Annotated in this window: 103 protein-coding genes (2 of these 103 running past the window's edge); 63 read left to right on the top strand and 40 right to left on the bottom strand. The window is 63.7% G+C overall.

The window, feature by feature from the left end; translation table 11 throughout:
- The 3 genes from ACP7B7_RS03240 to ACP7B7_RS03230 form a co-directional block, all read left to right on the top strand.
- Positions 1-550 carry the 3' portion of a TetR/AcrR family transcriptional regulator gene (locus ACP7B7_RS03240; RefSeq protein WP_308923630.1) on the top strand. It extends 59 nt beyond the left edge of the window, so 550 of the gene's 609 nt are visible here — the last part of the coding sequence; the start codon falls outside the window, past its left edge; the stop codon is at positions 548-550.
- A gap of 76 nt (positions 551-626) precedes the next feature.
- Complete coding sequence (locus ACP7B7_RS03235; protein ID WP_426075725.1) at positions 627-1,784, top strand: iron-containing alcohol dehydrogenase; 1,158 nt, start codon at positions 627-629, stop codon at positions 1,782-1,784.
- A 37-nt stretch (positions 1,785-1,821) separates the two neighbouring features.
- Complete coding sequence (locus tag ACP7B7_RS03230; protein ID WP_426075724.1) at positions 1,822-2,499, top strand: type 1 glutamine amidotransferase domain-containing protein; 678 nt, start codon at positions 1,822-1,824, stop codon at positions 2,497-2,499.
- On the opposite strand, the gene ACP7B7_RS03225 is transcribed toward ACP7B7_RS03230, so the two are convergent.
- Positions 2,483-3,100: a TetR/AcrR family transcriptional regulator gene (locus ACP7B7_RS03225; protein WP_426075723.1), complete on the bottom strand. Its 618-nt coding sequence runs from the start codon at positions 3,098-3,100 to the stop codon at positions 2,483-2,485. The two genes, ACP7B7_RS03230 and ACP7B7_RS03225, sit on opposite strands and share 17 nt — an antisense overlap.
- Positions 3,101-3,141: 41 nt before the next feature.
- Between ACP7B7_RS03225 and ACP7B7_RS03220 the strand changes: the two genes are divergently transcribed.
- Positions 3,142-3,690: a dihydrofolate reductase family protein gene (locus tag ACP7B7_RS03220; protein WP_426075722.1), complete on the top strand. Its 549-nt coding sequence runs from the start codon at positions 3,142-3,144 to the stop codon at positions 3,688-3,690.
- Here the strand turns inward: ACP7B7_RS03220 and ACP7B7_RS03215 are convergent.
- Complete coding sequence (locus ACP7B7_RS03215; protein WP_426075721.1) at positions 3,654-4,496, bottom strand: metallophosphoesterase family protein; 843 nt, start codon at positions 4,494-4,496, stop codon at positions 3,654-3,656. The genes ACP7B7_RS03220 and ACP7B7_RS03215 overlap by 37 nt on opposite strands.
- Before the next feature lie 78 nt (positions 4,497-4,574).
- On the opposite strand from ACP7B7_RS03215, the gene bla reads away from it, so the two are divergent.
- On the top strand, positions 4,575-5,549 hold the full coding sequence (gene bla, locus ACP7B7_RS03210) for a subclass B3 metallo-beta-lactamase (protein ID WP_426075720.1): 975 nt from the start codon (positions 4,575-4,577) through the stop codon (positions 5,547-5,549).
- A gap of 3 nt (positions 5,550-5,552) precedes the next feature.
- Here the strand turns inward: bla and yjjJ are convergent, their stop codons facing one another.
- Positions 5,553-6,905 carry a type II toxin-antitoxin system HipA family toxin YjjJ gene (gene yjjJ, locus ACP7B7_RS03205; RefSeq protein WP_426075719.1) on the bottom strand — a complete coding sequence of 451 codons (1,353 nt, stop codon included), beginning with the start codon at positions 6,903-6,905 and terminating at the stop codon, positions 5,553-5,555.
- Between the two features lie 475 nt (positions 6,906-7,380).
- On the opposite strand from yjjJ, the gene ACP7B7_RS03200 reads away from it, so the two are divergent.
- Positions 7,381-8,589: an RtcB family protein gene (locus ACP7B7_RS03200; RefSeq protein ID WP_426075718.1), complete on the top strand. Its 1,209-nt coding sequence runs from the start codon at positions 7,381-7,383 to the stop codon at positions 8,587-8,589.
- An 11-nt stretch (positions 8,590-8,600) separates the two neighbouring features.
- On the top strand, positions 8,601-8,771 hold the full coding sequence (locus ACP7B7_RS03195; RefSeq protein ID WP_426075717.1) for a hypothetical protein: 171 nt from the start codon (positions 8,601-8,603) through the stop codon (positions 8,769-8,771).
- Here the strand turns inward: ACP7B7_RS03195 and ACP7B7_RS03190 are convergent.
- On the bottom strand, positions 8,768-9,538 hold the full coding sequence (locus tag ACP7B7_RS03190) for a substrate-binding periplasmic protein (RefSeq protein WP_426075716.1): 771 nt from the start codon (positions 9,536-9,538) through the stop codon (positions 8,768-8,770). The two genes, ACP7B7_RS03195 and ACP7B7_RS03190, sit on opposite strands and share 4 nt — an antisense overlap.
- A gap of 126 nt (positions 9,539-9,664) precedes the next feature.
- Between ACP7B7_RS03190 and pnuC the strand changes: the two genes are divergently transcribed.
- Positions 9,665-10,243, top strand: a complete 579-nt coding sequence (pnuC, locus tag ACP7B7_RS03185; protein ID WP_426075715.1) for a nicotinamide riboside transporter PnuC — start codon at positions 9,665-9,667, stop codon at positions 10,241-10,243.
- 313 nt (positions 10,244-10,556) lie between these two features.
- On the top strand, positions 10,557-13,115 hold the full coding sequence (locus ACP7B7_RS03180; protein WP_426075714.1) for a TonB-dependent receptor: 2,559 nt from the start codon (positions 10,557-10,559) through the stop codon (positions 13,113-13,115).
- Between the two features lie 21 nt (positions 13,116-13,136).
- Here the strand turns inward: ACP7B7_RS03180 and ACP7B7_RS03175 are convergent, their stop codons facing one another.
- Positions 13,137-13,949: a response regulator transcription factor gene (locus tag ACP7B7_RS03175; RefSeq protein WP_426075713.1), complete on the bottom strand. Its 813-nt coding sequence runs from the start codon at positions 13,947-13,949 to the stop codon at positions 13,137-13,139.
- 346 nt (positions 13,950-14,295) lie between these two features.
- Here ACP7B7_RS03175 and ACP7B7_RS03170 point away from each other — a divergent pair, with 346 nt between their 5' ends.
- The 4 genes from ACP7B7_RS03170 (at position 14,296) to ACP7B7_RS03155 (ending at position 18,991) form a co-directional block, all read left to right on the top strand.
- The gene (locus tag ACP7B7_RS03170) at positions 14,296-14,826 is read left to right on the top strand and encodes a Csu type fimbrial protein (RefSeq protein WP_426075712.1); all 531 of its coding nucleotides are present in this window, start codon (positions 14,296-14,298) and stop codon (positions 14,824-14,826) included.
- Between the two features lie 11 nt (positions 14,827-14,837).
- Positions 14,838-15,566: a fimbrial biogenesis chaperone gene (locus ACP7B7_RS03165; RefSeq protein WP_426075711.1), complete on the top strand. Its 729-nt coding sequence runs from the start codon at positions 14,838-14,840 to the stop codon at positions 15,564-15,566.
- A 78-nt stretch (positions 15,567-15,644) separates the two neighbouring features.
- Positions 15,645-17,990, top strand: a complete 2,346-nt coding sequence (locus tag ACP7B7_RS03160) for a fimbria/pilus outer membrane usher protein (RefSeq protein WP_426075710.1) — start codon at positions 15,645-15,647, stop codon at positions 17,988-17,990.
- Positions 17,990-18,991: a Csu type fimbrial protein gene (locus ACP7B7_RS03155; RefSeq protein WP_308923646.1), complete on the top strand. Its 1,002-nt coding sequence runs from the start codon at positions 17,990-17,992 to the stop codon at positions 18,989-18,991. Before ACP7B7_RS03160 ends, ACP7B7_RS03155 begins: the two co-directional genes overlap by 1 nt.
- Here the strand turns inward: ACP7B7_RS03155 and ACP7B7_RS03150 are convergent.
- Entirely contained in the window at positions 18,988-19,116 is a 129-nt protein-coding gene (locus ACP7B7_RS03150) for a hypothetical protein (RefSeq protein WP_426075709.1), read from the bottom strand. The two genes, ACP7B7_RS03155 and ACP7B7_RS03150, sit on opposite strands and share 4 nt — an antisense overlap.
- Before the next feature lie 345 nt (positions 19,117-19,461).
- On the opposite strand from ACP7B7_RS03150, the gene ACP7B7_RS03145 reads away from it, so the two are divergent.
- The 3 genes from ACP7B7_RS03145 (at position 19,462) to ACP7B7_RS03135 (ending at position 21,558) form a co-directional block, all read left to right on the top strand.
- On the top strand, positions 19,462-20,019 hold the full coding sequence (locus tag ACP7B7_RS03145; RefSeq protein ID WP_308923648.1) for a winged helix-turn-helix transcriptional regulator: 558 nt from the start codon (positions 19,462-19,464) through the stop codon (positions 20,017-20,019).
- A 42-nt stretch (positions 20,020-20,061) separates the two neighbouring features.
- Positions 20,062-20,499 (top strand): CHRD domain-containing protein, encoded by a 438-nt coding sequence (locus tag ACP7B7_RS03140; protein ID WP_426075708.1) that lies wholly within the window; start codon positions 20,062-20,064, stop codon positions 20,497-20,499.
- Between the two features lie 105 nt (positions 20,500-20,604).
- Positions 20,605-21,558: an AEC family transporter gene (locus ACP7B7_RS03135; protein WP_426075707.1), complete on the top strand. Its 954-nt coding sequence runs from the start codon at positions 20,605-20,607 to the stop codon at positions 21,556-21,558.
- On the opposite strand, the gene ACP7B7_RS03130 is transcribed toward ACP7B7_RS03135, so the two are convergent.
- Both ACP7B7_RS03130 and ACP7B7_RS03125 read right to left on the bottom strand, forming a co-directional pair.
- Complete coding sequence (locus ACP7B7_RS03130) at positions 21,542-22,189, bottom strand: FMN-binding negative transcriptional regulator (protein ID WP_426075706.1); 648 nt, start codon at positions 22,187-22,189, stop codon at positions 21,542-21,544. The genes ACP7B7_RS03135 and ACP7B7_RS03130 overlap by 17 nt on opposite strands.
- Positions 22,189-22,647 (bottom strand): OsmC family protein, encoded by a 459-nt coding sequence (locus ACP7B7_RS03125; protein ID WP_426075705.1) that lies wholly within the window; start codon positions 22,645-22,647, stop codon positions 22,189-22,191. The genes ACP7B7_RS03130 and ACP7B7_RS03125 overlap by 1 nt, the downstream gene beginning before the upstream one ends.
- Positions 22,648-22,750: 103 nt before the next feature.
- Between ACP7B7_RS03125 and ACP7B7_RS03120 the strand changes: the two genes are divergently transcribed.
- The 11 genes from ACP7B7_RS03120 to ACP7B7_RS03070 all read left to right on the top strand — a co-directional run bounded on the left by ACP7B7_RS03120 (position 22,751) and on the right by ACP7B7_RS03070 (position 34,086).
- Positions 22,751-24,232, top strand: coding sequence for a PLP-dependent aminotransferase family protein (locus ACP7B7_RS03120; protein ID WP_426075704.1), 1,482 nt, complete (start codon positions 22,751-22,753; stop codon positions 24,230-24,232).
- A gap of 39 nt (positions 24,233-24,271) precedes the next feature.
- Positions 24,272-24,835, top strand: a complete 564-nt coding sequence (locus tag ACP7B7_RS03115; RefSeq protein WP_426075703.1) for a DNA-3-methyladenine glycosylase I — start codon at positions 24,272-24,274, stop codon at positions 24,833-24,835.
- Complete coding sequence (gene mnmC / locus ACP7B7_RS03110; RefSeq protein ID WP_426075702.1) at positions 24,835-26,472, top strand: FAD-dependent 5-carboxymethylaminomethyl-2-thiouridine(34) oxidoreductase MnmC; 1,638 nt, start codon at positions 24,835-24,837, stop codon at positions 26,470-26,472. Before ACP7B7_RS03115 ends, mnmC begins: the two co-directional genes overlap by 1 nt.
- A gap of 115 nt (positions 26,473-26,587) precedes the next feature.
- Positions 26,588-27,085, top strand: coding sequence for a rhodanese-like domain-containing protein (locus ACP7B7_RS03105; RefSeq protein ID WP_426075701.1), 498 nt, complete (start codon positions 26,588-26,590; stop codon positions 27,083-27,085).
- Positions 27,070-28,095, top strand: coding sequence for a serine O-acetyltransferase EpsC (gene epsC, locus ACP7B7_RS03100; RefSeq protein WP_426075700.1), 1,026 nt, complete (start codon positions 27,070-27,072; stop codon positions 28,093-28,095). The genes ACP7B7_RS03105 and epsC overlap by 16 nt, the downstream gene beginning before the upstream one ends.
- Positions 28,096-28,102: 7 nt before the next feature.
- Positions 28,103-28,327: a helix-turn-helix domain-containing protein gene (locus ACP7B7_RS03095; protein WP_065310052.1), complete on the top strand. Its 225-nt coding sequence runs from the start codon at positions 28,103-28,105 to the stop codon at positions 28,325-28,327.
- A gap of 109 nt (positions 28,328-28,436) precedes the next feature.
- The gene (locus ACP7B7_RS03090) at positions 28,437-29,369 is read left to right on the top strand and encodes a family 2A encapsulin nanocompartment shell protein (RefSeq protein WP_308923658.1); all 933 of its coding nucleotides are present in this window, start codon (positions 28,437-28,439) and stop codon (positions 29,367-29,369) included.
- Positions 29,344-31,146 carry a family 2A encapsulin nanocompartment cargo protein cysteine desulfurase gene (locus ACP7B7_RS03085; RefSeq protein WP_426075699.1) on the top strand — a complete coding sequence of 601 codons (1,803 nt, stop codon included), beginning with the start codon at positions 29,344-29,346 and terminating at the stop codon, positions 31,144-31,146. Before ACP7B7_RS03090 ends, ACP7B7_RS03085 begins: the two co-directional genes overlap by 26 nt.
- A 177-nt stretch (positions 31,147-31,323) precedes the next feature.
- Positions 31,324-32,049: a sensor histidine kinase gene (locus tag ACP7B7_RS03080; RefSeq protein WP_426075698.1), complete on the top strand. Its 726-nt coding sequence runs from the start codon at positions 31,324-31,326 to the stop codon at positions 32,047-32,049.
- 14 nt (positions 32,050-32,063) lie between these two features.
- Entirely contained in the window at positions 32,064-33,794 is a 1,731-nt protein-coding gene (locus tag ACP7B7_RS03075; RefSeq protein ID WP_426075697.1) for a response regulator, read from the top strand.
- Between the two features lie 76 nt (positions 33,795-33,870).
- Entirely contained in the window at positions 33,871-34,086 is a 216-nt protein-coding gene (locus ACP7B7_RS03070; protein ID WP_010394693.1) for a hypothetical protein, read from the top strand.
- Between the two features lie 42 nt (positions 34,087-34,128).
- On the opposite strand, the gene ACP7B7_RS03065 is transcribed toward ACP7B7_RS03070, so the two are convergent.
- Entirely contained in the window at positions 34,129-34,821 is a 693-nt protein-coding gene (locus tag ACP7B7_RS03065; protein ID WP_308923662.1) for a PhaM family polyhydroxyalkanoate granule multifunctional regulatory protein, read from the bottom strand.
- A gap of 161 nt (positions 34,822-34,982) precedes the next feature.
- On the opposite strand from ACP7B7_RS03065, the gene ACP7B7_RS03060 reads away from it, so the two are divergent.
- The 7 genes from ACP7B7_RS03060 (at position 34,983) to ACP7B7_RS03030 (ending at position 43,715) form a co-directional block, all read left to right on the top strand.
- Positions 34,983-36,074: a DUF3108 domain-containing protein gene (locus ACP7B7_RS03060; protein ID WP_308923663.1), complete on the top strand. Its 1,092-nt coding sequence runs from the start codon at positions 34,983-34,985 to the stop codon at positions 36,072-36,074.
- Between the two features lies 1 nt (position 36,075).
- A complete protein-coding gene (locus ACP7B7_RS03055; RefSeq protein ID WP_308923664.1) occupies positions 36,076-36,837 on the top strand; it encodes a DUF3108 domain-containing protein in 762 nt (253 codons plus the stop codon).
- Positions 36,838-37,003: 166 nt separating this feature from the next.
- Positions 37,004-38,374 (top strand): hypothetical protein, encoded by a 1,371-nt coding sequence (locus ACP7B7_RS03050; RefSeq protein ID WP_308923665.1) that lies wholly within the window; start codon positions 37,004-37,006, stop codon positions 38,372-38,374.
- Complete coding sequence (locus tag ACP7B7_RS03045) at positions 38,367-39,080, top strand: hypothetical protein (RefSeq protein WP_426075695.1); 714 nt, start codon at positions 38,367-38,369, stop codon at positions 39,078-39,080. Before ACP7B7_RS03050 ends, ACP7B7_RS03045 begins: the two co-directional genes overlap by 8 nt.
- A gap of 8 nt (positions 39,081-39,088) precedes the next feature.
- On the top strand, positions 39,089-41,920 hold the full coding sequence (locus tag ACP7B7_RS03040; RefSeq protein ID WP_426075693.1) for an ATP-binding protein: 2,832 nt from the start codon (positions 39,089-39,091) through the stop codon (positions 41,918-41,920).
- The gene (locus tag ACP7B7_RS03035; RefSeq protein ID WP_426075691.1) at positions 41,857-42,924 is read left to right on the top strand and encodes a DUF4424 family protein; all 1,068 of its coding nucleotides are present in this window, start codon (positions 41,857-41,859) and stop codon (positions 42,922-42,924) included. Before ACP7B7_RS03040 ends, ACP7B7_RS03035 begins: the two co-directional genes overlap by 64 nt.
- Before the next feature lie 11 nt (positions 42,925-42,935).
- A complete protein-coding gene (locus ACP7B7_RS03030; protein ID WP_308923669.1) occupies positions 42,936-43,715 on the top strand; it encodes a hypothetical protein in 780 nt (259 codons plus the stop codon).
- A gap of 1 nt (position 43,716) precedes the next feature.
- On the opposite strand, the gene ACP7B7_RS03025 is transcribed toward ACP7B7_RS03030, so the two are convergent.
- Together ACP7B7_RS03025 and ACP7B7_RS03020 are read right to left on the bottom strand one after the other, a co-directional pair.
- The gene (locus tag ACP7B7_RS03025; RefSeq protein ID WP_308923670.1) at positions 43,717-44,499 is read right to left on the bottom strand and encodes a LysR family transcriptional regulator; all 783 of its coding nucleotides are present in this window, start codon (positions 44,497-44,499) and stop codon (positions 43,717-43,719) included.
- Positions 44,493-44,825 (bottom strand): LysR family transcriptional regulator, encoded by a 333-nt coding sequence (locus tag ACP7B7_RS03020; protein WP_308923671.1) that lies wholly within the window; start codon positions 44,823-44,825, stop codon positions 44,493-44,495. Before ACP7B7_RS03020 ends, ACP7B7_RS03025 begins: the two co-directional genes overlap by 7 nt.
- A gap of 116 nt (positions 44,826-44,941) precedes the next feature.
- Here ACP7B7_RS03020 and ACP7B7_RS03015 point away from each other — a divergent pair, with 116 nt between their 5' ends.
- The 5 genes from ACP7B7_RS03015 (at position 44,942) to ACP7B7_RS02995 (ending at position 50,020) form a co-directional block, all read left to right on the top strand.
- Positions 44,942-45,934: a threonine ammonia-lyase gene (locus ACP7B7_RS03015; protein WP_426075690.1), complete on the top strand. Its 993-nt coding sequence runs from the start codon at positions 44,942-44,944 to the stop codon at positions 45,932-45,934.
- A 38-nt stretch (positions 45,935-45,972) separates the two neighbouring features.
- A complete protein-coding gene (locus ACP7B7_RS03010) occupies positions 45,973-47,043 on the top strand; it encodes a DUF4392 domain-containing protein (RefSeq protein ID WP_308923673.1) in 1,071 nt (356 codons plus the stop codon).
- Positions 47,040-47,540 (top strand): RidA family protein, encoded by a 501-nt coding sequence (locus tag ACP7B7_RS03005; protein ID WP_308923674.1) that lies wholly within the window; start codon positions 47,040-47,042, stop codon positions 47,538-47,540. The genes ACP7B7_RS03010 and ACP7B7_RS03005 overlap by 4 nt, the downstream gene beginning before the upstream one ends.
- 65 nt (positions 47,541-47,605) lie before the next feature.
- Entirely contained in the window at positions 47,606-48,919 is a 1,314-nt protein-coding gene (locus ACP7B7_RS03000) for an MFS transporter (protein ID WP_426075689.1), read from the top strand.
- A 15-nt stretch (positions 48,920-48,934) separates the two neighbouring features.
- Complete coding sequence (locus ACP7B7_RS02995) at positions 48,935-50,020, top strand: porin (protein WP_308923676.1); 1,086 nt, start codon at positions 48,935-48,937, stop codon at positions 50,018-50,020.
- 9 nt (positions 50,021-50,029) lie between these two features.
- Here the strand turns inward: ACP7B7_RS02995 and ACP7B7_RS02990 are convergent, their stop codons facing one another.
- Positions 50,030-50,548, bottom strand: coding sequence for a hypothetical protein (locus ACP7B7_RS02990; protein WP_308923677.1), 519 nt, complete (start codon positions 50,546-50,548; stop codon positions 50,030-50,032).
- 180 nt (positions 50,549-50,728) lie between these two features.
- Here ACP7B7_RS02990 and ACP7B7_RS02985 point away from each other — a divergent pair, with 180 nt between their 5' ends.
- The 3 genes from ACP7B7_RS02985 (at position 50,729) to ACP7B7_RS02975 (ending at position 53,719) form a co-directional block, all read left to right on the top strand.
- Positions 50,729-53,233 (top strand): prolyl oligopeptidase family serine peptidase, encoded by a 2,505-nt coding sequence (locus tag ACP7B7_RS02985; RefSeq protein ID WP_426075687.1) that lies wholly within the window; start codon positions 50,729-50,731, stop codon positions 53,231-53,233.
- Between the two features lie 63 nt (positions 53,234-53,296).
- On the top strand, positions 53,297-53,455 hold the full coding sequence (locus tag ACP7B7_RS02980; protein WP_426075686.1) for a hypothetical protein: 159 nt from the start codon (positions 53,297-53,299) through the stop codon (positions 53,453-53,455).
- A 24-nt stretch (positions 53,456-53,479) separates the two neighbouring features.
- Complete coding sequence (locus ACP7B7_RS02975; protein ID WP_308923679.1) at positions 53,480-53,719, top strand: hypothetical protein; 240 nt, start codon at positions 53,480-53,482, stop codon at positions 53,717-53,719.
- Between the two features lie 69 nt (positions 53,720-53,788).
- Here the strand turns inward: ACP7B7_RS02975 and ACP7B7_RS02970 are convergent, their stop codons facing one another.
- Together ACP7B7_RS02970 and ACP7B7_RS02965 are read right to left on the bottom strand one after the other, a co-directional pair.
- Positions 53,789-58,204, bottom strand: coding sequence for a translocation/assembly module TamB domain-containing protein (locus ACP7B7_RS02970; protein ID WP_426075685.1), 4,416 nt, complete (start codon positions 58,202-58,204; stop codon positions 53,789-53,791).
- Entirely contained in the window at positions 58,204-60,150 is a 1,947-nt protein-coding gene (locus ACP7B7_RS02965; protein WP_426075684.1) for a BamA/TamA family outer membrane protein, read from the bottom strand. The genes ACP7B7_RS02970 and ACP7B7_RS02965 overlap by 1 nt, the downstream gene beginning before the upstream one ends.
- A 224-nt stretch (positions 60,151-60,374) precedes the next feature.
- Between ACP7B7_RS02965 and queC the strand changes: the two genes are divergently transcribed.
- Together queC and ACP7B7_RS02955 are read left to right on the top strand one after the other, a co-directional pair.
- The gene (queC, locus tag ACP7B7_RS02960; RefSeq protein ID WP_426075683.1) at positions 60,375-61,097 is read left to right on the top strand and encodes a 7-cyano-7-deazaguanine synthase QueC; all 723 of its coding nucleotides are present in this window, start codon (positions 60,375-60,377) and stop codon (positions 61,095-61,097) included.
- Positions 61,098-61,238: 141 nt separating this feature from the next.
- Positions 61,239-64,289 (top strand): sensor domain-containing diguanylate cyclase, encoded by a 3,051-nt coding sequence (locus ACP7B7_RS02955; RefSeq protein ID WP_426075682.1) that lies wholly within the window; start codon positions 61,239-61,241, stop codon positions 64,287-64,289.
- On the opposite strand, the gene ACP7B7_RS02950 is transcribed toward ACP7B7_RS02955, so the two are convergent.
- On the bottom strand, positions 64,290-64,676 hold the full coding sequence (locus ACP7B7_RS02950; RefSeq protein WP_426075681.1) for a hypothetical protein: 387 nt from the start codon (positions 64,674-64,676) through the stop codon (positions 64,290-64,292). It lies immediately after the preceding gene.
- Positions 64,677-64,885: 209 nt separating this feature from the next.
- Between ACP7B7_RS02950 and ACP7B7_RS02945 the strand changes: the two genes are divergently transcribed.
- Together ACP7B7_RS02945 and ACP7B7_RS02940 are read left to right on the top strand one after the other, a co-directional pair.
- Entirely contained in the window at positions 64,886-65,122 is a 237-nt protein-coding gene (locus ACP7B7_RS02945; protein WP_308923685.1) for a hypothetical protein, read from the top strand.
- Positions 65,123-65,232: 110 nt separating this feature from the next.
- Complete coding sequence (locus ACP7B7_RS02940; RefSeq protein ID WP_426075679.1) at positions 65,233-65,739, top strand: hypothetical protein; 507 nt, start codon at positions 65,233-65,235, stop codon at positions 65,737-65,739.
- A 128-nt stretch (positions 65,740-65,867) separates the two neighbouring features.
- On the opposite strand, the gene ACP7B7_RS02935 is transcribed toward ACP7B7_RS02940, so the two are convergent.
- The 5 genes from ACP7B7_RS02935 to ACP7B7_RS02915 form a co-directional block, all read right to left on the bottom strand.
- Complete coding sequence (locus tag ACP7B7_RS02935; RefSeq protein ID WP_426075677.1) at positions 65,868-69,005, bottom strand: efflux RND transporter permease subunit; 3,138 nt, start codon at positions 69,003-69,005, stop codon at positions 65,868-65,870.
- A 19-nt stretch (positions 69,006-69,024) separates the two neighbouring features.
- Positions 69,025-70,224, bottom strand: a complete 1,200-nt coding sequence (locus ACP7B7_RS02930) for an efflux RND transporter periplasmic adaptor subunit (protein ID WP_308923689.1) — start codon at positions 70,222-70,224, stop codon at positions 69,025-69,027.
- Between the two features lie 10 nt (positions 70,225-70,234).
- Positions 70,235-71,464, bottom strand: coding sequence for a TolC family protein (locus ACP7B7_RS02925; protein ID WP_308923690.1), 1,230 nt, complete (start codon positions 71,462-71,464; stop codon positions 70,235-70,237).
- Between the two features lie 99 nt (positions 71,465-71,563).
- Positions 71,564-71,932, bottom strand: a complete 369-nt coding sequence (gene czcI, locus ACP7B7_RS02920) for a cation efflux protein, CzcI family (protein ID WP_426075675.1) — start codon at positions 71,930-71,932, stop codon at positions 71,564-71,566.
- 22 nt (positions 71,933-71,954) lie between these two features.
- Positions 71,955-73,499 carry a C13 family peptidase gene (locus ACP7B7_RS02915; RefSeq protein ID WP_426075674.1) on the bottom strand — a complete coding sequence of 515 codons (1,545 nt, stop codon included), beginning with the start codon at positions 73,497-73,499 and terminating at the stop codon, positions 71,955-71,957.
- A gap of 142 nt (positions 73,500-73,641) precedes the next feature.
- Between ACP7B7_RS02915 and ACP7B7_RS02910 the strand changes: the two genes are divergently transcribed.
- Entirely contained in the window at positions 73,642-75,585 is a 1,944-nt protein-coding gene (locus ACP7B7_RS02910; protein ID WP_426075673.1) for a GAF domain-containing sensor histidine kinase, read from the top strand.
- An 841-nt stretch (positions 75,586-76,426) separates the two neighbouring features.
- On the opposite strand, the gene ACP7B7_RS02905 is transcribed toward ACP7B7_RS02910, so the two are convergent.
- Together ACP7B7_RS02905 and ACP7B7_RS02900 are read right to left on the bottom strand one after the other, a co-directional pair.
- Positions 76,427-76,978, bottom strand: a complete 552-nt coding sequence (locus ACP7B7_RS02905) for a hypothetical protein (RefSeq protein WP_426075672.1) — start codon at positions 76,976-76,978, stop codon at positions 76,427-76,429.
- A gap of 192 nt (positions 76,979-77,170) precedes the next feature.
- Positions 77,171-78,676, bottom strand: a complete 1,506-nt coding sequence (locus tag ACP7B7_RS02900) for a DUF3369 domain-containing protein (RefSeq protein WP_426075671.1) — start codon at positions 78,674-78,676, stop codon at positions 77,171-77,173.
- Between the two features lie 389 nt (positions 78,677-79,065).
- On the opposite strand from ACP7B7_RS02900, the gene ACP7B7_RS02895 reads away from it, so the two are divergent.
- Positions 79,066-79,584, top strand: coding sequence for a DUF3016 domain-containing protein (locus ACP7B7_RS02895; protein ID WP_308923696.1), 519 nt, complete (start codon positions 79,066-79,068; stop codon positions 79,582-79,584).
- 14 nt (positions 79,585-79,598) lie between these two features.
- Here the strand turns inward: ACP7B7_RS02895 and ACP7B7_RS02890 are convergent, their stop codons facing one another.
- Together ACP7B7_RS02890 and ACP7B7_RS02885 are read right to left on the bottom strand one after the other, a co-directional pair.
- The gene (locus ACP7B7_RS02890; protein ID WP_094443077.1) at positions 79,599-80,042 is read right to left on the bottom strand and encodes a thioesterase family protein; all 444 of its coding nucleotides are present in this window, start codon (positions 80,040-80,042) and stop codon (positions 79,599-79,601) included.
- A gap of 89 nt (positions 80,043-80,131) precedes the next feature.
- The gene (locus ACP7B7_RS02885; RefSeq protein WP_426075670.1) at positions 80,132-81,595 is read right to left on the bottom strand and encodes a PQQ-dependent sugar dehydrogenase; all 1,464 of its coding nucleotides are present in this window, start codon (positions 81,593-81,595) and stop codon (positions 80,132-80,134) included.
- A gap of 268 nt (positions 81,596-81,863) precedes the next feature.
- Here ACP7B7_RS02885 and ACP7B7_RS02880 point away from each other — a divergent pair, with 268 nt between their 5' ends.
- Together ACP7B7_RS02880 and ACP7B7_RS02875 are read left to right on the top strand one after the other, a co-directional pair.
- Positions 81,864-82,970 (top strand): S-(hydroxymethyl)glutathione dehydrogenase/class III alcohol dehydrogenase, encoded by a 1,107-nt coding sequence (locus ACP7B7_RS02880; protein WP_308923698.1) that lies wholly within the window; start codon positions 81,864-81,866, stop codon positions 82,968-82,970.
- A 101-nt stretch (positions 82,971-83,071) separates the two neighbouring features.
- Complete coding sequence (locus ACP7B7_RS02875) at positions 83,072-83,305, top strand: hypothetical protein (protein ID WP_308923699.1); 234 nt, start codon at positions 83,072-83,074, stop codon at positions 83,303-83,305.
- Here ACP7B7_RS02875 and ACP7B7_RS02870 read toward each other — a convergent pair.
- Positions 83,302-84,306, bottom strand: coding sequence for a GlxA family transcriptional regulator (locus ACP7B7_RS02870; RefSeq protein WP_308923700.1), 1,005 nt, complete (start codon positions 84,304-84,306; stop codon positions 83,302-83,304). The two genes, ACP7B7_RS02875 and ACP7B7_RS02870, sit on opposite strands and share 4 nt — an antisense overlap.
- 115 nt (positions 84,307-84,421) lie before the next feature.
- Here ACP7B7_RS02870 and ACP7B7_RS02865 point away from each other — a divergent pair, with 115 nt between their 5' ends.
- The 3 genes from ACP7B7_RS02865 to ACP7B7_RS02855 all read left to right on the top strand — a co-directional run bounded on the left by ACP7B7_RS02865 (position 84,422) and on the right by ACP7B7_RS02855 (position 88,678).
- Complete coding sequence (locus ACP7B7_RS02865; protein WP_426075669.1) at positions 84,422-87,331, top strand: DUF6701 domain-containing protein; 2,910 nt, start codon at positions 84,422-84,424, stop codon at positions 87,329-87,331.
- A gap of 117 nt (positions 87,332-87,448) precedes the next feature.
- Positions 87,449-88,150 (top strand): dienelactone hydrolase family protein, encoded by a 702-nt coding sequence (locus ACP7B7_RS02860; protein ID WP_308923702.1) that lies wholly within the window; start codon positions 87,449-87,451, stop codon positions 88,148-88,150.
- Between the two features lie 111 nt (positions 88,151-88,261).
- Positions 88,262-88,678: an SRPBCC family protein gene (locus tag ACP7B7_RS02855; protein ID WP_308923703.1), complete on the top strand. Its 417-nt coding sequence runs from the start codon at positions 88,262-88,264 to the stop codon at positions 88,676-88,678.
- Between the two features lies 1 nt (position 88,679).
- On the opposite strand, the gene ACP7B7_RS02850 is transcribed toward ACP7B7_RS02855, so the two are convergent.
- Together ACP7B7_RS02850 and ACP7B7_RS02845 are read right to left on the bottom strand one after the other, a co-directional pair.
- Positions 88,680-90,032, bottom strand: coding sequence for a vWA domain-containing protein (locus ACP7B7_RS02850; protein WP_426075667.1), 1,353 nt, complete (start codon positions 90,030-90,032; stop codon positions 88,680-88,682).
- 42 nt (positions 90,033-90,074) lie between these two features.
- Positions 90,075-91,700: a M28 family peptidase gene (locus tag ACP7B7_RS02845; RefSeq protein WP_426075666.1), complete on the bottom strand. Its 1,626-nt coding sequence runs from the start codon at positions 91,698-91,700 to the stop codon at positions 90,075-90,077.
- A gap of 168 nt (positions 91,701-91,868) precedes the next feature.
- Between ACP7B7_RS02845 and ACP7B7_RS02840 the strand changes: the two genes are divergently transcribed.
- The 3 genes from ACP7B7_RS02840 to ACP7B7_RS02830 all read left to right on the top strand — a co-directional run bounded on the left by ACP7B7_RS02840 (position 91,869) and on the right by ACP7B7_RS02830 (position 97,177).
- Positions 91,869-92,765, top strand: a complete 897-nt coding sequence (locus tag ACP7B7_RS02840; protein ID WP_308923706.1) for an alpha/beta fold hydrolase — start codon at positions 91,869-91,871, stop codon at positions 92,763-92,765.
- 201 nt (positions 92,766-92,966) lie between these two features.
- On the top strand, positions 92,967-95,117 hold the full coding sequence (locus ACP7B7_RS02835; RefSeq protein WP_426075664.1) for a DEAD/DEAH box helicase: 2,151 nt from the start codon (positions 92,967-92,969) through the stop codon (positions 95,115-95,117).
- A 434-nt stretch (positions 95,118-95,551) separates the two neighbouring features.
- Positions 95,552-97,177 carry a methyl-accepting chemotaxis protein gene (locus ACP7B7_RS02830; RefSeq protein ID WP_426075663.1) on the top strand — a complete coding sequence of 542 codons (1,626 nt, stop codon included), beginning with the start codon at positions 95,552-95,554 and terminating at the stop codon, positions 97,175-97,177.
- 6 nt (positions 97,178-97,183) lie between these two features.
- Here the strand turns inward: ACP7B7_RS02830 and ACP7B7_RS02825 are convergent, their stop codons facing one another.
- Genes ACP7B7_RS02825 through ACP7B7_RS02810 form a run of 4 tightly spaced genes read right to left on the bottom strand, consistent with a single transcriptional unit; the run spans position 97,184 to position 100,165 of the window.
- Entirely contained in the window at positions 97,184-97,492 is a 309-nt protein-coding gene (locus ACP7B7_RS02825; RefSeq protein ID WP_426075661.1) for a hypothetical protein, read from the bottom strand.
- Entirely contained in the window at positions 97,489-98,277 is a 789-nt protein-coding gene (locus ACP7B7_RS02820) for a hypothetical protein (RefSeq protein ID WP_426075659.1), read from the bottom strand. The genes ACP7B7_RS02825 and ACP7B7_RS02820 overlap by 4 nt, the downstream gene beginning before the upstream one ends.
- Positions 98,278-98,326: 49 nt before the next feature.
- Positions 98,327-98,677 carry a nucleotide pyrophosphohydrolase gene (locus ACP7B7_RS02815; protein WP_426075658.1) on the bottom strand — a complete coding sequence of 117 codons (351 nt, stop codon included), beginning with the start codon at positions 98,675-98,677 and terminating at the stop codon, positions 98,327-98,329.
- A gap of 33 nt (positions 98,678-98,710) precedes the next feature.
- Positions 98,711-100,165: a cytochrome P450 gene (locus ACP7B7_RS02810; protein ID WP_426075657.1), complete on the bottom strand. Its 1,455-nt coding sequence runs from the start codon at positions 100,163-100,165 to the stop codon at positions 98,711-98,713.
- Positions 100,166-100,225: 60 nt separating this feature from the next.
- Here ACP7B7_RS02810 and ACP7B7_RS02805 point away from each other — a divergent pair, with 60 nt between their 5' ends.
- On the top strand, positions 100,226-101,137 hold the full coding sequence (locus ACP7B7_RS02805) for an AraC family transcriptional regulator (protein ID WP_426075656.1): 912 nt from the start codon (positions 100,226-100,228) through the stop codon (positions 101,135-101,137).
- Here ACP7B7_RS02805 and ilvB read toward each other — a convergent pair.
- On the bottom strand, positions 101,119-102,849 hold the full coding sequence (ilvB, locus tag ACP7B7_RS02800) for a biosynthetic-type acetolactate synthase large subunit (protein WP_426075654.1): 1,731 nt from the start codon (positions 102,847-102,849) through the stop codon (positions 101,119-101,121). The genes ACP7B7_RS02805 and ilvB overlap by 19 nt on opposite strands.
- Before the next feature lie 98 nt (positions 102,850-102,947).
- Between ilvB and ACP7B7_RS02795 the strand changes: the two genes are divergently transcribed.
- The 4 genes from ACP7B7_RS02795 (at position 102,948) to ACP7B7_RS02780 (ending at position 105,540) form a co-directional block, all read left to right on the top strand.
- Positions 102,948-103,409 (top strand): Lrp/AsnC family transcriptional regulator, encoded by a 462-nt coding sequence (locus ACP7B7_RS02795; RefSeq protein WP_426075653.1) that lies wholly within the window; start codon positions 102,948-102,950, stop codon positions 103,407-103,409.
- 112 nt (positions 103,410-103,521) lie between these two features.
- A complete protein-coding gene (locus tag ACP7B7_RS02790) occupies positions 103,522-104,139 on the top strand; it encodes an AIM24 family protein (protein WP_308923715.1) in 618 nt (205 codons plus the stop codon).
- An 18-nt stretch (positions 104,140-104,157) separates the two neighbouring features.
- The gene (locus ACP7B7_RS02785) at positions 104,158-104,799 is read left to right on the top strand and encodes an AIM24 family protein (RefSeq protein WP_426075652.1); all 642 of its coding nucleotides are present in this window, start codon (positions 104,158-104,160) and stop codon (positions 104,797-104,799) included.
- A 3-nt stretch (positions 104,800-104,802) separates the two neighbouring features.
- Positions 104,803-105,540 (top strand): AIM24 family protein, encoded by a 738-nt coding sequence (locus ACP7B7_RS02780; RefSeq protein WP_426075651.1) that lies wholly within the window; start codon positions 104,803-104,805, stop codon positions 105,538-105,540.
- 8 nt (positions 105,541-105,548) lie between these two features.
- On the opposite strand, the gene ACP7B7_RS02775 is transcribed toward ACP7B7_RS02780, so the two are convergent.
- From ACP7B7_RS02775 to ACP7B7_RS02765, 3 genes are all read right to left on the bottom strand, one after another.
- A complete protein-coding gene (locus ACP7B7_RS02775; RefSeq protein ID WP_426075650.1) occupies positions 105,549-106,337 on the bottom strand; it encodes an enoyl-CoA hydratase in 789 nt (262 codons plus the stop codon).
- Positions 106,334-107,122 carry a DNA-formamidopyrimidine glycosylase family protein gene (locus tag ACP7B7_RS02770; protein ID WP_426075649.1) on the bottom strand — a complete coding sequence of 263 codons (789 nt, stop codon included), beginning with the start codon at positions 107,120-107,122 and terminating at the stop codon, positions 106,334-106,336. Before ACP7B7_RS02770 ends, ACP7B7_RS02775 begins: the two co-directional genes overlap by 4 nt.
- Positions 107,123-107,210: 88 nt before the next feature.
- A complete protein-coding gene (locus tag ACP7B7_RS02765; RefSeq protein ID WP_308923719.1) occupies positions 107,211-107,831 on the bottom strand; it encodes a head GIN domain-containing protein in 621 nt (206 codons plus the stop codon).
- Between the two features lie 153 nt (positions 107,832-107,984).
- Between ACP7B7_RS02765 and ACP7B7_RS02760 the strand changes: the two genes are divergently transcribed.
- Positions 107,985-108,542 (top strand): flavin reductase family protein, encoded by a 558-nt coding sequence (locus ACP7B7_RS02760; RefSeq protein WP_308923720.1) that lies wholly within the window; start codon positions 107,985-107,987, stop codon positions 108,540-108,542.
- A 63-nt stretch (positions 108,543-108,605) separates the two neighbouring features.
- Here ACP7B7_RS02760 and gdhA read toward each other — a convergent pair whose 3' ends face one another.
- From gdhA to ACP7B7_RS02740, 4 genes are all read right to left on the bottom strand, one after another.
- Complete coding sequence (gene gdhA, locus ACP7B7_RS02755) at positions 108,606-109,949, bottom strand: NADP-specific glutamate dehydrogenase (RefSeq protein ID WP_308923721.1); 1,344 nt, start codon at positions 109,947-109,949, stop codon at positions 108,606-108,608.
- Between the two features lie 139 nt (positions 109,950-110,088).
- Entirely contained in the window at positions 110,089-110,475 is a 387-nt protein-coding gene (locus ACP7B7_RS02750) for a hypothetical protein (protein WP_308923722.1), read from the bottom strand.
- Positions 110,469-110,837: a hypothetical protein gene (locus ACP7B7_RS02745; protein ID WP_426075647.1), complete on the bottom strand. Its 369-nt coding sequence runs from the start codon at positions 110,835-110,837 to the stop codon at positions 110,469-110,471. Before ACP7B7_RS02745 ends, ACP7B7_RS02750 begins: the two co-directional genes overlap by 7 nt.
- A 158-nt stretch (positions 110,838-110,995) precedes the next feature.
- Entirely contained in the window at positions 110,996-112,243 is a 1,248-nt protein-coding gene (locus ACP7B7_RS02740) for a DUF819 domain-containing protein (protein ID WP_308923724.1), read from the bottom strand.
- A gap of 239 nt (positions 112,244-112,482) precedes the next feature.
- On the opposite strand from ACP7B7_RS02740, the gene ACP7B7_RS02735 reads away from it, so the two are divergent.
- Complete coding sequence (locus tag ACP7B7_RS02735; RefSeq protein WP_308923725.1) at positions 112,483-112,896, top strand: hypothetical protein; 414 nt, start codon at positions 112,483-112,485, stop codon at positions 112,894-112,896.
- A 9-nt stretch (positions 112,897-112,905) separates the two neighbouring features.
- Here the strand turns inward: ACP7B7_RS02735 and yegQ are convergent, their stop codons facing one another.
- Positions 112,906-113,462 carry the 3' portion of a tRNA 5-hydroxyuridine modification protein YegQ gene (gene yegQ / locus ACP7B7_RS02730; RefSeq protein ID WP_308923726.1) on the bottom strand. Its footprint extends 799 nt past the window's final position, so 557 of the gene's 1,356 nt are visible here — the last part of the coding sequence; its start codon lies beyond the right edge, outside the window; its stop codon occupies positions 112,906-112,908.

Raw genomic sequence — 113,462 nt, 5'->3', positions numbered from 1 at the left:
CACGCGCAAGGGTTTTGCCGGCGTGGGCCTGAACGAGATCCTGGCGGCCGCCGCCGTGCCGAAGGGCTCGTTCTACCATTACTTCAAGTCCAAGGAATTGTTTGGCGAGGCGATGCTGGCCGATTATGTGCAGGGCTACCTGGCCGAGATGGATGTCGTGCTGGGCCAGCCCGGCCAGGGCGCGGCGCGCTCCTTGATGGATTACTGGGCCAGCTGGACCAGCGCAAGCCTGGACGGCAGCGGTTGTGATTGCCGTTGCCTGGTGGTCAAGCTGAGCAGCGAAGTGGCCGACATGTCCGAGCCGATGCGGATGACCTTGCTCGATGGCACCAACCGCATTATCGCCAGGCTGGCGCTGGCCATCGCGCAGGGCAGGGTGGACGATACCCTGCCGTCGGTGGCGGACCCGGCGCACATGGCCTCGGCCCTGTACCAGCTGTGGCTGGGGGCGGCCATGCTGACCAAGCTGCGGCGCGACGACAGCGCTTTGAAGACGGCATGGCAGTCAACGTTGACGATGCTGGAGCTGCCGCCAGGCAGCTATCAATGAAATCCGGGCGGATGCACTCATCCGCTTTTTTTGAAACCGAATATAGACGACCAGTCTAATAATAAGGAGTGACAGCATGAAGCATTTTGAATTCCATAACCCCACCAGGATCGTCTTCGGCCTGGATACCGTCGCCAAACTGTCCACGCTGGTGCCGCAGGACGCGCGCGTGCTGATCCTGTACGGCGGCGCCAGCGCCGAAAAGACCGGCACCCTGGCCGAAGTGCGCACCGCGCTGGGCCAGCGCAGCGTACAGGAGTTTGGCGGCATCGAACCGAATCCCAGCTATGAAACCCTGATGCGCGCGGTGGCGCAGGTGCGCAGCGAAAAACTGGACTTCCTGCTGGCCGTCGGCGGTGGCTCGGTGATCGACGGCACCAAGTTCGTCGCTGCCGCCGCCCTGCATGACGGCGTAGCCTGGGACATCGCCGAACGCGGCGGCGCCAATATCGAGCAGGCCTTGCCGTTCGGCGCGGTGCTGACCCTGCCGGCCACCGGTTCGGAAATGAACAGCGGCGGCGTGGTGACGAAAAAGGCCACGCATGCCAAGCTCAGTTTCCGCAGCCCGCTGCTGTATCCGCAATTTTCCGTGCTCGACCCCAGCAAGACGTTTACCTTGCCGGCCACGCAGGTCGCCAATGGCCTGGTCGATGCGTTTGTCCACACCACCGAACAGTATCTGACCTATCCGGTGCAGGCGCGGGTGCAGGACCGCTTTGCCGAAGGCCTGCTGCAAACCCTGGTCGAGATCGCGCCGCAGGCGGTGGCCTCGCCCGACGACTACGACACCCGCGCCAACCTGATGTGGACCGCCACCCTGGCCCTGAATGGCCTGATCGGCGCCGGCGTGCCGCAGGACTGGGCCACCCACATGATCGGCCACGAACTGACGGCCCTGTACGACATCGACCATGCGCGCACCCTGGCGCTGGTGCTGCCCGCACTGCTGGACGTACAGCGCGAGCAGAAACGCGGCAAATTGCTACAGTATGGCGAGCGTGTCTGGAATATCACCGCCGGCAGCGAGGACAAACGCATCGACGCCGCCATCGCCCGCACCCGCGCCTTCTTCGAGGGACTGGGCATTCCGACCCGCCTGTCCGCCTACGCCCTGGGCCAGGAGGCGGTGGAAGCGGTATTGAAACAACTGGAAGCACATGGCATGACGGCGCTGGGCGAACACCGGGATATCGACCTCGCGCGCAGCCGCCGCATCCTCGAAGCGGCACTTTGATCCACCCCCGATACACCCACACTGAAAAGGACACGACATGAACATCCTGATGGTACTGACCTCGCACGACACACTGGGCGACACCGGCAAGAAAACCGGCTTCTGGCTGGAAGAATTCGCCGCGCCGTATTACACGCTGAAAGAGGCGGGCGCCACGCTGACGGTGGTCTCGCCGCTGGGCGGCCAGCCGCCGCTGGACCCGAAAAGCGATGAAGCCGACTCGCAAACGGACGCCACGCGCCGCTTCAAGCTCGATGCTGTTGCCCAAAATGTGCTGGCGAACACCGGCAAGCTGTCCGAAGTCAAAGCGGCCGACTTCGACGCCGTGTTCTATCCGGGTGGCCACGGTCCGTTGTGGGACCTGGCCGAAGACCGGCACTCGATCGCGCTGATCGAACAGATGATCGCCGCCGGCAAGCCGGTCGCCGCCGTCTGCCATGCGCCCGGCGTGCTGCGCCATGTCAAAGGTGCCGATGGCAAGCCGCTGGTCAATGGCAAGCGCGTCACCGGCTTTACCAATACCGAGGAAGAAGCGGTGGGCCTGACCAAGATCGTGCCGTTCCTGGTCGAGGACATGCTCAAGGCAAACGGCGGCGATTACTCCAAGCTGGGCGACTGGCAGCCGTACGCCATCACCGATGGCCTGCTGGTCACGGGCCAGAATCCGGCATCGTCGGAAGCGGCGGCGGAAGCGCTGCTCAAGCTGCTGGCGTAAGGTCCCGCTGGTGCGTTTGGCGGGCGGCCATGCCCGCCAGGATCAGGCCGACAGAGGCGTGCCATTGCGTCTCGCTGGCCGGCCTGCCCGCCAGCGCATGGCCGTGCAGGAAGTCGACGAGCGCATCGCGCCCGCGCAGCCGGGTTTTTTTATCCAGTTGCATGCCTTCGATGGCCAGCTCGAACAGCGTGGTAAAACGCTCGGCCACGTCGGCCTGCGACACCAGCCCGCGCGCCATCAGGCGCACGAAATACGGCGTGGCGCTGATCAGTTCCAGGTACAGCGCGCACAGCGCCAGCAAGCGCCGTGCCGGTGCCTGGCGCCGCGTAAATGGCGGCCGTGCCGGATCGAGCGCGGCAAAACGCTCAAGCATCAACGCCAGCAATAATTCATCTTTCCCCGCATGGTAGTGATACAGGGCCATGACATCGACGCCCAGCTTCTGCGCCAGCGCGCGCATGGAAAATGCTTCGCCTTTTTCTTCCAGCAGGATCGATGCCGCCTGCAGGATGCTGGCGCTGTCCAGCGCGGGTGCGGCGCGGCGCGGACGCCCGGCGCGCCGCACGGCAGGTTCGGTGGCTTGAAGTTTTTCGTTTTTCATGGGCATAATTCTACACTGTAGAATTAAATAAAGGCATCATCATGAAAAAACCCTTTGTCAGCGTTTTTCTCGGCATCAGCATCGACGGCTGCATCGCGGGAGAAAACGGCGACCTGTCCTGGCTGGCGGAACTGGCCCCCGACTCGCCCGAGGCCACCGGCTACACGGCCTTGATGGCGCAGGTCGATACCCTGCTGATCGGCCGCACCACCCATGACGCCGTGCTGGGGTTCGAGCCGTGGCCGTATGCGGGCAAGCGCGTGGTCGTACTCAGCCACCGCGACTTTGCGCCACACCACGGGGAACAGCGCCGCGAAGGCAGCGTACGGGAAGTACTGGAGGAACTGGCCGGGGAGGGTTGCCGCCACGTGTATCTCGATGGCGGCGCCGTCATCCGCGCCGGCTTGCGCGAGGGCGTCATCGACAGCCTGGCCTTGTCCGTGCTGCCCGTGGTGCTGGGCAAGGGCGTGCGCCTGTTCGAGGACGGCTTGCCGCGCAGCGACTGGCGGCTGGACGAGACGCGCCAGCTACCCAGCGGCGTGGTGCAGCTGCGCTATCTGGCGATGTCGACGATAAAGCCGGGATCGTAGCGCGCATTTTCCGGCATGCCATCGGGCTGTTGGTAGCCACACGGGTTGCAGACGACGCGGCATGCCGCGATGCGGTAGTCGAGCGACGCATGCATGTGGCCATGTACCCACAGGTCGGCCTGCGCCACCAGCTCGTCCAACTGCGAAGCAAACGCGGGCGAGCCGAGATTGGTGGCGTAGCGTTCTTCCACCGACCGCATCGACGGCGCCATATGCGTGATCACCACCGTGGGGCCGTCGAACGGCTGCGCCAGCTGTGTGGCCAGCCAGGCCCTGTGCCGCGCATGCAGCTGCGCCGTGTCCTGTGCGCACAGCAGGCGGGCGTCAATGCCGCCCGTGCTGATGTGCTGGTAGTCGGGCATATAGGCTTGGGCCGCGTTCAAGGCCTCCTCGTGGCGTTCTTCGCCGAACAGCAAAAAATCCGTCCACAAGGTGGCGCCCAGAAAGCGCACGCCGTTCAGCTCCACCGCATCGCCATTGAGCAGGCGGATATTCGCGCCCTGTGCATTCGCGCTGGCGCAGGCCGCGCGCACGTCAACCTGCATCTGTTCCAGCTGGTGGCCATAGCCCTCATGATTGCCATGCACGTACAGCACCGGCAGCGCGCCAAAGGTGCGCGCGGCCCAGGCAATCGCATTGGCGCCCGTGTCGATGTCGCCGGCCAGGATCACCGCGTCGGGGCGGCCGGACAGGTCGATCGCGGGCGCGTTCTCGCGCCACACTTCCAAGTGCAGGTCGGACAGGATCAGCAGACGCATGGCAGACAGGCGCAGGCTCAGGGTGCGCGGCAGTGGACAAGCGCCCATCCTGACACAAACTTGACCGCAGCGCGATGGTGACGCTACTCTTTGTTTCCTGAGAAAAATATTCCTGACTGGAGCCGCATGCCGCCTTTCGCCTTTTCCAAGCTGTTCGCCGCGCTGGCCATGCTGCCGCTGTCATGCTCTGTCCTGGCGCAGGCCGCCGACGATCCGCTGACCCGTCCCATCGCCTCGCCCTATGCCGAGCAGTGGAACCGCCCGCAGCAGCCGGTGCGCATCCATGGCGACACGTATTATGTCGGCGTCGGTGGCCTGAGCGTGGTGCTGATCCATACGCAAGCAGGGCTGGTCCTGATCGACGGCGCGCTGCCGCAATCGGTGGCGGCCATCCGGGCGCATATCGAGGAACTCGGTTTTCGCATCGAAGACATCAAGTTCATTTTGAATACGGAAGCGCATTTCGATCATTCGGGTGGCATCGCCGCGCTGGCGCGCGACAGCGGTGCGCAAGTGGTCGCCAGTCCCCTGGGGGCACAGGCCCTGCGCGCGGGCCGGGTGCTCGACGAAGACCCGCAGGCGGGCGAAATCGACCCCATGCCGGCGGTGGAGAACGTGCGCGAGATCGCCGACGGCGAGACTTTATCGCTGGGCGAACTGACCGTGACGGCGCGCCATACGCCCGGCCACACACCGGGCAGCACCAGCTGGACCTGGGTCTCGTGCGAGGATGAAGCGCGCAGCGACTGCCTGAACGTGGTGTTCGGCGCCAGCCTGACGCCGGTGGCGGCCGACGATTTTCATTACCTCGGTGACGAACGCCATGCCGACCTGACGCCGGCGTTTCGCCGCGTGATGCAGGACTTCGCGAAACTGCCCTGCGACATCCTCATTTCCGCCCACCCCGACCATTCGGGCGCCGACCGGAAGCTCGCGCAACGGGTGATGGGCGTGTCCCCGAATCCCTTTGTCGATGCGCAGGCGTGCCGCGATTACGCGGCGAAAAACGAGGTCAAGCTGGACGCGCGCATCGCCAAGGAAAAGGCCAAGGCGAGCGAAGCCGGGCAGGTGTCTCAAGCGCCTGGCGCGATTCGCCAGTGACTGTCAAACGTGGCGCAAGGCCTGCACAGTCGCCAGGTGAGGCCGGGCGACATCGTTCTTGAAGGCGGTTGAAATATCCGCGTCATTGAGCACCTCGCTCCAGAATTGACTGGCCATGGCGGCGCAGTGGGGAAGATGGCGTAATTCGAGCTGGGCGCCCAGATTGGGCAGTGCTTGCCGCGCAATGACTTCGCCGTGCGCATTCGGACGATACAGCATCGGCAGCATGTCGTAGGCCGGCAGCAGGCGGTATGGCCGGTCGAATTCCCAGGACATGGCCAGATTGCCGTGATGGCGGTCCGTATTGCCGATCAGCGCACCATACAGGTCAAGTATTTCAACCGTCGCCACGTCATCGTTCGGCAGTTGGCCTAGCCGCGCCAGTTCCTTTGCCGCGACACTCCAGCTTTTGTCCTGCATGCCCAGGTCGCCATCGAGCGCCGACAAGGTGGCCATTGGCAAGCGTCCCATCAGGCCATTTCGATCGAAGCGCACCACTTCCAGGAACATGCGCTTGCCGGCTTCCAGGATGGCCGTGCTTGCCGTGGCAATCCCGTGACTGGCCAGTACCTCCAAAGCCAGATGCTCGCACAGCAGCAGGTCGCCCCAGCGGCGGCCGCCCGGTGTGTCGAGCGGTGGCGAGAATTTGACGATGACGTGCTCGATCTTTGCTGGTGCGAAGGCGCGCTGCAGCACTGCCGTGAATTTCGGTTGTTCTCCTCCGGCCGATAAACCAGGTGGCTCGCCCTGCATGGCCTGTTCTGCCATGGACGGATACCATTTTTCGCGCTCCTGCTCGATTAGTAACGATTGCGCCAGCGCGGGGCCTTCAGCCAGATATCGTGCATACGATTCATTGCCCAGTATCAGGTTGCCGGCCGCTTGCTCGCTGCGGCGGGCGATATATTTGAGCACTTGCTCAGGCGTCCATTGCAAGATGTCGGCCGGCAGGTCGAGCTCAGGGTGCTTGCCGGGTTCCATGCGGCCGAGGAAGCCTTGCGGCCGCAGATCGCCGAGAAAAAATGGCATGCCCTGGAACAGACGGTATGAGGTTTCACCTGCGTTGGTCAGCGCATGAAAGCCGCCTTCCAGCGTGTCGAGCTGGCCGGCGGGCGCTACCTGGCCGGTTGCGTCGACGCGGAACAGGGGAATCGGTGCCGGCACGCCTGCAATCTTGCGCCGCAAGGCATAACGGCGCGCCCTGCCAGCGCCCAGTGCGACGCCATCCGTGATCGTTTTCCACAGGCGAGAGAGCGTTGGCTGGCTGATGCCCAAGGCATCGACCAGCGCTGGCGCCGTTGCTGGTCCTTGTTTCAACAGCCGCACCAGCTCTGCAGCATGTTCTTTTTTGGCCATTTTTCGGATTTGTTGAATAGATTTATAGGTGATTAATCGATTAAAAAATCACATGTAATCAATAATATATAGAAATTAAAGCAAAAGATGAATAGATTTATGAATAGATTAATGAATAGATAGCCGCAGCGATTTGGACCAGTCCGACGGTGAAAAATGACAGTCTGGAAAAATCATGTTTTTTACAACATATGGTTGTTTTATCATGCGGCCGGTTGACACGGCCCGCAGCCAAGGCGCAGAATCGTGGCTCGGTCAGTTTATCCACCCAACAATGAAAGGAAACAGCATGCAATACCAGGCTAGCCACAATTTGAATAACAACTAGCCCCGTGCATGCTGTGCTCGGGGTCATCGATCCCGAGCCGGTGTTCCTGATAGAACCCCGGTGAGGAAACTCGCCGGGGTTTTGTTTTTTGGCGTGCGTTTTTCAAGCGCGCCGGCAGGCAAGGCCCTGGCATACCAAGGTTCACGTATGCCCATTCATCAGACCCTGCACGGCTTTCACGTACCCGTGCACATTTTTACCGACGATATCGACGCGCAGGCGCTGCGCCAGCTGGAGCATCTCGCCAGCCTGCCCATCGTCCATCCGTTTGTCGCCGCCATGCCCGACGTGCATGCCGGTATCGGCGCCACCGTCGGCAGCGTGATTCCCACGCGCGGCGCGATTATTCCGGCCGCCGTCGGCGTCGATATCGGCTGCGGCATGAACGCCGTGCGCACCACCTTGACGGCCAGCGACTTGCCCGACAACCTGGCGCGGCTGCGCAGCAGCATCGAGGCGGCCGTACCGGTCGGCTTCGAGCAGCACGACTGGAGCCGCGTGCAAGGCTCGCGCCAGGCGCGCGCCACGCGGCCCCTGAACGACCGCCTGCTGCGCATCGTCGAGCGCCACCCTGGCATCGCGAAAATGCTGCGCCAGTTCGAGCGCAGCTGGATCTGCCAGGCTGGCACCCTCGGGGGCGGCAACCATTTCATCGAGATCTGCCTCGATGAGGAGCAGCGCGTATGGGTCATGCTGCACTCGGGCTCGCGCGGCATCGGCAATGCGATCGGCCGCTATTTCATCGCCGCCGCGCAGAAGGACATGCGGCGCCACAAAATCCAGTTGCCGGATGCGGACCTGGCCTATGTCAGCGAAGGGTCCACCGTGTTCGACGATTATGTGGAAGCGGTCGCCTGGGCGCAGGATTATGCGCTGCTCAACCGCAGCGAGATGATGCGCCTGGTGCTCGAGGCGCTGGCGAAATGCGCGCCACCGTTCCGGCTCGACGGCGAGGCGATCAACTGCCACCATAACTACATTGCGCAGGAAACCCATGGCAATGAAGACTTGTATGTCACGCGCAAGGGGGCCATCTCGGCACGGCTGGGGGAGTGGGGCATCATCCCCGGCAGCATGGGCGCGCGCAGCTTTATCGTGCGCGGCAAGGGCAATCCCCAGTCGCTGTGTTCATGCTCGCACGGCGCCGGGCGCAGCATGAGCCGCAGCGAGGCGAAGCGGCGTTTCGACCGCTTCGACCTGATCGCGCAGACAACGGGCATCGAGTGCCGCAAGGACGGCGGCGTGATCGACGAGATCCCCGCCGCCTACAAGGATATCGATGCGGTGATGGCGCACCAGAGCGACCTGGTGGAAGTGGTGCATACCTTGCGCCAGGTTGTCTGCATCAAGGGTTGAAAGGAAAGAAGATGAAAATGAAACTGAAAACACCGAAGCCGCGCAACCCGCTGGTGGCGGCCGCCAAGCTGCGCGGCGGCGCCGGCGCGCACCAGTCCGAGGTGTCGCCGCGCGCGGCGCGCCGGGCCGGCAAGCACCGCTTGCAGCAATTGCTGGCAGGGCGGCTGAAGGAGGATCGCTAGTCCCCGCCACGCTCGTGGCGCGCGCGGATGGCCGCCAGCACGCCCTGCTGCCGCAAGCGCGTGATGGCGTCGTCCAGCCGTGCCAGGTCGGCGGGGCTGGTGGTGCGTGGGTTGAGCATCAGGTGCACCGGCGCGCGCAGCACGGTGAAAGGCAGGGCGGCCAGCGCCACGCCCTGCAGGCGCGCCGCGTGGCGTACGGCGAGGGTGTCGCCCAGCAGCAGGTCGGCGCGGCCGGCATCGAGCATGCGCACGCCTTGTTCGATGCCGGCAAACAGATTGAGCCGGCCGTGCTGCTCCAGCGCCGGCATGGCTGCCGCATAGGCGTCGCCATACCAGCCGACCCTGGGCGCGAGCAGGGTCTGCTTGCCGCGCAGGACCTGCGCAAAGCTGGTGGCCGGCGGCGACACGGCGTGGCCCGGTTTCTGGAGCAGGCCGACGATCTCGTCGCGGTAGCTGACGGTGAAGCGCGCATAGGCCTGGCGCTCGGGCGTATCGGAGGCGGCCACCATCAGGTCCAGGCGGCCCTCGCGGAACAGCAGCAGGCGCCGCGCCGCCGGCAACTCCGGCAACGTCACCAGGGTGCATCGCGCTTCCTTGAAGATGGCGCGCAGCAGTTCCAGGTCCAGTCCCGCGTAGCCGCCGTGCGCCTCGCGGTACATATAGGGTGGCCATTGTTCCAGCGCCATCGTCATGCGGCAGGCGGTCGCGGGCAGGGCGCACAGCAGGAGCGCCGCCATCGAAGCCAGGCGTGGCCAGGTTTTTTTCAAGACGCTTCCATGCACTGTTTAACCAATAGTCAATTTGACAGAATCACCATGGAAGTCAAGCGCCGAGGCCGCATAAATCCGCTATAGTGGCGCGATGCTCCGCCCCTCACCGCAAAGGAAGCCCGCTTGACTCCCCCGCTCGAAATCGCCGCCAATGTGCTGATGACCGCCTCCATCATCCTGGCCGGACGCAACAACATTCATTCCTGGTGGATCGGCATGCTCGGCTGCGTGCTGTTTGCCGTGCTGTTTTATGAAGTCAACCTGTATGCGGACGTGCTGCTGCAGCTGTTCTTTATCGCCACCTGCGCGATTGGCTGGGTGCAGTGGCGGCGCGGCGCGGCGGGCAAGCCGCTGCCGATCACGCGCACGGGCTGGCGCAGCCTGGCGTGGATCGTGCCGGCTGGCGTGGCCGCCGTCGTCATCTACGGCATGCTGCTGCATACCTGGACCAATGCCTACGCGCCCTTTATCGATTCGGCGGTGCTGGTGTTCAGCATCATCGCGCAATTCTTGCTGATGAGCCGGCGCCTGGAGACCTGGGGCTTCTGGCTGCTGGTCAATACGGTGGCCGTGCCGCTGTACTACAGCCGCGGCCTGCACCTGACGGCCGTGCTGTATGCGGCCTACTGGATCAATGCGCTGGTGTCGTGGTACTGGTGGCATGTGCAGGCGCGCCGCGCGGCGGCCGCCGCAGTGGCCTGAGCCTTTAGACTCAAAACGTATATACAATCAATTTTAAATTCGTTCCAGATTGAAAGGCGCCGCGATATAGTGGGGCTTCCCCGCTTACCGGTGTCTTTCATGTCGCGTTTTACTGTATCCAGCTATTTTTCTACCGTTCCATCGGCCATGTGCGCAAGCCTGCGCATGCCGATGCGGGCGCGCCGCCGCATCCCGTAATTCCTTAAAAAATCCCACTGCCGTTGTCCGCTGGCTGAGGTACCCCTCGGCCAGCAGGCCCCTGTGCGCCTGTTTTATCCGGAACAGGCACAACTTATCCCATCAAGAGGAAACCATGTTCAAACCACTCGCCGTCAGTCTCGCCATCGCCGCCGCTTTTCCCGTTCACGTCCATGCGCAGGAGGAGATGGTGCGCGTGAATGTCACCGGCTCGAATATCCGCGTCAGCGAAAAAGAGGGCGCCAGCGCGGTCCAGGTGATTACCGCCAGGGAGCTCAAAGCCGGCGGCAAGACCAGCGTGGCCGAAGTGCTGCGCGCCATTTCCGCCAACAGCGGCAACAGCTACAACGAACAATACACGGGCAGTTTTTCGGCCGGCACGTCGGGCTTGTCGCTGCGCGGCATCGGCCAGAAAAACACGCTGATCCTGGTCAATGGCAAGCGCGTGGCCAGCTACGCCACGGCGCAAAACCTGCAGGAGACCTTCGTCGACCTGAACAGCCTGCCGATGGCGGCGGTGCAGCGCATCGAGGTGCTCAAGGATGGCGCTTCCTCCGTCTACGGTTCCGACGCGGTGGCCGGCGTGGTCAACATCATCCTGTACCAGGAATTCACCGGCACCGAAGTGACGGCGCAGCTGGGCGGCTCGACCGAGGGCACCGGCCAGACCGAGAAAAGCGCGGCGCTGCAAACCGGTTTCGGCAAGCTGCAGGACGACGGCTACAGCGTGGTGCTGTCCATCGATGCGCAGCAGCGCGACAAGCTGCAGCAAAGCGACGTGGCCTGGATGCGCGACGCGGATTTCCGCAAGCAGCAGCGCGGCAACCTGGGCTGGGCCATCACCAACTACGCCGGCTCGGACCCGACCCGTACCCTGGGTGGCGTGCAAGGGCCTTTGCAACTGGTGAACTATGGCTACATCACGCCGGGCAAGACGGGCCAGGTGCTGGCCTACAATCCAGCGCCGTATAAAACGCTGATCCCAGGCATCAAGCGCGTGCACACGGCCGCGCGCGCCACCTTCAAACTGAATGCCGATACGGAAGCGTATGTCGACCTGCTGCACAGTTACTCGCGCGCCGACCAGACCTTCAGCGCGCCGCTCACCGTCAACAATGCCACGCGCGTGTGGAACAACGCCAGCCAGGCGCTCGACACCATTCCCGTGGTACTGCCGGCGGGCCATCCGAACAATCCGGGCGCCACGCCGCTGCCGTTCACGGCCACCCTGTTCGACCTGGGTCCGCGCATGAAGCAGGACAAGGTGACGTTCTACCGCGCCCTGGCCGGCGTGAAAGGCACGCTGGCCGGCTGGGACTGGGATGCGTCCATCGGCCATTCCAGCAGCGAACTGAAGGAAACCGTGCAGAACTTCGTCAACCGCTACGCCTTTGAACAAGTGCTGGCCGACGGCAGCTACAATTTTTTTGACCAGTCGAAAAACAGCGAGGCGGTGCGCAACCGCTTGCGCCTGTCGACCCTGCGCCCGGCCCAGTCGACGCTGGACACGCTGGACTTTTCGGCTGCAAAGGATATCTGGGACTTGCCGGCCGGCCCGCTGGATTTTGCGGCAGGCGCGCAGTGGCGCCGCGAAAAAATGGATTCGCAGACCTCGACCGCCGTCTTGTCCGGCACCGAGCTGCGCCCGGCCATCAATATCATCGACGGCTCGCGCGACGTGTCGGCGCTGTTCGCCGAATTCAATGTGCCGGTGGTCAAGGACCTGTCGCTGAACCTGGCCGGACGGGCCGACCATTACAGCGACTTCGGCAATGCGTTTTCGCCGAAGGCGTCCGCCCGCTACCAGGCCGCGCCATGGCTGCTGCTGCGCGGCACGGCCTCGCGCGGCTTCCGCGCGCCGTCGCTGCCCGAGATCACGCAAAGCACGGCCGTCAGTTATGTCAGCGTGATCGATCCGCGCGACCCGCAGACGCCGACCCAGTCGCGCGGCGTGACGGCGATCACCATCGCCAATACGGAACTGCGTCCCGAGCGCTCGAAAAACATCAACCTGGGGGTGGTGATTTCGCCGACCAGCAGTTCGAGCATCGGCCTCGATTACTACCGCATCCGCCAGGATGGCGTGATCGGTACGGAAAGCGCCGTCACCACCATCGCCAATGAAGCGGCAACGCCAGGCAAGGTCACGCGTGACGCCGATGGACGCATCACCACCCTGTACCGCCAGTACCGCAACCAGGGCCAGCGCGACGTGTCGGGCATCGACCTCGACCTGCGCCAGCGCTTTGTGGGCAAGGACTGGGGCAAGCTGACCCTGGCCGGCCAGCTGAGCCGCGTGCTGCGCTTCGCCGAACCGTTGTCGGATGGCGCGGCGCTGACGGACGGCGCCGGCACCAATTATTTCGGCTCGATCCCGAAATGGCGCGGCGTCAGTTCGGCCACCTGGGAACTGGGTAAATGGTCGTCGACCCTGACCTGGAATTATGTCGGCAGCTATGCGCAGAACACGCATCTGGATGAATCGGTGGCCGCCTTCAGCACCTTCGACATCAACACCAGCTGGCAGGTCACGCCACAGGCGAACGTCAGCTTCATCGTGCAGAACCTGGCCAACAAGCGCGCGCCGTGGGATTATTCGGCCTCGGGCTTCGACTACACGCAGGCCGATCCGCGCGGCCGCTTTGCGTCGCTCAAGCTGAACTACAAGTTCTGACGCCGCGCGCGGTGCACGGCGTCAGTGCGGCGCCCGGCCAACAGCCGGTGCGTTGCGCTGTTCCAGCAGGCCCTGGCGGTAGGCGGTGGGCGTGACGCCCATGCGTTCGCGAAAGGCGGTGGCGAAATTGCCGGCGTTGTGAAAACCGATCAGCAGGGCGACATCCTGCACGTCGATCTCGGTCTGCTGCAGCAGTTCCACGCCACGCGCGATGCGCGCTTCGCGGATAAAGGCAAACACCGTCATGCCGGTTTGTTCGCGGAACATCAGGGTCAGTTTTTCACGGTAGGTGCCCACGCTGCGGGCGATTTCGGACAGATTGGGCAGGCTGCCCAGGTTGTCCAGGATCAGCTGCTTGACGGCGTTGACGAACACCAGGTCGGGGTGCGCCGGCGGCTTGTCGCCTTCCGGTGCGGCAGGCGCCGCAGTGTTGTTGGCGCGCCGCATCAGACCCAGGTGGACATGGATGCGGGCGGCCAGTTCGGCCGGCGTAAATGGTTTCGAGATGTAGTCGACACCGCCCACCTGCAATCCCATCACGCGTTCATTGACGGCATCGGCGCCGCTGAGAAAGATCACCGGGATATGTTCGGTTTCAGGGTTGGCCTTGAGCAGACGGCAGGCCGTATAGCCATCCATTTCCGGCATGCGCACGTCGAGCAGGATCAGGTCGGGGTGCGTCGCCAGCGCCAGCTGGTAGCCCTGGTAACCGTTGTAGGCCACGCTGAAACGATGGGGTTCGTCGCTCAGGAGCTCCGTCAGCATGCGCTGCTCGAACGCGGAATCGTCCACGATCAGGATGTTCTTCTTACTGGTTTCACTGGTCATTGGCATTGGAATGGATGACTTAACCAAAAAGCAAGTTGTGGTTTATTATGCGCCGCTTTCAAATTATTTTCTGCTTTTCTCGTGTTTCAAAAGATGTTTCGCCGCAAGAAGAAGCAGCGATTCCACGGATGACTAATAATCCAGTCATAGATTGATTCAAAGCAATGTCGCTGATAAAAAAATCTGCTTTGCCTATGTGGCAAAGCTGCTAAAAGCCCAAGAATGCCGGCGATTGGCAGTTGAACTTGTTGTCCTGGTTTGCGTGCCCGAGAAAACGCCGGCAATACCGTGACTATCCTCGTGTCCCTTCATGAAGGGGCCATTCATTGATGCTTCAACATCAGGAGGTAGTATGTTACGCGCTAAATTTTCCCCTTTCGCCGCCGCTGCGGTTGCCCTTTCCCTGATCGCCGCTTCCCTGCCCGTGACCGGCACCGCCGCGACGTATCTGAACGGTTCGAACAACACCACGTTTGACGTGACGCTGAAGATCATCGCCAACTGCGTCATTTCGGCGGCGCCACTCGATTTCGGCCAGACTCAAGGTGTACTGGCTAGCAACGTGAGTGTCAATACCAACCTGAGCGTAACCTGCACGAACACCACGCCTTACAACGTGGGCCTGAACGCCGGCACCGGTTCCGGTTCGGTCGGCACCACGCGCTACCTGGCGGGCACCGGCGGCAATACGGCCACCGTGCAATACAACCTGTTCCAGACCGCCGGCGCCACCGTCTGGGGCAATACCCAGGGCACCGATACGCACAGCGGCACCGGCACGGGCGCGGCCCAGACCATCACGGTGTATGGCCAGGTACCGCCGCAAAGCACGCCGGCGCCCGATACCTACAAGTCGACCATCACGGCCACCGTCTACTTCTGAGTGGGCACTTCATGACGGCCCGCCGTACCTTGCTCCTGTCGCTGCTGTTGTTCGGCATGGCAGGCATGGGATCGGCGGGGGCCGCCAACCTGCAGATTTCTCCCGTCACCATTACCATGCGCGCCGAGCAGAGTTCGGCCGGCATCACCTTGCAGAACCTCGGTGATGCGCCGCTGTTCGGCCAGGTGCGGGTGTTTCTGTGGGACCAGGCCAATGGCGAGGAAGCACTCACGCCGACGCAGGAACTGGTGGCCAGTCCGCCGATTGTCGAGATCGCTGCAAACAGCCGGCAGACCATCCGCCTGGTGCGCACGCAAGCCGGTCCCGCGCCGCAGGAACGTACCTATCGCGTGCTGATCGACGAGGTGGCGCGCGATGATGATCCGGCCCGCAGCGGGGTCGATATCCGCCTGCGCTACTCGGTGCCCGTGTTCGTGCTGCCCAGCGGCGTGCCGGGCAAGGAAGCGCTCGACTGGCAGGTGTACCGCAAGGATGGCGAGTGGATGTTGCGCGTGCAAAACAGCGGCAACTTCCATGCGCAGATCGGCAGCCTGACCTTGACCAACCAGGCCGGCAAGGATTTTGTCATCAGCAGCGGCCTGTTCGGTTATGTGCTGGCGGGCCGCATGCGCGTCTGGCGCCTGCCCGTCGCCAAGGACGCCGCGCTGCAAGGACCGCTGGCGATTGCCGTGAATGTCAATGCAAAGGCGAGCGTTGCCCGAAACTCGACACCACCCTGACGATTGCCATCATGGCGCACGCTTGCTCAACCGGGGCTATCCATGAGATGGACGTTTACATGGCAGGCGGGTGTGATAGTGCTGCTGGTCCTCGCCACCCGGGCCGCATCCGCAGCCGACGCCGCAGCGGTGACCGGCGCCGATCCCGGCCCGGCCAGCTTGCCGCACGATGCGGCGACGCCCAATGAATTGTATCTGGAGGTCATATTGAATGCCGAAGCAACCGGACTGATCTTGCGCTTTACCCAGCAGGGAAAAGGCTTGCTCAGCAGCGTGGAGAACTTGCAGCAGCTTGGGCTGGATCCGGTGCGCTTCGGCGCATCCGGCCAGGCCGAGGTGGCGCTCGACTCCATCGCCGGGCTCGGCTATGACTATGATCCGGCGCGCCAGAGCATCGCCCTGCGCGTCGACGACAGCCTGCGCATGCCGTATGCCGTCAGCGCGCGCTCGACCACCCGCCCGGCGCCGTCGCAGGTGACGCCAGGCGCCGTGCTCAACTACGAAGTGTATTCCGAGCTGGGCCAGACGCGCCGCAGCGCGCTGTTCAACGACCTGCGCTATTTCAACCAGCACGGCGTGTTCAGCAATACCGGCACCATCAGCCTCGGTGGCGGCCAGCGCGAGTACATGCGCTTCGACACGTTCTGGAACCATGCCAATCCCGACACGCTGGAAAGCTGGCAGGTGGGCGACCTGATTTCGTCGTCGCTGAGCTGGAGCCGCGCCCTGCGCATGGGCGGCTTTCAATGGCGCAAGAATTTCCAGCTGCGCCCGGACTTGCTGACCTTTCCCGTCGCCTCGGTCGATGGCACGGCGCTGGTGCCGTCCTCGCTGAGCCTGTACGTCAACGGGGTACAGCAATATGCGGCCAGCGTGCCCAGCGGCCCGTTCGTGCTGAACCAGGTGAGCGGCATCAACGGCGCCGGCCAGGCCACCATCATCACGCGCGATGCGCTGGGCCGCAGCGTGACGACCACCTTGCCGCTGTATGTCGACACGCGCTTGCTGGCACGCGAACTGAGCGATTATTCGGTCGAAGTGGGCGTGCTGCGCCGCAACTATGGCCGCAGCTCGTGGGGCTATGCGAACGATCCGGTGGCCATCGCCTCGGGCCGTTACGGTATCAGCGACGATCTGACCGTCGAAGCCCATGGCGAAGTCACGCGCGGCGTGCTGAACGGCGGCGTGGGCGGCTTGCTGCGCCTGGGACAAAGCGGCGTGATCAATGGCTCGCTGGCCGCCAGCGGCGGACGCAACAAGGGCGCGCAGGCCAGCGTCGGCTACCAGTACCTGGGGCCGCGCTTCAGCATCGACGCGCAAAGCACGCGCTCCAGTGCGCATTACGGCGACGTGGCCACGCTCGACGGCAGCCCGGCCGTGCGCGCGGCCGACCGCGTCTCGCTGAACCTGGCCCTGCCGGCCGGGCAAAGCGTCAACCTCAGCTACATCACCTACCGTTCGCCGGGCCTGGAGGCATCGAAAATCGTCACCGCCGGCTACACGGCCTCGCTGTTCAAAAGCGTGTTCCTCAACGCCAGCCTGTACCAGGACCTGCGCGACAGCGCGCAGCGCGGTTTTTATTTTGGCCTGAGCATGGCGTTTGATGATATCGGCATCAGCGCCAGCGGCAGCCGGCAAAACAATGTCAACAGCCGCAGTTTCAACGCCCAGCAAAGCGCCGATTTTGGCGGCGGCTTCGGCTGGGCAGTGCAGGGTGGCACTTCGGGCGGCCTCGATTACCGCCAGGGCCAGCTGGAATACCTGGGCAACTATGGCCGCCTGACGGGCCGCGTGCAAAGCAGCGCCCTCAGCAATGCCTCGGCGCTGGGTGCTTCGGGTGCGGTGGTATTGATGGACGGCCACCTGGCCGCCGCGCGCCAGGTCGGCAACGGTTTTGCGCTGGTGTCGACCGGCGGCGTGGCGAATATTCTGGTACTGCATGAAAACCGCCAGATCGGCGTGACCGGCAGCAGCGGCTACCTGCTGGTACCGAACCTGAATGCCTATGGCAACAACCAGATCGCCATCGGCACCGAGGGCCTGGACGCCGACGCGCGCGTGCCGGTCACCAATATCAACGTGGTGCCGCGCAGCCTATCCGGCGTGCTGGCCGCCTTCCCGGTCGAACGCTACAGCGCCGCCACCGTGATCGTGCATGGCGAAGACGCCAAGCCCTTGCCGGCCGGCTTGCCGGTGCTGCATGTGCAAAGCGGCAAGCGCACCGTGGTGGGCTTTGACGGCGTCACCTTTGTCGACGATTTGTCGGCCGAGAATGAAATGCGCATCGGCGACGACGACAACCTGTGCGTGGTGCGCTTTGCCTATGTGCGCCCGGCCGCCGGCGGCTTGCCGGTGATCGGCCCGTTGCGCTGCCGCAACGTCAAGCGTCCGGCCGCACCGGCCGCCAGCGAAGGAGGCCGCTGATGCGCCGCCTGCTGAGCTTGATTGTGATGCTGCTGGGCTGCGCCTGTGCCACCCAGGCCCAGGCCCAGAACACCTGTTCGGCCACCGTGGTCGATGCCAACTTCGGCGCCATCTCGCCGATTTCGGGCGCCGACTATACGCTCACCGGCTCGGGCACGCTCAGCTGCACCTTTGCGCCGCTGGCGCCCTTGCTGACGGCGTATGTGAGCGCCTGCCTGAACCTGAACCTGGGCACCAATTCGCTGTCGGCCCCGGCGCGCATGCTGGGCAATGGCACCTTGCGCATGCCCTACAACCTGTACGTCGACGCCAGCTACGCGCCGGCGTCGATCTGGGGCGGGCCGGGCGTGACGGGTGCGCTGTCCTCGCTGCCCGTGTCGCTGTCGATGGGGCTGCTGTCGCTGGGCGGCACCAAGACGCAGAATTTCAGTTTCTACGGCAAGATCCCGGCCGGCGCCGCGCTGGCGGCGGTGTCCACCGTCAATAACAGCAACACCGAGTACAGCTCCAGTTTTACGGGCGCCGGCACCTTGACCTATGCGATCAGCGTCCTGGCGGCCCCCGCCAATTGCCTGGGCAACAGCGCCAGCTTCGGTTTTACCGTCAAGGCCACCGCCACCAACAACTGCACCATCACCGCCACGCCGATGGCGTTTACCACCGCCACCGTGCTGACGGGATCGGTGCGCAGCACCAGCACCCTGACGGTGCGCTGCGTCAACAACAACGGCTACCAGATCGCCCTGAACGGCGGCGCGGTGGCGGGCAATGTGGCGGCGCGGAAAATGAAAAATACCGTGTCGGCGGCCACCATCGATTATCAGTTGTCGGGCACGCTCGACGGCCCCTTGTGGGGCGATGGCACGGCTGGCACGGCGATGGTGACGGGCACGGGCACGGGCAACAGCGTGCCGGTGACGATCTACGGACGGGTGCCGGCGCAAACCACGCCGGTGCCGGGCGACTACAAGGATACGGTGACGGCGACGATTTACTTTTAGAACGTGATGCTGAGCTGGCCGTCGATGCCGGCCTGGCGTTCGATCATGTAAGGCGAATTGTGCTGGCAGCGCACGCTGGGCATGGCGCTGCCGCGGGAAGTGACGGTGCATGCTTCAAGTACCACGAAAGTGGCCTGGAAGGAAGCGGACGAGCTAGTACCGGCAGTGGTGGTCTGGCAAACAGACAGAGCGAGCAAGGCTGGCAGGAAAGCAAACTTCAAAGATTTCATCTTGGTCGCATCTGGTTGAAACGGACATGGGCTACGGCCTGACAGAAGGCCGGGGCGGATCCGCTACTGGCACCGGGATAGGGGTGTTTGAACAAGACATATTGTACTTGAGCAATAAAAAGTGTGAGTTTTCGCGTATTTTCATGCCGTTTGCCGGGCAATAGTGACTGGCAAGTCGATAGTAACCTGGTTTTGGTGGAATATTTAATTGTTGCTTTGCAACTATGTGAGGAGATGATCATGAAACATACCAACTTCAATAATTTGCCCTGCCCGATCGCACGCAGCCTGGGCAAGGTCGGCGAATGGTGGAGCATCCTCATCCTGCGCGAGGCGTTCTACGGCAAAACGCGCTTCGACGAGTTTGAAAAAAGCCTCAAGATCGCGCCCACCATCCTGACCCGGCGCTTGGCCGACCTGGTGGAAGGGGGCCTGATGACGCGCCGCCTGTATTGCGCCAAGCCGCCGCGCTACGACTACGTGCTGACCAAGTCGGGCCGCGCCTTCAAGCCGGTGCTGCTGGCCTTTATCGCCTGGGGCAATGAAAACTTCGCGCCAGAAGGCGCCAGCCTCGTCATCGCCAGCCGCGATACGGGCCTGGCCGCCGATCCGGTGCTGGTCGACGCCATGACGGGCTTGCCCATCAACGATGAGTACTACGCATTCGCGCCCGGCCCGGCGGCCAGCGACAGCATGCGCAACATCATCGAGGAAGCCGAAAAGAGCAGCGGCATCGCACCGAAACCGAAGGCGCCGGCGGCCAACCGTGGCTGGGTGGCGGAAGGCCACCTGGCCTGATGGTATGCCATGCGGCGGAGCATCCGTGCAAGGAGTGGTGCGATGAGATTGCAAGACCATGTTTGCCGCGCGGCCGCCACGCTGGCGCTGGCCGGCCTGCTGGCCGCCTGTGGCCATGGCCCCCGTCCGCCCGAGGGCCATGAGGTGACCTTGAGCGGCGCGCAGGAAGTGCCGGCCAATACCAGCGCGGCCAGCGGCAGCAGCACCGTGCACGTGGCGAGGGACCGCAGCGTGACGGGCGCCGTGCGCTACACGGGCATGGTGGCCACGATGGCCCATATCCATGAAGCGCCGTTTGGCGCCAACGGCCCGGTGATCGTGCCGCTGGTGAAAACCGGTGACGGCCTGTTTGCGGTGCCGGCCAACGCCAGCCTGACGCCGCCGCAATACGCCAGCTACCTGGCCGGCAATCTGTATGTCAACGTGCACAGCGCCGCCTATCCGGCCGGCGAGATCCGCGCCCAGCTCAAGCCGAAATAGGCCCGGCGCAAAACGATTTCCTCCTGACCTCCTTGGGGCCGCGACCGCGGCCTTTTTTTTGCCCTGGCCATCCGGGCTCCCGGGCTGGCGCTACAATGGCTGGCCATGCTGACCATCCTTGCCATTACCTTTCCCTTCTTCGCGCTGGTGCTGTGCGGCTATCTGGCCGTGCGGCGCGCGCTGCTGCCCACCGCCGCCATCCCCGGCCTGAACAGCTTCGTGCTGTACTTCGCCTTGCCGTGCATGTTGTACCGCTTCGGCGCGGCCACGCCGATCGCGCAACTGCTCGACGCCAGCGTGTTCGGCGTCTATCTGCTGTGCGCGCTGGTGATGGTGGGGGTGACGATGACCATGACGCTGTCGCACCGCATCGACTGGAACAACGCCGCCTTTGGCGCGCTGGTGGCGGCGTTTCCGAACACGGGCTTCATGGGCGTGCCGCTGCTATTGACCTTGCTCGGCCCCCGTTCGTCCGGCCCCGTGATCGTCACCATCGTGGTCGACATGCTGATCACCAGTTCGCTGTGCATCGCCCTGTCGCGCGTGGGCAGCGGCGGCGCGCACGGCAGCCGCGCGGCCGTCGTCAACGCCCTGAAAGGCATGGCCGGCAATCCGATGCCGTGGGCGATCATCCTGGGCGGGCTGGTGTCGTGGCTGGAGATCTCCCTGCCCAAGCCGCTGACACAGACCGTGGGCCTGCTGGCCGACGCCGCCTCGCCGGTGGCGCTGTTTACCATCGGCGCCGTGCTGGCCCGTTCGCAGATGCAGACAAAGGATCCGGCGCCGCTCGGGGAGTATGTGCCGGTGGCGCTGAAAAAACTGCTGCTGCATCCGCTGCTGGTGTGGGGCACGGGCCACGCCGCCATCGCGCTCGGCGCGCCGCTCGACCCGTTCGCATTGACCTGCATGGTGCTGGTGGCCTGCCTGCCCAGCGCCAGCAATGTGTCGCTCTTGTCCGAGCGCTTCGGCGCGAACACCGCGCGCATCGCCCGCATTATCCTGGTCTCGACGGCACTGTCGTTCCTGACGTTTTCGGCCGCCGTCAGCTGGCTGCGCTGAGCGACTTTGCCATCAGCGCGGCGAGCTGGCGCGCCGGTTCCGGCATGCTGTCGCGCGACAGTTCGCTGGCCACGCGCGTGCGGTCCTGCAGGCTGTTCTTCTGCTCCATCTTCCATTTGCCTTCCAGCCGCGCCAGCGGAATCTCGATGCCGACGATGGCTTTCAGCAGCTTGTCGATATACGCGGGTGGCGCGTCGCCGACCTGCCACGGCTGCGGCTGATCCGCTTCATGGCGGGTCGTCAGCCGCTCCAGGAAAGCGAGCAGCCAGTCGCGGTCGTCGATTACCCGCAGCGTGCCGTGCGCATGCACCACGGTGTAGTCAAAGGTCGGCACTTCTTCGCCGCTCAGCTCTTTCTCGGCATACCAGGCCGGCGTGATATAGGCGTGCGGCCCCTGGAAGATCACCATGGTCTCCACGCCGTCGCTGCGCCACAGCGGATTGGCGCGCGCCACATGGGCGCGCAGGGTGCCGAAGGGCGCATCCGGCGTGGGCGGCGCGATTTCGAATGGCAGGTGGTCGGCGCACAAGCCGTCCTGCGCCATGCGCACCAGCGCGCCCAGCGGGTGGGCCGCCATCAGCGCATGCAGCACTTCCAGGCGTTCTTCGCGGTAGCTTGTCGGGGTGTACATCAGGGCGCCTCCACCACCACGTCGGCCTTGAGCGAACTGGCGATATAGCAGCGCTCATGTGCGTCGTGGTGCAGCGCCGCCAGCGCCTCGGGCGCAGGGGCGTCACCGGCCCAAGCGACCTGCGGACGCAGCACGATGCGCGTCATGGCCAGCTTGCCGTCGCCATTCCTGCTCAATTCACCGACGGCCTCGTCGCGGTAATTGTCGATCACATGGCCGCGCTGTGCCGCCAGCGACAGAAAGAACAGCATGTGGCAGCTCGAGGTGGCCGCTACCAGCGCCTCTTCCGGGTCGACATTGGCGGCAATCGACATCGGCAGCGGCACCGACAGCGGCGACGAGGAGGCGGGCACCGTCAGGCCACCGTCAAACTGCCAGACGTGACCACGGCTGTAGCGCTGGCCGGCGAAATCCTGGCCGTCGCGCTGCCAGGCGACGGTGGCGAAAAATTGCTGCATGCTGCTCTCCGGACGGAACAAGAATGCGTTATTGTAGTGATACGGTTGGCTATTTAAAACAGCCAATAACGACAATTTTGAAACTACCAATTTTCTGCTGACCATGCACGCCTCCCGCATTATCGCCGCGCTGCCGCTCGACCGTGCGCTGGCCACGCCGCTGTTCCGCCAGCTGTATGTGGCCATGAAAACCGCCATCCTCGACGGCAGCCTGGCGCCCGGTACGCAACTGCCGCCGACGCGCGCGTTGTGCGCCTTGCTGCCGCTGCCGCTATCGCGCCAGACCGTGCTCAATGCCTATGCGTTGCTGGCGGCCGAAGGCTATCTCGATGGCGCGGTGGGCAAGGGCACCTATGTCAGCCATGCTGTCCCTGTGCCGGCGGCGCTGGCACAGCCAGCCAAACCCGGCCTGCTGCGGCCCTTGTCAACCCGCGGCCAGGGCGTGGTGACGGCCATGGAGCAGGTGGCGTTTCACCGCAGCCCCTTGCGCGCATTCCGGGTCGGCATGCCGCGCATCGACCATTTTCCTTTCGATGTATGGAACCGCCTCGAAGCGCGGCGCTGGCGCCGGCCCGACCACCATTTCGGCTATGGCGACCCGGCCGGCTTTTTGCCGCTGCGCGAGCTGCTGTGCGTCTACCTGCAGGCGGCGCGCGGCGTGCGCTGCACGCCGCAGCAGATCGTCATCACCTCGGGTTCGCAGCAGGCGCTGTTTTTACTGTCGACCATTTTGCTGGCGCCCGGCGACGCGGCCTGGATGGAGTCACCCGGTTACCGGGGCGCCAGCGGCACCCTGCGCGCGGCTGGCGCACAGGTGTTTCCGGTGCCGGTCGACGGCGAAGGGCTGGACGTGGCGTACGGCGCGGCGCACTGCCCGCAAGCGAAGCTGGCCTATGTGACGCCGTCGCACCAGCTGCCGCTGGGCGTGAGCATGAGCCTGCCGCGCCGCCTGGCTCTGCTGGACTGGGCCGCGCGCAACCAGGCCTGGGTGGTGGAAGACGATTACGACAGCGAATACCGCTACACGGGCGCGCCGCTGGCCTCGCTGCAAAGCCTGGACCGGGCCGGCTGCGTGGTCTACGTCGGCACCTTGTCCAAGGTGCTGTTCCCGGGACTGCGGCTGGGCTATATGGTGGCGCCGCCGGCGCTGGCCGAGGCACTGGTGCAGGCCAAGGCGGTGGTCGACCGCCACACGGCCATCGTGCCGCAGATGGCGCTGGCCGACTTTATCGCCGAAGGCCATTTCGGTCGCCATATCCGCCGCACGCGCGACAGCAACGCCGAGCGGCGCGACGTGCTGCTGCGCGGCCTGGCGCGCGAACTCGATGACGAACTGGTGTGCGGCCCGGCCGACAGCGGCCTGGAACTGTGCGCATACTTTCGCCGCCAGCACGCTGAAGAGCAGGTCTCGCAGGCGGGGCTGGCACGCGGCATCGAACTGCGCCCGCTGGGCCACTATGCCGACCCGGGCGCCAGCGCCGCCTGCGCCACGCCGGCCGGTTTGCTGCTGGGCTTTGCGGCGATTCCTCCAGATGACATCGACCATGGTGTGCGCGTGCTGGGCCAACTGCTGCGCGGCCGATAATCTATACTGGATGCCTGTCTCCCCACAAAGAAACTGACCATGACCGTCACCCGCTGCTCCTGGGCCAATCCGGCCAATCCCCGCTACCTGGCCTACCACGACACGGAGTGGGGCGTGCCCTGCCACGACGAGCGCACCCTGTTCGAAATGCTGAACCTGGAAGGCGCGCAGGCGGGCCTGAGCTGGGAGACCATCCTCAACAAGCGCGACACCTACCGCGCCGCCTTCGACGGCTGGGATGCGCAGAAAATCGCCGCCTACGGCCCGGACAAGGTGGCCTCCCTGCTGGCCGACCCCGGCATCGTGCGCAACCGCCTGAAGGTGGCTGCCACCATCACGAATGCGCAAGCCTATCTGCGCCTGCTGGAAGAAGGGCAGACACTGGACGGTTTTCTGTGGGCGTATGTCGATGGCCAGCCGATCGTCAATCATTTCCAGCCGGGCGAGTTTCCCGCCAAAACGGAATTGTCGGACCGGCTGTCGAAGGACCTGGCCAAGCGCGGCTTCAAGTTTGTCGGCTCGACCATCATGTACGCCTACATGCAGGGCATCGGCATGGTCAATGACCACGCGCCCACCTGTTTTTGCCGCACGGGCCGTTGATGAGCAATGATGCGATGGTGGTGCTGGACACGGATTTCGATGGCGCGCGTTTTCTGGCCGCCTGCACCAGGCATGGGGGATGGCGGCTGCACTATATCGCGCTGGCGCCGCGCCCGGTCGACGCCGGCCAGTTGCCCTCGCCGTGGCGCGAACAGTGGCCGCCCCATGTGCGTGGCCTGCACCGCATGGCGTCGCGCGATGGCCAGGTCACGCTGGACCTGCTGATCGGCGAGCCGGGCGCGAGCCTGGCGCAGCTGGCGGTGCGCGTCGACGAAGTGAGTCTCGCGTGGATGCCGCCGTCGATGACGGTGCTGGCACGCCTGATGCGGGACGGCGCCCGCCTGCAGGCGGCGCACCTGGACGACGCCCAACGCGTGGCGCTGTGGAAGGAAGGCTTTGCGTTCGACGACAGCCGCCTGCGAGCCGTGTTCCATGCGCGCCAGGCACCGGTCGAACCCGTGCACGACATCGCGCGGCGCGCCATCGTGATCGGTGCCGGCGTGGCCGGCAGCGCCGCCTGTGAACGGCTGGCCGCGCGCGGCTGGCAGGTGACCCTGATCGAACGCCATGCGCAGCCGGCCGGCGAAGCCTCGGGCAACCTGGCCGGCATCTTCATGCCGCTGCTGTCGAGCGACGACAATATCCCCACGCGCCTGGTGCGCGCCGCCTATTTGTATGCGCTGCGCTACTGGGCCGCGCTGGGCGGCGTCGGCAGCGTGTTCGAGGGCGCCAGCTGCGGCGTGCTGCACCTGGCGCGCGATGGCGCGCATGCGCAGGTGCAGCGCCGGATCGCCGCCAGCGGCGACTATCCGCCCGAATTTGCGCGCTGGCTGGAAGCGGACGAAGCGACCGCCATGCTGGGCGCTGATGCACCGGACGGCGCCTGGTGGTTCGGGCAGGGCGGCTGGGCGCGCCCATCGTCCGTTTGCGCCGCCATGCTGGACGCCTGCGGCGCGCTGCTGACGCGGCGTTTTTCCAGCAGCGCGCTGACCCTGGTGCGCATCAATGACGAGTGGCAGGTCGCCGATGCGCAAGGCGCCGTGATCGCCGCCGCGCCGACCGTAATCCTGGCCGCCGGCGCCGGTGCGGTGGACTTCGTGCAGGCCGCCGGCTTGCCGTTATATGCGGTGCGCGGCCAGGTCACGCACCTGGACCCGGCCAGCCTGCCGACGCGCCCCTTTGTGGTCTGCCGCGAGTCGTACATGACGCCGCCGCACGATGGTGTCGTCTGCGTCGGCGCCACCTACGATGCGCAGGATGACGACGTCAGCCTGCGGCCATCGAGCCAGCGGGACAATATTGAGAAGACCGCCGCCATCCTCGGCGTGCCGCCGTTCGAGGCGCCGCTGGCCGGACGCACGGGCTTTCGCTGCATGGCGCCGGACCGCATGCCGCTGGTGGGCGCCTTGCCCGACCCCGGCGTGCCGCGCCGCTGCGAGCAGCTGCGCGACGTGCCGCGCTGGCCGGGCCTGTTTGGTTTGCTGGGCTATGCCTCGCGCGGCCTGACGTGGGCGCCGCTGGCGGCCGAGATGCTGGCCTGCCAGCTCGAAGGCGAGCCGCTGCCGCTGGAGAGCCAGCTGGCGGCGGCGATCGACCCGGGCCGCTTCGTCTTGAAGGAGCGGCGGCGCGCGCAATAGGCGCTTTATACGTTTTCCAGCTTTGCTAACTCTTTTTAATTTGTTTTACGAACAACACAAGTTCGCTACAGTGAGCGTGTGGATGTTCTGACGATGACGGAAAGAGGTGGCAAAGATGGCTGCAACAACATTGGGTTTCGATCCCCGGGCCGCGCACGGCGAGGCGGCGTTTGACGCCGTATTGAACGACGCGCGCGCCCAGGCGCAGGCGCAGCAGCTGCCGTATGCCGGCATCGTCAGCGCGCAGGATGCGTGGCAGCTGGTGCAGGCCGGCAAGGCCACGCTGGTCGACGTGCGCACCAACGAAGAACGCGTGTTTGTCGGCCATGTGCCCGACTCGCTGCACGTGGCCTGGGCCACCGGCACGGCGATGAACCGCAACCCCCGTTTTGCGCGCGAACTGGAAGCGAAGGTGGGCGGCAAGACGGCCGTGGTGGTGCTGCTGTGCCGCAGCGGCAAGCGCTCGGCGGCCGCCGCCGAAGCCGCCGCCAAGGCCGGTTTCAGCAACGTCTTCAATATCGCACAAGGCTTCGAAGGCGACCTCGACGACCAGCAGCAGCGCGGCCACCATGGTGGCTGGCGCTGGCACAGTTTGCCATGGGTGCAAGAGTGAACCAGCGCGCCACCTTGCCCAACGAACTTTCCGCCGCTGTCTCGCCGCAATGGGAGCTGCACCAGATCGTCGATGAATTGCGCGCGGTACGCGAACGCTGGCGCGACGCTCTGGCCAACCACCAGGAATGCGGCGCACGCCAGTTCCCTTCGCGCCAGCATCTGCGCGAGCTGGTCGGCTCCCTGTGCGCGGCGCTGTTCCCGATGCGCCTGGGGCCGCTCGACCTGCAGCAGGAGAGCGAAGATTTTTTTGTCGGCCATACGCTCGACACCACCCTGACGGGCCTGCACGAACAGGTGCGCCGTGAACTGAGCTACCAGGCGCGCCAGCATGGCTTGCAGCAGACGGTGCCCATCGAGCAGCAGGCGCTGGCCATCGTGCAGCGCTTTGCGCGCGCGCTGCCCGGCATCCGCGCCCAGCTCGACACCGACGTGGCGGCCGCCTTCCATGGCGACCCGGCCGCGCACAGCGTCGATGAAGTGCTGCTGTGCTATCCGGGCATCCTGGCCATCATCCATTACCGCCTGGCCCATGCGCTGCATGCGCTCGGCGCGCCGCTGGTGGCGCGCATCATCGCCGAAGTGGCCCATTCGCAGACCGGCATCGACATCCATCCGGGCGCCGTGATCGGCGCCAGCTTCTTCATCGACCATGGCACCGGCGTGGTGATCGGCGAGACGGCCATCATCGGCGAACGGGTGCGCATCTACCAGGCGGTCACCCTGGGCGCCAAGCGCTTTCCGGCCGGCGCCGATGGCGTGCTGAAAAAAGGCCTGGCGCGCCACCCCATCGTCGAGGACGACGTGGTGATCTACGCCGGCGCCACCATTCTCGGCAGGGTGACGATAGGCCAGGGCTCGGTCATCGGCGGCAATGTCTGGCTGACCCGCAGCATCGCGCCCGGCAGCCATGTCACGCAGGCCCATAACCAGCAGGAGGCGGGCGAACCGGCTCCTGCGCCGTCCACCGTTTCCGCTTTTGCCCATTCCGCATTTACCCCGCAACCTTGAGGACTCCATGTTGATCAAACAGTTTGGACTGGCCGTGCGCCAGTTGCGCGAAGGGCGAGGCTGGTCGCAGGAGCGGCTGGCCGAAGCGGCCGACCTGAACCGCTCGTTTATCGGCGAAATCGAACGCGGCGCCGCCACGCCGTCGCTGCTGACGGTGGAAAAACTGGCGCATGCGCTGGGCATCGGCCTGGCCGGGCTGCTGGCGCGCTGCGAACCGGAGTTAATTGACTGATCAAGCCGCGTTGATGGCCATAGCATGTTGAGAGAACAGGGGAGACGCCCGATACTTTATTTGGTGTCCAAATAAGCATATTCACTTTTCTCATCAGGAGTACTTGTTCATGTCCGATGCAACAAACGATAGCCAGATTGCGCTTGGCGACAATGCCGCGCGCCAGTTGGCCAATGCCAGCAAGAGCGTTCCCCAGTTATCCACCATCACCCCGCGCTGGCTGGTGCATCTGCTGCAATGGCTGCCGGTCGAAGCGGGTATCTACCGCCTGAACCGGGTCAAGAACCCCAAGGACGTGCGCGTCGCCTGCTCGCAGCGCGACGAGTCGGAACTGCCGCAAACCTTTGTCGATTACGAAGAACAGCCGCGCGAATATTTCCTCAATGCCGTCAGCACCGTGCTCGACGTGCATACCCGCGTGTCGGACCTGTACAGCAGCCCGCACGACCAGATCAAGGAGCAGCTGCGCCTGACCATCGAGACGATCAAGGAGCGCCAGGAAAGCGAATTGATCAACAATCCCGATTACGGCCTGCTGGCCAGCGTGCATGACGACCAGCGCATCTTCACGCTGACGGGCGCGCCGACGCCGGACGACCTCGACGAACTGCTCACGAAAGTGTGGAAAGAGCCGGGCTTCTTCCTGGCGCACCCGCTGGCGATCGCCGCCTTTGGCCGCGAATGCACGCGCCGCGGCGTGCCGCCACCAACCGTCAGCCTGTTCGGTTCGCAGTTCCTGACATGGCGCGGCGTGCCGCTGGTGCCATCCGACAAACTGCCCATCGAAGACGGCAAGACGAAAATCATTTTGCTGCGCGCGGGCGAACAGCGCCAGGGCGTGATCGGCCTGTTCCAGCCTGGCCTGGCGGGCGAGCAAAGCCCGGGCTTGTCGGTGCGCTTCATGGGCATCAACCGCCATGCGATTTCGTCGTATCTGATTTCGCTGTATTGCTCGCTGGCCGTGCTGACCGACGATGCGCTGGCCGTACTGGAAGACGTGGAGATCGGTAAATACCATGACTACCCAGACACCTACAAGTGATGGCGCGGCGGGCCTGCCCGCCGTACCATTTCTTCCCGATGAGGCAACCCTGAACCGGCTGGCCGGCGAGTTTTTCGCGCGCCTGCCGGGTTTGGACAAGTCACCGAGCCTGGGTGGCTCGGGCAGCGCGCTCGACGCGGCGCCCCGCTATGCCAATCCGCACCGTCCGCTGCCGCAGGCCGGCCCCTCGTTTGCCGCCATCGCCCCCGGCGTGGCGACGGCGCAGGTGCCGCCCGTGAAAGCGCCCCTGGAGGCGCCGATCGCGCCGGCGCCGGCCTCGCTGCCGACGCCGCGCGCGTCGAGCATCGGTGCGCCGTCGCCGTACTACTTTGTCGGCGGCGCGCATGGCTATCCGGTCTCCCACGACAAGCTCGATGGCCTGGCGCGCCAGGGACAGGGCCAGCCCGGTACGGACGATCTGAAGGACGTGTACGCGGCACCGCGGCGTGACCAGCAGTTGCCGGTCACGCCATCGGCCAGCGCGCCGCAGTTCTACTTCGAGACGGTGCTGTCGGCGCCGCCGGCCGGCAAACACCATAGCCAAGGACAGACGCCGGCGCCGTTCGACGTGCACGCCGTGCGGCGCGATTTTCCCGTGCTGGCCGAACGGGTCAACGGCAAGCCGCTGGCCTGGTTCGACAATGCCGCCACCACCCACAAGCCGCAGTCGGTGATCGATCGCGTGTCGTATTTCTATGCGCACGAGAATTCGAACATCCACCGCGCGGCCCATGCGCTGGCCGCGCGCGCCAGCGACGCGTATGAAGCGGCGCGCGCCAAGGTCGCCAATTTCCTGGGCGCCGCCTCGCCGAACGAAATCATCTTTGTGCGCGGCGCCACCGAAGGCATCAACCTGATCGCCAATACCTTCGGGCGCAAGTTCATCGGCAGCGGCGACGAGATCATCGTCTCGCAGCTCGAACACCACGCCAATATCGTGCCGTGGCAGCAGCTGGCGGCGGAAAAGGGCGCCACCCTGCGCGTGATTCCCGTCGACGACAGCGGCCAGATCATCCTTGACGAGTTCCGCAAGCTGTTGAATGGCCGCACCAAACTGGTGTCGGTGACGCAGGTGTCGAACGCGCTCGGCACCGTCACGCCGGTGGCGCAGATCATCGCGCTGGCGCATGCGGCCGGCGTGCGGGTGGTGGTCGACGGCGCGCAGGCGGTGTCGCACCTGCGGGTCGACGTGCAGGCGCTGGGGGCCGACTTCTATGTGTTCTCGGGCCACAAGGTGTTCGGCCCGACGGGCATCGGCGCCGTGTACGGCAAGCTTGACCTGCTGGAGCAACTGCCGCCATGGCAGGGCGGCGGCAACATGATCGCCGACGTCACCTTCGAGCGCACCGTGTACCAGGGCGTGCCGAACCGTTTCGAGGCCGGCACCGGCAATATCGCCGATGCGGTGGGCCTGGGCGCGGCCATCGACTACGTGCAGCGCATCGGCCTGGAAAACATCGCCGCCTATGAACACGCGCTGCTCGACTACGCCACCCACAAGCTGCAGGCGATCCCCGGCGTGCGCCTGATCGGCACGGCGCTGGACAAGGCGAGCGTGGCCTCCTTCGTGCTGGCCGGCTATGAGCCGGCCGAGGTGGGCCGCGCGCTCAATGACGAGGGCATCGCCGTGCGCTCGGGCCACCACTGCGCCCAGCCGATCCTGCGCCGCTTCGGCGTGGAAGCAACCGTGCGGCCGTCGTTTGCGTTTTACAACACCTACGAGGAAATCGACCGCATGATCGTGGTGATACGGCGGCTGGCGGGCGCGCGCCGCTAGTTGTTGTCAGGCAGGCTGGTCGCACCGATGCCGCCCCGTGTCCTGCGCGGGGCGGCATTGTTGCGTCGGTCATGGCAGTTCTGCAACAGGCTGGTTGCAGCGCAACAACGGGCGGTATAATTTGCCGGTGGCAAGCTAGCCGCGGCGCCGTGCCGCCGGCGCCCGAGGAGAGATGCAGTGGAAGACCAACACAGCGCGCCCGAGCTGTTCCTGTTCCTGGCGTCGACCGTCCATGACATGAAAAATTCCATCAGCGTGGTCAGCGGCACGCTGGAATCCCTGCTGGCGGCCGAACAGGCCAAGGCCACCGACGAAGTCACGGCCGATCCCGCCTACCTGCAGATGGCGCAGATGCTGTACCAGACCAAGCGCCTCAACGACAACCTGATCCAGTTGCTGGCGCTGTACAAGCAGGTCGGCAAGCCCGGCTACCCCTTCGACGTGCAGCCGCAACTGGTGGGGCAACTGGTGACGCAGGTGGTGGATCAGGAAAAAATCCTGCTCGCCTCTAAGGGCATCGCGATGGAGACGGCGTTTCCCCCCGAGCTGATCTGGACCCTCGACGAAGACCTGGTGATCGGCGTGCTGGCGCATGCCATCAACAACGCCATCCGTTATACCAAGGATACGATACGCCTATCCGTGGCGGAAGAAAACGGCATGCTGGAACTGCGCGTGGAAGACAATGGCGACGGCTATACACAAGCCTTGCTGGACGCGGGCGCAGCGGCCATGGATGGCATGAGCACGGGGGTCAATTTTTCCACCAACAGCACCGGCCTGGGCCTGTATTTTTCCAGCGAAGTGGCGAAGATGCACAAACACCGGGGACAAAGCGGCAGCATCGCCCTGGCCAATGGCGGCGCGCTCGGCGGCGGCTGCTTTATCCTGCGCCTGCCTTGAACCGAGGACTCACGATGGACCAGACTTCCCGCCCCAACGAAGCTGATACGACCGACTGGGGCGACAAGCATTATCTGCTGGTCGACGATTTTGTCGGCATCCGCATTTTGCTGCGCGAGTCCTTGCGCAACCTGGGCGCGCGCCATATCGACCAGGCCGCCAGCGGCGGCGAGGCGATGAAGCTGCTGGCCAAGACGCGCTATGACGTGGTCTTGTGCGACTACAACCTGGGCGAAGGCAAGAACGGCCAGCAGGTGCTGGAAGAAACGCGCGTGCGCAACCTGACGGCGCCGTCCAGCGTGTGGCTGATGGTGTCGGCCGAGAAAAGCGTGGAATCGGTGATGGGCGCGGCCGAGCACCAGCCCGACGCCTACCTGATCAAGCCGATCACGGAAGGCGTGCTGCTGACGCGCCTGAACCGCGTGTGGCATAAAAAGCAGGTGTTCCGCGAGATCGACCAGGCGTGCATGGAAAAGGATTATCTGCGCGCGGCCAAACTGTGCGATGCGCAGATCGCGCAGAACAAGCTGCACGAACTGGAATTGCTGCGCATGAAGGCCAGCCTGCTGCTGAAAAGCGGCGAGCCGGAAAAAGCGCGCGCCATCTATGAAAAAGTGCTGGCCGACCGCGACTATAGCTGGGCCCGGGCCGGCCTGGGCAAGATCCGCATGAACAATGGCGAACACGAGGCGGCGCGCCAGATCTTCCAGGGCGTGATCGTGGAAAACCGCTATTACATCGACGCCTACGACCAGATGGCGGTCGCCTACCAGCTGATGGGCCAGCATGAAGAAGCGTGCGGTGTGCTGGAAAAGGCGGCGCGGCTGTCGCCCAATTCGGTGCCGCGCCAGCGCAACCTGGGCCAGGCGGCCCTGAAAATCGGCAATGTGAGCATGGCCGAAAAAGCGTTTCGCAAATGCGTGGCGATCGGCGAATTTTCCGTGATGAAGACGGTGGACGCCTACCTGGGTCTGGCGCGCGTATGCGGCCTGAAAAAGGATGCCAAGGAAGCGCTGCAATGGCTGCTGCTGGCGCAGCGCGAATTTTCGCCTGAAGAGATCGGCCTGCGCGCCAAGATCACCGAAGGCCTGGTACACCACGAAACGGGCGACTACCGGCGCGCGCGCAAATGCGGCGACGAGCTCGAAGCGATGCTGCTGGAAGACCCGGCGCGGCCCGAGAAGGCCATCTGCATGGAACTGGCGACCCTGCTGTTCGCGGTCGGCGTGAAGGACGCGCCGGCCGGCCTCTTGTGCTACGTGGTGAAGAACAACCACGACAACCAGGTGGTGCAGGATGAAGTGCAGAAGATCTTCGACAAGGCCAAGATGGGCGACGAGGGCACCAGCCTGATCCTGGCCTCGCGCAAGGAAGCGTCGGACCTGATGAACAAGGGCGTGCTGCTGTGGAAGACCGATAAACTGGACGACGCGGTGGCCTGGATGCGCGCGGCGCGGGTCAAACTGCCGAACAACCTGCGCATCTTGTTCAACTCGGCGCAGATCATCGTGTCTTACCTGCAGCAGCGTGGTTATCACGCTGACCTGGCGGCGGAAGCGGTGGAAGTGTTGCTATATGTAGACAAGATCGCACCGGGCCAGCAGCGCTTTGCCCAGCTGATGGAACAATTGCTGCAGCTGACGCCAGCGGCGGCGGCCGAAGACGCGGCACCCGCGCCGGTGGCGGAAAAGGTTGCGCCGGTTCCCGATAAAGCCGTAAAAAACATGCGCGGGCGTGCCGGATGATAAACTATGCGCCAGCGTGGTGCAGGCAACAGCCTGCTCCGCGCTTGAGTTGCTTTACAACAATAAGGAAGAAACTATGCGTGATGTGGTCAATGAAGTATACAAAAAAATGAAGGTCGGCAGCATCGCCTGGGTACGCCCGGTCGCCGCCAAGGGAGACACGCTGGAAACATTCCAGTCCTCGTACGAGCACGCCAAGGCGCTGGCCGACGAGGGCCTGATCACGATCGGTGACGTCAAGCGCCAGGCCGACAACATGATCGAGGCGATCCGCATTCATCGTATCGCCTGATCACCGCATGACCGGGTTCGCCGCGCGAACCCTGAAAGCCGCTTACAGCTTGCCCTTGGGCGCCGCGCGTTTGGCCGGTGCCTTGACGGGGGCCTTGGCCTTGGCGGCCGTCTCCGCCGCAGCCGGCTTGGCGCGCGGCGTGGGTGTGCTCTTGGCAGCGTCGTCCTTGTTCTTGGCCGGCTCCGGCGCCATGGCGGTCGACACCGCCTGCTTGAACTGATCCTGCAGCAAATTCCACCAGACCGCCGGATTGGCCAGCTGGGCTGCCGCGTCGGCTGACGGGCTGGCTTGCTGGGCTGGCGCCGCTGGCGCTTCCTGTGGTGGCGGCGGAGGCGGTGGCGCTTTCTCGGCCGGCTTGGCGGCCGGCGGCGTCTGCTGGAAGAAGGCCGAGGCGTAAGGCACGGAATCGAACAGGTTTTTCTCGCTGGCGCCCGGCTGCGTGATGGCGGCGGCCATCGAGGCGCCCATCGATTTCAGGGTGGCGATGGTGCCGCGCTGCACTTCCAGTGCCTGGATGCTGCCGCGCAGCATGCTGATATTCAGGTTCAGCCACGCTTCGACGGCTTTCAGGTCGTTGATTTTCTTGTCCAGTTCTTCCACCGACAGGCTGGGCGCGGTCATGCCGGGGACGCCCATGCCGGGCACGCTCATGCTGCCCCACAGGTTCTTGACGAAGTCGAGCGTATCGGTCATCACTGCTGCGCCCGGAATCGGGGGCATTTGCGGATTTGCCATGCGAGAGTCTCCTGGTAGGTCGATGGTCCTAGCGTAGCAGATATCAGCTTGCTACTGACGAAATCGCGGTGACATTTTTCGCCCGCATTTTCCACCGATGGCACGCGCATTGATCTGCGGCAAGAAAGCGCGTCTTGGACACAGGCGTTACACTAGCAACCATGACGCCAGCCTCCTTTTTCGTGCCGCCGCGCCGCCGCACCGTGCTCTTTGTCGCCGTGATCGGCGTGCTGCATGTCGTGGCCCTGCACTGGCTGGGCGGGCAGGCGGGCAGGGCGCCGGTGCACGAGCCGCCGCGGCTGGTCAGCATGGCGGTGATCGCCGAAGCGCCGCCGCCCTTGCCGGTGCCACCGCCGCCGCCGCCCGTGCCCTTGCCGCCGCCGCCCGCGCCGCAGGTGCCGGCCTTGCCGGTGATCGATTTGCCGCAGCTGGTCGTGCCCGATGCGCCGCAGCCGATGCAGGTGGCGCCACCGCCATCGTCCGCACCGGAAAACCCGGCGCCGGCGTTGGCGCAATTGCCGGCCATTACGCCGGCTGCGGCTGAAGCACCCGCGCCGCCGCCCGTGACGGAAGCGCTGCGGCGCTACAAGACCGATGTGCCCGCGTCGGCCGAGTTCGACCTGCAGGTGGACCGCCGCGATGCCGACGGCACCAAGTGGACGGGCGTGGCGGCCATGTCGTGGCAAAATAAGGGCGACAGCTACCGCCTGAGCCTGGAAGTGGGCCTGAGCATGCTGATCACCCGCATCAACCTGCTGGTATTGAGCAGCGAAGGGGCGCTCGACGCCAGCGGCGTGGTGCCCGTCAAGGCGACGGAAAAGCGCCGCGGCCGCGCGCAGACGGCCACGCATTTCGATGCGGCCGGCAAGACCATCCGCTTTTCGGCCACCACCGCCACCGCGCCCTGGCAGGAAGGGGTGCAGGACAAGGCCAGCCTGCCGTTCCAGCTGGCCGCCATCGGCCGCGCCGACGTCCATCAGCTGGCCGGCAATATCGACATCCTGGTCGGCGAAGAAAAGGAAGCGACCGTGTTCCGCTTCCAGCTGGTCGGCGAGGAAACGCTCGATACCAGCATGGGCCGCCTGCAGACCTGGCATCTGCGCCGGCCGCCCAAGCGGGGCAGCTATTCGTCGCAGCTCGATATCTGGCTGGCGCCGTCGCTGCAATGGTATCCGGTACAAATACGCAATACAGAAGCGAACGGTGCGCTCACCACGCAGACCGTTTCCAAACTCACTGTGACAGGATCATGAGATGACTTTTATACCCATCAAGCAATTACTCGTTGCCGGCCTGCTGGCCGCCACGTTCTCTTCCGTACTCGCCGCTGACGCCGACGCCGAGCACCCCGTGATCAAGCGCGCCTTCAAGCTGGCGCCGTCGGCCGACCTGGTGTATTCCATCAAGGCCAAACAGAAGGGCATCGCGCTGTCCGGCGAGTCCGTCAGCAACTGGCGCGCCGGCGATGGCAAGTACTCGCTGCTGGCCGAAACCAAGGCCGCCCTGTTCGGCAAGATCCTCGAGCAGCGTAGCGAAGGCACGGTCGACGACTATGGCCTGGCGCCGGCCCAGTTCGTGGAAAAACGCTTTCGCAAGGCGGCGGCCACCACCGTCTTCAAGCGCGACAGCAAGACCATCGCCTTCAGCGAAGGCGACAAGAGCTATGCGCTCAAGGGCGGCGAGCAGGACCGCAACAGTGCCGTCTGGCAACTGACGGCCGTGGCCCGCGCCGCGCCTGAAAAATTCGTGCCCGGTTCCGAATGGGCCTTTTTTGTTGCCGGCCGCCATGACGCCGAGCCGTGGATATTCAAGGTCGTCAAGCAGGAGACGGTCGGCACCGGCCAGGGCCTGGTCGAGGCCGTGCACCTGATCAAGGCGCCGCCGACCGACAAGAAGGGCCAGCAAGTGGACCTGTGGCTGGCGCCGTCGCTGGAATGGTATCCGGTCAAGGTGACGTTCGAGGATGAGGATGGCGATTATGTGGAGCAGACTTTGCAGAAAATCATCAAGAAGTAAGCACCGTTGCTTTTGGGCCAGGGCCGCCTGGCTCCGGCCCGCCACCGGTCAAATTGCATATCAGAACTGATATACTGACGCCCCCGCGACCCTTTATGCTCGCAGCGTCCGCCAGGTCCGCTGCGCTGCCCGCTGAACACTCATCCGGAATAGAATGATTGATATAATGGCAAGTGCAGCCGTGGCTGCGGATGTAAACGAGACCGAGCAGGAGCATCACGATTCGTTGCAGGCGCATTTCCAGCCGAATATTTCGGCTGACGAGATCGAACAAGTCTTTCATCTGAAGCGCGCGCAGCCCTTGCTGCAGGTGTTCACGGCGCTGTTCCATGGCGGTTTCGACGGCGTGCTGGTGCGTTTGCTGGTGCTGCGCGAACTGGCGGCCGACGCGGCCACCTCGTCGTACACGCGCGCCGACATCAATACCCGCCTGGCCTATCTGTTGCCGGAAAGCCTGGAAACGGTCTTGCTGCGCCTGCGCAGCAACCAGTTGCTGGCCTGGGACGCGCAGCAGGGCGTGTACCGCGTGACGCCGATGGCGCGCAATGTGCTGTCGGCCATCGACAGCCTGCTGGGCCTGGGACAGACCGAAGACGAAGCGGAAATGGGCTTTTTGCTGTCGCAGGTGGCCGGTGCGCAGGCCGTCGGTGGCGTGTCGGTGGAGCAATTGCAACATCTGCTGGGCCGCCTGGTCGACCTGACGGACGAGTTTTCGGACGCGATCGCCTCCGGTTCCGAGTTCCGGCTGCGTACGGCGCAGGCGAAATGGAACATGGCCTGCGACTGGGTCGAGAAGGGTTCCGAGATCCTGGTGGCGATCACCTCGGATGAAAACGCCGACGGCGCCACGCACAAGGCGGCCCAAGCCATTGGCCGCGCGCAAAGCAAATTGCTGAACATGCAGGGCATGTTCTCGCGCGCGCTGAACCAGATCGAGCGCCAGCGCGTGCACCTGGGCCAGTCCGGCCTGTCGACCACCGACATCAAGCGCTGGCTGCTGCAGCACGAGGACCTGGCCTCGCTGGCCGAAGGCGCCATCGACCAGCCGGTGGTGCCGCTGTTCTCGACGCCGGCCGAAATGATCGACGTGGCCGAAACGGAATTGCTGTCCGAGCGCGCGGCCGGCGTGGCCCAGACGGGACTGCCGAGCGGCGAAGACGCCCCCACCACCATCAGCGATGGACCCGCCATGCAACTGGAACTCGATGACCTGCTGGACCGCCTGTCCAACTTTGCCAGCCTGGGCAACTTCCCCAGCATCGGTGAAGAAGGGCCGAAGAGCGTGCCGGTGCAGGATTCGCTGCTGCCGGCCAGCTTTGCCGTGGCGTCCTACCGCGCCTCGATGCTGCCGCTCCTGGGCGATGTGTCCGAAGCGAGCCTGCAGGGCGCGACGGCCGAACTGGCCCGGCTGCCCATCACCTTTACGCCGACCGACGAGATGGTCCAATTGAACGACCCGCATGTGGCGGCCATGTCGATCGCCTCGCTGTCCCTGAATATTTCACTTGATTTAGATAGCGGCACTGCCGATGAATGACGATTCCCAAATCCTGATTGCGCGCCTGCTCACGCATCAAACCCTGCGCCGCGACGACAAGCTGGTCAAGCGTGTGCTGTCCGACGAGCTGTTCCGCGCCGAGGTCGATGCGCGCCTGCTGGCCTGCGGCATGAAACTGCTCGACAACGTGTATGCCGACCATGTGACTCTGGCCCTCTCCCGCACGATCGAGCCGAAGATCTTCGGCGCGCGTGATGTGTGGCAGAACAATAATTTTGGCCTGGCGCGCGATGGCGTGGCCCTGCTGGTGGTGCTGTGGGCGCAGATCATCCTGCCCAAGCGCGAACGCCAGGAAACCCACCAGCACGCGGACGACGACCAGAACGACATGTTCGGCACCGACAAGCCGCTGCCGCGCGCGGAAGACGCCTCGATCGGCATCGCCTACAAGGCCTTGCTGGCCGACTTCGGCGACAAGCTGGGCAAGAAGACGCGCATGGACATGAACCTGGGCACTCTGGCCAAGCTGGGCTTCATCGAGCGGCGCGGCGACTTTATCGTCGAGGGACCGCTGCTGGACCTGATGATGGATACCGATGTGCTCAAGGAACGCATCATCAACGGCGCGCTGGCCGACGTGTTCAAGCGCGCGCCGTCGCGCCTGGTCGCCGTCGATGCGGATGCCGTGGCGGATATCGAGCCGGATGATGCCGGCGACGATCTGTCCTCCGACCTCCCACACTGAAAGCAGCCATGTTTCATATCAAATCACTTGAACTGGTGCACTGGGATTACTGGCAGCGCATCAAGAATATTCCGCTCGACGCCAAGATCATCACGATCGCCGGCCAGAACGGTTCCGGCAAGACCACCTTGCTCGACGCGCTGCGCACCCTATTCGGCCTCGACTGCTCGATGGGCCGCACCTATAAACATTATGCGCGCCACTCGGGCCAGCAGACGGCCTGGCTGCGCGCCGTGGTCGACAACCGCAATGTGGGCAAGCAATTGTCGAACCGGCCGTTTCGCAGCTCGGGCTTTTTCAGCGATGATGAAGTGACCCTGTTCTGCCAGATCCAGAAGAACGGCGGCGACTGGAAGCGCCAGTATCTGATGCGTCCGGGCAATGTGCAGATCGAAGATATTTCCGATGCGAACGACTGGCTGGGCGTGGAAAACTACCGCAAGCGCCTGGCCAATGCCGGCCTGTCGCCGGCCATGTCGAAAGTGCTGGCGCTGGAGCAGGGCGAGACCGACAAATTGTGCGAATACGCGCCGCGCCAGCTGCTCGACCTGGTGTTCCAGGTGTTCGGCGATAAGGAAGTGCTGGACGCCTACGACGAAGCGAAACGCCATCAGCGCGACACGGAAGTGGAACTGAAGCGTTTCGAGACGGAACTGGAAGCATCAAAAACCAACCTGGAAGGCCTGCGCCTGCGCGTGGCCAATTACCATCAGTGGGAAGGCCTGCACAAGGAGCGTCGCAACCTGCTCGAGGAAGTGCTGCCCAGCCTGCAGTACCACGAGGCGCGCGAAAAAGCGGCCACCACCAGCCGGCAGTTGCGCGACGCGCGCAAACCGATGGTGCTGAACGACCCGCTGCTGGCCGACAAGCGCCATGCGCTGGCGGCGCAGGCGAAAGCCCTGTCCGACGCGCAGATGAACGAAACCCTGCTGGAGCAGGAGTCGATCGGCCTGCAGAGCCGCCTCGGGCTGATCAACGCGAAACTGAAACCGCTCGACAGCCTGCTGGAACAGAAGGAGCGCCTGCAAAAGCTGGCGGCCGATTCGGGCAGCGATATCGCCGCCGTGGCCGCCCAGCTGGAGCAGCAGGAAGCGGCCTTGCTGCAGCAGCGCCAGCAGCGCGATGCGCTGTCGGCGCGCATCGCCGGCGAGCAGGCGACGATTGCCGCGCTGCAGGGCAAGACGGCCATGCCGGAGCCGGACAATGTACGCGGCATGCGCCGCGCGTTGCGCGATGCGGGCATCGCCCACGCCATGCTGTCCGATATCGTCGAAGTGACGGACAGCCGCTGGCAGGGCGCCGTCGAAGGTATCTTGGGCGGCTATGCCTCGGTGGTGTTGCTGGACAAGGCCAAGGATGGCCCGGCCGCCTACCGCCTGGCCGAGCAGGAACGCTACCGCCACTTTATCGTGCCCGAGCTGGTCACCGCGCCGGCCGCCAAAGACGACAGCCTGCTGGCGGTGGTGAAATTTTCCGCGCCCGTGCCGTCCTGGCTGATCGAGCAGTTGTCGCGCATCGCGCGCGTCGATTCGGTCGAAGCCGGTTTCAAGCTGGGCAACCATGAGGAATGGATCACGCCCGAGGCCTATCACCGCGAACGCCGCGGCGGGCGCTCGCTGTTCGTCGAAGCATCGCGCTACCGCTTCGGCCAGGCCGGCCGCAGCGGCCGCCTGGAAGCGCTGCTGCGTTCCCTGCCGGGCCTGGAAGCACAGGAAGACACGCTGACATTGGGAATCTCGAAACTGGCGGCCGAAGTGGGCAATCTGAAAGCGCGTATCGCCGGCGTCGACGCGGCCAAGGAACTCAGTGCGCGCCAGGAAGAATTCGCCGAAGCGCTGCGCAATTCGAAACCGTTGAAAGATGAGCGTTTGACCGTGGGTGGGCGTTTGGGCGAGTTGCAAAACCTGACCAAGAACGCGACCGTGGCGCGCACCCGCGCCGACACCGTGTGGCAGAACGCGCGCCTGGCCTTGTCCGAAGCGGAAGCCGGTTCGCGCCTGGGTTACAAGAAGCAGATTGAACAGCGCGCCGACCACGCGCGCGCCCTGCTGGCGCTGCGCCGCGCCTGGCGCCATTTGCCGCGCAGCTGGCGCCGTCCCGCGCGCCGCGCCGCGCTGGTGGCCGAACACCAGAATGCGCACCAGGTCGACCTGCGCGTGTCCAGCCTGCAAAGCAGCCTGGCGCGTGACGACTGGGAACTGGACGCCACCGTGATCGACCAGCATCACCGCCTGTCGGAACAACTGAGTGGCCGCCAGTCCGAAACGGACGAGCGCCGCTACCAGAACAACCGTGCCATCGAAGCGACGGGCAATGCGCGTGGCGCCTATATGGAGCGGCTGCGCTACACCATCAAGACCTACAGCAAGAACATCAAGGAGCTGGGGGAATTGGCCGGCATCGAAGTGCATGCCGACCCGGTGCGCCTGGAAAACGACGACGTGCAGCTGTCGCAGGCGGGCCTGCACGTGCGCTTCAAGTTCGACGGCAAAGGTATCATCGGCATGAACGATGGCGAAGCATCGGGCGGCCAGCAGGTGATGAAGTCGCTGGTGCTGCTGATCGGCCTGCTGAAATCGGAAGGCGGCTCGGGCGGCTTCGTGTTTATCGACGAACCGTTTGCCCACCTCGATATCCGCAATATCCAGCTGGTCGGCGAGTTCCTGAAAAACACCGAAGCGCAGTATTTGATGACCACGCCGCTGACGCACAATACCGACGTCTACGATCCATCGGAACTGACTTTGATTACCAGCAAAAAGAAAAAGGACACGCAATGGGCGCAACCGATATTCGTACTGCAGCGGCGCCAGGAACCGGCCGCTGGCAAAGTGGCGTAGCCAGCCTGCTGGTGGCACTGGCCATTCCCGCCAGTGCCCTGGCCAATGACGGCATCGGCTCGGTCAGCGCCGGCGGCATTATCGTCGGCAAGACCGATGCCGTGGCCATGAAAAAGGAAGTGCTGACCGTCAGCCCGGACCTGATCAAGGTCGAGTACGAGTTCCTCAACGAATCGAAAAGCGACGTGGAAGAGACCATCATCTTCCCGCTGCCCGCCTACGAGGCCGGCTATCATCCGTCGCCCACGTATTACGGCCAGCCGCAGCAGTTTTCGATCGAGGTCGACGGCCAGCGCAAGGACTACCAGACGGTGCTGGTCGCCAAACGCGACGGCAAGGACGTCACGGCGCACCTGAAAGCGCTGGGCCTGACGGACAAGCAGGTGGCGTATTTCCCGTCGTTCAGCCCCTTCGACAGGAAGATGGAGCCCTTGACCGCCGCACAGAAAAAAACGCTGATCGACGACGACTTGCTGGCCAAGCTGTCCGACGACGAACAGTGGGTGCCGGCCTGGTCCGTGACGGTGGTCTACCAGTGGAAGCAGAAATTCCCGGCCGGTAAAACGGTGCGCGTGCGCCATCAATATGCGCCCTTCGTGGCGGCCGGTCCCGGCGCCTCCTACCTGGGCGAAGGCAAGGAATTCGAACAGAAATACTGCGGCGACAAGGCCTTTTATGCGAGCTGGAACAAGCTGGCCAAGAAGCAGGGCGAGAGCGGGTTCGTCAACGCCAAGTGGGTCTCGTACATCCTGAAGACCGGTAACACCTGGAAGAACGGCATCGAGGACTTTACCCTGAACCTGGTCAAGGGCAAGCCGGACGAGCTGATCAGCCTGTGCTTCCCCGGCACCTTCACCAAGCTTAATCCGACCACCTTGCAAGTGAAACTGCGCAATTTCCGCCCCACCCAGGACTTGAACGTCTACTTCGGCAATGTCGAGGGTGGCAGCGAGAATACGGGCGAGGCGCCCGTGCTGCGCGGCAATTATTTAATCAAGAAATAGAAAGAAGCGCCGTGAGTCCTGTTGCCATCCACCGTGTTGTTCGTCTGCTGTGCCTGGGCACGGCGTTCGCCGCCTCTGCCGCCCATGCGGGTACTTACACCGATTTCGTGCAAGCCAATGACCGCTATGCCGTGCTGATGCTGCACGCCAAGCCCGAGCAGGGCTTGCCGCAGCTGAGCGATCCGGCCGTCGCGCCGCTGCTGGCCATCGTCACCGACGGGCCGCGCCTGTTCGCGCAGCCTGAAGCGCCGCTGGCCAATATGCAGACCAGCCTCGGCATCTGTACCCAGGTCACCGACTATGCCAGGTATTACCAGAAGGCCGGTCTGGCCGGCCTGTCGTCGCAGGAGGCGCAGCGCGCGCAGGTCGAGCGGAACCTGGCCCGTTATGGCGATGAAATGAGCGCGCTGTTCGGCTTTGTGATCGATTGCAATGCGCACCTGGTCACCCTGATGGAAGCGGAACGCCAGGCCAAGCCGGAAGAGGCCGCCACGGAAGCCGGCAAGGCGCGCCTGCATGACTTCAGCGTCAATTCGGCGCGGGCCTATGCGGGCCTGGTGCAGTTCGTGGCCATGCCATACTGGAAGCTGCCGCAAAAGAAAACCATGCTCGAGGCGGCGGCGCGCCATGCCACCGTTCATGCGGCCATGATGAAGCCGGAACTGCGCCAGGCGCTGCTGTCCGGTTTGTCCGAAGCTTATCCCAGTGTGGATCCGTCGCTGGCCGCGCCGCTGGCCACCATCCGCCAGGCGCTGGCCGTCACCGGCTGCACGGGGCTGTGCGAGTATTGACCTAAACCACCCTGGCCTCGGTTTCCAGGGGGGCCAGGTCGCGCAAATCGTTCTTCTGGAAATAGCTGGCGCAGATGGCCCGTACCGCTTCCGCCGTATAGCGGATCACGGGCCGCGCATCGATCATGTGCCACTGCGACAGCAGCATCGGCTTCGGTTCGGGCAGCGCCAGTTGCACCAGATTCCCGTTGCGCAATTCTTCCTTGACCAGCAGGCCGGGCACCACGGCCACGCCCAGGCCTTCCTTGACCAGCGACACCAGCGCCGCCAGTGACGGCGTGCTGGTGATGCGCAAGTCCGCCAGCGGAATCGCGCTTGAGGTCGCCATCTGTTGTATATGGCTGACGGTGGCGTTGTACGGCGCGGAATTGCTGATTTGCGTCATCAGCGGGTGGCGGAAAATTTCCGACATGTCCGCGCCTTCGCGCAGCAAGCCTTGCTTTGACACCCACAGATTACGCAAGGTCAGCAGATTCTCGGTGACGAAATGCGGCCCGATCGGGTCGACGCCGATGCAGATGATCAGATCGAGTTCGCCATCGGCCAGGCGGCGGATCAGATTGGTCGTGATATCGACCGTCAGGTCGACATCGATGCCCGCATACTTTTCCCGCATGAACATCATGAAGTCGGGCAGCAAGGTCAGCACGACCGTTTCGATAATGCCGGCCCGGATGCGGCCGGAAATCACCTCCGATTGTTGCGCCGCATCAGCCAGCTCCACCACCGTTTTCAACACCGCTTCCGCGTAGGGCTGCAAGCGCCGTCCCGTATCGGTCAGCACCAGCGCATTCTGCGTTTTCTCAACAGCTTCACTCCCAGTTCTTCTTCCAGGCTGCGGATGCGCATGGAGATCGTGCTGGGCGTGGAATGGAGGCGGTCGGCCACGCGCCGCAGCTGCGGCGTGCGCGCGAGCTCGACGAATGTCTCTAAAAATCGACTGTTCATGTTTTTTTTCTGCACCAATAGTGGGAATCGATTGCACCAGGAAGGCACGCATTTTGCCGTGCCGGCAGCCGAAAAAGAGTGCCGATGGACACCGCCATGGGCATGCCGTTTATCGTGCAGTGCACCAGTTTGGGTGTTCGTTTTTCTTGATGACTCGTGCATTTTATTTCTTGATGGACGCAGTGTACATGGCTTTTTATAGTGGTCCACAAGCCCGATGGCAGACTATCGGGCTGGCAGCAAGCCTGTACGCAAACGGTTTATATCAAGGAGTCTTCATGCCACAATTCAAGGAAATCGGCGCGCCGTCACTGGACGATATCCGCGCCGCAGCACAGCGCATCGCGCCGCATGCCATCGTCACCCCGCTGCTGGAAAGCGCCAGCATCAATGCGCTGACCGGCGCGCGCGTGCTGTTCAAGGCCGAGGTCTTGCAGAAGGCCGGTTCGTTCAAATTCCGCGGCGCCTGCAACCGCCTGCTGCAGCTTAACGAGGAACAAAGAAAGGCCGGCGTGGTCGCGTTTTCCTCGGGCAACCATGCGCTGGCCATCTCGACGGTGGCACGCCAGCTGGGCATCGCCGCCACCATCATCATGCCGCAGGATGCACCCAGGACCAAGATCGACGGCGCGCGCAACAACGGCGCCACCGTGCGCCTGTACGACCGCAAGACCGATGACCGCGAAGCCATCGGCCGCGAGATCGCGGGGCCGACCGGCGCGGTGATCGTGCCGCCATATGACGACCTGTTCATCATGACCGGCCAGGCCACCGTCGGCCTGGAAATCATCGACGCCGCGCAGGCTGCCGGCATCCATGTCGACGCCGTGCTGGCCGCCTGCAGCGGCGGCGGGCTGGTGGCCGGCGTGGCCTCGGCCGTGCGCGCGCTGTCGCCAAGCACCGCCGTGTATGCGGTGGAACCGATTGCATTCAATGAACTGCAGCGCTCGCTGGCCAGTGGCCAGCCTGAAAAAAATCCGCCCGAGGCGCAGTCGATCTGCGATGCGCTGCAAGTGGCCACGCCCGGCAAGCTGACCTTTGCCGTCAACCGCGAGTTGCTCGCTGGCAGCCTGACGGTGACCGATGACGAGGTACGCCACGCCATGCGGGTCGCCTTCAGCCAGCTGAAGCTGGTGGTCGAACCGGGCGGCGCCGTGGGCCTGGCGGCCGTGCTGGCCAACAAACTCGATCTCCAGGGCAAGACCATCGTGGTGATGCTGAGCGGCGGCAATGTCGACGCCGACCTGTACGCCGCCACCCTGCAAGCCTGAATCCCTTCCTTTCCTTCACCTCTGCACAGGAACAGACCATGCTCGACAAAAATTCAACGCGCTACCAGAACGTGGCGCGCACCATCGACAGTTTCATGACGCTCGACTATACGGGCGTCGGCCTGATCGGCAAGATCTACGGCGCGCTGCAACAGCATCAGGACGGCTATTGCTGCATGGGCGCGGCCGAGCGCCTGGTCGCCACCGCGCGCGCCCATCCCGGCGCCCCGATGCTGATCGCCACCGGCTTTCCCGAAGGCGGCGGCGTGCCCGAAACCGACGGGCCGGTGGGCGCGGCCCTGCTGGCGCGCGCGCTGTTCATGGGCCTGGGCGTCATTTCCGTGATCGTCGTCGACGAGGACTGGGCCGGCATGATGAAGGCCACCTGCATGGGCGCCGGCATGTCGCCGCGCGACCTGCCCGCCTCGGGCAAGGCCGAACCGGTGGAATTCCTGCGTCCGGTCTATATCAAGACCGTGCCGAAAGACGATGCCGGCTGCCACCGCATCAGCGATGCGCTGCTGGACGTCACGCGGCCGTCGCTGCTGCTGGCGATCGAGCGTCCCGGCTGCAATGTCAACGGCCTGTATCACGGCCTGGGCGGGCGCCCGCTGGACGGCATGGTGGCCGATCTCGACTATCTGTTCCGCCAGGCCAAGTCGCAAGGCGTGCTGACGCTGGGCATCGGCGACGGCGGCAATGAACTGGGCATGGGCGTGATCGCCGCCGAGCTGCCGACCTTTTCGCCCAAGGCGGTCGATTGCGGCATTCCGGGGCGTGGCGGCGTCGGCGCGGCCACGGCCGCCGACTGGCTGGTGGTGTCGAATGTATCGAACTGGGGCGCCACCGGCATTATCGCCGCGCTGTCGGCCCTGTTGGAAAACCCGCAGGTGTTCCACGAGCCGGAACTGGAAGTGCGCGCCACCGAGCTGTGCGTGGCCAATGGCGGCGTGGACGGCATGTTTATGGCGCCCGAACCGGCCAATGACGGCATCCATATCCGCGAATGGGAAGGCATGGTGCGCAGCCTGCGCGGCAGCGTCATGCGCGCGATGGGCCATTCGATCAACTGGAAGGGCGACCAGGGCGACTGGAGGCAATTGAAATGAGCGCAAGCACCAATATTGCACTGTCGGCGGCCGGCCAGGCCATCGAGGCGCGCCTGGCGCAACTGGGCATCACCCTGCCGGCACCGGGCATCGCCAGGGGCAGTTATGTGCCCTGGGTGATCAGCGGCAAGCAGGTCTTTATCGCCGGCCAGGGGCCGCGCCTGGACGGCAAGATGATGCATGCCGGGCAGGTCGGCGTGGACATCGGCGTGGACGAGGGCAGGGATGCGGCGCGCATCTGTGCGCTGAACCTGGTCGCGCAGCTCAAGTCCGCATGTGGAGGCGACCTGGGCCGTGTGGTGCGCGTGCTGCGCCTGGCGGGCGTGGTGAACTCCGGCGCCGGCTTTGCCGAGCACTCGAAGGTGCTCGACGGCGCTTCCGACCTGATGCGGCAAGTGTTCCTGGAACGGGGCTTGCATGTACGCATGGCAACAGGAGCATCGTCGCTGCCGTCGAACATGGCGGTGGAGATCGAAGCGGTAGTCGAGATCGACTGAACGGGGCCGCTGCCAGCCGGCAGCGGTCAGTGACCTATTGATATGAAATGTACGGGAGAAATACTATGACCACCCTCAGCATGGCCGCCCCCCTGGACGCGCCGCCGAAAGCCGCCGTCTACCGCAAGGTGGCGTTTCACATCATGCCTTTCCTGATGCTGTGCTATGTGGCAGCCTACCTGGACCGCATCAATATCGGTTTCGCCAAGCTGCACATGCTCAATGACCTGGGCTTCAGCGAAACGGCGTATGGCCTGGGCGCCGGCCTGTTTTTCATCGGCTACCTGATCTTCGAAGTGCCGAGCAACCTGCTGATGATGCGCATCGGCGCCAAGCGCACCATCTCGCGCATCATGATCTTGTGGGCCTTCGTGTCGGCCTGCTTTGCCTTCGTGCAAACGCCGACCCAGTTCTACATCCTGCGCTTCCTGCTGGGCGTGGCCGAAGCGGGCTTTTATCCGGGCGTGATCCTGTACCTGACCTACTGGTTTCCGTCGGCGCGCCGCGCCAAGATGGTGGCCCTGTTTGTCGGCGCGGTACCGCTGTCGGGCATGCTCGGCGCACCGCTGTCGGGGACCATCATCAGCATGAGCGACGGCCTGCACGGCCTGACGGGATGGCAGTGGATGTTCATTATCGAAGCGATTCCTTCGCTGGTGCTGGGCTTGCTGTGCCTGAAGTTCCTCGATGACCGTCCATCTGACGCCAACTGGCTGAGCAAGGAAGAAAAAGCGGCGATCGAGGCCGACCTGGAAGCCGACCGCGAACGCCACAAGGGCGACGCCTCGACGGTCTCGCTGCTGGCCACCTTCAAGGACCCGCGCGTGTGGAAAATGACGGCCATCTGCTTCTGCTCGGCGGTGTGCTCGTACGGCGTGTCGTTCTGGCTGCCGACCCTGGTGTCGCAGCTGAAGGTGGGCGACGTGATGCACGTGGGCCTGTACACGGCGGTGCCGTTCACGGCGGCGTTCGTCTGCATGTATCTGATCGGCCGCCATTCGGACCAGACCCGCGAACGCCGCTGGCACCTGGTGGGCCCGTTTGCCTGCGTCTGCCTGGGCCTGGTGGGCAGCATCGCCCTGCACGATTCCATGGGCTGGGCGCTGGTGGCCCTGTCGGTGGCGGCGGTGGGCGCCTACAGCACCACGGCCATGCTGTTCAGCATTTCCAGTCTGATCCTGTCCGGCGTGGGCATGGCGGCCGGCGTGGCGGCGATCAACTGCGTGGGCGGCCTGGGCGGCTTCCTCAGCCCGTATATCGTCGGCCTGGTCAAGGACATGACGGGCAGCACCGACAACGGCGTGTATTTCATCGCCTGCTTTGCGGTGGTCGGCGCGCTGATCACCCTGAGCCTGCCCAAGAAACTCGTCAACCGTTGATCTGAGGAAAATGACATGCTCGACACAGTAAAACAAGGCGCCGCACTGGCATTGATCGCCACTGCCGCCATCGCCGGCAGCGCCCACGCGCAGAGCGCCGTCACCCTCTACGGCCTGCTGGACACGGCGCTCGTCAAGGAGAGCGGCGGCAGCGCCTGCTCGGTAAGCAAGCTCAGCAGCGGAGTGGGGGCCGGCTCGCGCCTCGGTTTCAGGGGAAAGGAAGAGCTGGGCAATGGCTGGTCGGCCGTCTTCCTGCTGGAAAATGGTTTCCAGTCCGACACGGGCGCCATGGGGCAGGGCAGCCTGCTGTTCGGCCGGCAAGCCTATGTCGGCCTGCAAAGCCCTTACGGCACGCTATTGCTGGGGCGCCAGTACACGCCGGAATACCTGGTCAAGGCCAGCACCGATCCGTTTGGCGCCGGCCATGTCGGCGACATCAAGAATATTGTCGCCACCAGCGGCAATGCGTCGAGCCGGATGGACAACACGCTCAAGTATCTGTCGCCGGCCATGGCCGGCGTGACTGTGGAACTGGTGGCGGCGCCCGGCGAGGTGGCGGGTGACAGCGCGGCCGGCCGGCAGTACGGCGGCGCGGTCGCCTATGTGGCGGGGCCGCTGCAGCTGCGCGCCGGCTATCACAACCGCAACAATGACACGGCGACCCTGAAAAACACGGACAACGCCCGCAATGCGGTGGTGGCCGCCGTCTATGACTTCGGCGTCGCCAGGGCCCACCTGCTGTACGGCACGAATCATGGCCTGAACAGTTCGTCATTCCGCAACAACGCCAACCCGTTCGGCCGGGCCGTCACGCCGGTGGCCTCGGCCGACAGCCGCGATGCGATGCTGGGCCTGACGGTGCCGTTCGGGCCCCATGCGCTGCTGGCCTCATACTTGCGCAAGGATGACCGGACGGCGCGCAACCAGGATGCCAGCCAGGTGGCGCTGGGCTACCGCTACAGCTTGTCGAAGCGCACCAGCCTGTACGCGGTCTATGCCCGCATCGACAACCGCAACGGCGCCAGCTATACGGTGGGCAACTCGATCGAAGCGGGCACAGGCGACCGTGCCGCCAGCGCCGGCATCAGCCACGCCTTCTGAGCGGGTTGTTTACCGGGCCGCTTCCAAGGGCTTGTTGCGCTGGCGCCAGCGCAGCAGGCCCCAGGCGTAAGCGGCGTAGTAGCCGGTGACCATGCCGTAGGCGGCCATGGTCAGCGGGCTCTGGCCGAACGGCGGTGGCGGCACCGGCACGTCCAGGCGCGTGTTCAGGTAGATTTCCATGCCGCGGTACAGCAGGCGGGCGATGAACAGCATGGTGATGGCCAGGCCCAGGTAGCGGTGCTGGGTGAAATAATAATCTTTGCCGACCTGTTCGAAGCGGGTCAGCTTGATGCCCAGCACGCCCAGCCAGCCGCCGGCCAGCACGCCGGCGCCCAGGCTCGACAGCGGCAGGATCTCGAACTTGGTCGTCGTTGCCAGGAACACGATCAGCGCGGGAACGCCGAACGCCACCAGGCGGTGCCGCCACAGCTGCGACTTCTGGCGCGCCACCAGTTTTTTCAGGCGCGAATAGATGCGCCAGACCAGCAGCGGGACCAGGAACAGCAGGGCGAGGGTGGTGGTTTCCATGGATGATGAGCGAACGGTAAAACAACGATTGTAAGCCAGATCGCCATGGCCATGGCCGGTGATGAAATGTTGCTTATTGACATTTTGATGGCGGGTCAGCACTATGCCCTGTCACAGGGCGCCGCCACGAGCGAGCGCGCTGGGCCACCGCCTCTCTTCATAGACCCTCATTGGAGCGCCATGTCACCCCGTTTTCCCTTGCTGCCTGTTACCGTCGGCCTGATCGCCGCTTCCTCCATGGCCACCGCCCAGACCGGCGGCTATCAACAGCCACCGGCTGCCCTGCAAGCCATCGTCGATGCGCCGCGCGCGCCCACCCTGAGCCTGAGCCCGAAACGCAACCTGGCGGCCATGCTGCCCACGCCTTCCTTGCCCAGCATCAGCGAAGTGGCGCAACCGGAATTGAAACTGGCCGGCCTGCGCATCAACCCGCGCACCTATTCCGCCAGCCGTTTCAGTTTTTACACGGGGCTGGGCCTGCTCGATATCGACACGCAAAAAGAACTCAAGGTCAGCGGCCTGCCGGCGGCGCCGCGCATCGCCGACCTGGCCTGGTCGCCCGACCAGCGCTACCTGGCGTTCAGCAATGTGGTGTATGCCGACGCCGCCAAGGGCGTCAAGGAATCCGGCGTGGAACTGTGGCTGCTTGACGTGCAGAGCAAGGTCGCGCGCAAGCTGTCCAGCCAGCCTTTGTCCGGCGTGTCCGGCCGCGGCTTTTCGTGGATGCCAGACAGCAAGACCTTGCTGGTGCAGCTGAAACCGGCCAAGCTGGGCGCGGCGCCCGCCGTGAACGGCATTCCGACCGGCCCGGCCATCCAGGACAGCCTGCCTGGCGGCGCCGTCAAGCAATTGCGCACCTATCCCGACCTGCTGAAAAACGAGCAGGACGCGCAGCTGTTCGAACACTACATCACGGTGCAGCTGGCCTTGCTGGACGTCACCGGCAAGCAGCGCCTGGTGGGCCAGCCCGGTGCGTACTCGCGCGCCACCGTGGCGCCGGGCGGCAAGTATCTGCTGACGGAAACCATCGAACGTCCGTACTCCTACATCGTGCCGGCGCGCGACTTCGGCAGCAAGATCGAAGTGCGCGACCTGGCCGGCAAGGTGGTGCATCTGGTGGCCACCCTGCCGCTGGAGGAAGGCCTGCCACCGGGTAATGACGCCGTCTCGCCCGGCGTGCGCAAGGTCAGCTGGCGCGTCGATGCGCCGGCCACCCTGGTGTGGGCCGAAGCGCAGGATGGCGGCGACCCGGCGAAGAACGCCGAGATCCGCGACATCGTCTACACCCAGGCCGCGCCGTTCACGGCCCAGCCTGGCGTGCTGGCCAAGCTCGCTTCGCGCTACGGCGGCATCGCCTGGGGCCGTGGCGACCTGGCCCTGTTGAGCGAAGCGTGGTACAAGACGCGCGCCGTCAAGCAATGGCGCATCAAGCCGGATCAACCATCGGTTGAAGCCGGCACGCCGGGCGACCTGGTGTATTCGGGTTCGTTCGAGGACCGCTACAACGATCCGGGCCAGCCCGTGATGCGGGCCGATGCGGCCGGCTTGCCGCGCATCCTGATCGCCGCGGACGGCACCATCCTGCTCGACGGCGCCGGCGCCTCGAAGGACGGCGACCGTCCCTTTATCGACCGCCTGGACCTGGTGTCGAAGAAAAAGGAACGCCTGTTCCAGAGCGCCGCGCCCTACTATGAAAACGTGGTGGCCGTGCTGGACGAAGACGGCGGCCGTTTCCTGTCGACGCGCGAATCGCCGACCGAGCAGCCGAACTACTATGTGCGCAATCTGAAACCGGGCGCGACCGCGTTGACGCCGCTGACGCATTTCCCGCATCCGCTGCCGCAACTGAAAGACGTGCAAAAGGAACTGATCCGCTACAAGCGCGCCGACGGTGTCGACCTGACGGCGACCCTGATGCTGCCACCCAACTATGACGTGAAACGCGACGGCCCGCTGCCGACCCTGATGTGGGCCTACCCGCAGGAATTCAAGACGGCCAGCGCCGCCAGCCAGACCAAGGGCTCGCCGTACAAATTCAATGCCGTCAGCTACTGGGGTCCGGCCGCTTTCCTGTCCATGGGTTACGCCGTGCTCGACAATCCGTCCTTCCCTATCGTGGGCAATGGCGAACAGGAGCCGAACGACACCTATCTGCCGCAGCTGGTGGCCGACGCCGAAGCGGCTGTCGACGAGGTGGTGCGCCGTGGCGTGGCGGACCGCGACCGCATTGCCATTGGCGGCCACTCGTATGGCGCCTTTATGACCGGCAACCTGCTGGCCCATACGCGGCTGTTCCGCGCCGGCATTGCCCGCAGCGGCGCCTACAACCGCACCCTGACGCCGTTCGGCTTCCAGTCGGAAGACCGGCCATTCTGGCAGGCGCAGACGGTGTACCAGGCCATGTCGCCGTTTAACTACGCCGACAAGATCAAGGACGCGCTGCTGATGATCCATGGCGAGCAGGACAACAATTCGGGTACCTTCCCGATCCAGAGCGAGCGGATGTTCCAGGCCATCAAGGGCCTGGGCGGCACGGCCCGCCTGGTGATGTTGCCCAACGAAAGCCACGCCTACCGCGCGCGCGAATCGATCATGCACATGCTGTATGAAAGCAACAAATGGCTGGAAAAATACGTGAAAAACGCCGCCCCGCGCACGCCAGTGGCAGCCAGGGACGGCCAATAAGGGGCGGCGGCCAGCGAGTCGTGGTATGGTCTTCCTTTGCCTGTTCGCCAACGGAGGCCTGCCATGACAAGCTATGCCATTGAAGCGCACCGCGCGCCCGACCCGGCGCCGGTCGACGATCCGCAACCGGTGCCCGAGCCCGATACGAGCCCGGGCCACCGGCCTGGCCCGGTCCATCCGGTGCCGCAGGATGATCCGGTTCCCGATCCGCACCCAAGTTAATTCGTCAAAGAAAGGCTGTACCAGATGGCATTGATCAAGGAAAACTACACCCGCAAGGTCAGCGGAGAATCGTTCGACTATGAACTCGAGTACACGCCCGGCAGCGACGTCGGCTGGATCGCCCGCGTCTACCACGACGGCGTGCTGAAGGGTTCGCCGCACGGCGCGCTGACGGCCAACGTGCTGTCCGGCCCGGCGCTGGAACAGTATCTGAGCGCGTATGTCGAAGGCATGATCGAGCGCGGGCTCGATGTGGCCGAATAAGCGCCAGCAAGCAGCAGCAAAAGAAAAGGGCGCCGAGGCGCCCTTTGTGTTTTCCGCTACCGTTCCGGGTCAGTCAAACGCCCACGTATACAACACATCCAGCGCATTGTTGGTGCCGGTCTGGAACTGCAAGGTAAAGCGGCGGTTCAGCTTGTAGCGCAGTTTCACCAGGCTCGACGCCGTGCTGGCGCCTTGCTCGAACGTCAGGTAGGCGCGCGACGACAAACGCTTGCCGACCGTGACGACCGTGCTTTCCAGGCCGGCCGCTTGCGACAGCCCCACTTCGTCGAGGCCCAGCGAGCTGGCCAGCTTGCCTTGCATGCCGCCGCCCGAGCCGCCGAAGAGGGCGCCGGCCGCCGTGGTCAGCAAGGCCATTTCATCGCCGGCCGCCGTTTCCGCGCCGTGGCCCAGGATCAGCCAGGCCAGCTTGTCGCTGTCCGACACGTTCGGCGTCGATACCAGCTTGGCCGTCGGCGCCTGCGCCGTGCCGCGCACTTCCACGCCCGCTTCGACATTGGTTTCCGACAGCGCTTCGCCTTCGGGACGCTTGCGCACGGCCAGCACGTTCAGCGACGGATTGTCGTAGGCGCCCGTGAAATTGATCACACCGCGGTCGATCGACAGCTTCTGGCCGTAGGCCGCATACAGGCCGTTGACGACGCGGATGCTGCCGGTGACGCGCGGCGCATTGCGGTTCTGCACGCGGGCGCGGATATTGCCGGCCAGGTCGGCATCGATGCCCATGCCGCGCAGGTGGAAAGCGTTGCCCAGGTCGAATTCCACGTCGATATTCAAGGGCAGCTCGGGCGCGGCCTTGGTGGCGCGGCTGTTCTTGCCCAGTACCACCACGTCATCGCTTTGCGTCGGCGTGCCTTCCGGCGCCAGTTCGATCAGCGCGCGGTTGGCCTTGAACTTGCCTTCCAGGCTGAACAGTTTCTCGTTGCGCAGCACGGTGGCGTTGCCCGACAGGATCAGGGTGCGGTCCGGACGCGACAGGGCCGTCAGGCGGTCGGCCAGCAGTTTCAGCTCCATCGTCGCTTCGCCGTTCGCAAAACGTACCCAGCCGTCAAGCTGGGCCTTGCCATTGCCGCCGTCAAAGCTCAGGCGCTGCAGCTGCAGCTGGTCGCCGGCCAGTTTCGCCTGCAGCACGCCATTGCGCAATTTCAAACCTTGCTCGGCCCAGTTCACCAGCAGACCGGTGCCCGCGATGTCGCCGTTCAGCAAGGGCGCGCCGATAGTGCCGCTGCCCGTCAACGCCACTTTCAGGGCGCCGCCCAGTTCCAGTCCCGGTTGTCCCGCCAGTGGCGCCACCCACGCCAGCGAGGCGATATTGGTGGTGCCCGTCAGGCTCAAGGCGCTGCTGTTGCTGATGCGTCCGCCCAGCATTTGCACGGTGGCATTGATATCGCTCTGGCCGGCGCGCGTGCCGTCCAGTTTGACATTCAGGCGCAATTGCTGGTTGGCGACATCGATCCTCGCGTCCAGGGTGCGCAGGCCCAGGGTCAATGGCTGGTCGACGCCTACCGTTACATCGCCTTTTTCGCGGAAGACATGCAGCATGCCGGCCAGCGCCGGTTCCTTCTGGCTGGCGGTGGCGGCTTGCATGTCGAGCGACCATTGCGCGCCCAGGGTCAGGTCGCCACGCATGTTTTCCTTCAGCGCCGGCGCGAACTGCGCCAGGTAGTTCAAGGCCACGCCGGTCGCCTGGCCGGTGCTGGTCCAGCGCGGACCGTTCTTGGCCAGGCTTTGCATGGTGATGCTGCCGGCCGGCAGCTTGATCACGGTATTGCCCACGCTCAGCTGCTCGGGATTGCCCAGGCCGGCCACGCCGCTACCGGCCGGGCCCGCCACTTTCACGGGTACCGGCGCCTGCAGCACCAGCGCATAGCGGCCCTTGTTCTGCAGGCTGTCGATGCTGCCGGTCCAGCTGGCGCCGCTCTGGCTGCCCCTGGCGGCAATCGTGGCGTCGAAGTCGTCATTGCGCGCCGCCACACTGATCGTGTGGTTGCCGCGCGTGCCGGTGGTGCCCAAGCGGGCCGTGGCCAGCTTGAAGGTCGGCGTGCTGTAGCCGGTGATTTCCAGCGCGCTGACCATCGGGTCCTGCGCGCCTTGGCCGGAGCCGACGCTGGCGCTGCCCTTGACGGCTTGCAGGCGCTGGTCGCCGAAGAAGGTGAGATTGCTGCCGTCCAGGCTCAGTTGCGCGGCCGGTGCATCCATCTTGCCCGAGACCACGCCCGACGCATGCAGCACGCCGGCAAATTGCGGCCCCAGGGTGGCCAGCTGCGGCGCATCAAGTTTCCAGTTCAGCTTGTCATTCGCGCCGCCCAGCGCGCCCTTGGCGACCAGGCTGTTGGGGCCCAGGCGCAGTTCCACGTCGGCATTGTCGACCCGTTTGGCGGACGCCGTCAGCTTGGCGTAGCCGGCCAGCGGCGCATTCTGCAAGGTCGATTCGCGCAGCGCCAGGGTCAAGGCCATGCGCCAGTCGGCACTCAAATTGCCGCTGCCGTTGAAGTCCGCATTGATATTGCCGACTGGCAGGTCGCCGAAGGCGGCCGGGTTGAGTTTTTGCACGGTGCCGGCCATTTTCACTTCCGGCGACTGCTTCGGTCCCGTCAGGCCGATGTCGCCGCTGGCGTGGATCACGCTGTCGGGCGCCGGGCGCTTGCTGCTGGACAGGCCCAGGCCTTTCGCGTCGGCCACGAACGTCGTGCGCGGTTCTTTCATGGTCCCTTGCACCACGCCGCTGGCCAGCACCGCGCCGACCAGGTCGCCCTGCACGGCGGACAGTTGCCGCGCATCGACATTCCAGTTCAGTTTTTCGCCGGCGCCGCCAAAGTTGCCCTTGGCCGCGATGGTGTTCTTGCCCAGCGCCAGCTGCACGTCGATGCCGCTGAAGTGCGCGGCGTCGGCCGTCAGCTTGCCCTTGCCGGACAGTGGCTGGTCGAGCAGCTTGCTGGGGCGCACCGTGAAGTCGGCATTGGCCAGCCATTGCGGGGCCACGTGGCCATGCGCGCGCACGTCCAGGTTCAGGTCGGCGACGGGAAACGCGCCGAAGTCGGCCGGGTTCAGGCGGCTGGTGCTGGCGACGGCCTTGAACGGTTGATCATCCTTCAGGCTGAGCTGGCCGCTGGCGTTGATGCTGCTCTTGCCCGCTTGCAAGGTGGCTTTGCTGAGGTTCACCAGGGAATCGGCCAGCGTGGCTTCCAGGTCCAGGCGCAGCTTGGCTTCACCGAGTTTGGCGCGCACGGTCTGCGTCTTGCCGTCGCTGTCGAGGGTGATGTCGCCGGCGATTTTGGTGCTGTTGATGCTGCTGTAGATTTGCTGCAGGTCGATCTTGTCGGTATGCAGGGCGATATTCGCCTGGCCGATGCCGGCGTCGGGCGCGTCGCGGTCGATCTTGCCGCCGCCGGTAAACTTGCCGGCATTGCCGAAGTCGATGATGGCCGAGTCCAGCGTAGTGGCCGTCAGGGTGCCACCCAGGCGCGCGTCGAACTGGCGCAGCGGCAGCTTCTGCTGGTCCAGCGGACCCGGCGTGGCGTGGTTGACGATCGCCAGCTTGCCCGAGACACTCTGATTGGCACCGATGGCCGCATCGAGGTCCAGGCTCAGGTCGGCCTGCGGCAAGGTCGCATCGAACTTGCCCGGATTGATATTGCTGCCCTTGACCTTGGCCGAGCGCAGGATGATGACCGGGTCGAACGGCGCCAGCGCCAGTTGCGCGTCGGCTGTGGCGGCGCCGGCATTGCCCTTGGCGTTGATATTGAGCACATTCAAATCGCCACCGAGCGCCAGGTTCAGGGCCGCCGGTTTTTCACCGGCCGGCGCCACCGCCTGCGTCAGGCTGGCCGTGCCCTTGAGCTTGAACGGTTTCACCGCGGCGATGGTGGCGTCGGCTTTTGCCAGGCCGAACGGCGTCACGCCCGAAGCGTCTTTCAGCTGCCATTCGGTCTTGTCGCCTGACAGCGCAAAGCGGATTTTTTCAAACACGGTATTGCCGGTATCGCCGATCAGCGTGATCTTGTCGAGGCGCGCCTCGCTGATGCCGATTTTAAAGGGCGAGGCCAGGCTGTCGGGCATGGTCGACGGTTCGTCCGATTTGCCGATGGTTTGCACCGACAGGCTGGCCACGTGCAATTCGGAAATCGCGATGCCTTCCGAGAAGTACTGGAATGGCGACCAGTTGATGTCGATATTGTCGGCCGTGATGTGCTGGGTCTTGCTGCGGTAGCTGACATGGTCCAGGTGCATGCGGTCATACAGCGAGCCGGACACGCCGGATACTGCGATCTGGCCGCCGCTGGCGCTGGCCACTTTTTGCACCAGCAGTTGCAGGGTCGATTCGCGGCCCAGGAACCAGAAGGCGCCGCCCAGCAGCACGGCCAGGCTGGCGATGGCGATCAGCAGGTAGCGCGGCCAGCGGCGCGTTTTCGCCGGCGGCGGTGGTGGTGGCGAGGCGGAGGAGGACTCGTTGGTAAGTTCGGACATCAGAAAGTGAATCCCAGAGAAAAGTGCAAACGATAGGCATGGACGGCATGGCCGTATGCCACGTCGACATTGATGGGGCCGACGGGGCTCTTGTAGCGCCCGCCCAGGCCATAGCCCGATTTCAGTTCCAGCGCGTCCTTGACGCTGTCGGCCGAATTGCCGGCGTCATAGAAGGCGGCAATCGCCCATTTCGGCTTGAACCAGTACTGGTATTCGGCGCTGGCGGTGGCCAGGTAGCGTCCGCCGACGGTGGCGTCGCCTTCCTTGACGCCCAGTTCCTGGTAGGCATAGCCACGCACGGACTGGTCGCCGCCGGCGCGGAACAGGTAGACGGCCGGCACGCCTTTTTTCTCTTTCGAGCCCAGCGCGCCCATTTCGCCGCGCACGATCAGTTCGCCTTTTTCGCCGAGCGGCTTGTAATACACGCCCTTGCCGGAGACGCGCACGAAGCGCTCGTCGGTCAGCACCGGCAGCAGCGCGCCGCCGACCTGGGCATTGATCACATAGCCCTTGGTGGGAAACAGCAGGCTGTCGAGGCTGCGCTTGGTGATGGCATAGGTCAGCGGCAAGCTCTTGCTGCGCGTCTGTTCCAGGCCGACCACGGTTTTATCTTCGCTCAAGAATTCGAAGGTCAGGCTGCGTTCCAGGTTGGTGCCACCCCAGTTGCGCTTGGCGGCGATGGTCGACACGGCCGTGATCTCGTTGGAAATGTCGCTGCGCTCGAACGAGGCGCCGATGCTGTCGTTGTAGCCGCGCTCGGTGGTGGGGAAATAGAAATTGGTGTGCGCCGCCTGTTTCTTGGTTTCCATCGTGATCGCGCTCTTGAAACGCGTGCCCCAGACATTCAGGTTGTCGTAGTTGAGCTGGGCGCGGTTCCCCGTATTGGTACTGAAACCGATACCGGCGCTGACGTTCTGCTGCTTGTTTTCCGTGACGCGCACCACCAGCGGCAGTTGCGGCGCCGGGCCGCGGCTGGCCTGGGCGGTTTCCACGCTTTCGCCTTCCTGCACCGCCTGGCCCGCTTCAATCTGCTCGCCCAGGATGCTGCTCATGTCGGCGCTCACTTCCACGCTGGCAAAGTAGCCGGTGTCCTGCAGGCGCGCCTGGTACAGCTGCAGCGCCGATTCGCTGTAGTACTCGCCGGGGCTGATCTTGTTCAGGTTGCGGATGATGGCCGGATCGTAGCGCTTCAAACCTTCGATGCGCAGCTCGCCAAAGCGCAGCTCGGGGCCGCTGCTGAGGATCACCAGCAAGGACACCTTGTGCGTTTCAGGATCGACTACCGCTTGCGTATCGACCAGCTGGGCGCGCGGGTAGCGCGTCTGCACCACTTCGCGCAGCAGGGCGCGCTTGGCGGACTCCCATTCGGACTGGCGGAAGATGGCGCCCGTCTTCAGGCCCCAGCTGCGTTTCAGGCCTTCGGTATCGTACGGTTCGCTGGCCGCCAGCGGCGGGGTCGGATCGAAACCGCGCAATTCCAGCTCGACCTTGTCGATCGTCACCGGCTGGCCCGGATCGACATCGACGGTGACGACGGGGCGGCTGCCGGCGGTGTCGACGTTGACCGTGACGACGGGCGTATAGAAGCCGGCCGTGGCGACCAGGTTTTTCACCTGCTCGGGCGCGTCGCGCACCAGGCGCTGCAACTGCTCGCGGTCCATGCGCGGATTGCCGCGAAAACGTTCCAGGTCGAGGTTTTTTTCCAGCAGCTCATCGAGGTCGCCGGGCGCATTGACGCGCACATCGTATTGCAGGGCTGGCGCGACGGGCGTAGTGTCGGCGGCCGGCTCTTCACCCGGCGTGTCCGCCATGGCTTCCGGAGCGGTTGCCGGAGCGGTCTCCGGGGTGGCGGGAGCCGGCACCGCCACGGCCTCCTGCGCGCGTGCGTGGGCCATGGGGAGGGTCAGGATGGCGCCGCCGGCAGCGGCCAGTGTCAGTTGCCCCATTACTTTTGCCACCAGTTGTGCCAAAATTCGTGGTCGTATCGCCTTGCCGGTGGCTAAGTGCCGTATGGGACGTGCAGAAAACATGGTGCTCCAGATGAGTAAATGCTGCTCGCATGTTACCGGAAGTGAGAAATTGATGGCGGACGAATAAGACTATTTTGTGCAGGGTATTTGATTGCCCGGCGCAAGCTCTGCCAGCGTGTCCTTAATTAAGAAAGAATATTATGTTAGCAACTGATACGGCACTCGTATTGTTTAGCGGTGGGCAAGACTCCACCACCTGCCTGGCCTGGGCCCTGGAGCACTATAGCCGCGTAGAAACCATCGGCTTTGACTACGGCCAGCGCCATGCGATCGAGCTGACCGTGCGCCCGGGCCTGCTGGCCAAGATGCGCGAGCATTCGCCCGAGTGGAATGCGCGCCTGGGTGAAGACCATATGATAGACCTGTCCCTGATTTCGGCCATTTCCGATACGGCCATGACACAGGACGTGGAAATCGTGATGCAGGAAAACGGCTTGCCGAACACCTTTGTTCCTGGCCGCAACCTGCTGTTCATGACGGTGGCCGCCACCGTGGCCTACCGCCGCGGCCTGACGGTGCTGGTGGGCGGCATGTGCGAAACGGATTTCTCGGGCTACCCCGATTGCCGCGACGACACCATGAAGGCGCTGCAAGTGGCGCTGAACCTGGGCATGGCCACGCGCCTGAAGCTGGAAACGCCGCTGATGTGGCTGGACAAGGCGCAAAGCTGGGACCTGGCGGAACGCCTCGGCGGCCAGAGCCTGGTCGACCTGATCCGCAGCGACACGCATACCTGCTACCTGGGCGAGCGCGGCCAGCTGCATGACTGGGGCTATGGCTGCGGCACCTGCCCGGCCTGCGCGCTGCGCGCGAATGGTTATCGCCAGTACATCGCGGGCAAGGCGGCCTTGCCTGTCCTGTAACGGTGTGGTCTTTTTGATACAGGGTGCAAAGTTTGCAAGGCCACCCGCTGTAACGTAGTATCGTTGACATCCGCTACCGATGGTAGATGCGCGCCGCCGCGCTTGCGCCGGCGCGAATTTCGATCAGCCTTCCAGCCCGCCATGAACAGACGCGCTTCGCCGTTGTCGTCCAGATCGCACCGCCCGCAATGGGTGGGACCGCCGTTGTTTGCGGCCCTGGTGCTGACCTTGGGACTGGGCCTGAGCTATGGCGCCTGGCGCGCCGCCAGCGATGCCAGCGAACAACAGCTGCGCGCCGATTTCGATTTTCACGTGCGCGAACTGGTGGGCAGCATCAGCGGGCGCATGCGCACCTACACCGACCTCCTGCATGGCGTGCAGGGCCTGTACGCCAGCTCGACCAACGTCACGCGCGAGGAATTCCATGCCTACCTGGCGGTGCGCGACCTGGCCCGCCACTACCCCGGCATCCAGGGCGTCGGTTATTTGCCGCTGCTGCCCGGCGCGCAGCGCGCGGCGCACGAAGCGCAGGCGCGCGCGCAGGGTTTTCCCGGCTATGTGATTCAACCGCCGGGAGCGCGGCCCGTGATCGCGCCGATCACCTACCTGGAACCGGTCAACGACAGCAACCTGCGCGCCATGGGCCATGACCTGCTGGCCGAGCCGGCGCGGCGCGCGGCCCTGGACCAGGCGCGCGACACCGGGCAGGCGGCCATGACGGGCAAGCTCCAGCTGCTGCAGGATGGCGGCGCCAGCGCCAGTACCACGGTGTACGGCTTTTTGCTGGTGATGCCGATCTTCGACAATGGCCTGGCGCACGACAGCGTGCAGCAGCGCCGCGCCGCCCTGCGCGCCTGGGTCTTCGCGCCGTTTCGCATGCAGGACCTGATGCGGGGCGTGGGCGGCGAGGCGTCGCGCCTGCTGGACCTGGAAATCTACGACGGCGACCAGTTGGACGCCGGCGCCCGGCTGTACGACAGCCTGCCCGGGATGCCGGTGGCGCCGGGCCGGCTGGCCAGCACGCAGGCATTGACCATCGCCGGCCATGTCTGGACCGTGCGCGTGCGCGCGCTGCCTGCTTTTGACGGCGACCTGCTGGCGCGCCCGCGCATGGTGGCCTGGACCGGCCTGTTCGTCAGCCTGGCGCTGGCGCTGGCCACCTGGCTGCTGGCGGCCAGCCGCTACCAGGCGCAGCGCTCGCTGGCGCGCGCCAGCGAACTGGCCGGCCAGCTGGAGCAGGGCCAGGCCAGCGTGCTGGCGATGGCCGAGGCGGCGCAGCGCAGCCAGGCGATGCTGCGCAATATCCTCGATTCCACCCTCGACGGCATCCTGGTCGACAACGCCGATGGCCGCATCTTTACCTCGAACCGGCGCTTTCGCGACCTGTGGCAAGTGCCCGACACGCTCGACTGGCAGGCCGACGGCAGGGCGCTGGTACTGCATGTGCAAAGCCGGCTGGAAGAAGCCACGCCTTTCCTCGACGCGCGCCGTCATGCGCCGCACGGCCACCGCGAACAGCGCGACCTGCTGCACCTGCGCGACGGCCGGGTGATCGAACAATATATCCGCAGCATGCAACTGGGTAATGAGCAGGCCAGGCTGTGGACCTTCCGCGATATCAGCGAGCGCAGCCTGGCCGAGCGGCGCGAAACGACGCGGCGCCAGGTGCTGGAAATGCTGGCCATCGGCGCGCCGCTGGAGCGGGTGCTGGAAAGCGTGGTGCTGGGGGTGCAGGCCGACCATCCGGCCATGGTCTGCAGCATCCTGCTGCTCGACGAACACCGGCACCGCCTGGTGCTGGGCGCGGCGCCCTCGCTGCCGGCGTTTTTCAACCTGTCCAGCCATGGCCATGGCGTCGACATGCTGCGCGGCGTGCATGGCGTGTCGGCGCTGGCCGTGCGCAGCGGCCAGCGCATCAGCGTGCCCGACCTGCGCGCGGCCGAAACACTGCCGGGCGAGATGGAACTGGCGACGCAGGCCGGCCTGCAGTCGTGCTGGGCCGAACCGGTGCGCGGCGGCTCGGGCAAGCTGCTGGGGGTGCTGATGGCCTACCACCGCCAGCCGCTGGCGCCGGGCGCCTCGCACCTGGCGCGCTTGAGCGAAGCGGCGCACCTGGCCGGCATGGCGATCGAGCAGGCGCAGGTGGCGCAGGCGCTGCGCGCCGGCGAAGCGCGTTTTCGCAGCCTGTACGACCATGCGCCGGTGGCCTTGTGGGAGCAGGACTGGTCGGCCGTGCGCGAGGCGCTCGATCTTCTCAAGCAGTCGGAGGTGCAGGATTTGCCGGCCTATTTCCAGCAGCGTCCCGACGAACTCAAGCGCCTGGCCGGCCTGGTGACCATCATCGACGCGAACGGCGCCGCGCTGGCGCAGGTCAGGGCCAACCTGGAAGACCAGCGGCGCGGCAAGCTGGGCCTGGCGCAAAACTTCGACGAGGCCGCCTTGCCCGCGTTCGGCGCGGCGCTGCTGGCGCTGGCTGGCGGCGCCCACCTGTACGAATGCGAGAGCAGTTTTCTGCGCCTCGATGGGGCGGCGCGGCAAAACGAACTGAGCCTGCTGGTGATGCCGGGCCATGCCGACAGCCTGGATTTCGTGATGGTGTCCTCGCTCGATATCACCGAACGCAAGCGCATGAATGCCGAGCTATTGCAGCTGGCCACCACCGACTTTTTGACCGGGCTGCCGAACCGCCGCCATTTCATGACGGCCTTGGCCGGCGAACATGCGCGCTTGCAGCGCGAACTGGCCAGCGTGGCCACCGTGCTGATGCTCGATATCGATCATTTCAAGCGCGTCAACGATGAACACGGCCATGCCGTGGGCGACGTGGTGCTGCGCCACCTGGGCGCGCTGATATGCCAGGCGCTGCGCAAGGTCGACGTGCCGGGCAGGGTGGGCGGCGAGGAATTCGCCATCCTGTTGCCGGGCACCGACATGGCGTCGGCGGCCGTGTTTGCCGAGCGCTTGCGCGCCCGCGTGGCCGACAGTTCGGTCAGCATCGACGGTGGCGTGCTGCTGTGCGTGACGGTGAGCATCGGCATGGCGGCCATGAGCGGCACCGATGCCGGTTGCGATGCGGTACTGGTGCGCGCCGATGAAGCGCTGTACCGCGCCAAGCGGGGCGGACGCAACCGGGTGGAACATCATGACGGCGGTGGCTCTGGCGGCGTGCTGAGCCAGTTCATGGCCAGCTGATCAGAGACCTGCCCGGTGCGCCCGCGCCTGCTTGCGGCTGCGGCTGGACAACAGCCAGATCACGGCGGCAATCACCAGCAGCGGCAGCAGGACCGGTGCACTGCAGGCCAGCAGCACCAGGACCAGCACGCCCCCGCCCAGCACCACGCCGGCCACCATGAACATGCCGACACCGGCCACCACCACGCCCACCACCATGGCGGCGCAGACCAGCGCGATCAGTGCGATCAGCAGGCCGCCGCTGGCAAACACCAGCCCGAACAGCCATTCCAGCGGACCGTCGAAATCGTCGCCATTGAACTGCATGTGCATGTCGCTGGCGCCGATCTTGTCGAGGAACAGGCAGGCCAGCACGAGGATCAGGACGAAGGTGAGTATTTTTTTCATGGCAGGCCTCTGAAAGATGTATTGGGATAAAGCATGTTCACACTGTAGCGGCGCCTCCGGGGCCCTGCCAGCCACGTGCGACAGGCGGTCGTTTTCGCGGCATGGATGGCATGTGGCCGGATGAGATGGTGGTATCAAACAAGTTTTCTTTTCTTGCAATACGCGCATGGCGACCTATACTGAGCATTCACATTTGCAAGGAGGGCACCATGCTTGTGACTGCAGCTATCGGGGATCAATCGCTATCCCTGCATCATTGTCGAATCACGCGCCAGCGTAGCGCCGTCAAGTCTTGCGCCGAGCCTGTCGGCGCGCCATCGGCGATACCGCCGATCATCATCAACCCCTACAATTACCGCGTGCCGCTGCCGGCCATCGACCCGCGCTGGACCCCGCCGGGGCCACCGCTGACCTGGCCGGCGCGGCCCGCCATGTCGATGTGCTGAGCGGGGTGTGAAAAGGTGGGGCGGCATGCTGTTTTACAGTGTGCCAAACGCGGCACGGGCGGGCGATTTCGTCTATCATGCAGGCCCCACCTTCCATCACGAGCACCGCCATGAGTACCGATCTTCCCGAGTTTTCCGAGCCAGATGAGCAAGACAGCGACGCGCCCATTCAGGAACCGCGCCTGTGGACCGGCAACGGCTGGACCGCGCGCGTGATCAAGAACGAGGAAGACGAAGGCTGGGCGGTGGCCATGATCAAGGATGGCGAACCGGAACCGGCCCTGGTCGGCCCGTGGACCATGGGCCGCGACAAGAAAAACCCCAAGCCGCTCGACGTCAACGCCTTCAATACCCTGGTGAAGACGGCGTCCGAGGTGCTGCGCCGCCATGAACAGCAGCTGCACGCGCAATTGCACAAGAGCCTGTACGTGGCCACCGACGAAGGCCAGGTCAAGGTCATGTTCGACATCGTGCCCGACGAAGAGCACCCGTATGCCGAGCTGAGCGCGTATGACGCCGACGGCGAACAGATCGCCAAGGTGCGCGCCCCGGCCGCATTCAAGTTCAACGCGACCGCGGCGGCCAGCTGGATCGAGGGCGGGTATCGCAAGCCGTAATAATTCGAATAACAACCGGCATGACCGTAGGTCGGATTAGGCCGCAGGCCGTAATCCGACAACATTGTTGGCTCCAAAAATGCACCGCCAACAATGTTGTCGGGTTACGCGCGTAGCGCTAACCCGACCTACGCTGACTCTTTCTTCCGGTAAGCCAGGCTATACAACAGCGGCAACACCAGCAAGGTCAACACCGTCGACGACAATATGCCGCCGATCACCACCGTCGCCAGCGGGCGCTGCACTTCGGCGCCGGTGCCGGTGGCGATCGCCATCGGCACGAAACCCAGTGACGCTACCAGCGCCGTCATCAGCACCGGCCGCAAGCGCGAGAGGGCGCCGTCGCGGATGGCATCGTGCACAGTAAAACCCTGTTCGCGCAGCTGGCGAATAAACGAAATCATCACCAGCCCGTTCAGCACGGCCACGCCGGACAGGGCGATAAAGCCTACCGCCGCCGAGATCGACAGCGGTATGTCGCGCAGCCACAGCGCGAGGATGCCGCCGGTCAGCGCAAACGGGATGCCGCTGAACACCAGCAAGCCATCCTTCACATTGCCGAACATGGCAAACAGCAAAATGAACACCAGGCCCAGGGCCAGCGGCACCACCAGCTGCAATCGCGCGGTGGCCGACTGCAATTGCTCGAACTGGCCGCCCCAGCTGGTCCAGTAGCCGGCCGGTATGTTGACCTGGGCTTGCAGCTGCTGCGTGGCTTCGGCCACAAACGAGCCGATATCGCGCCCGCGCACGTTGGCGCTGATGACGATGCGGCGCTTGCCGTCCTCGCGGCTGATCTGGTTCGGCCCGGGCGCCACTTGCAGGCTGGCGACTTCGCCGAGCGGAATGAAGCGCGCGCGGCCTTCCGCATTGGCGCCCTGGGGCAGGGCGATCGGCAGGCGGCGCAATTGCTCCAGGTCGCTGCGCAGGCTGTCGGGCAGGCGCACCACGATGTCGAACCGGCGGTCGCCCTGGAACAGGGTGCCGGCCTGCTGGCCGCCGATGGCGGTCGAGATCGCCGCCTGCACGTCGGCCATGTTCAGGCCATAGCGGGCCGTCTGCTCGCGGTCGATCTGCACCGTCAGCATCGGCAGGCCGCTGGTCTGTTCGACCTTCACTTCGGTGGCGCCGGCCACCTTGCCCAGCACGCCGGCAATGGCGGCCGCCGTCGCATCGAGCACGGCCATGTCGTCGCCATACAGTTTCACCGCCACGTCGCTGCGCACGCCGGAAATCAGCTCGTTGAAACGCAGCTGGATCGGCTGCGAGAACTCGTAGTTGCTGCCCGGCAGGCTGGTGGCCGTCGCCTCGATTTCGGCCAGCAATTGCTCGCGCGGCTTTTTCGGTTGCGGCCACTGCGCGCGCGGTTTCAGCATGATGTAGCCGTCCGAGATATTCGGCGGCATCGGGTCGGAGGCGATCTCGGCCGTTCCCGTGCGGGCGAAGACGCGCTCGATTTCCTTGTGATTGCTCATCAGCCTGGTTTCCAGCTGCTGCTGCATCGCCAGGGATTGCGTGAGGCTGGTGCCGGGAATGCGTAGCGCCTGGATCGCGATATCGCCCTCGTTCAGGCTGGGCACGAACTCGCTGCCCATGCGCGTCGCCAGCAAGCCCGACAGCAGCACGGCCACCGCCGCGAACACCAGCACCACCGGCGTGTTGGCCATGGCCTTGTCCAGCGCCGGCGCATACCAGCGCTTGGCCGCGCGCATGATGGCGTTTTCCTTTTCCGCCACCTTGTCGCCGATAAACAGCGCCACCGCGGCCGGAATAAAGGTGATCGACAGCAGCATGGCGCCCAGCAGCGCAATCACGACTGTGAACGCCATCGGCGTAAACATCCTTCCTTCCACGCCCGTCAGCGCAAAGATCGGCAGATACACGACCATGATGATCAGCTGGCCGTACAGCAGCGGCCGGCGCGCTTCCTGCGAGGCCGCAAAGACTTCCTCGTACCGTTCCTGCAGGGTCAGGCGCCGGCCCAGCTTTTGCTGGGCATGGGCCAGGCGGCGCACGCAGTTTTCCACGATCACCACGGCGCCGTCGATAATGATGCCGAAGTCCAGCGCGCCCAGGCTCATCAGGTTGGCGCTGACGTGGTACTGCACCATGCCGGTAAATGTGAACAGCATGGCGAGTGGAATCACCATCGCCGTGATCAGCGCGGCCCTTATGTTCCCCAGGAACATAAAGAGGATGGCGATCACCAATACCGCCCCTTCCAGCAGGTTTTTCTTGACCGTATTGATGGCTTTGTCGACCAGCACCGTACGGTCGTACACGGTGACGGCATGCACGCCTTCCGGCAGGCTGCGGTTGATCTCGACCATTTTTTTATCCACCGCCTGCGACACGGCGCGGCTGTTCTGTCCGATCAGCATGAAGACGGTGCCGAGCACCACTTCGCGCCCGTTTTCGGTGGCCGCGCCGGTGCGCAGTTCGCGCCCGATGACGACGTCGGCCACGTCGCGGATGCGGATCGCCACGCCTTCGCGGTTGGCCACCACGATATTGGCGATATCGTCCTGGCTCCCGACCTGGCCCGGCGCGCGTATCAGCAGCTGCTCGCCCTGGCGTTCGATATAGCCGGCGCCCACATTGCCGTTGTTGCGCTCCAGCGCCGCCACGATTTCCTGCAGGCTGATGCCGTAGGAGCCCAGCTTGTCCGGATGCGGCGCCACCTGGTACTGCTTGGCGTAGCCGCCGATGGCGTTAATTTCCGTGACCCCCGGTACATTGCGCAGCTGCGGCTTGATGATCCAGTCCTGGATTTCGCGCAGGTCGGTCGGCGTGTAGGGCGTGCCGTCGGCCTTCCTGGCGCCCGGTTTGGTTTCCACCGTCCACAGATAGATCTCACCGAGGCCGGTGGACACCGGCCCCATCTTCGGCGTGATGCCGGCCGGCAGGCTTTCCTTCGCTTCCTGCAGGCGCTCGTTGATCATCTGGCGCGCAAAATAGATGTCGGTGCCGTCCTTGAAAATCACGGTGACCTGCGACAGGCCGTAGCGCGACAGCGAACGGGTTTCTTCGAGCTTCGGCAGGCCGGCCATCGCCGTTTCGATCGGAAAGGTGATGCGCTGCTCGGTTTCCAGCGGCGAGTAGCCGGCGGCGGCCGTATTGATTTGCACCTGCACATTGGTGATATCGGGCACGGCGTCGATCGGCAACCGCTGATAACTGTAGATGCCGAAGGCGGCCATGGCGGCCACGGCCAGCATGACCAGCCAGCGCTGCGCGATGGCAAAGCGGATCAAGCGTTCAAACATGATGGTTTCCTTGGCGTGATCAGTGTTCGTGGCCGGCGGATGCCTTGCCCAGCTCGGATTTCAGGGTAAAGCTGCCTTGCGCCGCGTACTGCGTGCCCACCGCCAGCCCCCTGGTGATTTCCGTCAACTGGCCGTCGCTGCGGCCGGTAATCACCGGCGTGGCCTGGTAGCCGCCCTTGACCTGCACGAACACGGACGGTTTGTCTTCCACCGACTGGATCGCCGTGCTGTGCACCGTGACCGGCGCATCCTGTTCGCCGGCGATCACCTCCACGCTGACGAACAGGCCCGGGCGCCAGGCCATGTCGGGGTTCTGCAGGCTGATGCGCGCCTTGGCCGTGCGCGTCTGTTCACCGAGCAGCGCGCCGACATAGGTGATGGTGCCCTTGGCGCTGGCATTGAAGGCCGAGGCTTTGACCAGCACCTTGCCACCGGTGCGCACGGTGGCCAGGTCCTTGGCCGGCACGGCGATTTCCGCCCACACGGTCGACAGGTCGGAGATCACAAAGATATTCGCGTCTTCCTTGACGGCTTCACCGAGCGTGATGTGTTTTTCCAGCACCATGGCGTCGAACGGCGCGCGGATCTCGTAGCGGTTCAGCGGTCCTTTGCCGGCGCCCACGGCGCCCAGCGCCTGCAGTTTCTGCTGCGCATTGAGCACCGCGATTTCCGCTTCGCGCCAGGCCTGCTGGGCTTGCAGGTAATCGAGTTCGGCCGAGATCTTTTCCTGCCACAGCATTTTTTCGCGCTCGTAGGTGGCATGCGCCAGCGACAGCCGCCGCTGGGCCGACAGCAGTGCGCTGCGCTGCTCGGACAATTCCGTGCTGGCGATCACGGCCAGCACCTGTCCTTTTTTCACCAGCTGGCCCAGGTCCGCATGCACGGCTTCCACCACGCCGGCCAGGCGCGGCACCACGTGCGCCGTGCGGTCTTCATTGAAGCGGATTTCGCCGGGCAGGGCGACGCTGGTCCGGATGCGGCCAGGCGCGGCGGTGGCGATCACCACGCCGGCCGCCTTGCCTTGTTCTGCCGTCAGCTGCAACAGGCCCTCGCCTGGCGGCGCGGTTTTCTCTTCGGCATGGCCGTGTTTTTCCTCTTCATGCGCATGGTCGTCCCTGGCGCCGCCGCCGGTGCTGAGGATCAGGAATGCCAGCACGATGCCGGCGATGAGGATGGCCGCGATGGCGGTCAGCTGTTTTTTGTTCAATTGGATATTCATGGCATCTTTCTTACGGAGTCACGGGGGCGCCCAGCAGGCGCTCGAGTTCGGCGGCCGCGTGGTGCGCTTCGGTCAGCGCGCGCAGGGTCTGGCTTTTGGCTTGCAGCAAGGTGCGCTGGGCATCGAGCACATCGAGAAAGGCGAACTTGCCGAACTCGAAACCCTTGCTGGCCGCGTCCCAGGCGCTTTGCGCGCCGGGCACGATCTCGTTTTGCAGGCTCTCCACGTCCAGCCTGGCCGTGGCCAGCCGCTCGCGCGCCTGCGCCAGCGCCGCTTGCAGCTGCACTTGGGCGGCGGCCAGTTCATCGCCAGCCTTGTCGCTGCGGCGCAAGGCCTCCAGCTTGTTGCCGGCATTGCGGTCGAACAGCGGCAGCGGCAAGGCCAGGCCGATGATGGCCTGGTTGCGGCCCAGTTCCTCCGAGCGTTTCATGCCGATGCTCACCGTCACGTCCGGCGTGGCGCGCCGTTGTTCCACGTCCAGCATGGCTTGCCGCTGCGCCAGGTGGCTGCGCGCCTGCCGCACGCTTGGGGCGGCGTCCGATCGCGCCGCCAGTTCCAACGGCGAGGGCAGCGGCGGCAGCAGGTCGAGCCGGCCATCGGCGTAGGTAAAACGCGGCGCGCCGGCGCCCCACAGCGCGGCCAGGCGCTGGCGGGCCTGGGTGAGGTTGCCGCGCGCCAGGTTCAGTTCGAGCCGCACACTTGCTTCGGCTACCTTGGCGCGCGTCGCTTCCACCGGCGACGCCTTGCCGGCCGCCACGCGGCGCGCCGTGATCTCGCTGGCGCGCGCCGCCAGCGCCTGTGCGCTGTCGGCCAGGCGCAAGCCTTCCTGCGCGGCCAGCACGTCGACAAACGCGGTGGTGACAGCGGCGCGCGTGTCGGCCGCTTGCAGGGCCAGGGCCGCCTGCGCCAGGTCCTGGCCGCGCAGGGCGACGGCGGCGCGCGCGCCGCGCTTGCCGCCCAGTTCGATCAGCTGATTCAGTTGCACGGTGGTGCTGCGCGTGGCGCGGCGCGTATCTTCCACCACGGTTTGCAGTTCGGGGTTGGGCAGCGCTTGCGCCTGTTGCAGCGCGCCACCCTGGGCAGCCAGTTCGTGGCGCGCGGCCGACAGGGTGGGGTTGCCGGCCTCGGCCAGTTGCAGGGCGGCGGCCAGGGTCAGTGGGGCAGGTGGTTCGGCCGCGCCTTGGGCGCGGGCGGGCAGGGTCAGCAAGCTGACGCTGATGAACAAGATAAATCGGTACATCGAATTCTCCAGGCAATGGAAAGGAATTCGACGGGATGCGCAGCCATGCACGCGCATCAAGCGCGGCGCATGCTGTAACAGTGAAACTATCCCGCCGGTCTAGACGATGACCGGCGACCAGTCGGGCCGCTTGGGCCCATCGGGAATATGCGAGACGTACAGGAAGGAGGAAGTGTCGATGGTCAATGATGCCGTGTCGAACACGGGCATGCTGGCGCCGGGCGGCAACCAGGCGTGGCCGATGCCATGGCAGACATTGCAGTCGCTGTGCGCCTTGGCCTTGGCTTTCAGGTCCTTGCCGGCGTCGGCTTGCGGCTCGTCGCCGGCGCTGGCCTTGTGCTGATGGCTGTGATGGCCCGGGTGCTGGGCCGCCTTGCCTTCTTCGTGCAGGCAATAGGCGCTCGCCGCGGCCCAGGACATCTGGAGCGGAAGCACGAACAGCAGCAGGAGCAGGAAGAATTTTTTCATGGCTGCGCCCATTGTACCGAATTTACCGGGGCTGGGCGCGCCAGTTTTTCAGTTGCTGGGCGATCGCCTTGCCCTGGTAAATTTGCGGCTCGGAGTGTTCCTCTTCGCCGTCGCCGCTGTCCTTGAAATCCTGCGCTTCGCGCGCGCGCACCAGCGTCTTGGCTTTCTCGAACGCTTCGGCAAAGCCTGCGCTTGTGGGCAGGGCTTGCTTGAAATACGCTTCGCTGAAATAGGTGAAATCGGCCTGGTCGTCGCAGCCGAACGAGGTGCGGTCCGGTCGCGCGGCCGTGATGATCAGGGTATGGTCGTCCTTCAGGGGGTCGATAAAGCCGCCCGAATAGCAGGCCGAGACGACGATTACCTTCCACTTGACGCCGCTGTGTTTCAGCATGCCGGCCAGCTCCTGCGCGGGCAGGCTGTGCAGGTCCATGCCGTTTTGCGCCAGCGCCAGCTGGTGGTCGGCCGAGCCGTGGCTGGTCAGGAACAGAAACAGCACATCGCTGTTCTTGTCCATTTTCGCGCCCAGCGCATCGAGGCTGGCGCGGATGCTGGTGCGGGTGGCCATCGGCTGCTGCGCCACCGTATTGCGGCTGTTGACCAGCACCATCGAGCGCCCGGCCGTGCCATAGTCGCGGTCGAACTGGCGCTGCACGAAGGCCGTCTCGCGCCGGAACACTTCCTGCGCGCCATCGCCGCCGACACCGAGGAAGTACAGATTGATCTTTTTCGCCGGGTCGCGCGGCAGCACGCCGGCCAGGGTTTTTTCCAGCAGGGCTGGCTGGTTGTACAACGCCAGTTCGATATTGTCGCGCGTCAGTTTCTCCAGCGCCGGGTCGTCGAGCTGGCCTTCGGTCCAGTTGCCGCTGTCGCTGGTGCGCCCGTCCGGCTGGGCATGCGCATAGCGCAGCACGCCGGCGCCGTCGAACAGGCCGTTGCTGAAGTGGCCCCGGTATTCGTCGCCATCCGGCGTGCGCAATACGCCCTCGCCATCGAATTTCCAGTCCTTCAGTTCGCCCGTGTAGACGATGCCGTCCGGCGTACGCACCTGCATCTTGCCCTGCGGCTGGCCCTGCACGAAGCTACCTTGGAACACCATGCCGTCGCTGTCGGTCAGCACCCCCGCGCCGTGCGGCTTCCAGTTGCGAAACGCGCCCACATAGCTGCCGTCCAGGCCCTGGTAGCTGCCCTGGCCGTCGAAATTGCCCTTGCTGAAATTGCCCGCATAGACTTCGCCCTTGGGCGAGGTATAGCGGCCCTGGCCCTCGAACGCGCCCAGGCGGAACTGGCCCTCGTAGCGCACGCCGGAAGGCTGGCGCAAGCTGCCCTGGCCGCTGAACACGCCGCGCTCGAAACCGCCTTCATAGTAGGCGCCGCTGGCGTATTCCAGCCGCCCCTTGCCATGCATCTTGCCGTCGACCAGCGGACCGAAATAGCGTCCGCCATCGGCCGTCTGCGCCGCCGGCACGCGTGCCGGCGCGGCGCACAGGGGCGGCATGCCGAAGGCGGAAAACAACAGCAGGCCGGCAAGTGTGTAAGGGCGGACTGCGGCGCGTAGCGGTGTGGTCATGGGGGAATCGTGCGTGGAAGAGTCGCTAGTGTAGCCACTGTCGGCCGGTGCTGGCAAATCCTTGCCTGTTTATCGTGCCAAGGGGCAATTGAACTGATAACATTGATTTTTGGAATTATTTCAGCAGCAGTCAGGGAATCCCATGGAAAGTCGTCTCAGCCGCCTGGAAGCGGTACAAACCGTATTGCTGGAAATCGGCCAGCGTTCCAGCACCTGCAGCGATATCGCCGACTTCCTGCAAGCCGTGCATGCGGCGCTGGGGCGCATCATGTATGCGGCCAATTTTTACGTGGCCTTGAGCGACCGTGACGAAGGCACCGTGCGCTTTCCGTATTTCGTCGACGAGTTCGACAGTGCGCCCGATGCCGGGCAGGTGGTGCGCCTGGCCGGCTCCGAGCAGTCGCCCACGGCCTGGGTCATCGTCAACGGCAAGCAGCTGGTGATGACGGCCGGCGACGCGGCCATGCATGTGGACGGCGGCGCCGCCTGGGGCGGCGGCACGGCGGCCGAGCACTGGATCGGCTGCCCGCTGCTGGACCAGCAGCACCAGGTGCTGGGCGCCATCGTGATCCAGAGCTACGATGCCGAGCACCGCTTCAGCCTGGAAGACCAGGCCCTGTTCGCGCTGATCGCCACCCATGTGTCGAGCGCGCTGCAAGGCCTGCAAAGCATGGACCGGCTGGAAAAGGCGGTGCAGGAACGCACGGCCTTGCTGGCCCATGAAGTGGCCGAGCGGCGCCGCGCGGAAAACCTGCAGCATGCGCTGTTTGAAATCGCCAACCTGTCGGCCCAGGCAGCCGACGCCGCCACCCTGTATGCGCGCCTGCACGTGATTATCAGCGAGCTGGTGACGGCCAAGAATTTCCTGATCGCCCTGTATCACCCGGACACGCTTGACATCACGATCCCGTATTTTGTCGATGAAAAAGACGCACAGGCGCCCGTCAAGCGCTTTCATTATGGCGTCGGCATGAGTTCGTATATTTTGGCGCGGCGCCAGCCCTGTTTGCTCGATTCCGGCAGCTACGCGGCGCTGGTGGCCAGCGGCGAAATGAACGAGCCGCTGGGCAATGTGGGCATCGCCAGCTGGATGGGCGCGCCGATGCTGCTGGGCGAGCGCGCGTATGGCGTGATCATCGTGCAAAGCTATGACGCGTCGGTCGTATATGGCCAGGCGGAACTGGACGTGCTGGCCTTCATGGCCAGCCATGTGGCGGTGGCGATCGCCCGCATGCAGGCCGACCGCGCCATGCGCCAGGCCAAGGAAACCCTGGAAGAGCAGAACGCGGCCCTGAACAGCGCGCTGCAAGCCTTGAAGGAGGCGCAGTCGGAACTGGTGCGCCAGGAAAAGCTGGCCTCGCTGGGCCGCCTGGTGGCCGGCGTGGCGCATGAAATCAATACCCCGCTGGGCATCTGCGTGACGGCCACCAGCCACCTGGTGCAGGAACTGAAACTGACGCGCGAGGACCTGGCCAGCGGCCAGTTGGATGAAGACGGCTTGCAGGAGTTTTTCGGCATTATCGACCAGACCCTGCGCATCATGACCACCAACACCCAGCGTGCCGCCGCGCTGGTGCGCAGCTTCAAGCAGGTCGCCGTCGACCAGTCGTCGGACGACATGCGCAGCTTCAACCTGCGCAAATATCTCGATGAAATTTTATTGTCGCTGCAGCCCAAGCTGAAGGGCAAGCCGATCAAGGTGGAAGTCGAGTGCGCGCCCGAGTTGCAGCTGCGCAGCTATCCCGGCGCGATTTCACAGATCGTCACCAATATGGTGGTCAATTCCATGGTGCATGGTTTTGCGGAAGGCGAACCGGGCAAGATACGGATCAGCGCCCGCAGCGACGGCGACATGCTGGCGCTCGATTACAGCGACGATGGGCTGGGCATGGACAGCGCCACGCTGGGGCAGCTATTCGATCCGTTTTTCACCACCAAACGGGGTTCCGGCGGCAGTGGGCTGGGGGCGCATATTTTGTATAACCTGGTGACGGGGCCGCTGGGGGGGACGGTCAAGGTTGCCAGTGCGCCGGGGATGGGGTTGCATTACACGATCCGCTTTCCCCTCGAACCGAAGAGTGTTTAAAAAGGCCTTGAACAGCGGGCCGGAGACGCGGGTCTGAGAAAATGCCGATGGCGGCGTTGCGGCTCCTCGCCGACCATGCGTACTGTCTTCGTCGCCGCGCCTTGCCCTCGACATTTTTCAGGCCCGCTTGGCCCGGAATGCCCAAGTTGGTGGCTTGGGCCGAAGCGTGGTTTGCTGGTGTGCGTATTGCTAGGGCAGGGAGCACTTGGTTATTTGATGAGTGGCTGCTGTCGACCCCAAAGTGGCAGTTCGCAGTAAGGCCAAAGTGTGGCGCTGGTTCATTTTTGAAGAACGTGGGAATGTAGAACTTCCCCGACAGTGTAGGAAGGTCGACGTTCATGCTGCAATTTTTCTACAAGAGCGGCAGGCAAATCGTATTGTCCCTTCGGCATCTGTTTGTAGAACGGGGGAGATTCGGTTCGCAATAGAATCCAGATGTTCTGCCCTGATGCCCCCTTTACACCGAGAACTTCACGCTCGAAGAAAACGCGAACGACTGGTTCGCTCAAAAGTTCACTTCTTGTTTGAGATTCGATTGCTTGAAGTATAGACCATTCACTTTTCTCGCCGAAAGTCTCAACAAGCTCGGGACTTGAGCAGGACTTAACTACGAAGCCCACGGCCACAGATAATGCCAGCGCCGTAGCAATACAAAGGATGGAACTTCGATTCATATCTCGATTAGCACGTAGTTGTCGGTTCGCGGAACTGCCCCCTGGCCAAGAGACAAACGTCTGCTCTTGGCCGAACCCGGTCCTTCGGGTCAGCATATCATATTGCCAAAATGGAACCGACGTTCGGTCGTGAGTGGCTCAAACGCCCCGAAGCGGACATTGTTGAGTTAAGAAAGGCGGGCCACCGGGTTGAACTGATTGGAAACGCTGGTGCGATTAAAGAAGCGATCGGTTTCAGCTTGTGGGTATTGGGAGAACCGGGCCGACTTCAGCTGTTTGCACCTCTCCAGAGGTGCCAGCAACTTGTCCTGCGGGCAGATACCGAGAAGTTCCAGATGCACCAGCTCCGGAAGTGACGTCAACGGTTCGAGCGACGCAATGGTCGTGATTTTCCTGGACGCGTCCCAACTCGGGAGCGTTGACAAAGATAATATTTTAAGTTGTGTAAGTCTTGCCAGTGGCTCGAGATCGCTAATCTTTGGCATATGCAGTATGCGCAGAAAGCGCAGCTTCTCGAACCTCCCAACGAAATCGAAAGATTCATCAGGAAAGGTGGCGATCACGAGTTCTTCCAAGTTGCGCAGTGCAGCCAACGGTTTGAGGCTCTTGTATTTGCAATGCCATACCGTTGCACTACGCACATCATCACCATTAGTGACTGGCGGAAAAATGCGATTTGGGTCGCGCATCAACTTGAGGTTCTCTTTTGGGATTTCCATTCTGCTATTTCCTCTGCTGGCGCGCCTGGCAATTTTCCGCTCTTGGCTGATTGCCGACCTTCACCAATTCACCCCTTTCTCAAACTTCGCATGACGAGATGAGCCGCAGCCACTTCTGCCTGTCCGTCAGATCCACTTATTGCCCAAGCCGTGCGTTTGCCTTCGTATCCCTAACGTTTGCGGCAATCCCGCCTAGTCCGGAAACCGTTGATTCAGCGCCAGCGCCTCATCCAGATTCGCAATCAACAACTCCACATATTGCGGATCGAGGTGGCTGCCGCTCACTTCGCGCAGGTAGCTGACCACGCGTTCGAGTGGCCAGGCGTCTTTGTAGCAGCGCTTGTGCATCAGCGCGTCGAAGACGTCGGCGACGGCGGCGATGCGGGCGTATTTGTGGATGTCTTCGCCGACCAGGCCTTGCGGGTAGCCGCTGCCGTCGTATTTTTCATGGTGCTGGTGGGCGATCACGGCGGCCGCTTTCAATAGCGGGCGCTGCGAGCCGTCGAGGATCGACATGCCGACCGTCGGGTGCTGCTTCATGATTTCCCACTCGGCCGCATCGAGCTTGCCCGGTTTCAGCAGCACCGCGTCGGGGGTCGAGATCTTGCCGATGTCGTGCATTGGCGCCGCATGGCGCAGCACCATGGTTTCCTCGTCCGACATGCCCGACGCCTGCGCCAGCAGCTGGCACACTTCGGCCATGCGGCGCACGTGGTTGCCGCCTTCGTGCGAGCGCGATTCGACCACGTCGCCCAGGCGCAGGATCAGCTCGGCCTGGGTGTCGGTGATTTCCTGCGTCAGCAGGATATTGTCGAAGGCGATCGCCACGCCCGAGCAGAATACTTCCAGCAGTTGCGCGTCGAGATCGGAAATTTCTTCCACGCCCTTCAGTACCAGCAGCGACGCCTTGCCGCTGCTGTTCGGAAAATAGCCGACATAGGTGTCGCCATGCAGGCGCGAGATTTTATTGCTCTTGGCGTGATCCAGCTGCGACAGCAGGGCAGGGCTCAGCATGCCGTCGTCGGTGTCGCCGATCTGCGCCAGGATTTCATAGTCCTGCTCGCCGCTGATGGCGCTGGCGCCGCGCAGGCGCAGCAGCATGCTCGTTTCCAGGCGCAGCAGGGCGACCACTTGCTGCAGCAGGCCGCTGGCGAAGTCGCGCAGGTTGCGCTGCTTGAAAATATGCGCCGAGGCGGCGATCACGCGCTCCAGGCCTTCGCGGTAATGCAGCTGCGACAAGCGCGCTTCCTCGACCTTCATGATGTCGCGGTAGGCGCGCAGGGCGGCAAAGGTGGTGGTAAACAGCTTGGTGCGGTCGAGCTCGGTTTTTTCCTTGTAATCGTTGATGTCGTAATTGACGATCACGCGTTCTTCCGGCGCCTGGCCCGGCTGCCCCGTGCGCAGCACGATGCGGGTAAATTGATTGCCCAGGTCTTCGCGCATCCAGCGCGCCACTTCCAGGCCGCTGTCTTCGCGCTCCATCACCACGTCGAGAAACACCAGCGCAATGCCTTCTTCGCGGGCCAGCACCTGCTTGGCTTCGGCGCCGCTGTAGGCGTGCAGGAAACTCAAGGCGCGGCCTTCGAGGCGGAAACGGGTGAGTGTCAATTTGGTGATGTCGTGGATGTCGGGTTCATCGTCGACAAGCAAGACTTTCCACGGCGGTAACTTGGGCGAGGCTGAAGACAAAAATGACATAAGGGCGAGTTCCGCTAAAGGGCATGACTGACCGCCACGCGCCAGGCAATCCCTGTGCGCCACCGCTGGCGTTGCGCGTTTTCCGGGCGCATTCTGACGATTGTAGACCGAGCGCATGGTATTAACAACAGGCAAGAAAAATTGTCCTGCTTCCATGCAACAGTGCTTTCAACTACATGGAAATATTGCCATACATACTTTATCGCTTACGCAACTATATTTTCAAGACAATACTTTGTTTTAATCAATATTGCCAATAAAACCGTTATAAAAGTCGGTGCGCGCCAGCGCGGCGCCTGGCCCCGACTTCGTAACAAGGTATGAATTCCAGTGGCGACGGCAGCACATGCGCGTATATTTGACACGGATGTTTTTTGAAAGGGATGATCATGAAAAAGAAAATCACGCATCTGCTGCTGGCGGGAACCGTCTTGCTGGCTGCTGGTGCCGCGTGGGCGCAAAGTCCCGTGTCGGGTCCGGCTTCCGGCAATACCGAAGTGCTGTATGACAAGCCGGATCAATTCACCGATATCTCGTTCGATCCGCGCAAGCGCGAAGAGGCATTGACGGAGTTGACGCGCCACTTTGACAAGCTGGGCGCGTCCTTGCCGGCCGGCCAGCGCTTGAAGATCGTGGTCACCGATGTCGACCTGGCAGGCCGCGAAGATCCGCACGTGCGCTCGGCGAACGAGATCCGCGTGCTGACGGGCGGCGTCGACTGGCCGCGCATCAGCCTGTCGTATGCGCTGGAACAGGACGGCAAGGTGATCAAGAGCGACAAGGCGCAACTGTCCGACATGTCTTACCTGACGCGCATGAACCGTTATTCCAGCGGCGAGCGCCTGCGCTATGAAAAACTGATGATCGACGAATGGTTCGCCAAAACTTTCAATGTACCGCGCAGCTAACGCTCAAGCCATGATCAGTCGATCCAGTTCACCTGGGTAAATTTGCTGCCGAATTCTTCCGGCATGGGCACGACCTGGCTGCGTTTGTAGTTGAAAAATACAAAGCCGGACTTGGCCATCGCGATCAGGGTGTTGTCGCGCGGACGCGTGATGCGGAAGGTGATGTCGCCGCCGTATTTGTTGAAGTCCATCACGCCCACTTCGAACAGCAACTGGTCGCGCGCATGGGCTTCGGCGCGGTAGGTGGTGGCCAGGTCAGTGACGATGATGCCGGTGCCGTCGGCCTCGATGTCGCGCACGCCGAATTCGAACAGGAAGCGGGCGCGCGCCTCCGAAATCATGGAGATCATGGAATCGTTGCCGAGATGGTTGCCGGCATTGATGTCGGTGGTGCGCACCGTCAATTGCGAAGAATAGCAGTATTGGTCTTCGGGAAATTCAAGTGTCAAACGGGCCATGGGTCTCTCTTGATCAGGTGTGCCGGACGTGGCGGGAAAGTCAATTCTAGCCGCTTCCCCGCCATGCGTCGAAAAAACCACCTGCGCGATTACTTGCGCACGATGCGGTAAACCTTGCCGCTGCTGCTGAGCATGTACAGCTCTTTCTGCGCATCCTGGCCGAACGACACGATATTGCCCACGTTGGTGATGGCCCAATCCGTCACGGCCGAGGCGCTGCCATTGCTGTAAGTAAAACTCTTCAGCCAGCCGCTGCAATAGTCGGAATACAGATAGTGGCCGGCCAGTTCCGGCAGGGCCGTGCCGCGGTACACATAACCGCCCGTGATCGAACAGCCGCCGGCGCTGTCGTGGCCGTAGTCGACCTTGGGCAGCACCAGCCCCGCCTGGTTGCAAGTGGCGCTGTTATAGCACTGCGTGCCTTCCATGATGTTCCAGCCGTAATTGTTGCCTGCCGTGCCGACTGGCGCCACATTGACCTCTTCGCGCTGGCCCTGGCCCACGTCGGCGATATACAGCAGTTGCGCGGTGGTATCGAAGGCATAGCGCCAGGGATTGCGCAGGCCATACGCCCAGATTTCCGCGCGCTTGCCTGCCGTATTGACAAACGGGTTGCTGGCCGGGATGGCATACGGTTGCGCGATGCTGCTGGCGTTGACGTCCAGGCGCAGCATTTTGCCGAGCAACAGATTGGTGTTTTGCGCATTGCCGGACGGGTCGCCGGCACCGCCGCCGTCACCCGTGGCCGCATACAGATAGCCGTCCGGGCCAAAACTGAGCAGGCCGCCGTTGTGGTTGCTGAAGCCGGGGTGGGGAATCGCGATGATCTGCACGCTGGCCAGCGCATCGGCGAGATTGGGGTTGCCGGCCGAAACCTGGCGCCGCTCGATGATGATATTGCCGATCAGGTCGGTGTAGTACAGGAAAAAGTAGCCATTGCTGGCGTACTGCGGATGAAAGGCCATCGACAGCAGGCCCCGTTCGCCATCGGTGCTGGTGCGGCTGCTGATGTCGAGGAATGGCGTGGCCAGCAGGTTGCCATTGTCGACGATGCGGATGCGCCCGGCGCGCTCGACGATGAAGAGGCGGCTGTCGCTCGCGGGCGCGGTCAGGAAGGTCGGCGCCTGCAAGCCGCTGGCGACCTCCTGCAAGGCCAGCGCCAGCGGCGCCGTGGCCGCGTAGGCGACGCCGGCGCTGGTGGTGGCGCCGGCGGCAACCTGCACTTGCTGTGTCGCCGGCGTGGCCGCCAGGCTGCCACTGCCGTAAGCCACATTGGCGGCAGTGACGGCATACGCGCCTGGCGCCAGGTCGTTCAGGGTGCTTGAAGCGGTCAGCAGCTTGCTGTAGGACGCCGGCCCGGTCACGGTGACGGCGCCATTCACGCCGACCGGCAGGCCGCTGATGGTCACCACCAGGCTGCCGGTCGTGGGGCCGGGTGCGGGATCGTCGTCATCGTCATGGCCGCCGCACGAGGCCAGCAGGCCCAGGCTGAACAGCAACAGCAGCGCCAGCAAGGATTGTTTGAATGCAGTGAAGCAAGTTCGATTGCGCATGTCAGTCTCCAGGGATGGAACGACGCAGCCGCCTGTCAAATGATGGACGGCGTTGGAATACAATCATTCATTTTTTCGCTGGCAGACTTGATCCTTCGCAAGCGAGCGTGAACTGTCGCGAGCATACGCCTGCCGCAATCAGCTGTTCCGTTCGCTGCCGCACGATCGGACAACGGCGCCGCGTTTTCAGACAATCTCCCCGTTTGCCGCCCCGCCTGCGGTGTCGTCCGGCCATAATGCGCCATCTGAAACCGAGCAGGAGCAACCCATGAAAACCAAAGCAGCCGTGGCCTGGAAGGCCGGCGCCCCCCTGACCATTGAAACAGTCGACCTGGCCGGCCCGCGCGAAGGCGAAGTGCTGATCGAGCTGAAAGCGACCGGCATCTGCCATACCGATTACTACACCTTGTCCGGCGCCGATCCGGAGGGCATCTTTCCCGCCATCCTGGGCCATGAAGGCGCCGGCATCGTGGTCGACGTGGGCCCGGGCGTCAAAACGCTGAAAAAAGACGACCACGTGATTCCGCTGTACACACCGGAATGCCGCGAGTGCAAGTTCTGCCTGTCGCAGAAGACCAATCTGTGCCAGAAAATCCGCAGCACCCAGGGCCGTGGCCTGATGCCGGACGCCACCAGTCGTTTCTCGCTGGACGGCAAACCGCTGTTCCACTACATGGGCACCTCGACCTTTTCCAACTACATCGTGGTGCCGGAAATCGCCCTGGCCAAGATCCGCGAAGACGCGCCGTTCGACAAGGTCTGCTATATCGGTTGCGGCGTGACCACCGGCGTGGGCGCGGTGCTGTTCTCGGCCAAGGTCGAGGCGGGCGCCAACGTGGCCGTGTTCGGCCTGGGCGGTATCGGCCTGAACGTGATCCAGGCCGCGAAAATGGTGGGTGCCGACAAAATCATCGGCATCGACATCAACCCGGCGCGCCAGGCGATCGCCCGCAAGTTCGGCATGACGCACTTTATCAACCCGAACGAGGTGGAAAACGTGGTCGACGCCATCGTCCAGCTGACCGACGGCGGCGCCGATTACAGTTTTGAATGCGTCGGCAACACCACCCTGATGCGCCAGGCGCTCGAGTGCACGCATAAAGGCTGGGGCAAATCGTTCATTATCGGCGTGGCGGCTGCGGGCCAGGAAATTTCCACCCGTCCGTTCCAGCTGGTGACGGGCCGCGAATGGCGCGGGTCGGCCTTCGGCGGCGCGCGTGGTCGCACCGATGTGCCGAAGATCGTCGACTGGTATATGGAAGGCAAGCTCAATATCGACGACCTGATCACCCATCGCCTGCCGCTCGAACGCATCAACGAAGGTTTTGATCTGATGAAGAGCGGCGAGTCGATCCGGTCGGTAGTGCTGTACTAAAGCAACATTTGCGACCAGCAGGGGATGGCGCGCTGTACTTCGCCGTCCGCCCCTGCTAATGTCAGGGCATCGCTGCGCAATCTTTGATGCCGGGAGCCCTGATGTTCGCCACTGCCTATCTGCTGACCTTGCGGCGCATGCTGCCCGTGTTGCTCGGCGCCAGCCTGTCCGCCGTGCTGGCGCTGTGGTGGCGCGACGCCGCCATCCTCGCCACGCCCGTCATCTGGCTGGCCTTGCTGGCCACGTATCTGCTGTGCGCGCTGATGTTTACGCCGCTGGAATGGCATCGCCAGCAACTGGCAACGCGGCATGTGCGTACCGGAAAATCGCGCTAGCGGCTGGTGCTGGAAAAGCGTTCGCGGTAGTCGCGCGGCGTGACGCCGAGCTTCTTGTGAAACAGGCGGCGCAGCCTTTCCTCGCTGTGCAAGCCCGTTTGCGCGGCCACCTGTTTCAGTGACGACACGTTTTCTTCCAGCAGCCGGCGCGCCACTTCGAAGCGCGCCGTTTCGATGAATTCGGTGGGATTGGTCTGCGTTTCGCGCTGGAACACGCGCGTAAAATTGCGCTCGCTCATGGCCAGGCTGGCCGCCAGCTGCGGCACGCTCAAGTCTTCGGCCAGGTGTTCCATGATCCATGCCTGCAACTGGCGTATGGTCGGGTGCGTCGTCATCTGGCTCGACAGGTGCACGGAAAACTGCGACTGCCCGCCCGGCCGTTTCAAATACACCACCAGGTCGCGCGCCACTTCCAGGGCGATATCGCGGCTGAAATCCTCCTCCACCAGCGCCAGCGCCAGGTCGATGCCGGCGGTGACGCCCGCCGAAGTCCATACATTGCCTTCCCTCACGAAGATCGCATCGGCATTGACGTCGACCTGTGGATAGCGCCGGCGCAGGCTGTCGACCGCGCTCCAGTGCGTGGCGGCGCGCTTGCCGTCGAGCACGCCTGCCTCGGCCAGGAAAAAGCAGCCCGTGCACAGCGCCGCCAGGGTATCGATGCGCGGCGCGGCCTCGGCCACCCAGGCGGCGATCGCCGGGATTTCATCGAGTACCTGCTCGACATGGTGGCAACCGACAATCACGGCCAAGTCCGGCAAGCGGCTGGCGTCCAGCGCCTTGCTGGCATGCAAACTCATCAGCGTATCCGACTCCACCGGGCCGATGGCGGTGGACGCGATGCGCATGTCATAACCACCCGGCAAGTTGCGCAGGCGCAGATGGGTGTTGGCATAATCAAACACCTTCATGGCACCGATGGCTTCGAGGGCCTTGAAGCCCGGGTAAATAATGATATCGACAGTGCGCAGGGGGAAGGACTGGGGAGTGGGCTTGATCATTCTGTAGCGGCTGAGAGAGGAATGCTGCCATAATGCAACAACATGCATGAGGCGATGAGCTTAGCATGGATCATCACATGCAGTTACGCCTGCCATCCTTAGACTACGGACCATCGTGCGCATACCTCTCTTTGCTATAGGCCTATTTTTCTTGCTGTGGACTGGTTTAGCTCAGGCCGCTAATATTAACTTCGATGGCAGCAACATCACAAATTGTCCCAAATCTGGTAATCAATACACTTGTGATGCTTTTAATAAAGTAGATGCGTATACGATAGCAAGCGGCTATGCGGTAACGGTTAAGAGCAGCGTCACGCTCGACTACAATCAGTTTTTCACCATGAGTGGTACTGCCAAACTGACGGTTGTAGGCGATATAAGCTTTAGTGGCATCAAGCCTGCCAATTTGAACGTAACTGGCGGCTCTATTGTCGCGGAACCTGGCAATTTTGTTGTAGGGGCAATCGAAGGGGCGGTTGTGGTGGCCGATATTACAGCGGCTTCCGTCACACTCGGTACTGCACCAACTACGGTCAAAGGTAATATTACAGCTACTGGCGAGGTTAAAATTTCTTCCCGTTCGCTTGTGACTGGCTCAATCAAGGGTAACGTTATCAAAACCGATTCGGGTGTCACTATCAATGGCAATGTTACTGCCAAAAATTCCTTTGACTTGGGCTCAGGTAGCAAGATGAAAGGTGACATTATCGCGCCTAAAGTAAATATTTTGCCGGATAGCGTTCAGGTCGAAGGCAATATCACTGCCAGCACATCGCTGACAATTGGTGCCAAGAGTGAGATCAAAGGCAATGTCGATGCCGGCGATGTATCCCTCGCACCGGAAAATGCATATATCAGTGGCACTGCTCTTGTAGGAAAAATCTTCCTTGACTGGAGCACGCGCGTCTACCAGACGATTACCTGTAAAGCTGACACGGCAGATACCAAATGCACTTGCGTGACAAACAAAAGCGGCTTTCCCGTAGATAGCGTTAAGGGCCCCAAATGCGGCCCCGGCGTCCAATCCGGCCCCCACCATTTCGAAATCTCCCACCCGGCCGCGGCGCTAAGCTGCTCCCCGGAAAAAGTCACCGTCAAAGCCTGCGCCGACGCCAGCTGCGGCAGCCTTTATAAGAATGGCGCGACTGTCGTTCTGTCGCCTGGCGGCGCCACGGCGCAGACGGGCAATACCGGCAGCGTCGACAGCACGGTGGCGCAATATGCGGGGGGCACGGCCACCCTGAGCCTGACCAGCATGCCGTCCACCACGGGCGCGCTGGTGTGCAAAGACAGCACCACGGGCAGCACCACCAATTGCCAGATGCCGTTCAACAGCAGCGGCCTGCAGGTGAGCGGCGATCCGCGCTATGCGGAAGATGCGCAGTCGGTGTCGATCAGCGCGGTGCAGGCTTCGGGCAGCAATCCCCAGGTTTGCGTGCCGCTGTTTGCCAACCAGAATAAAACCATCAAGTTGAAATGCAGCTATGCCAACCCTGCCAGCGGCACCTTGCCCACGCGCATACAGGGGACGAACGGTACTTATGTGCCGCTGGCCGGTAACGCCAGCAGCGCTTGCAGCGCGGCTGGCGCCGATGTCTTGTTGGGCTTCAATAGCGCAGGCGTGGCGACCCCCAGGATGCAATATGCGGATGTGGGCCAGGTGGGGCTGACTGCGACCTACACCTCGACCAGCGGCGCCGACAGTGGTTTGAGCATGACGGGCAGCGGCAATGTCATCGTCGCGCCGGCCAAGTTTGCCTTTAGCGCGATTGCCAGCCCGCAGCGTGCGGGCCAGGAAGTGCCGTCGGTGACGGTCACGGCGCAAAACAAGGCGGGCGCCACCACGCCCAATTTCGGTCGTGAGACGGTTACTCCGGATGTGGCACTCGACCGTGTTTTTGTGAAACCGGTCTTCAATGCGCCCAAGGTCGTCGCCAATCCCAAGCTTGAAGGCAAGCTTGTCTTCAGTAGTGGTGTTGGCACCGCAAGCGAGCTGGCATGGGCGGAAACAGGCACCATCAATATGACCGCCACCTTGAATAATTACCTGGGCGTGCAAAAAATCGATACTGTCACGCCACTGGCGACGGGCGTCAGCAATAATGTGCTGTTCATTCCTCATCATTTTCAGACCGCTGTTGATTTGTCCACCGAACCATACAAGCAATTTCCCGCCTTGTGCGGCACCCAGCTGGCCTGTCCTGACACCGGCGCAGACCCGCGGTTTGTGTATTCGCGCCAGCCTTTCGCGCTGGCCGTCACGGCGCAAAATTTGCAGGGCGTGACGACGGAGAATTTCGATGACGCCGATGGTGACTTGAAGAATCAGCAGGTATTGCTGTTGGCGCTTGATGCCAAGGATACGAGCAATGCGCCACCAGTCAATCCGGCCGGCGGCAAGCTGACCGATGGCAGCGCGGCCGGCACCACCCTGACCGGCGTGCCGATGAGCTCCTTCAGCAAGGGCGTGGCGCGCCAGGTGCTGGCCTATCAATTTCCCGGTGCCTATTCGCCCTCGGCCGCAGCATCGACGCTGGCGGCGCCGACAGGCGTGCTGTTGCGCGCCAACTTTACGTATTCGGTCAACAATCTGGTCACGTCGAAGCCCTCGTCGCAGGGCAAGGAAGCGGCGCTGACGGTGTTGACCGGCTTTATTTCCGTGCCCAACAGTTCCGGCTCGGAACTGCTGCCCATGCGCCTGGACGTGCAGCTGAAGTACTGGGATGGCAAGCTCTGGCGCGTCAACCTGGCCGACGGCATCAGCCGTTTCGGCAAGCCCCAGGTGGTGCTGGCCAACTGCCTCAAACAGCTGGTCTGCAGCAATCTGGTGGTGGCCGACCAGGTGTATCAGTTCAGCGGGGGCGTGCTGGCAGGCAATGGGCGGCTGACCCTGCAGGCGCCGAAGGTAGCCGGCAGCGTCGATGTGTCGGTCGGCGGCTTTTCCTATTTGCCATCGAGCGTGGGCCGCGTGGTGTTCGGCGTATTCAAATCCGGTCCGGTATTGTACTTGCGCGAAATGTACTAGGAATGTACCAGGTTCCGCGATTGTCGCCTGTCACAAGGCAGGGGCGGGGCGGGCGCAGGAAGCGGAAAAAACCAGTAAGATGCTTTTCTGTTTCCCCCTCACAGAACTGGAGTCTTCATGAGCATCACTACGCAGTGGATCGATATCACCGGCGCCGACGGCGCCACCTTCCAGGCCTACCTGGCCGTGCCGCATATCGGCAAAGGCCCCGGCATCGTGCTGTTGCAGGAAATTTTTGGCGTCAATGAACATATCCGCACGGTTGCCGAGCAATATGCGCTTGATGGCTATGTGGTGCTGGTGCCCGACCTGTTCTGGCGCGAAGGCGCGCACATCGAACTGGGCTATGACGAATCGGGCTGGAAGCGCGCCGTCGAACTGATGCAGGCGACTGACAACCCGCAAGCGCTGGCCGACATCACCGCCACCGTCGCCGCCCTGCGCGCGCGTCCTGAAGTCGAAGGCAAGATCGCTTCGATTGGCTATTGCTTTGGCGGCCGCTTGTCCTACCAGGCGGCAGCGGCCGGCCTGGTCGATACCGCCATCGCCTACTATGGCGGCGGCATCCAGAACAAGCTGGACCTGGCCGGCGAGATCAAGGTGCCGCTGCTGATGCATTTTGGCGGCAGCGACAGCCATATCCCGGCCGATGCCGTGAAAGCCATCGCCGAGCGTTTCGACGGCCGCGAAGAAGTGGAAATCCATGTCTACGCGCAAGCCGAACACGGTTTCAACTGCAATTACCGCGACAGCTACAACCAGCGCGCGTCGGTGCAGGCACACGGCAATTCGCTCATTTTCCTATCAGAAAATCTGTAAGCATTCGGCAGCAACGCGGCATGGGCGCTAAAATAGCGCCTGTGCCGGGCATTCCGGCCGGCCCGGCCCGCCTCGGCGCCCGGCAAACCTGGATGAGGAACCGAATTAAAGATGGCCCAAGTAACTGTTTCTGTGACACTGGCGGCAAGCGCCGAACGCGTGTGGGATTTTATCGGCGGCTTCCAGTCGCTGGCGGAGTGGTCGAGCTCGATCAAGACCAGCTTGCCGGAGCAGGGCGGCCGCGTGCGCCGCCTGAAAACCACGGACGGCGCCATCATCGCCGAACGCCTGCAAAGCTTCAGCGAAGCGGACAAAAGCTACAGCTACACCATCGTCTCGGGTCCGATCCCCGTGAAAAACTACCGTTCCACCCTGCGCGTCACCGGCGAGCCGGGCGCCACCTCCTGCGTGGCCGAATGGTCGAGCCAGTTCGACGCGGCCGAAGGCGTGGAAGAGGTAATGGTCGGCGCCTTCCAGCACCTGTATGAAACGGCGTTTGTCGACCTGAAACGGATCATGGCGATTTGAACTACAGCTCGTAGTTCCCGATGATATCCCTGGCGCGCGCCTGCTTCAGCCACGCCGGGAACTCCTGCATCATGCGGTCGTACAGCTCGGCTTCCGAAATCTGGCGCAGGTCGTCGATGGCGAAAAAATTGGCGTTGTCGATATGGCGGCCGGACAGGTCATCGAGCTTTTCCAGCGCGCCGTAGCTGGAGCCGCCGATGCCGATAAATTGCCAGAAGATCGGCAAGGTGCTGGCCCAGCGGATCAGGAACTGGATTTCGTCGTTGTGCGACACGCCGCCATCCGAAATGAACAGCACGAAGACCGGCGCCTTGGCAGCGATGGCGGGAGCAAATCCTTCCGGAAATACCTTTTTCGACGAGAAAATTCCTTTCTTCTCGGTCACGACAGCCGGTGGCGTCAAACCGGAAAAATGCGTGATCACGTCACGGATCACGGCCGGTTCATTGTTGTAGCCGGCATTCAAGTCGCTCATCCATTGCTGCCAGCCGCCTTTGTCTTTCTTGACATAGTTCTTGAAATTGCCGAAGGTGACATTCGACAGCTGCTTGCTCTTGAGCGCAAAAGCCCACGTCTCCAGTTCCTCGTCGTCATCGAAGTGCACACCGAGGGGAAACACGCGATTGACCACCTCCTGCACCTGCCCGCTGTCATATTGCCCGTACATCGAGCCGGACGCGTCAAGGACAAACGCCACCTTGGCGCGCACCCGTTCCAGCCGGTTCTTGGCCAGCGAGACGCCGGCGATTTTTGCCAGCGAGACCAGTTGCGGCGCCTGCTGCTCGAAGCGTTTTTCCAGCGAGACCCTGGCTGGGGCCGCCGCTGCCGGCGTCGCAGTAGCGCTGGCGGGCGCGACGGCGCCGCCGAAATGCACCAGCAGGGCGTCGAGGCCGCCATTGAAACCCTGGCCGTTGACGCCGAGGCGCCAGTCGCCGTCTTTCCGGTACAGCTCGGCGACCATGATCGCCTTTTCGCCGCTGAAGTCCAGGCCGCTCAAGGCAAACACATGTTCGCCCAGGCGAAACTCCAGGCTGCCCAGTTCGCGCATGGTCTGGCTGTGCGCGGGATCGATGGCGGCGGTAAACACCAGCTTGTCGATCCGCGCCGGCAGCCTGGCCAGCTGGACCATGAACTGGCTGTCGGGCACATCGGCCAGCAGGCGGATTTCTTCCTTGGGCGAGGCGGTCTGGTTGTAGAACACCATATACGCCTCGTCGGACAACTTGCCGTTCGCATCAAGGCCGAAACAGCTGATGTCGATATGGAACGGCGCCTTGAGCGTGCACCTGACGGTGATGTCCGCCGCCACCGTACTGCTGTCGAGCTTGAGTTTCTGGCCTTTTTGTAATGACATGCTGGTCCTTGTCCGATAATCGATAGAGTTGCTTTTAAGTATTTAGCGCTTCACTTTGCCGAACGCCTCATCCTTGTTCCACACCGGCATGGTTTTGTCGTTGGCCACTTCGTAGCCCAGGTTCAGGGTGAACTGCGCCTGCTGCACCATGCCCGACAGGTCCCAGGACGGGTTGTATTCGTCCGTGACCTGATGGTAGTCTTTCTTGAACGCAACCAGGCGCGCGCTTGACTCCTTGGGGTCCTTGACGAAGTCGAACGAGCCGTCGCCCGAGAACACGGCCGAGCCCACGTTAAAGGCGGGAATGCCGGCCTTGGCAAAGGCGAAATGGTCGGCCCGGTAAAAGGCGCCGGACAGGTCGGGAATGGCCGGTGCCAGGCGCAGGCCCATGCGCTTGGCGACCTTGGCGGCGCTGGCGTACAGGCTGCTGCGCTCGGCGCCGGCGACACCGATGTCGTGCGTCTTGCCGACAAAATTCATGCTGTCGAGATTCAGGTCGGCGGCGGTCCTGGCCAGCGGCCACAGCGGTGCACGCACCCAGGCATTGGCGCCCAGCATGCCGGTTTCCTCGCCGGCAGGCCACAGGAAGATCTGCGTGCGCCGTGCCGGTTGCTTGACGGCCACTTGCGCCATCGCCAGCAGGGCGGCCGCGCCCGAGGCGTTGTCGATCGCGCCGTTATAGATATGGTCGCTGCCGGCTTTGGCGCTACCGTCGTCATCCTTGCCCAGGTGATCCCAGTGCGCCGAGTAAATCACTGCCTCGTCTTTCAACTTCGGATCGGTGCCGGGCACGATGCCGGCCACGTTGAATTGTTCGATGGTACGGATGGTGCTGTTGAGGCTGACCTTGACGGTGGCGTTCAGGGCCACCGGCTTGAAGTCGCGCGTTTCGGCCTGGGCGCGCAGGGCGTCCAGATCCTGGCCCGCTGCCTTGAACAGGGTGCGCGCCATGTCTTCCTGCAGCCAGCCTTCCATCGCATTGCCGCTGCCGGCCAGGTTGAAACGCTCATGGCCGAAACCGTTGGCCGGTACCGACCATGGGTACGAGGCCGACGCCGTCGTGTGGATCAGCAGCACGCCGGCCGCGCCCTGGCGCAGCGCTTCCTCGTATTTGTAGACCCAGCGGCCATACCAGGTCAGCGACTTGCCGGCAAAGCGGTTCGGCTCGCTGGCGGTTGGCTGCGGATCATTGACCATCATGATCACCAGCTTGCCCTTCAGGTCGACGCCCTTGAAGTCGTCCCATTTTTCTTCCGGAGCGTCGATGCCGTAGCCGGCAAACACCACGGGGGCGTCGAACGCCACTTTTTCCTGCCCATTCGACGCGCCAAACACGATGCCCTCGCCAAACTTGGGCGCGATGGTCTTGCCGCCAGCGCTGAAGGTCACGGTGCTGTCGGGCAAGGCCTTGCTGCCGACGATCTTCAAGCCCTGGCGATACGTGCCGTCCTTCAGTGGCTGCAAGCCGGCCAGCGCCGCCTGGGTTTCCAGGTAGCGCACGGCCAGGTCGCCGCCGCGCTGGCCGGTGCCGCGTCCTTCGAGCAGGTCGTCGGCAAGAAAGGACAGGTGGGCGCGCAGCGGCGCTTCGGCAACGACAGGCAGTTTCTGGGCGCTGGCAGCCGTGCCAAACAGGGCAAGGCTGGCGGCGAGGGCGAAAGAGGTACGCATAAAGACTCCAAAATTTAAACAAGGACATGGCATGACGATGATGTGTCGGCAGCAATCTTACTCTACGGATCATCTTTCCTGAACGTACAGCGCGGCGTGCATGAGTCGAATCGGGCCACAATGGCCGCGAGGGCCGCCAACCGGCAGGCCATGACCAAGGAGGCTGGCATGACCGACGCACGCAGCACGACCGATAAGGCAACCGCAGGCAATACCCTGCGCACTCGTGATGGCACGACGATTTACTACAAGGACTGGGGCAGCGGCGCGCCCGTGGTGTTCAGCCATGGCTGGCCGCTGTCGGCCGATGCCTGGGAAGACCAGATGTTTTTCCTCGCTTCCAACGGCTACCGCGTGATCGCCCACGACCGGCGCGGCCATGGCCGTTCCAGCCAGCCGTTTGACGGCAACGACATGGATACCTATGCCGACGACCTGGCCGAACTGATCGAGGCGCTCGATTTGCAGGGCGCGACCCTGGTCGGCCATTCGACCGGCGGCGGCGAGGTGGCGCGCTATATCGGCCGCCATGGCACGGGTCGATTGTCGGGCGCGGTGCTGGTGGGCGCCGTGCCGCCGCTGATGCTGCAAACGCCGGACAACCCGTTGGGCTTGCCGATCGAAGCGTTTGACGATATCCGCAGCGGCGTGCAGGCCGACCGCAGCCAGTTCTTTCGCGACCTGAGCGAAGGGTTTTATGGCTACAACCGGCCCGATGCCAAGCCGTCGCAAGGCGTGCGCGACGCGTTCTGGCGGCAGGGCATGCAAGCAGGCATGCCGGCCGCCTATCTATGCATCAAGCAGTTTTCGGAAACGGATTTTACGCAGGACCTGGCGAAATTCGACATTCCGACCCTGGTGATCCATGGCGACGACGACCAGATCGTGCCGATTGCCGCCTCGGCGCGGCGCTCGGCCGAACTTGTTATCGGCAGCCGGCTGCTGGTGTATCCGGGCGCGCCGCATGGCCTGGCGACCACCCACAAGGACCAGCTGAACGCGGACTTGCTGGAATTCCTGCGCCATGCGGCGGACGCGCCAACACTTGCTCCCGAGCATCTGTAACAGGATATGAATATATTGCAAAACAGGTAAGATTGCCTGGTTTTTGCACCAATTGCGTGCGGATCGCCGATTTTTCTGCGTTTTGGATGGCAAAAATTGGCGATCTGCGCTGCTGTTCCACCCGGTACGGGCCAGTAAAGAGTAAACTAGCAGATACACTCTTTCGCATTGGGCGATTCGAGCGAACTTGTGAGTGATTTCATGTCTGATACACCAATTTCCTTATTTTCCGATCTCAACCTGAGCGAGCCGCTGATACGCGCGCTCAAGGATGTCGGTTACGAAACACCGTCGCCTATCCAGGCGGCCACGATTCCCTTGTTGCTCGCCAACCGCGACGTGCTGGGCCAGGCGCAGACAGGTACCGGTAAAACCGCCGCCTTTGCCCTGCCCATCCTGTCGCGCATCGATCTGAAACAAAGCTCACCCCAAGCCTTGGTCCTGGCCCCGACGCGCGAACTGGCGATCCAGGTCGCCGAAGCGTTCCAGGTCTACGCTGCCCACATTCCCGGCTTCCATGTGCTGCCGATCTACGGCGGCCAAAGCTATGGCCCGCAACTGTCGGCGCTGCGCCGCGGCGTGCACGTCATTGTCGGCACGCCAGGCCGCGTCATCGATCACCTGGACAAGGGGTCGCTCGACCTGTCCAAGCTGAAAACCCTGGTGCTCGACGAAGCCGATGAAATGCTGCGCATGGGCTTTATCGACGACGTCGAGCGCATCTTGAAAGAAACACCGGAAGGCCACCAGACGGCGCTGTTCTCGGCCACCATGCCTTCCGTTATCAAGCGCATCGCCACCACCTACCTGGTCAATCCGGCCGAAGTGACGGTGGCCGCCAAGACCGGCACGGCCGACAATATTCGCCAGCGCTACTGGCTGGTGTCGGGCATGCACAAGCTCGACGCGCTGACCCGCATCCTGGAAGCGGAAGCGTTTGACGGCATGATCATCTTCGCCCGCACCAAGCTGGGCACGGAAGAGCTGGCCGGCAAGTTGCAGGCGCGCGGTTTCTCGGCCGCCGCCATCAACGGCGACATCCAGCAGGCACAGCGCGAGCGCACCATCCAGCAGCTGAAAGACGGCAAGATCGACATCCTGGTCGCCACCGACGTGGCCGCGCGCGGCCTGGACGTGGAACGCATCAGCCATGTGGTCAACTACGACGTGCCGCACGATCCGGAAAGCTATACCCACCGTATCGGCCGCACCGGCCGCGCCGGCCGCAGCGGCGAAGCGATCCTGTTCATCACCCCGCGTGAAAAGAACTTGTTGAAAGCCATCGAGCGCTCGACCCGCCAGCCGATCGGCATGCTGGAACTGCCGACCATCCAGGCCGTCAACGACGTGCGCATCGCCAAGTTCAAGGAACAGATCTCGGAAACCCTGGCGCTGGGCGAACTGGAACAATTCCAGTCGCTGATCGAAGACTTCGAGCGCGAACAGAATATCCCGGCGATTGAAATCGCCGCCGCCCTGGCGAAGATGGCACGTGGCAATACGCCGCTGCTGCTGGACAAGAACAAGGCGCGCGAACAGGCCACCTGGCAGGATGACCGTCCGGTGCGCCAGGAGCGTTTCGAACGCAACGACCGGCCTGAACGCGGTGACCGTTTTGAACGTGGCGAGCGCAGCGAACGCCCGGCCTTCCCGAAAAAGGAACGCGTGCAACGCCCCGCGGACGCCGGCATGCAGACCTTCCGCATCGAAGTGGGCCATCAGCATGGCGTGAAACCTGGCAATATCGTCGGCGCCATCGCCAACGAAGCGGGCATCGATTCGAAAAATATCGGCCGGATTGAAATCTATGACGACTACAGCGTCCTGGATTTGCCGGACAGCATGCCGAAGGAATTGCTGGACCAGCTGAAAACCGTCTGGGTGGCCGGCCAGCAGCTGCGCATCAGCCGCGATGGCGATGCGCCTGACCTGGCGCCGGCGGCCGCGCCGCGCAAGCCGTTTGCCGCCAAGGCCGCGCCGGCGTTCAAGGACGCCGCACCGGAAGCGCCTGCCAGCGACGCTCCTGTGCGCGCGCCAAAGAAAGAACGTCCACGTCCGGGCGTGACGGCCTACCGCATCGAAGTGGGCCGCGATCATCTGGTCACGCCTAGCAATATCGTCGGCGCCATCGCCAACGAAGCGAACCTGGAAGCCAAGCATATCGGCCGCATCGATATCTTCGACAAGCACAGCGTGCTGGACCTGCCGGAAGGCATGCCGCCGGAAATCCTCGATCACCTGAAGTCGGTGTGGGTGGCTGGCCAGCAACTGCGCATCACGCTCGACGATGGCACCTCGGAGCGCAAGCCCGCGCCACCGCGCCCGAAAGCGCCGCGCAAGACCTACAAGTAATCCTGCGGCGTCAGCCGCAGTGAGCAAAGGCGCCTTCGGGCGCCTTTTTTTGTCGCCTATCGGCAACAATAATTTCTCCGTTGAAAATGCTTTTTCACGCCGCCGAGGCAATAAGTGTTCCTACTTACGATTTGAATCGCGGCGTACCGCTTGGCAATGGTTGACGGTATCTGGCAGGCATCGCCGTGCATTGCGCAGCGTATTGGAATATTGATGGCGAATGCGCAATCATGGCGGCGCGATATATTAATATTTTCCGTGTTAATAAAATCAATTTAATTAAATAAAAGGAAATATAAATAGATAAATTGCGTGTATTTTATGTTATTCCTTTACCTGCGGCAAGACTGGCGCCATGGTATGGGCGCGAGGCTTGATGTGGTATATTGTTTTTATAATTTTGCTATGCTATTTACAAAAACAAAGGAGCGAGAATGCGCTTGAATATGCCCGTCACGCAAAAAGAAACTATTCTCAATGACGGCATGACGATTGTTTCCACCACGGATTTACAGGGAAACATTAATTATGCCAATCAGTATTTTATTGAAGTCAGTGGATTTTCCGAATCAGAATTGCTGGGCGCGCCGCAAAATATCCTGCGCCACCCCGACATGCCGGCCGAAGCGTTTGCCGACCTGTGGCGCACCATCCAGAGCGGCATGCCGTGGACCGGCATGGTCAAGAACCGCTGCAAGAACGGCGACTATTACTGGGTGCTGGCCAATATCACGCCGGTGATCGAAAACGGCCGTCCGGTCGGTTACATGTCGGTGCGCACCAAGCCCACGCGCGAGCAGGTGGAAGAAGCGGCCGCGCTGTACAAAGGCTTCAAGGATGGCAACCAGGCCAAGCTGGCCTTTCGCAATGGCCGTATCGTTGGCCAGGGCCTGGGCGCCAAATTGAAAGCCCTGAGCCAGCCCAGCCTGTCGCAAGGCATGGCCGTCAACGCCATCTTCTTCTGCGTCTCCATGGCCGTGTTGGCTGGCGCCGTCTGGAATATCGACAGCGACACCCATGCCGCCACGCGCGGCTGGCTGATTGCGCTGGCTGCCATGGCGTCGGTGATCATGCTGGTGTTCTGGGCCTATCTGCACAACTCGGTGGTGCAGCCCCTGAGCGAGGCGGTGATGGTGGCGCGCAAGATGGCCGGTGGCGACCTGACCGGCGTGATCGACAAGGTGCGTGACGACGACATGGGCCAGCTGATGGCGGCCCTGCGCCAGACCAATATCAATCTGCACAGCATCATCGGCGACGTGCGCGCCAATTTCGAGGATATCCGCGTCACCACCGCCGAGATCGCGACCGGCAATATGGACTTGTCCAGCCGCACCGAATCGCAGGCGTCCAGCCTGGAGCAGACGGCCGCCAGCATGGAAGAGCTGACCTCGACCGTGCAGAGCAGCGCCGATCACGTGGCCACGGCCAATGACCTGGCGGTGCAGGCTTCGGCCGTGGCCGCGAAAGGCGGGGCGATTGTCACCGAAGTGGTCAGCACCATGGATGAAATCAGCGGCTCGTCGCGCAAGATTCTCGACATTATTGGCCTGATCGACGGCATCGCCTTCCAGACCAATATCCTGGCCCTGAATGCCGCCGTCGAAGCGGCGCGCGCTGGCGAGCACGGCCGTGGTTTTGCGGTGGTGGCCGGCGAAGTGCGCAGCCTTGCCCAGCGTTCGGCCACGGCCGCCAAGGAAGTCAAACACCTGATCGACCATTCGATCGCCACCGTCAATGCCGGTACCGTACTGACCAGCAATGCCGGCGCCACCATGCAGGAAGTGATCGCTTCGGTTGCCAGGGTGACGGAAGTGATGGACGAGATTTCGTCGACCACCCGCGAGCAGAACCAGGGCATCGGCCAGGTCAACCAGGCGGTGATCCATATGGACGGCATTACCCAGCAGAATGCAGCGCTGGTCGAGCAGGCGGCCGCCGCCGCCACCAACCTGGCGCAGCGCACCGACAGCGTGGCCAAGTCGATGTTTGTGTTCAAGCTGAAGCAGGCGCCGCGGCGCAGGGCGAGCGGTGGTGCGGTGCGGGCGCTGGGCAAGTAAGCCGGGCTATTTCTTTAACTGGTACACCTCGCCTCGCCGCACCTTTTTCACCACGCCGTCCTGGCCGAAGAGGATGATATATTCGCCGCCGCCCGGCGAACCATCCGGATAGGTGTACATCCACACCTCATTGCCGCTATCAAACCTTATCGAGGTGCTGTCACCCAAGGCGGCACGCACCTGTTCGCGGGTGCTGCTGCCCACCTGCACGGTTTGCTCCAGGGTGGCTTGCGGCACGGATTTGCTCGCTTGCAGGGCGCGCGTGCCGGAGCAGGCGGCCAGTGACAGCAGCAGTGGAAACATCAGCCACTTCATGGCGCCACCTCATCCATGTAATCGAACTCCAGCAGGGTATCGTCGGGCCAGCTCTGGTCCCATAGCGGCGCGTAATAGGTGCGGTCCAGCAACACCTGGCAATCGCAATACGGCAGCGAGGCGGGTGTCTGTTCGCCACCCGCATACAGCATCTTGAAGGGCAGGGCCAGGCGGCGTTCGCCGTGCACCAGCGTGACGCCCAGCAAGGGCCGGTCGGTAAAGAACAGGTAGTTGCCGTCCGGCTCGGAGCAGACCTTGTCGGTGCTGTACAGTATGCTCGATAGCCAGGAAATAATGGCGGGGTCGTTCGAGATCAGGCCCGAATCCATGCCGGCCCGGCATTCCAGGCGCAGGTCGCCCAGGCGCCGCGTGCCTGGTGGCAAGCCCGGCGTGATGACCTGGGCGCGCCAGCTCATGGTGGTGGCCTTGCGGTTGGCGATCAGCACCGCGTCTTCGCGCAGCGCCTGCGCGTTGCGCACGGGGGCGAAGCTATTGTCTTCAAGCAAGGGCAGCGGCACGCTGACGGTGTCGCCGGCGATGCGCAATTTCACGCCTTGCATGTCGACGCCGGGCTGGCGCGGCAGCAGGCGAAAACGCAGGCTGGCCTGCGGCGCCAGTGCATGGTCGCGCTCGAAGCGGTCCACGCCCTGCATCATCTTGCGATAGGACTTGTCGACCGGGTCGCGCGTGGCGTCGACCTTGACTTGCGGCACGGCCGGCGTTTGCGCCAGCGTTGCACCCCATGGCAGCATGGCCGCGAAAAAGAGAATAAATGGAATACGCATGGCCCGATGCTACGCCGATTCGCGTATCGGCCACGCACAGATGGTACGGTCAGTATTCGGAATATTTGCGGGCGTCGCCGCGCACCTGGCCGGCCGGGTATTTCAAGGCGTTCAGTTCCATTTTTTCCAGCACCGCCGCATGCAGGTCGACGCCGCTCTTGTCGGCCAGGCGCACCAGGTACATCAGCACGTCGGCCAGCTCATGGCGGATGCCGGTGCGTTTCGCCTCGTCGAGTTCCGCGTCCGCGCCGGTCGGCAGCCACTGGTAGTGCTCCACCAGCTCGGCCACTTCGACCGACAGCGCCATGGCCAGGTTTTTCGGCGTATGGAACTGGTCCCAGTCGCGCTCTTGCGCAAAGGCGGCCAGGCGCAAACGGATATCGATCAGGCTGTCGTTCATGATGGCGGTACGCTGACATAAAAGCCGATGGTATCACCGTGGCGGTGCCAGCCGCAGCGACAGGCCCACCGGCGACATCACAAAGCCCATCAGCTCCTGCGCCTCGCCGCCATCGGGCGTATCGACGCCGGCGATATCGAAGCTGCCCAACAGCATGGCCATGGCGATCTTGATTTCCAGCAGCGCCAGATAGCGGCCCGGGCAGGTGCGCAGGCCCGAGCCAAACGGCATGGCGGCGCGCTTGTTGTTGACTTCCTGCTGGCCCTCTTCAAGCCAGCGTTCGGGCCTGAATGCCTGGGCATCGGGAAAGTGCGCGTCGGACAGCGTATCGTGGCGCAGCACGCACCACACCAGGCTGCCGGCAGGCACGGCCACATCGCCCACCACCGTGTCGCGCAAGGCTTCGAGCGGCAAAAACGGCGCCACCGGCTTCAAACGCATCGCTTCGCTGGCGCAGGCGCCAAGATAGTCCAGGCGGTCCATCTGCTCGATGGTAAAGCCGGCCACGTCGGGCGCCACGCTGCGCACTTCCTCGCGCGCCCGCGCCAGGGCAGACGGGTTGCAACGCAGCAAATAAATCATCCACGAGATCGTGTTGGCCGTCGTGTCTTCGCCGGCCAGCAGCATGGTCAGCACATTGCCGGCCACGGCGCGGTCGTCGACGCCGCTGTTTTTTTCATCAGCGGCGGCGATCATCGCCTCCAGCAGATTGGGCGGGCGTACGCGCCGTGCCGGGTCCTGCTCCATGCGGCCGCGCGCCTGGCGCACCAGATCGGAGACGGCAATATCGAGCGCCGCCACGTCGCGGTCCAGGCGCTTGTCGGCCGGTAACTTGAAGTAGCGCCAGTACGGCAGCATCGACAGGCTGCGCCGCGCCACGGCCGGCAGGATCGCGTCCATATGGCGCTGGATCACGTCCTCGCCCGCCTCCAGGGTATTGACCTCGGTGCCAAACGCCAGGCCCGCAATAATGTCGACCGTATAGCGTTTCAGGTCGCCATCGAGGCCGATGGCCTGGCCTTGCCGGGCCGCATCCTGCCAGCGCCGCTGCAGGCGCTGTGCCACCGTGACCAGCGACGGAAAATAGGCCTTGATGGCGCCGGGCGCCATGCCGGCCATCACCATGCGGCGCTGGTTGCGCCAGGCGCTGCCTTCGGCCAGGAACAGGCCCGGGATGCCGCCCATTTCCTCGGACACGATGTAGCTCGATAGCGGGCGGCGAAAGCCGTCGGGCCGGTCGCGCAGGATGGCGGAGACGGCCTCGCTGTCGGCCACCACCAGCACCAGGGTGCGGCCAAACCAGGCGCGCATATAGGGACCGTAGCGGCGGACCCAGCCTTCCACGTCGCGGTGGATGCGTGGCAGTTTCAGCTGGAAACTGTTGCCAAAGAAGGGCAGGGCGTATGGGCCGGGCAAGTGACGGATCTGGCGCAGCGTGCGCGCAATGGCGGGCGCGGCAGGTGGGATGGCAAGGTCGAGTGGCGGCATGGCAAACTCCGGTGAACGGCGAACAATGGCATGACTGTAGCGCGCTTGAATCGGCAAGTCTTGAACGTATACGACATCGCCCGTTCGCCGACGTTTCTCGCTACAATCGTTGCCATGGTTACCACCTCCCTTCCTGTCACGCGCCTGATCGCGCCGCGCCTGGCGCTCGCTTCCTGCGTGCGCGCCTTTCTCGTGCGCGACACCACGGCTTGCGCGCCGCTGCCGCCGGCGCAGCGCCTGAACCGTTTTCCGGCCGCACCGATGTGCAGCATCAGCTGGACGGTGTCGGGTGAGCTGGAGGCGGCCGCGCCGGGTTTGACGCTGCCTGACGTGCGCATGCCGGCCGCGCTGTTCGGTGGCCCACGTTCCTATCCGCTGGTCAGCTACAACCCCGGGCCCGTGCACTCATTCATCGTGATGTTTTATCCGGCCGCGCTGCATGCCCTGACGGGCGTGGCGATGGGGCCGATGCTCGACCAGTTCCGCCCGCTGGACGACATGTTCGACGCCGACTGGCAATCTCTGTCGCAGGCCGTGCTGGCCGCGCCCGACGATGAGGCGCGCGTGGCCCTGGTGGAGAATTTTCTTGCGCCGCGCTGGCAGCTGGCGCGCCAGCAGGACGATCATCCGGCCAGCGCCATCCACGACTGGGTGCGGCGCCTGGGCGTGCAGGCGGCGTCCAGTGGACTGGCCAGCGGCGCGCGCAATATCGAGCGCCGCATCAAGACCTGGGCCGGCCAGCCCATGCGCACCCTGCGCCGCATGCGCCGCGCCGAGCAGCTATTCCTCGACGAGCGCGACGCCATGTTGCAGGGCAAGGTGTCGTGGTCCGATCTGGCGGGCCAGGGCGGCTATGCCGACCAGGCGCATTTCTGCCGCGAGACGCGGGAGATTACGGGATTGACGCCGACGGAGCTGGCGCAGGCCAGCAGAAACGATGAAAGCTACTGGATTTATCGGGTGTGGGCGTAGACCACCCCTTTCGCCAAGGTGATTTGATGATGGCCCGCCCCCGGCGCCATCATGGGAAAGCAGTTCTCTTCGCCATGCACGCGTACATCGAGAAAATACGGGCCGCTTGAGGCCATGCACTCGGCCAGCGCCGCGTCGAGTTCGTCCCGATGTTCCACCATGCGGGCCTGCCAGCCAAACGCGCGCGCCAGGGCCACGAAGTCGGGCAGCGCCTCGGTATAGCTGTGGCTGTAGCGCCCGCCGTGGATCAGCTCCTGCCATTGGCGCACCATGCCCATGTAGCCATTGTTCGACAGCACCACTTTGACGGGCAGGCGGTGCTGCGCGGCGGTGGCCAGTTCCTGGATATTCATCAGGATCGAGGCGTCGCCGCTGACGCACACCACGCGCTTGCCAGGGTGGGCGACCTGGGCGCCGATGGCGGCCGGCAAGCCATAGCCCATGGTGCCGGCGCCGCCCGACGTCAGCCAGCGGCCCGGCTGCTCGAAGCGCAAGTGTTGCGCCGCCCACATCTGGTGCTGGCCGACATCGGTCGAGACAATCGCGTCCTGTCCCGCCAGCGCCGCCTGCAGCCTCTGCATCAGCGCCTGCGGCGCGATGACGTTCGGCGTGTCGTCGAACGTCAGGCAGTGTTCGTCGCGCCAATGGCCGATGCGTTGCCACCATGGCGCCAGATCGGGCAGGGCGCGTCCGCGCAATCGTTCCAACAGGGCCGCCAGCACCGGCGCGCAGTCGCCGCGCAAGGCCACGTCGGCGCGCACCACCTTGTGGAGCGAGGCCGGGTCGATATCGACATGGATGACCTTGGCGCCGGGGCAGAAGGCGTCCAGCTTGCCCGTGACCCGGTCGTCGAAGCGGGCGCCCACGCACACCACCAGGTCCGCATGGTGCATGGCCAGGTTCGCTTCCAAAGTCCCATGCATGCCCAGCATGCCGAGAAACTGCGGGCTGGAGGCCGGACAGGCACCCAGGCCCAGCAGGGTCAAGGTGCATGGTGCGCCGGTCAGCTCGATCAGGTCCGTGAAATGCGCGCAGGCAGTGGCGCCGGAATTGATCAAGCCGCCGCCACCGTAAAACACGGGCTGGCGCGCGCCAGCGATCAGGCTGGCCGCCTGTTCCAGATCGGCCAGGTCGGGCAAGCGCAGTGGGGGCGTGGCGGCTTGTACAAATACCGGCGGGGGCGTGGCTGCCAGTTGCAGGTCCTTGGGAAAATCAATTAAAACGGGACCGGGCCGGCCCTGCATCGCTTGAATATAGGCTTCCCGCACCACCGTCGCCGTCTCCTCGGCCGTGCGGATCTGGCGGTTCCATTTGGTGACGGGGCGGGAAATACCGAGCGCATCGCATTCCTGGAAGGCGTTGGTGCCGATCGCCGTGGTCGCCACCTGGCCGCTGATGCAGATGATGGGAATCGAATCGCACAGCGCGTCGAGCAGGCCGGTGGTGGTGTTGCTCATGCCGGGGCCGGAGGTGACGAACACCACGCCGGGCCGGCCGGTGCTGCGGGCATAGCCTTCGGCCGCGTGCACGGCCGCCTGCTCGTGGCGCACCAGCACATGGCGCAGGCGTGGCTGGGCGTGCAGGGCGTCGTACAGCGGCAGCACGGCGCCGCCGGGGTAGCCGAAGACGGTGTCGACGCCAAGCGCCAGCAGGGTGTCGATCAGCACGCTGGCGCCATTGCTGGCGGGAAGGGGAGAGTGAGGTGTTTGCATGCCTTATTTTCTGCGGGCAGGCGCAGAAAAGGCTGCCGCTTTTCTCGATTAAAATGCGATGTTCAGCAAAATTTGCTGCCAAACAGAGAAAGTGCGGAATGAAACTCGATAAATTCGACCTTGCCATCCTGTCCGCCCTGCAGCAGGACGCCCGCATCAGCCTGCAGGAACTCAGCAGCCAGGTGGGGCTGACGTCGTCACCCTGCTGGGCCCGCATCAAGCGCATGGAGGAAGACGGTGTGATCGAAGGCTACACGGTGCAGGTCAATGCGGCCAAAGTGGGGCTGGCCGACACCGTCATCGTGCAGGTCACGCTGGACGACCATTCCGACCAGGCGCTGTTCGAATTCGGCCATGCGCTGGCGCTGATACCGGAAGTGCTGGAGGCCTTTTTGGTGTCGGGCGACTATGATTACTATCTGCGCATCGCGGTCAGCGACACGCGCGACTACGAGCGGCTACTGCGCGAGCGGCTGTATAAAATTCCCGGCATTCGCCACAGCAAGTCGAGCTTTGTGCTGCGCCAGCTCAAGCACAGCCATTTGCCGCTGCAGCGTTGAACGCCGCAGGCAGGCGCCGTTCGATAGGAATAGCACTTGCACGCAAGCATGTCCGCCGGTATCTTGTCGTTCAGCCATGGCTGTGTTGCCTGGCATTTCAGGAGGATCGCGAGTGACCAGTTTCCGCAACAATACCGACCGCCTGCTCGAAGTGCGCCTGCAGGACGAAAAAGTGCTGGCGATCGCCGGCGCCATGGTCGCCTACACGGGCAGCATCAAGTTTGAAAAATCCCTATTGGGCGGCGAAGGCATCTTTGGCGCGCTCAAGCGCAAGGTGACGAACGAGGGCATGCAACTGATGCAGGCCTCCGGCAACGGCACCGTGTTCTTTGCGCACAATGCGTTCGAGATTACCGTGCTGGCGCTGGCCGGCGAAAAACTGACCATCGAAAGCAGCAGCCTGCTGGCCTACGATACCAGCCTCAAAACCGGGACCAGCTTTGCCGGCCTGCGCGGCGCCAGCTCGGGCCAGGGCCTGTTTTCCACCACGGTGGAAGGCAGCGGCAATATCGCTGTCATTTCGCAGGGCAATCTGATCATGCTGGAAGTGACCCCATCGACACCGCTGCGCGTGGACCCGGACGCCTTTGTCGGCTTCAAGGGCGATATCCGCCAGGAATTCGTATTCGACGTCAACTGGCGCACGATGATAGGACAAAGCTCGGGCGAGTCCTACCAGCACAAATTCACCGGCCAGGGCGTGGTGTATATCCAGCCCGCCGAACGTTAAGCAGCCAGGAGCCACGCGATGCCGGTTTATCAGCAGATCAATGAAAAAATGCTCGAGGTCAAACTCAGCAACGAAGAAGTATTCGCGCGCAAGGGCGCCATGGTGTCCTACCAGGGCGAGGTGCAGTTCAGCCGCTCCTTTTTGGCGGGCCAGGGCGTGCAAAGCCTGGCCATGCGCGCCGTCACCAACGAAGGCTACGCCATGATGGCGGCCAAGGGCAGCGGCAGCGTGTACTACGCGCATGCCGGCCTGTTCGTCACCATCATTCCCGTGCGCGGCGAAACTTTGTATGTGGAAAGCGATACCCTGCTGGCCTTCGACGCCCGCCTGACGGCCGGTACCATGCTCCTCGGCAACCAGGGCGGCATCCAGGGCGTGGTGCGCGGCGCGGTATCGGGCCAGGGCTTGTTTACCACCACCTTGCAGGGCACGGGCGAAGTGGCGATTTTGTCCGACGGCAATACCATCGGCCTGCCGGTCACGCACGACGTGCCGGTGTTTGTCGACCCGCAAGCCTATATCGGCCACACGGGCCAGCTCAGTTCCAATATCGTCACCGACCTGAACTGGAAAACCTTTGTCGGCCAGGCCTCGGGCGAATCGTACCAGGTGAAATTCACGGGCCAGGGCACGGTCTATATTCAAGCGAGCGAAAGGTAAGCCATGACGATCTACAATCCCTCCACCTTGCCCAAAAACGATAACCTGAACCGCTTCTCGTACGTGATCGACGTCAAGGAACAGATCTTCATTCGCAAGGGCAAGATGATCGCCTTCTATGGCGAGCTGCGCTTCGAAGCCATGGGCAGCAGCGTGCTCGACCTGATCGTGCGCACGGCCTTCAATGCGCCCAAGTATGTGCACCATTTCGTGGTGGCGAACGGCCAGGGCCAGTTGATACTCGGCGACAATGGCAACGACCTGGCCTGCTATGACCTCGATAACGCCAACATGACCATCCGCGCGAAAAACCTGCTGGGTTTTACCAAGGACGTGGTCTGCCAGGAATCGACCCTGCCAGGCTACCTGACCATGATCGGCACCGGCAAGGTGATCGCCTCGTCGAATGGCCCGGTGCACTTCCTGGAGCTACCTTGCCGGGTCGACGAGCAGGCCGTGCTGGGCTGGGCCGATTGCCCCAGCCCCTCGTATCACTACGATTACGCCCACGTGCAGGGCTGGGCTTCGGCGGCCGGCGCGCTGACGGGCTTTACCCTGTCGGGTGAAGAAAAGCAGATCGACTTCACGGGCGCCGGCACGGTGCTGGTGCAGTCGTCGGAACTCGATACGGTGGGCAGCTCGACCCTGTCACACCTGCTGTCGCAACTGCCGCTGCTGGGCCAGGACGATCTGAACAAGCTCAGCGCGTCGGCACAGCAGCAGATGAAGGAAAACCGCTAAGCTTCAGCTCACGCTCGCCAGTTCGGCGAGCGTTTTTCCAGGAAGGCAGCAACGCCTTCGCTGGCGTCTTCCTCCATCATGTTTTTCGCCATCACTTCGCCCGCATAGGCATACGCCTCGGCCAGCGCCATTTGCCGCTGGCGGTAGAACATCGCCTTGCCATGGCGCACTGCCGCCGGGCTCTTGTCCATGATGCTTTGCGCCAGCCGTGCCACCTCGTCGTCGAGCGCTTCGTCGGCCACGGCCGCGTTGATCAGGCCCCAGTCGGCTGCCGTAGCCGCATCGATAAAGCGGCCCGTTACCAGCATCTCGAAGGCGCGCTTGGCCGACACATTCCTCGACAAGGCCACCGACGGCGTGGCGCAGAACAGGCCCACGTTGATGCCGGACACGGCAAAGCGCGCCGAGGCGCCGGCCACCGCCAGGTCGCAGCTGGCCACCAGCTGGCAGCCGGCCGCCGTGGCGATGCCATGCACGCGCGCAATCACCGGCACCGGCAATTCCTGTATCCACCGCATGACGCGCGAACACTGTGCGAACAGCGCCTTGTAATAGTCGAGCTTGCGCGTGGCCTGCATTTCGCGCAAGTCGTGGCCGGCGCAAAACGCCTTGCCTTCGGCCGCCAGCACCACGCAGCGCACCTCGGGCTGGCCGGCGATGATGTCGAGTTCGGCCTGCAGCGCCGCCAGCATCGCTTCCGACAAAGCATTGAATTGCAGCGGACGGTTCAGGCGCAGGGTGGCCAGGCCGCCGGTGTTTTCGCGCAGTACCAGCGGCGCAGTGGTATCGATGCTCATGCTGTCTCCTTCGTATTGTTATGGTCTGGCGATGATAGCCCATCGTTTCCGTCATATTGTTTCTGGCAGCGCGGGCAGAAAAAACTGCGGCGGCCGGTCTTGCCCAGATAGGCCTTGTGCAGCGCAATATGGCAGCGCGGACAGGTTTTTTTCGCATGCGCCAGCCAGTGCGCCTTCAGGGTGCCGGCCTTCTTCCACTCCAGGAAATCGAAGCTGTATTGCCGCGCCTGTTCAACCAGCGCACGCAGCTTGGGCGCGGGCAGGGCGGCGATGGTGGACAGCGGATGGACACGGATGCGGAACAGCACTTCGTTCTTGATGATATTGCCGACCCCGGCAAAGATATCCTGGTCCAGCAGCGCGTCGCAGGCCAGCATGGCGGGGTGGGCACGCAGTTTCTTGCGTGCCAGCGCCGGGTCCCAGGCGTCGTTCATGACGTCGCCGCGCCAGTCGTATTCGCTATCGAGATCGTCGCCGATCTCCTTGACGGAACAGGCATAGAAATTGAGTTCGTCGCCATCGTCAAACGTCAGCTGCAAGCGCGGCACGGCGTCCTTGCGCTCGTTGATGCGGTAACTGCCAAACAGCAGGAAATGGACGCGCAAGGAACGGTCCGCCAGGCGCAGCAAAAAATGCTTGCCCCAGCTGGCGACGCCCAGCAGCGGCTGGCCTTCCAGTTCGTCTATATGAATGGTCTTGCTGTTGCCGCTGGCGTGCGCGATGGTCTTGCCTTCAAACGGCTCGGCCAGTTCGCGCAGGATAACGATCGATGGTCCTTCGGGCATGGCGGTCTCCGTGGACGGCGCGGCGGGGTGCCGTGCCCGTCCATGGAGTGTGGTGAAAAATCAGCGATGGCGGCGCACCGCAGAAAGCTTATTTGGCCGCGCTGACGCTGCCAATGCCGGCCACCGACTTGTGCACGATCTTCGGCTTGCCGTAATACACCAATTCGCCCATGCCGCGCACCACGGCGTTCAGTTCGCCCGAGGAATACACTTTGACCGAGCCGATGCCGTCGAAATTGACGTCGACGTTTTTTGCCAGCAAGGCTTGCGTATCGACTTCGCCCACGCCCTGGGCTTTCAGGCGCAGCCAGTCGATCTTGCCGTCAGCCAGCAGGCGCCCGGCGCCCTGGTAGCTGATATCGACGCGTGGGCCGTTCAGCTTGGTGAGGATTTTTTCGCCGGCGCCATCGGCGATCAGCTTGCGCAACTGCGGCATGGTAACGATCACGCGCGGATCGCCTTCTACCTTCTTGATGGTCTTGTCCTTCATGGAAATCTTCAGTTCGCCATTGACCACTTCCGTGATCACGCCGCCGAGGAATTTCTGGTCGCCGCGCAGCACCAGGCTGTGCTCCTTGCCCGATTCCACTTCGATGCTGATCGGGCCGCGGATATCGATGGCGTTGAAGGCAGTGACCGGGCGGGTCTGCTCGTCGGCATGGACCAATGGGCTGGCAACGAGGGCGGCGAACAGGAGCAGGTGGCGCATGGCGATTTCCTTGTAAGGTTGATCCGTCTATTCTAAGTTGCAATTTGAGCAAATGGGAAAATTTGCGATGAACGTCAACGATTGCGGCTTCAGCTGCGCGCCCGGCACGGTACTGTTGGGCTATGCTGGAGGTTGACGAGTCCAGGAGCTGCCATGAAAAATTATCACAAAGAAGATTATCCCGTCGCCGATATCCGCCGCTTTCTCGAACCGGGGCCGGTGGTGCTGGTCAGCTCCACCTGGAAGGGCGAAAGCGACATCATGACCATGGGCTGGCACATGCTGATGGAGTTCACGCCCTCGCTATTGGGCTGCTTTATTTCCGACGCCAACCACAGCTACGAAATGATCAAGCGCAGCATGGAATGCGTGATCAACCTGCCGACCTCGGACATGGTCGACCAGGTGGTGGCGATCGGCAACTGCAGCGGCGAAGACACCGATAAATTCACCACCTTCGGCCTGACGGCGCAGCCGGCCGAGAAAGTCGGCGCGCCCCTGATCGCCGAATGCTACGCCAACTTCGAATGCAAACTGGCGCAGGTGGCGGGCAACCCCAAGGGCGGCTTCTTCATTTTCGAATGCGTGAAAGCCCATGTGGCCACCTCGCCCAAGCTGCCCGAAACCCTGCATTACCGGGGCAATGGCGAGTTCATGGTCTCGGGCCGCACCATCAGCCGCAAGAGTCTGATGAAGCCGGAAATGCGTTGACAGCCGTAGGTCGGATTAGCGCGCAGCGCGTAATCCGACAACATTGTTGACCTCGGCGACGGCTTAAATCACCCCCTGCGCCAGCATCGCGTCGGCCACCTTCACAAAGCCGGCGATATTGGCGCCATCGACATAGCTGACCGTGCCGTCGGCGCGCGTGCCGTAGCGCTTGCACGCGGCATGGATGCCCTGCATGATCTGCAGCAGGCGCGCATCGACTTCCTCGCGCGGCCACGACAGGCGCGCCGCGTTCTGGCTCATTTCCAGGCCGGATGTCGCCACCCCGCCCGCATTGCTGGCCTTGCCCGGGGCGTACAGCACGCCGGCCGCCTCGAAGGCCTTGGCCGCTTCGATGGTGGTCGGCATATTGGCGCCTTCTGCCACGCACTGCACGCCATTGGCGATCAGGGTGCGCGCGTCGTCCAGCGTCAGCTCGTTCTGCGTGGCGCAGGGCAGGGCGATATCGACCGGCACATGCCATGGCGACACGCCCGCTTCGAAGCGCACGCCCGTGCGTTCGGCGTAATCGCTGACCCTGCCGTACAGATGGTTCTTGATCTCCATCAGGATCGCCAGCTTGTCGGTGGTAAAACCGTCTTCATCGATGATGGTGCCGCTCGAATCGGACACCGTGACGACTTTCGCGCCCATCGCCAGCGCTTTTTCCACCGCATATTGCGCCACATTGCCCGAGCCGGAGATGCTCACGCGCTTGCCTTCGAACGAGGTGCCGCGGGTTGTCAGCATTTCCTGTGCAAAATAGACGGTGCCATAGCCGGTCGCTTCCGGGCGCATCAGCGAGCCGCCATAGCTGGCGCCCTTGCCCGTAAACACGCAGTCGGCGCGGTTGCTGAGCTTTTTCATCATGCCGGCCATATAGCCGATCTCGCGCCCGCCAACGCCGATATCGCCGGCCGGCACGTCCGTGTCCGCGCCCACATGGCGGAACAGTTCGCTGACAAACGCCTGGCAGAAGCGCATCACCTCGCCCGAGCTCTTGCCCTTGGGATCGAAATCGGCCCCACCCTTGCCGCCACCCATCGGCAAGGTCGTCAGCGCATTCTTGAAGGTCTGCTCGAATGCCAAAAATTTCAGCACCGACAGATTGACGGACGGGTGGAAACGGATGCCGCCCTTGTACGGCCCGATGGCCATGCTGTGCTGGATGCGATAGCCGCGGTTGACCTGCACCTGGCCATGGTCGTCGACCCACGATACGCGAAACATCACCACGCGTTCCGGCTCGATCAAGCGTTCCAGCAAGCCTTGCTCCGCGTATTTCGGGTGCTGCTCCAAGAACGGCCACAAGCTTTCCATCACTTCCGTGACGGCTTGCAGAAACTCGGGTTGACCTGGATTGCGTGCGGCGACATGCTGGACATACTCGTGAGCAGATGCGTATTTCATCAGAATTCCATGGAGGTAAACAGTTATTTGGGCAACTATCTTCGCAGATTTTGCACGAAAATGGTGTGGAAATTTTGTTTGGAGGGGATTCTGCTACGTTTTGGAGCGTTTTTTCAGGCCGCCAAGATGTGAAAAATGCTTACGGTTTGCATATTTCGCCGCTGACCGAGCCACCGATACTGAGTCCTGTCGACAGATCGAAACCGAACTCGCAGCGATAGCCATCCTGGGCGCGATGGCGGCACAGCAGCATGTCGCGGTTGCGCAGGCGGATTTGTGGGTCGGGACAGCCATCGGGCAAATCGGGACCGATGGCCTCGAACATGTCCTTTGCGGCTGTGCCCCTCAAACGAAAGGCGACCTTGGTATCGCCGGCAACGGGAGGCACGGGGTCATCGAGATAAGCGCCATAAATGGCGTAGGAAGCTGAAAAATCCCTTTGGACATACTCCCAGACCGCGCGGGCTTGGTGTGCCAGCAACAGGCATAGCGCAGCGGCAAAAAGCAGGCTGGCGCGTTTCAGCATGTGGAGCCGCCGATGCTGTGCCCGCTCAGCAGATCGAAACCGAAGTCGCAATGATGGCCATCCCGAGGATGATAGGAACAGCTCACGTGCGCCCGTTGGCGCAAACGGTTTTCACCCTCCACACCGCAGGTATTGCGCAAGTCCGGACCCATCGCATCGAACAGTTGCTTTGCCGCTTTGCCGTCGATCCGGAACGCGATGCGCTTGTCCTTGCTGCTCGGTGGTAGCGGGTCGCCCAAACCGCCACCGTAGATCACATAGTGTCCTTGGACCGGCTGGTAAGAAAACAGCCACTGTTGCGCGGATTGCGCCATGCCGACGCCGAGAACAAGCGGGAGAGCAAGGAAGAAGAGCGATTTCATGTCACCGTCTCCGCTGTTCGCTGTCTAGTGGGGAAAAAGCCAGGTGCGCGTGGAGGTCAGCGCGTTTGATGATTGTTGCTGGTTTGTAAGGTCAAAACATTGCGAAGGATCACAGGCAGCCGCGAGGGCTACCTGCGGACTGCGCCAGGTGGAAACTCTTACCCCGCCATGCCGCGCAATATCAGTCCGGTAATATAGGCGCCGTAAGTACCCAGCGCGTAGCCGAGCACGGCCAGCAGCACGCCCACCGGCGCCAGCGCCGGGTGGAAGGCGCTGGCGATCACGGGCGCCGAGGCGGCGCCGCCGATATTGGCTTGCGAGCCGACCGCCATGAAGAACAGCGGGGCGCGGATCAGCTTGGCGACCAGCAGCATCAGGCCGCCATGGACCGCGATCCAGATCAGGCCCAGCAGGAACAAAAACGGCTTGTCGAGCAGGGCACCCAAGTCCATATGCATGCCGATGGTGGCCACCAGCACGTACAGCATGGCCGAGCCGATGGTCGAGGCGCCGGCGCCCTCCAGGCTGCGCGCCCGGGTAAAGCTCAGCAGCAGGCCGAAGGTGGTGGCGAAGACGACGATCCAGAAGAAATTCGAGGTCAGGCTGTAGTCCTGCAAGCGCCATTCGGCCGGCAGGGTATTGATCCAGGCGATAGTGGGGCCGGCAAGGAAGTGCGACAGCCCCGTCACGCCCAGGCCCACGCCGAGTATCATCATCACGTCGGTCAGAGTGGCGATGCGCGCATGCTGGGCACGGTAGCTTTCGATGCTGTCCTTGAGCGCATTGATGGCGGACAAGTCGGCGCCCGTCCAGCGGTCGAAGGCGCCGGCCCGCCCTGCCAGGAACAGCAGCACGGCGGTCCAGACATTGGCCACCAGCACATCGACGGCGACGAACTGGCCGAACAGGGTGGCATCGACTTCAAACACTTCCTTCATCGCCGCCTGGTTGGCGCCGCCGCCTATCCACGAACCGGCCACGGTGGTCATGCCGCGCCAGGTGTCGCCGGCCACTGTTTCCGGATGGATCAGGCGCATGGCTTCGAACGATACCAGGGCACCGAGCATCACCCCGAGCGTACCGGTCAGGAACATGATGATGGCCTTGGGGCCGAGGCGGATGATGCCGCCGAAATCGATGGCCACGCACAGCAGTACCAGCGCGCTGGGCAGCAGGTAGTCGCGCGCCACGGCATACAGGCCCGAGGCGTTGCCGTCGATAATGCCGAAGGTGTTGAGCAGCGCCGGTATCAGATAGCACATCAGCAGCGACGGGATATAGGCATAGAATTTTTTCCAGAAGCCGGTCGTACGCGAGGCGGACCAGAAGACGGCCCCCAGGGTCATGGCGAGCAGGCCGAGGACAACGGCGTCATTGGTGATCAGGGCTTGTGTGGCAGGTGGCATCGGTGATTCCGGTGGACGTGTCAGTGGCGGCCGGGATGCGGATAGCGGCCCCGGGCGTGGCGTGGTCGTATCCTATAGCAATGTTGGTGGCCAAACAAATTATTTGGCCGCCATCGCCGAATGTTTGTTTTGTAAAATCAAACACATGCGCACGGCTTTGCGCGCCCGGCAGGCAGGCCGGCGCTGTGTGTTGCATGCAAATGATAAGCTCGTCGTTCCGTATATTTGCAGGAGGCGCCGTGGTATTTCGCTATGTGGAGTTGTCCGGGGAGGAAGCAAGAAAGCTGTTTCCCCGCACAGTCGGCCATGTCTTGTCTTTCAGCCACTGCTTTGCCGTGGATGATGAGCGCGGTGCCGTGCTGGCGTGCCTGGGCGGGAAGGGGAGCCTGGCGCCGGAACGAGACGAACCGCCGACGTTCTACGATCTGCGGTGGGACGGCCACATCTATTCAGCCTGCGCGCATTACAAGACTTCCAAGGATGAGGACGGTTACATCACCACGTTTGACCTTAACCTGGGCATGCCCGCGCCGTTGTGGCACAAGGAAGACGAGGTGCGGGGGCTGTGGCGCGAAGCGCTGCAGGTGCAATACAGCGGCATGAGCAGAAGAGCCCAGCGCGTGCGGGTGAACTTTGTCGGCCACCCCGGCTGAACGTTTTTCTTACAGATAGCGGGCCAGCAGTGCCTTGTCCATTGCCCCATCGAGTTCAATCCGCACGAAGTGCCCGCTGCCCGGCGCCACGGCAATCTCGTCGCCGGCGTCATTGAGCATGCGCGTGATGGCGATATCGCGGTTGCCGGCCGGGTGCATCACTTCGATGCGGTCGCCGACGGCAAAGCGGTTTTTCACGTCGATCCTGGCCCAGCCGTTTTCCACGCTCAGCACGTCGCCCACGTACTGGCTGCGGTCCGCCTCGGACGCGCCGCGCATATAGTTCTGGTGGGTCTGCGTATGGTGGCGCTGGTAGAAACCGTCGGTATAGCCGCGGTTGGCCAGGCCCTGCAGCTGGCCCAGCAGGCTGATGTCGAAGGGCCTGCCGGCGACGGCATCGTCGATCGCCTGGCGATACACTTGCGCCGTGCGCGCCGCGTAGTACAGCGACTTGGTGCGGCCTTCCACTTTCAGCGAGTGCACGCCGATCTTGACCAGGCGCTCGATATGCTCGACGGCGCGCAAATCCTTCGAGTTCATGATGTAGGTGCCGTGCTCGTCTTCCA

It is taken from the genome of Janthinobacterium sp. PSPC3-1, assembly GCF_049896105.1.
GTDB lineage: Bacteria > Pseudomonadota > Gammaproteobacteria > Burkholderiales > Burkholderiaceae_D > Janthinobacterium.
Note: the sequence above shows the minus strand (reverse complement) of the source record. Positions and strands in the feature narration are given on the sequence as shown.

Coding starts and splice junctions, on each gene's coding strand:
- ACP7B7_RS03235 (WP_426075725.1), top strand. CDS start 627: ATGAAGCATTTTGAATTCCATAACCCCACCAGGATCGTCTTCGGCCTG.
- ACP7B7_RS03230 (WP_426075724.1), top strand. CDS start 1,822: ATGAACATCCTGATGGTACTGACCTCGCACGACACACTGGGCGACACC.
- ACP7B7_RS03225 (WP_426075723.1), bottom strand. CDS start 3,100: ATGAAAAACGAAAAACTTCAAGCCACCGAACCTGCCGTGCGGCGCGCC.
- ACP7B7_RS03220 (WP_426075722.1), top strand. CDS start 3,142: ATGAAAAAACCCTTTGTCAGCGTTTTTCTCGGCATCAGCATCGACGGC.
- ACP7B7_RS03215 (WP_426075721.1), bottom strand. CDS start 4,496: ATGGGCGCTTGTCCACTGCCGCGCACCCTGAGCCTGCGCCTGTCTGCC.
- bla (WP_426075720.1), top strand. CDS start 4,575: ATGCCGCCTTTCGCCTTTTCCAAGCTGTTCGCCGCGCTGGCCATGCTG.
- yjjJ (WP_426075719.1), bottom strand. CDS start 6,905: ATGGCCAAAAAAGAACATGCTGCAGAGCTGGTGCGGCTGTTGAAACAA.
- ACP7B7_RS03200 (WP_426075718.1), top strand. CDS start 7,381: ATGCCCATTCATCAGACCCTGCACGGCTTTCACGTACCCGTGCACATT.
- ACP7B7_RS03195 (WP_426075717.1), top strand. CDS start 8,601: ATGAAAATGAAACTGAAAACACCGAAGCCGCGCAACCCGCTGGTGGCG.
- ACP7B7_RS03180 (WP_426075714.1), top strand. CDS start 10,557: ATGTTCAAACCACTCGCCGTCAGTCTCGCCATCGCCGCCGCTTTTCCC.
- ACP7B7_RS03175 (WP_426075713.1), bottom strand. CDS start 13,949: ATGCCAATGACCAGTGAAACCAGTAAGAAGAACATCCTGATCGTGGAC.
- ACP7B7_RS03170 (WP_426075712.1), top strand. CDS start 14,296: ATGTTACGCGCTAAATTTTCCCCTTTCGCCGCCGCTGCGGTTGCCCTT.
- ACP7B7_RS03165 (WP_426075711.1), top strand. CDS start 14,838: ATGACGGCCCGCCGTACCTTGCTCCTGTCGCTGCTGTTGTTCGGCATG.
- ACP7B7_RS03155 (WP_308923646.1), top strand. CDS start 17,990: ATGCGCCGCCTGCTGAGCTTGATTGTGATGCTGCTGGGCTGCGCCTGT.
- ACP7B7_RS03145 (WP_308923648.1), top strand. CDS start 19,462: ATGAAACATACCAACTTCAATAATTTGCCCTGCCCGATCGCACGCAGC.
- ACP7B7_RS03140 (WP_426075708.1), top strand. CDS start 20,062: ATGAGATTGCAAGACCATGTTTGCCGCGCGGCCGCCACGCTGGCGCTG.
- ACP7B7_RS03135 (WP_426075707.1), top strand. CDS start 20,605: ATGCTGACCATCCTTGCCATTACCTTTCCCTTCTTCGCGCTGGTGCTG.
- ACP7B7_RS03130 (WP_426075706.1), bottom strand. CDS start 22,189: ATGTACACCCCGACAAGCTACCGCGAAGAACGCCTGGAAGTGCTGCAT.
- ACP7B7_RS03125 (WP_426075705.1), bottom strand. CDS start 22,647: ATGCAGCAATTTTTCGCCACCGTCGCCTGGCAGCGCGACGGCCAGGAT.
- ACP7B7_RS03120 (WP_426075704.1), top strand. CDS start 22,751: ATGCACGCCTCCCGCATTATCGCCGCGCTGCCGCTCGACCGTGCGCTG.
- ACP7B7_RS03115 (WP_426075703.1), top strand. CDS start 24,272: ATGACCGTCACCCGCTGCTCCTGGGCCAATCCGGCCAATCCCCGCTAC.
- mnmC (WP_426075702.1), top strand. CDS start 24,835: ATGAGCAATGATGCGATGGTGGTGCTGGACACGGATTTCGATGGCGCG.
- ACP7B7_RS03105 (WP_426075701.1), top strand. CDS start 26,588: ATGGCTGCAACAACATTGGGTTTCGATCCCCGGGCCGCGCACGGCGAG.
- epsC (WP_426075700.1), top strand. CDS start 27,070: ATGGGTGCAAGAGTGAACCAGCGCGCCACCTTGCCCAACGAACTTTCC.
- ACP7B7_RS03095 (WP_065310052.1), top strand. CDS start 28,103: ATGTTGATCAAACAGTTTGGACTGGCCGTGCGCCAGTTGCGCGAAGGG.
- ACP7B7_RS03090 (WP_308923658.1), top strand. CDS start 28,437: ATGTCCGATGCAACAAACGATAGCCAGATTGCGCTTGGCGACAATGCC.
- ACP7B7_RS03085 (WP_426075699.1), top strand. CDS start 29,344: ATGACTACCCAGACACCTACAAGTGATGGCGCGGCGGGCCTGCCCGCC.
- ACP7B7_RS03075 (WP_426075697.1), top strand. CDS start 32,064: ATGGACCAGACTTCCCGCCCCAACGAAGCTGATACGACCGACTGGGGC.
- ACP7B7_RS03070 (WP_010394693.1), top strand. CDS start 33,871: ATGCGTGATGTGGTCAATGAAGTATACAAAAAAATGAAGGTCGGCAGC.
- ACP7B7_RS03065 (WP_308923662.1), bottom strand. CDS start 34,821: ATGGCAAATCCGCAAATGCCCCCGATTCCGGGCGCAGCAGTGATGACC.
- ACP7B7_RS03060 (WP_308923663.1), top strand. CDS start 34,983: ATGACGCCAGCCTCCTTTTTCGTGCCGCCGCGCCGCCGCACCGTGCTC.
- ACP7B7_RS03055 (WP_308923664.1), top strand. CDS start 36,076: ATGACTTTTATACCCATCAAGCAATTACTCGTTGCCGGCCTGCTGGCC.
- ACP7B7_RS03050 (WP_308923665.1), top strand. CDS start 37,004: ATGGCAAGTGCAGCCGTGGCTGCGGATGTAAACGAGACCGAGCAGGAG.
- ACP7B7_RS03045 (WP_426075695.1), top strand. CDS start 38,367: ATGAATGACGATTCCCAAATCCTGATTGCGCGCCTGCTCACGCATCAA.
- ACP7B7_RS03040 (WP_426075693.1), top strand. CDS start 39,089: ATGTTTCATATCAAATCACTTGAACTGGTGCACTGGGATTACTGGCAG.
- ACP7B7_RS03035 (WP_426075691.1), top strand. CDS start 41,857: ATGGGCGCAACCGATATTCGTACTGCAGCGGCGCCAGGAACCGGCCGC.
- ACP7B7_RS03020 (WP_308923671.1), bottom strand. CDS start 44,825: ATGCACGAGTCATCAAGAAAAACGAACACCCAAACTGGTGCACTGCAC.
- ACP7B7_RS03015 (WP_426075690.1), top strand. CDS start 44,942: ATGCCACAATTCAAGGAAATCGGCGCGCCGTCACTGGACGATATCCGC.
- ACP7B7_RS03010 (WP_308923673.1), top strand. CDS start 45,973: ATGCTCGACAAAAATTCAACGCGCTACCAGAACGTGGCGCGCACCATC.
- ACP7B7_RS03005 (WP_308923674.1), top strand. CDS start 47,040: ATGAGCGCAAGCACCAATATTGCACTGTCGGCGGCCGGCCAGGCCATC.
- ACP7B7_RS03000 (WP_426075689.1), top strand. CDS start 47,606: ATGACCACCCTCAGCATGGCCGCCCCCCTGGACGCGCCGCCGAAAGCC.
- ACP7B7_RS02995 (WP_308923676.1), top strand. CDS start 48,935: ATGCTCGACACAGTAAAACAAGGCGCCGCACTGGCATTGATCGCCACT.
- ACP7B7_RS02990 (WP_308923677.1), bottom strand. CDS start 50,548: ATGGAAACCACCACCCTCGCCCTGCTGTTCCTGGTCCCGCTGCTGGTC.
- ACP7B7_RS02985 (WP_426075687.1), top strand. CDS start 50,729: ATGTCACCCCGTTTTCCCTTGCTGCCTGTTACCGTCGGCCTGATCGCC.
- ACP7B7_RS02980 (WP_426075686.1), top strand. CDS start 53,297: ATGACAAGCTATGCCATTGAAGCGCACCGCGCGCCCGACCCGGCGCCG.
- ACP7B7_RS02975 (WP_308923679.1), top strand. CDS start 53,480: ATGGCATTGATCAAGGAAAACTACACCCGCAAGGTCAGCGGAGAATCG.
- ACP7B7_RS02970 (WP_426075685.1), bottom strand. CDS start 58,204: ATGTCCGAACTTACCAACGAGTCCTCCTCCGCCTCGCCACCACCACCG.
- ACP7B7_RS02965 (WP_426075684.1), bottom strand. CDS start 60,150: ATGGGGCAACTGACACTGGCCGCTGCCGGCGGCGCCATCCTGACCCTC.
- queC (WP_426075683.1), top strand. CDS start 60,375: ATGTTAGCAACTGATACGGCACTCGTATTGTTTAGCGGTGGGCAAGAC.
- ACP7B7_RS02955 (WP_426075682.1), top strand. CDS start 61,239: ATGAACAGACGCGCTTCGCCGTTGTCGTCCAGATCGCACCGCCCGCAA.
- ACP7B7_RS02950 (WP_426075681.1), bottom strand. CDS start 64,676: ATGAAAAAAATACTCACCTTCGTCCTGATCCTCGTGCTGGCCTGCCTG.
- ACP7B7_RS02945 (WP_308923685.1), top strand. CDS start 64,886: ATGCTTGTGACTGCAGCTATCGGGGATCAATCGCTATCCCTGCATCAT.
- ACP7B7_RS02940 (WP_426075679.1), top strand. CDS start 65,233: ATGAGTACCGATCTTCCCGAGTTTTCCGAGCCAGATGAGCAAGACAGC.
- ACP7B7_RS02935 (WP_426075677.1), bottom strand. CDS start 69,005: ATGTTTGAACGCTTGATCCGCTTTGCCATCGCGCAGCGCTGGCTGGTC.
- ACP7B7_RS02930 (WP_308923689.1), bottom strand. CDS start 70,224: ATGAATATCCAATTGAACAAAAAACAGCTGACCGCCATCGCGGCCATC.
- ACP7B7_RS02925 (WP_308923690.1), bottom strand. CDS start 71,464: ATGTACCGATTTATCTTGTTCATCAGCGTCAGCTTGCTGACCCTGCCC.
- czcI (WP_426075675.1), bottom strand. CDS start 71,932: ATGAAAAAATTCTTCCTGCTCCTGCTGCTGTTCGTGCTTCCGCTCCAG.
- ACP7B7_RS02915 (WP_426075674.1), bottom strand. CDS start 73,499: ATGACCACACCGCTACGCGCCGCAGTCCGCCCTTACACACTTGCCGGC.
- ACP7B7_RS02910 (WP_426075673.1), top strand. CDS start 73,642: ATGGAAAGTCGTCTCAGCCGCCTGGAAGCGGTACAAACCGTATTGCTG.
- ACP7B7_RS02905 (WP_426075672.1), bottom strand. CDS start 76,978: ATGGAAATCCCAAAAGAGAACCTCAAGTTGATGCGCGACCCAAATCGC.
- ACP7B7_RS02900 (WP_426075671.1), bottom strand. CDS start 78,676: ATGTCATTTTTGTCTTCAGCCTCGCCCAAGTTACCGCCGTGGAAAGTC.
- ACP7B7_RS02895 (WP_308923696.1), top strand. CDS start 79,066: ATGAAAAAGAAAATCACGCATCTGCTGCTGGCGGGAACCGTCTTGCTG.
- ACP7B7_RS02890 (WP_094443077.1), bottom strand. CDS start 80,042: ATGGCCCGTTTGACACTTGAATTTCCCGAAGACCAATACTGCTATTCT.
- ACP7B7_RS02885 (WP_426075670.1), bottom strand. CDS start 81,595: ATGCGCAATCGAACTTGCTTCACTGCATTCAAACAATCCTTGCTGGCG.
- ACP7B7_RS02880 (WP_308923698.1), top strand. CDS start 81,864: ATGAAAACCAAAGCAGCCGTGGCCTGGAAGGCCGGCGCCCCCCTGACC.
- ACP7B7_RS02875 (WP_308923699.1), top strand. CDS start 83,072: ATGTTCGCCACTGCCTATCTGCTGACCTTGCGGCGCATGCTGCCCGTG.
- ACP7B7_RS02870 (WP_308923700.1), bottom strand. CDS start 84,306: ATGATCAAGCCCACTCCCCAGTCCTTCCCCCTGCGCACTGTCGATATC.
- ACP7B7_RS02860 (WP_308923702.1), top strand. CDS start 87,449: ATGAGCATCACTACGCAGTGGATCGATATCACCGGCGCCGACGGCGCC.
- ACP7B7_RS02855 (WP_308923703.1), top strand. CDS start 88,262: ATGGCCCAAGTAACTGTTTCTGTGACACTGGCGGCAAGCGCCGAACGC.
- ACP7B7_RS02850 (WP_426075667.1), bottom strand. CDS start 90,032: ATGTCATTACAAAAAGGCCAGAAACTCAAGCTCGACAGCAGTACGGTG.
- ACP7B7_RS02845 (WP_426075666.1), bottom strand. CDS start 91,700: ATGCGTACCTCTTTCGCCCTCGCCGCCAGCCTTGCCCTGTTTGGCACG.
- ACP7B7_RS02840 (WP_308923706.1), top strand. CDS start 91,869: ATGACCGACGCACGCAGCACGACCGATAAGGCAACCGCAGGCAATACC.
- ACP7B7_RS02835 (WP_426075664.1), top strand. CDS start 92,967: ATGTCTGATACACCAATTTCCTTATTTTCCGATCTCAACCTGAGCGAG.
- ACP7B7_RS02830 (WP_426075663.1), top strand. CDS start 95,552: ATGCGCTTGAATATGCCCGTCACGCAAAAAGAAACTATTCTCAATGAC.
- ACP7B7_RS02825 (WP_426075661.1), bottom strand. CDS start 97,492: ATGAAGTGGCTGATGTTTCCACTGCTGCTGTCACTGGCCGCCTGCTCC.
- ACP7B7_RS02820 (WP_426075659.1), bottom strand. CDS start 98,277: ATGCGTATTCCATTTATTCTCTTTTTCGCGGCCATGCTGCCATGGGGT.
- ACP7B7_RS02815 (WP_426075658.1), bottom strand. CDS start 98,677: ATGAACGACAGCCTGATCGATATCCGTTTGCGCCTGGCCGCCTTTGCG.
- ACP7B7_RS02810 (WP_426075657.1), bottom strand. CDS start 100,165: ATGCCGCCACTCGACCTTGCCATCCCACCTGCCGCGCCCGCCATTGCG.
- ilvB (WP_426075654.1), bottom strand. CDS start 102,849: ATGCAAACACCTCACTCTCCCCTTCCCGCCAGCAATGGCGCCAGCGTG.
- ACP7B7_RS02795 (WP_426075653.1), top strand. CDS start 102,948: ATGAAACTCGATAAATTCGACCTTGCCATCCTGTCCGCCCTGCAGCAG.
- ACP7B7_RS02785 (WP_426075652.1), top strand. CDS start 104,158: ATGCCGGTTTATCAGCAGATCAATGAAAAAATGCTCGAGGTCAAACTC.
- ACP7B7_RS02780 (WP_426075651.1), top strand. CDS start 104,803: ATGACGATCTACAATCCCTCCACCTTGCCCAAAAACGATAACCTGAAC.
- ACP7B7_RS02775 (WP_426075650.1), bottom strand. CDS start 106,337: ATGAGCATCGATACCACTGCGCCGCTGGTACTGCGCGAAAACACCGGC.
- ACP7B7_RS02770 (WP_426075649.1), bottom strand. CDS start 107,122: ATGCCCGAAGGACCATCGATCGTTATCCTGCGCGAACTGGCCGAGCCG.
- ACP7B7_RS02765 (WP_308923719.1), bottom strand. CDS start 107,831: ATGCGCCACCTGCTCCTGTTCGCCGCCCTCGTTGCCAGCCCATTGGTC.
- ACP7B7_RS02760 (WP_308923720.1), top strand. CDS start 107,985: ATGAAAAATTATCACAAAGAAGATTATCCCGTCGCCGATATCCGCCGC.
- gdhA (WP_308923721.1), bottom strand. CDS start 109,949: ATGAAATACGCATCTGCTCACGAGTATGTCCAGCATGTCGCCGCACGC.
- ACP7B7_RS02750 (WP_308923722.1), bottom strand. CDS start 110,475: ATGCTGAAACGCGCCAGCCTGCTTTTTGCCGCTGCGCTATGCCTGTTG.
- ACP7B7_RS02745 (WP_426075647.1), bottom strand. CDS start 110,837: ATGAAATCGCTCTTCTTCCTTGCTCTCCCGCTTGTTCTCGGCGTCGGC.
- ACP7B7_RS02740 (WP_308923724.1), bottom strand. CDS start 112,243: ATGCCACCTGCCACACAAGCCCTGATCACCAATGACGCCGTTGTCCTC.